Origin of the sequence: Psychrobacter sp. PL15 (assembly GCF_035984995.1) — a bacterium.
In the GTDB taxonomy this organism is placed as follows: Bacteria; Pseudomonadota; Gammaproteobacteria; order Pseudomonadales; family Moraxellaceae; genus Psychrobacter.
This window is the reverse complement of the sequence record NZ_JAXCIB010000002.1, coordinates 1-115343: the sequence shown is the minus strand read 5'-3', so window position 1 is coordinate 115343 and position 115343 is coordinate 1. Positions and strand designations below refer to the sequence as shown.

Annotated in this window: 85 protein-coding genes, 1 tRNA gene and 2 pseudogenes (1 of these 88 running past the window's edge); 33 read left to right on the top strand and 55 right to left on the bottom strand. The window is 43.3% G+C overall.

Translation table 11 applies throughout. The annotated features are described in order from the left end of the window. Window positions 1-168: the beginning of a twitching motility response regulator PilG gene (gene pilG / locus RCH20_RS01980; RefSeq protein ID WP_209956411.1), read on the bottom strand. It extends 219 nt beyond the left edge of the window; the window shows 168 of its 387 coding nt (coding positions 1-168); the start codon lies at window positions 166-168; its stop codon lies off the left edge, out of view. Window positions 169-820: 652 nt separating this feature from the next. On the opposite strand from pilG, the gene RCH20_RS01975 reads away from it, so the two are divergent. The 7 genes from RCH20_RS01975 (at window position 821) to RCH20_RS01945 (ending at window position 9866) form a co-directional block, all read left to right on the top strand. Continuing rightward, the gene (locus tag RCH20_RS01975; RefSeq protein ID WP_327192398.1) at window positions 821-2131 is read left to right on the top strand and encodes an efflux RND transporter periplasmic adaptor subunit; all 1311 of its coding nucleotides are present in this window, start codon (window positions 821-823) and stop codon (window positions 2129-2131) included. Between the two features lie 334 nt (window positions 2132-2465). Continuing rightward, a complete protein-coding gene (locus RCH20_RS01970; RefSeq protein ID WP_209956409.1) occupies window positions 2466-3188 on the top strand; it encodes a response regulator transcription factor in 723 nt (240 codons plus the stop codon). A gap of 105 nt (window positions 3189-3293) precedes the next feature. Further along, window positions 3294-5435, top strand: a complete 2142-nt coding sequence (locus RCH20_RS01965; RefSeq protein ID WP_327192397.1) for a sensor histidine kinase — start codon at window positions 3294-3296, stop codon at window positions 5433-5435. 399 nt (window positions 5436-5834) lie between these two features. Further along, on the top strand, window positions 5835-6605 hold the full coding sequence (locus RCH20_RS01960) for a methionine ABC transporter ATP-binding protein (protein WP_209956407.1): 771 nt from the start codon (window positions 5835-5837) through the stop codon (window positions 6603-6605). 19 nt (window positions 6606-6624) lie between these two features. Continuing rightward, window positions 6625-7311: a methionine ABC transporter permease gene (locus RCH20_RS01955; RefSeq protein WP_442793082.1), complete on the top strand. Its 687-nt coding sequence runs from the start codon at window positions 6625-6627 to the stop codon at window positions 7309-7311. Window positions 7312-7610: 299 nt separating this feature from the next. Beyond that, a complete protein-coding gene (locus RCH20_RS01950; RefSeq protein WP_209956406.1) occupies window positions 7611-8591 on the top strand; it encodes a MetQ/NlpA family ABC transporter substrate-binding protein in 981 nt (326 codons plus the stop codon). A gap of 426 nt (window positions 8592-9017) precedes the next feature. Next, window positions 9018-9866, top strand: coding sequence for an aldo/keto reductase (locus RCH20_RS01945; RefSeq protein ID WP_327192396.1), 849 nt, complete (start codon window positions 9018-9020; stop codon window positions 9864-9866). Between the two features lie 308 nt (window positions 9867-10174). Here RCH20_RS01945 and ccmE read toward each other — a convergent pair whose 3' ends face one another. The 5 genes from ccmE to ccmA all read right to left on the bottom strand — a co-directional run bounded on the left by ccmE (window position 10175) and on the right by ccmA (window position 13705). Then, a complete protein-coding gene (gene ccmE / locus RCH20_RS01940; protein ID WP_209956404.1) occupies window positions 10175-10675 on the bottom strand; it encodes a cytochrome c maturation protein CcmE in 501 nt (166 codons plus the stop codon). A 270-nt stretch (window positions 10676-10945) separates the two neighbouring features. Then, window positions 10946-11161 (bottom strand): heme exporter protein CcmD, encoded by a 216-nt coding sequence (gene ccmD, locus RCH20_RS01935; protein WP_327192395.1) that lies wholly within the window; start codon window positions 11159-11161, stop codon window positions 10946-10948. A 34-nt stretch (window positions 11162-11195) separates the two neighbouring features. Then, a complete protein-coding gene (locus RCH20_RS01930; RefSeq protein WP_209956402.1) occupies window positions 11196-11984 on the bottom strand; it encodes a heme ABC transporter permease in 789 nt (262 codons plus the stop codon). A 283-nt stretch (window positions 11985-12267) separates the two neighbouring features. Further along, the gene (locus RCH20_RS01925; RefSeq protein WP_327192542.1) at window positions 12268-12954 is read right to left on the bottom strand and encodes a heme exporter protein CcmB; all 687 of its coding nucleotides are present in this window, start codon (window positions 12952-12954) and stop codon (window positions 12268-12270) included. Between the two features lie 115 nt (window positions 12955-13069). Next, window positions 13070-13705, bottom strand: a complete 636-nt coding sequence (gene ccmA, locus RCH20_RS01920) for a heme ABC exporter ATP-binding protein CcmA (protein ID WP_327192394.1) — start codon at window positions 13703-13705, stop codon at window positions 13070-13072. 152 nt (window positions 13706-13857) lie between these two features. Between ccmA and RCH20_RS01915 the strand changes: the two genes are divergently transcribed. The 3 genes from RCH20_RS01915 to RCH20_RS01905 all read left to right on the top strand — a co-directional run bounded on the left by RCH20_RS01915 (window position 13858) and on the right by RCH20_RS01905 (window position 16896). Then, window positions 13858-14958 (top strand): hypothetical protein, encoded by a 1101-nt coding sequence (locus RCH20_RS01915; RefSeq protein ID WP_327192393.1) that lies wholly within the window; start codon window positions 13858-13860, stop codon window positions 14956-14958. A gap of 73 nt (window positions 14959-15031) precedes the next feature. Next, complete coding sequence (locus RCH20_RS01910; protein WP_327192392.1) at window positions 15032-15907, top strand: YbjN domain-containing protein; 876 nt, start codon at window positions 15032-15034, stop codon at window positions 15905-15907. A 74-nt stretch (window positions 15908-15981) separates the two neighbouring features. After that, window positions 15982-16896: a histone deacetylase family protein gene (locus RCH20_RS01905; RefSeq protein WP_327192391.1), complete on the top strand. Its 915-nt coding sequence runs from the start codon at window positions 15982-15984 to the stop codon at window positions 16894-16896. A 124-nt stretch (window positions 16897-17020) separates the two neighbouring features. On the opposite strand, the gene RCH20_RS01900 is transcribed toward RCH20_RS01905, so the two are convergent. Both RCH20_RS01900 and coaBC read right to left on the bottom strand, forming a co-directional pair. Beyond that, a complete protein-coding gene (locus tag RCH20_RS01900; protein ID WP_327192390.1) occupies window positions 17021-17794 on the bottom strand; it encodes a sulfite exporter TauE/SafE family protein in 774 nt (257 codons plus the stop codon). 109 nt (window positions 17795-17903) lie between these two features. Next, window positions 17904-19289 carry a bifunctional phosphopantothenoylcysteine decarboxylase/phosphopantothenate--cysteine ligase CoaBC gene (gene coaBC, locus RCH20_RS01895; protein WP_327192389.1) on the bottom strand — a complete coding sequence of 462 codons (1386 nt, stop codon included), beginning with the start codon at window positions 19287-19289 and terminating at the stop codon, window positions 17904-17906. A gap of 119 nt (window positions 19290-19408) precedes the next feature. On the opposite strand from coaBC, the gene radC reads away from it, so the two are divergent. From radC to RCH20_RS01875, 4 genes are all read left to right on the top strand, one after another. Next, window positions 19409-20092 carry a RadC family protein gene (gene radC, locus RCH20_RS01890; protein ID WP_209956396.1) on the top strand — a complete coding sequence of 228 codons (684 nt, stop codon included), beginning with the start codon at window positions 19409-19411 and terminating at the stop codon, window positions 20090-20092. 341 nt (window positions 20093-20433) lie between these two features. After that, window positions 20434-23370, top strand: coding sequence for an acyl-CoA dehydrogenase (locus RCH20_RS01885; protein ID WP_327192388.1), 2937 nt, complete (start codon window positions 20434-20436; stop codon window positions 23368-23370). A 491-nt stretch (window positions 23371-23861) separates the two neighbouring features. After that, a complete protein-coding gene (locus tag RCH20_RS01880) occupies window positions 23862-25238 on the top strand; it encodes a dicarboxylate/amino acid:cation symporter (protein WP_327192387.1) in 1377 nt (458 codons plus the stop codon). Between the two features lie 489 nt (window positions 25239-25727). Continuing rightward, window positions 25728-27104: a dicarboxylate/amino acid:cation symporter gene (locus RCH20_RS01875; protein WP_327192386.1), complete on the top strand. Its 1377-nt coding sequence runs from the start codon at window positions 25728-25730 to the stop codon at window positions 27102-27104. Window positions 27105-27222: 118 nt separating this feature from the next. On the opposite strand, the gene RCH20_RS01870 is transcribed toward RCH20_RS01875, so the two are convergent. Further along, window positions 27223-27978 carry a TSUP family transporter gene (locus RCH20_RS01870; protein ID WP_327192385.1) on the bottom strand — a complete coding sequence of 252 codons (756 nt, stop codon included), beginning with the start codon at window positions 27976-27978 and terminating at the stop codon, window positions 27223-27225. Window positions 27979-28563: 585 nt separating this feature from the next. On the opposite strand from RCH20_RS01870, the gene nhaA reads away from it, so the two are divergent. Both nhaA and RCH20_RS01860 read left to right on the top strand, forming a co-directional pair. Continuing rightward, a complete protein-coding gene (nhaA, locus tag RCH20_RS01865) occupies window positions 28564-29763 on the top strand; it encodes a Na+/H+ antiporter NhaA (RefSeq protein WP_209956391.1) in 1200 nt (399 codons plus the stop codon). A gap of 142 nt (window positions 29764-29905) precedes the next feature. Next, window positions 29906-31288 (top strand): oxygenase MpaB family protein, encoded by a 1383-nt coding sequence (locus RCH20_RS01860; RefSeq protein WP_327192384.1) that lies wholly within the window; start codon window positions 29906-29908, stop codon window positions 31286-31288. A gap of 191 nt (window positions 31289-31479) precedes the next feature. Here RCH20_RS01860 and RCH20_RS01855 read toward each other — a convergent pair whose 3' ends face one another. Beyond that, entirely contained in the window at window positions 31480-32277 is a 798-nt protein-coding gene (locus RCH20_RS01855) for an NUDIX hydrolase (RefSeq protein WP_327192383.1), read from the bottom strand. 121 nt (window positions 32278-32398) lie between these two features. On the opposite strand from RCH20_RS01855, the gene RCH20_RS01850 reads away from it, so the two are divergent. Both RCH20_RS01850 and RCH20_RS01845 read left to right on the top strand, forming a co-directional pair. Next, window positions 32399-32914, top strand: coding sequence for an HPP family protein (locus RCH20_RS01850; RefSeq protein ID WP_327192382.1), 516 nt, complete (start codon window positions 32399-32401; stop codon window positions 32912-32914). Between the two features lie 548 nt (window positions 32915-33462). Further along, window positions 33463-34026, top strand: a complete 564-nt coding sequence (locus RCH20_RS01845; RefSeq protein ID WP_209956388.1) for an NUDIX hydrolase — start codon at window positions 33463-33465, stop codon at window positions 34024-34026. A 788-nt stretch (window positions 34027-34814) separates the two neighbouring features. Here RCH20_RS01845 and RCH20_RS01840 read toward each other — a convergent pair. Continuing rightward, window positions 34815-37913 (bottom strand): insulinase family protein, encoded by a 3099-nt coding sequence (locus RCH20_RS01840; RefSeq protein ID WP_327192381.1) that lies wholly within the window; start codon window positions 37911-37913, stop codon window positions 34815-34817. A gap of 354 nt (window positions 37914-38267) precedes the next feature. On the opposite strand from RCH20_RS01840, the gene RCH20_RS01835 reads away from it, so the two are divergent. Together RCH20_RS01835 and RCH20_RS01830 are read left to right on the top strand one after the other, a co-directional pair. Further along, the gene (locus RCH20_RS01835; RefSeq protein ID WP_327192380.1) at window positions 38268-38729 is read left to right on the top strand and encodes a universal stress protein; all 462 of its coding nucleotides are present in this window, start codon (window positions 38268-38270) and stop codon (window positions 38727-38729) included. Between the two features lie 201 nt (window positions 38730-38930). Beyond that, window positions 38931-39398, top strand: coding sequence for a universal stress protein (locus RCH20_RS01830; RefSeq protein ID WP_209956385.1), 468 nt, complete (start codon window positions 38931-38933; stop codon window positions 39396-39398). 497 nt (window positions 39399-39895) lie between these two features. Here the strand turns inward: RCH20_RS01830 and RCH20_RS01825 are convergent, their stop codons facing one another. After that, window positions 39896-40876, bottom strand: coding sequence for a LysR substrate-binding domain-containing protein (locus RCH20_RS01825; RefSeq protein WP_327192379.1), 981 nt, complete (start codon window positions 40874-40876; stop codon window positions 39896-39898). A 332-nt stretch (window positions 40877-41208) separates the two neighbouring features. Between RCH20_RS01825 and RCH20_RS01820 the strand changes: the two genes are divergently transcribed. Next, on the top strand, window positions 41209-42294 hold the full coding sequence (locus RCH20_RS01820) for a YeiH family protein (protein ID WP_327192378.1): 1086 nt from the start codon (window positions 41209-41211) through the stop codon (window positions 42292-42294). Window positions 42295-42463: 169 nt separating this feature from the next. On the opposite strand, the gene RCH20_RS01815 is transcribed toward RCH20_RS01820, so the two are convergent. The 5 genes from RCH20_RS01815 to RCH20_RS01795 form a co-directional block, all read right to left on the bottom strand. After that, the gene (locus tag RCH20_RS01815; RefSeq protein WP_062533834.1) at window positions 42464-42673 is read right to left on the bottom strand and encodes a cold-shock protein; all 210 of its coding nucleotides are present in this window, start codon (window positions 42671-42673) and stop codon (window positions 42464-42466) included. A gap of 274 nt (window positions 42674-42947) precedes the next feature. Continuing rightward, window positions 42948-43370, bottom strand: a complete 423-nt coding sequence (locus RCH20_RS01810; RefSeq protein ID WP_209956382.1) for a YbaN family protein — start codon at window positions 43368-43370, stop codon at window positions 42948-42950. A 303-nt stretch (window positions 43371-43673) separates the two neighbouring features. Next, entirely contained in the window at window positions 43674-44144 is a 471-nt protein-coding gene (locus RCH20_RS01805; RefSeq protein ID WP_209956381.1) for a hypothetical protein, read from the bottom strand. Between the two features lie 673 nt (window positions 44145-44817). Beyond that, window positions 44818-45810, bottom strand: a complete 993-nt coding sequence (locus RCH20_RS01800; RefSeq protein ID WP_209956380.1) for a hypothetical protein — start codon at window positions 45808-45810, stop codon at window positions 44818-44820. A gap of 131 nt (window positions 45811-45941) precedes the next feature. Further along, the gene (locus RCH20_RS01795; RefSeq protein WP_327192376.1) at window positions 45942-48908 is read right to left on the bottom strand and encodes a valine--tRNA ligase; all 2967 of its coding nucleotides are present in this window, start codon (window positions 48906-48908) and stop codon (window positions 45942-45944) included. Between the two features lie 322 nt (window positions 48909-49230). On the opposite strand from RCH20_RS01795, the gene RCH20_RS01790 reads away from it, so the two are divergent. Beyond that, window positions 49231-50361 (top strand): formate/nitrite transporter family protein, encoded by a 1131-nt coding sequence (locus RCH20_RS01790; RefSeq protein WP_327192375.1) that lies wholly within the window; start codon window positions 49231-49233, stop codon window positions 50359-50361. Between the two features lie 183 nt (window positions 50362-50544). On the opposite strand, the gene RCH20_RS01785 is transcribed toward RCH20_RS01790, so the two are convergent. The 7 genes and pseudogenes from RCH20_RS01785 to RCH20_RS01755 all read right to left on the bottom strand — a co-directional run bounded on the left by RCH20_RS01785 (window position 50545) and on the right by RCH20_RS01755 (window position 55936). Continuing rightward, window positions 50545-51459, bottom strand: coding sequence for a bile acid:sodium symporter family protein (locus tag RCH20_RS01785; RefSeq protein WP_209956378.1), 915 nt, complete (start codon window positions 51457-51459; stop codon window positions 50545-50547). Between the two features lie 394 nt (window positions 51460-51853). Then, window positions 51854-52128: pseudogene (locus RCH20_RS01780) on the bottom strand (IS5/IS1182 family transposase); the annotation flags it as partial. A gap of 115 nt (window positions 52129-52243) precedes the next feature. Then, window positions 52244-52717, bottom strand: coding sequence for a YbjQ family protein (locus RCH20_RS01775; protein ID WP_209956376.1), 474 nt, complete (start codon window positions 52715-52717; stop codon window positions 52244-52246). A 24-nt stretch (window positions 52718-52741) separates the two neighbouring features. After that, window positions 52742-53173, bottom strand: coding sequence for a YbjQ family protein (locus RCH20_RS01770; RefSeq protein ID WP_209956375.1), 432 nt, complete (start codon window positions 53171-53173; stop codon window positions 52742-52744). Between the two features lie 67 nt (window positions 53174-53240). After that, complete coding sequence (locus RCH20_RS01765) at window positions 53241-53798, bottom strand: UPF0149 family protein (protein WP_209956374.1); 558 nt, start codon at window positions 53796-53798, stop codon at window positions 53241-53243. A gap of 274 nt (window positions 53799-54072) precedes the next feature. Next, window positions 54073-54309, bottom strand: a complete 237-nt coding sequence (locus RCH20_RS01760) for a PA3496 family putative envelope integrity protein (RefSeq protein ID WP_209956373.1) — start codon at window positions 54307-54309, stop codon at window positions 54073-54075. Window positions 54310-54448: 139 nt separating this feature from the next. Further along, complete coding sequence (locus tag RCH20_RS01755) at window positions 54449-55936, bottom strand: hypothetical protein (RefSeq protein WP_327192374.1); 1488 nt, start codon at window positions 55934-55936, stop codon at window positions 54449-54451. A gap of 421 nt (window positions 55937-56357) precedes the next feature. On the opposite strand from RCH20_RS01755, the gene serB reads away from it, so the two are divergent. The 6 genes from serB to hemJ all read left to right on the top strand — a co-directional run bounded on the left by serB (window position 56358) and on the right by hemJ (window position 61959). After that, window positions 56358-57629 carry a phosphoserine phosphatase SerB gene (gene serB / locus RCH20_RS01750; RefSeq protein WP_327192373.1) on the top strand — a complete coding sequence of 424 codons (1272 nt, stop codon included), beginning with the start codon at window positions 56358-56360 and terminating at the stop codon, window positions 57627-57629. 97 nt (window positions 57630-57726) lie between these two features. Beyond that, window positions 57727-58731, top strand: coding sequence for a DUF368 domain-containing protein (locus RCH20_RS01745; RefSeq protein WP_327192372.1), 1005 nt, complete (start codon window positions 57727-57729; stop codon window positions 58729-58731). A gap of 190 nt (window positions 58732-58921) precedes the next feature. Continuing rightward, a complete protein-coding gene (gene aciT / locus RCH20_RS01740; RefSeq protein ID WP_327192371.1) occupies window positions 58922-59305 on the top strand; it encodes an AciT family ciprofloxacin tolerance protein in 384 nt (127 codons plus the stop codon). 186 nt (window positions 59306-59491) lie between these two features. Then, window positions 59492-59998, top strand: coding sequence for an SCP2 sterol-binding domain-containing protein (locus RCH20_RS01735; protein ID WP_327192370.1), 507 nt, complete (start codon window positions 59492-59494; stop codon window positions 59996-59998). A gap of 253 nt (window positions 59999-60251) precedes the next feature. Continuing rightward, the gene (gene bioB, locus RCH20_RS01730) at window positions 60252-61373 is read left to right on the top strand and encodes a biotin synthase BioB (protein ID WP_209956368.1); all 1122 of its coding nucleotides are present in this window, start codon (window positions 60252-60254) and stop codon (window positions 61371-61373) included. Window positions 61374-61524: 151 nt separating this feature from the next. After that, window positions 61525-61959 (top strand): protoporphyrinogen oxidase HemJ, encoded by a 435-nt coding sequence (gene hemJ, locus RCH20_RS01725; RefSeq protein WP_209956367.1) that lies wholly within the window; start codon window positions 61525-61527, stop codon window positions 61957-61959. A 207-nt stretch (window positions 61960-62166) separates the two neighbouring features. On the opposite strand, the gene RCH20_RS01720 is transcribed toward hemJ, so the two are convergent. From RCH20_RS01720 to RCH20_RS01695, 6 genes are all read right to left on the bottom strand, one after another. Continuing rightward, a complete protein-coding gene (locus RCH20_RS01720) occupies window positions 62167-63033 on the bottom strand; it encodes a hypothetical protein (RefSeq protein WP_327192369.1) in 867 nt (288 codons plus the stop codon). A 359-nt stretch (window positions 63034-63392) separates the two neighbouring features. Continuing rightward, on the bottom strand, window positions 63393-63884 hold the full coding sequence (locus tag RCH20_RS01715; RefSeq protein ID WP_209956366.1) for a hypothetical protein: 492 nt from the start codon (window positions 63882-63884) through the stop codon (window positions 63393-63395). 86 nt (window positions 63885-63970) lie between these two features. Further along, a complete protein-coding gene (gene rph / locus RCH20_RS01710) occupies window positions 63971-64687 on the bottom strand; it encodes a ribonuclease PH (protein ID WP_209956365.1) in 717 nt (238 codons plus the stop codon). Window positions 64688-64948: 261 nt separating this feature from the next. Continuing rightward, a complete protein-coding gene (locus RCH20_RS01705) occupies window positions 64949-66757 on the bottom strand; it encodes an AMP-binding protein (RefSeq protein WP_327192368.1) in 1809 nt (602 codons plus the stop codon). 388 nt (window positions 66758-67145) lie between these two features. Then, a complete protein-coding gene (locus RCH20_RS01700) occupies window positions 67146-68882 on the bottom strand; it encodes an AMP-binding protein (protein WP_209956363.1) in 1737 nt (578 codons plus the stop codon). 294 nt (window positions 68883-69176) lie between these two features. Beyond that, window positions 69177-69410 carry a hypothetical protein gene (locus tag RCH20_RS01695; protein WP_327192367.1) on the bottom strand — a complete coding sequence of 78 codons (234 nt, stop codon included), beginning with the start codon at window positions 69408-69410 and terminating at the stop codon, window positions 69177-69179. Between the two features lie 762 nt (window positions 69411-70172). Between RCH20_RS01695 and parC the strand changes: the two genes are divergently transcribed. The 3 genes from parC (at window position 70173) to RCH20_RS01680 (ending at window position 75118) form a co-directional block, all read left to right on the top strand. Continuing rightward, window positions 70173-72488, top strand: coding sequence for a DNA topoisomerase IV subunit A (gene parC, locus RCH20_RS01690; protein WP_327192366.1), 2316 nt, complete (start codon window positions 70173-70175; stop codon window positions 72486-72488). A gap of 95 nt (window positions 72489-72583) precedes the next feature. Continuing rightward, window positions 72584-74116: a cryptochrome/photolyase family protein gene (locus RCH20_RS01685; protein ID WP_327192365.1), complete on the top strand. Its 1533-nt coding sequence runs from the start codon at window positions 72584-72586 to the stop codon at window positions 74114-74116. A 153-nt stretch (window positions 74117-74269) separates the two neighbouring features. Then, window positions 74270-75118, top strand: a complete 849-nt coding sequence (locus tag RCH20_RS01680; RefSeq protein WP_327192364.1) for an HAD family hydrolase — start codon at window positions 74270-74272, stop codon at window positions 75116-75118. Between the two features lie 270 nt (window positions 75119-75388). Here the strand turns inward: RCH20_RS01680 and RCH20_RS01675 are convergent, their stop codons facing one another. The 3 genes from RCH20_RS01675 to RCH20_RS01665 all read right to left on the bottom strand — a co-directional run bounded on the left by RCH20_RS01675 (window position 75389) and on the right by RCH20_RS01665 (window position 78901). Then, the gene (locus RCH20_RS01675; protein WP_327192363.1) at window positions 75389-77008 is read right to left on the bottom strand and encodes an AbgT family transporter; all 1620 of its coding nucleotides are present in this window, start codon (window positions 77006-77008) and stop codon (window positions 75389-75391) included. 670 nt (window positions 77009-77678) lie between these two features. Continuing rightward, entirely contained in the window at window positions 77679-77936 is a 258-nt protein-coding gene (locus RCH20_RS01670; protein ID WP_327192362.1) for a hypothetical protein, read from the bottom strand. A 167-nt stretch (window positions 77937-78103) separates the two neighbouring features. Then, window positions 78104-78901: a 3-oxoacyl-ACP reductase gene (locus RCH20_RS01665; protein WP_327192361.1), complete on the bottom strand. Its 798-nt coding sequence runs from the start codon at window positions 78899-78901 to the stop codon at window positions 78104-78106. Window positions 78902-79212: 311 nt separating this feature from the next. Between RCH20_RS01665 and RCH20_RS01660 the strand changes: the two genes are divergently transcribed. Then, window positions 79213-80355 (top strand): ABC transporter substrate-binding protein, encoded by a 1143-nt coding sequence (locus RCH20_RS01660; protein ID WP_327192360.1) that lies wholly within the window; start codon window positions 79213-79215, stop codon window positions 80353-80355. A gap of 107 nt (window positions 80356-80462) precedes the next feature. On the opposite strand, the gene RCH20_RS01655 is transcribed toward RCH20_RS01660, so the two are convergent. From RCH20_RS01655 to RCH20_RS01605, 11 genes are all read right to left on the bottom strand, one after another. Then, window positions 80463-81698, bottom strand: coding sequence for an FUSC family protein (locus RCH20_RS01655; RefSeq protein ID WP_327192359.1), 1236 nt, complete (start codon window positions 81696-81698; stop codon window positions 80463-80465). 502 nt (window positions 81699-82200) lie between these two features. Next, entirely contained in the window at window positions 82201-83622 is a 1422-nt protein-coding gene (locus tag RCH20_RS01650; protein ID WP_327192358.1) for an FAD-dependent oxidoreductase, read from the bottom strand. Window positions 83623-83802: 180 nt separating this feature from the next. Continuing rightward, window positions 83803-88296, bottom strand: a complete 4494-nt coding sequence (gene gltB, locus RCH20_RS01645; RefSeq protein ID WP_327192357.1) for a glutamate synthase large subunit — start codon at window positions 88294-88296, stop codon at window positions 83803-83805. A gap of 881 nt (window positions 88297-89177) precedes the next feature. Then, window positions 89178-90287 carry a hypothetical protein gene (locus tag RCH20_RS01640; protein ID WP_209956353.1) on the bottom strand — a complete coding sequence of 370 codons (1110 nt, stop codon included), beginning with the start codon at window positions 90285-90287 and terminating at the stop codon, window positions 89178-89180. A 111-nt stretch (window positions 90288-90398) separates the two neighbouring features. Next, entirely contained in the window at window positions 90399-91508 is a 1110-nt protein-coding gene (gene aroB, locus RCH20_RS01635; protein WP_327192356.1) for a 3-dehydroquinate synthase, read from the bottom strand. A 92-nt stretch (window positions 91509-91600) separates the two neighbouring features. After that, window positions 91601-92167, bottom strand: coding sequence for a shikimate kinase AroK (gene aroK, locus RCH20_RS01630; RefSeq protein ID WP_327192355.1), 567 nt, complete (start codon window positions 92165-92167; stop codon window positions 91601-91603). Window positions 92168-92332: 165 nt separating this feature from the next. After that, on the bottom strand, window positions 92333-94687 hold the full coding sequence (gene pilQ, locus RCH20_RS01625) for a type IV pilus secretin PilQ (protein ID WP_327192354.1): 2355 nt from the start codon (window positions 94685-94687) through the stop codon (window positions 92333-92335). 27 nt (window positions 94688-94714) lie between these two features. Then, window positions 94715-95248: a pilus assembly protein PilP gene (locus RCH20_RS01620; protein WP_327192353.1), complete on the bottom strand. Its 534-nt coding sequence runs from the start codon at window positions 95246-95248 to the stop codon at window positions 94715-94717. Beyond that, window positions 95248-95958 (bottom strand): type 4a pilus biogenesis protein PilO, encoded by a 711-nt coding sequence (locus tag RCH20_RS01615; RefSeq protein WP_327192352.1) that lies wholly within the window; start codon window positions 95956-95958, stop codon window positions 95248-95250. Before RCH20_RS01615 ends, RCH20_RS01620 begins: the two co-directional genes overlap by 1 nt. After that, entirely contained in the window at window positions 95955-96614 is a 660-nt protein-coding gene (locus RCH20_RS01610) for a PilN domain-containing protein (RefSeq protein ID WP_327192351.1), read from the bottom strand. Before RCH20_RS01610 ends, RCH20_RS01615 begins: the two co-directional genes overlap by 4 nt. Next, complete coding sequence (locus RCH20_RS01605) at window positions 96614-97678, bottom strand: pilus assembly protein PilM (RefSeq protein ID WP_327192350.1); 1065 nt, start codon at window positions 97676-97678, stop codon at window positions 96614-96616. The genes RCH20_RS01610 and RCH20_RS01605 overlap by 1 nt, the downstream gene beginning before the upstream one ends. A 183-nt stretch (window positions 97679-97861) precedes the next feature. On the opposite strand from RCH20_RS01605, the gene RCH20_RS01600 reads away from it, so the two are divergent. Further along, window positions 97862-100510 (top strand): penicillin-binding protein 1A, encoded by a 2649-nt coding sequence (locus RCH20_RS01600; protein WP_327192349.1) that lies wholly within the window; start codon window positions 97862-97864, stop codon window positions 100508-100510. 159 nt (window positions 100511-100669) lie between these two features. Here RCH20_RS01600 and RCH20_RS01595 read toward each other — a convergent pair whose 3' ends face one another. The 11 genes and pseudogenes from RCH20_RS01595 to tuf all read right to left on the bottom strand — a co-directional run. Continuing rightward, window positions 100670-101197 (bottom strand): DUF6586 family protein, encoded by a 528-nt coding sequence (locus RCH20_RS01595; protein WP_209956344.1) that lies wholly within the window; start codon window positions 101195-101197, stop codon window positions 100670-100672. Window positions 101198-101402: 205 nt separating this feature from the next. Continuing rightward, on the bottom strand, window positions 101403-105632 hold the full coding sequence (gene rpoC, locus RCH20_RS01590; RefSeq protein WP_209956343.1) for a DNA-directed RNA polymerase subunit beta': 4230 nt from the start codon (window positions 105630-105632) through the stop codon (window positions 101403-101405). A gap of 207 nt (window positions 105633-105839) precedes the next feature. Further along, the gene (gene rpoB, locus RCH20_RS01585) at window positions 105840-109958 is read right to left on the bottom strand and encodes a DNA-directed RNA polymerase subunit beta (RefSeq protein WP_209956342.1); all 4119 of its coding nucleotides are present in this window, start codon (window positions 109956-109958) and stop codon (window positions 105840-105842) included. A 747-nt stretch (window positions 109959-110705) separates the two neighbouring features. After that, the gene (gene rplL, locus RCH20_RS01580) at window positions 110706-111077 is read right to left on the bottom strand and encodes a 50S ribosomal protein L7/L12 (protein ID WP_209956341.1); all 372 of its coding nucleotides are present in this window, start codon (window positions 111075-111077) and stop codon (window positions 110706-110708) included. A gap of 125 nt (window positions 111078-111202) precedes the next feature. After that, complete coding sequence (gene rplJ / locus RCH20_RS01575) at window positions 111203-111730, bottom strand: 50S ribosomal protein L10 (protein WP_209956340.1); 528 nt, start codon at window positions 111728-111730, stop codon at window positions 111203-111205. Between the two features lie 571 nt (window positions 111731-112301). Beyond that, on the bottom strand, window positions 112302-113003 hold the full coding sequence (rplA, locus tag RCH20_RS01570) for a 50S ribosomal protein L1 (protein WP_209956339.1): 702 nt from the start codon (window positions 113001-113003) through the stop codon (window positions 112302-112304). Further along, complete coding sequence (gene rplK / locus RCH20_RS01565; RefSeq protein ID WP_201556583.1) at window positions 113003-113434, bottom strand: 50S ribosomal protein L11; 432 nt, start codon at window positions 113432-113434, stop codon at window positions 113003-113005. Before rplK ends, rplA begins: the two co-directional genes overlap by 1 nt. A gap of 94 nt (window positions 113435-113528) precedes the next feature. Beyond that, the gene (gene nusG / locus RCH20_RS01560) at window positions 113529-114059 is read right to left on the bottom strand and encodes a transcription termination/antitermination protein NusG (RefSeq protein WP_209956338.1); all 531 of its coding nucleotides are present in this window, start codon (window positions 114057-114059) and stop codon (window positions 113529-113531) included. A gap of 107 nt (window positions 114060-114166) precedes the next feature. Further along, the gene (gene secE / locus RCH20_RS01555; protein ID WP_209956337.1) at window positions 114167-114652 is read right to left on the bottom strand and encodes a preprotein translocase subunit SecE; all 486 of its coding nucleotides are present in this window, start codon (window positions 114650-114652) and stop codon (window positions 114167-114169) included. A 51-nt stretch (window positions 114653-114703) separates the two neighbouring features. Then, window positions 114704-114779, bottom strand: a tRNA-Trp gene (locus RCH20_RS01550). Between the two features lie 402 nt (window positions 114780-115181). After that, window positions 115182-115343, bottom strand: a pseudogene (tuf, locus tag RCH20_RS01545) (elongation factor Tu); the annotation flags it as partial.

Sequence of the window (115343 nt, the reverse complement as noted above, 5' to 3'; positions counted from 1 at the left end):
AAAGATGATATCGGGGTTATGATCGACAATCTTAGCTAACGCATCAAAGCCATCAATGGCAGTAACCACTTCACAGCCAGCTTTTTGTAATAAAGTCTCTGCTGTACGACGAATGGTTTTTGAGTCATCAATAATCATGACTTTTAGGCCCGCAAAATTATTTTCCATTATTATTTTCCATTATTATTTTCCATTATAGTTATTTTATGAACAATTATTTATTATTGTCACTATTTTTGATGCTTACTGTTGATTATTATTTTGAGCTGTAAAATAGCTCTTATTAAGATTTTGGTAGCTATTGGCTTTGCCGTATGAGCGGTGGCGCTAACTGTCATTACCTATTGCCGCTCTCCATGATAGTAAAATTTTATTAAACATCAAGTTATCATAGGCTACTATACGCAATTTATCATTAATTATCTTAGTAAACTCAGCAGTCAACATGACATTGCAGCCTAATAGCAGTGAGGCTTCATAGTAATATTACTTGGTAAAAATATGCTGAATTTAGGATATAAATACATCAGGCTATTTTGTAACGATGGTTTTAGCCCAACTCACTATATTTCCCCAGCTATTTAACGGGCTGAAGGCTAGAATTATCGTGTTCAAGACCAGGTTAAACCATCATTGAAAATATCTTGCTGACCCTGTTCTTGCTGACCCTGTTGCTGGTGTTTTCACAGTGTTGCTACTACCTACTCTCACTATCTATAGTGGCGCCTTAATAGTTAGCTATTGCGTTGTAGTTCCACCTGGTCTTATTTCACTATATAATAAAAAGACGTCTACGATGGTGATTGGTATGAAGTTCTTTATGTCTTGCAAAAATAGTGCTTATTTATTAAGTATTTTGCTGCTTGTTGCCTGCCAGCCGCCGGCACCTGCTGATGAACGTCATACTATTCCTAAGAATGAGGCCATAGACACACCCTTTGTTATTAGTGCTGATAGCGTGACCATGACACCTGAGCATATTTTAAATATAAAGCCCTCACGTTATCAGCCAAGCCTTGGACTACAGGGCAATATTGAGCCTGTCAAACAGACACAACTTATGGCGGCACGCGCACTCAAGGTAGAACAAGTATTGGTCAAAAAAGGCCAATTGGTAGAGAAAGGTGCGCCATTATTAATGGTACGGCGCCAAATTGACACTGGCGAACCGCACACAGATGCTAATGAAACAATCATCAAAAAATCCGACTCTGTAAACGCCACTACCAAAAAATCAAACAACACTGCAGCTACTGATAACCAAGCAGCAAACCAAAATACTATAAATAGTGTCATAAGCAAAGACCACTCATCATCAGAACCATCGAAGCAGTTACCCAATGCTCAGCCAGACAATAAAAACAACACTAACGCCAACCAAGCTACTGAGCTAACAACAGACCGCAACCGTACTTCTGAATCCGTTAACCCTCAATCTACTCAGTCTAAATCTAATATTAGCCCCCGTATCACTGCGGCTGATAATATTACAGACGATGGGGCAAATTCCGAAAATTTATCTCAACTCATAATCATACGTGCCAGTTTTTCAGGGCGGGTGGATACCTTATATGCTCAAGCTGGACAGAAATTTGACCCTCGTGAGCCCTTGTTAACCCTTAGCGATGACACCGACCTACATTTTATTGCTACCTTGCCCCTCCAAGCTAAACCGCAGCTATCAGTTGGCCAAACGGTGAACTTCACTGCCCAAGGTTTGTCAGAGGTATTTACGGGTCAAGTCAGTGATTTGGTGGCTAGTGATCGGCTGTTAGTCTATGTACACGTGGTGGAAAATGAGGCTAGCCGCAATACTCTCAAACCAGATATGTTTGTCACAGGCCGAGTCAATTATGGTCAGATAGAGGTAGGTGCTGTTGTTCCTGAACATGCGCTTCACGATGTCGACTTGACCACGTTACAAAAACCGCCGTATCAGCCTCTGACACCATTAGCCGCTAATGTATGGATTATTAAACAGGACCAACGCCTAGCGCGCCAGCCTATTGAAGTGATCAATTATAATCCCAGTACAGGGCAGTATTTGATCGCAGGCATCAGCAATGACAGTCTGATTTGTTTGGCTGACTTGCCGATAGAGTCTGCTGGCAAAAAAGTCGTCGTTTCTTAATAAGTTTCGTTGTAGATTGTAGTTACAGTTACATTATGTAGAAACATTAACAAAGCAGGTCTTGTTTAATAAGGTCTTATTTAGGCAATATAGCTCTATTATTAGGCTATACAGTGAGTTACTGCCTTGCTAATCATTGAACCCCAGCTGTTGCTCACGACATAAAGAATAACAAGCGCCTATAACTATAATGCTTACAACGCTCAGCTTTTTGTTTAATATTTTACAAATAGCCACTTTTACATAATAATTGGTTTTACTTTAGCAAGAGCAGTTCTGTTTTGAGGTATAGCTAACCCTTTAACCCACTATAACGACCACTTGAGGACGAATCATGAGCAAGCAAATTCTACTAATTGAAGATGATCCAGATCTAGCAGAACTAATCAGTGATTATCTGTCCATGAATTACTACGATGTGCATCATGCCGGACTCGGACAAGAAGGTCTTGATATTTTAGAGACTAAAGAGCGCAATATTGATCTAGTAGTACTGGACTTAATGCTACCTGATATGGATGGCATGCAGGTTTGCCAAAAAATTCGTGGCAATAAAAACAACATGACCAATAAAGTCCCTATCATCATGCTTACCGCCAAAGGGGATACTACGGATCGCGTACTGGGCCTAGAGATGGGCGCGGATGATTATATGGCCAAGCCTTTTGAGCCACGTGAATTGTTGGCACGCATCAGATCAGTTATTCGCCGTCATGAGCAGCCCAATCAAGCTGATAGCCAGTCGGATAGTTTAACTTTTGGCCGTTTGAGTGTCTTTCCTGATAGCCATGAAGTGACTATTGATGAGCAGTCGGTGCGTTTGACCACGCATCAGTTCCAGCTACTGCATTACTTTGCCACTCACTCGGGTAAGGTGCTGAACCGTGAGCAGCTATGGCAAGCGATGCCAAACGACGACAGTTCAGACAATATTGACCGCGCTATTGATGTCCATATTTCACGTCTGCGTGCCTTGATTGAGGACAACCCACGTCAACCAAAACGCATTATTACGGTGCGCGGGGTCGGTTATCAATTTGCGACGGACCAAGTTTAATCAAGCAAGAACAACTGATTAACAAAAGTTAGAATAAGTATCATTGCCACTATTGCTAGCCAATGGTATAAATTGATCTGAGCGTATGATAATAGAGATTGTTTAATGCAGCAGCTGGGTTTTCGCTCCGTATTTGCCAAGCTATTTGCCAGTGTTATGCTGGCACTTATTTTGTTCGCGGTAGCGATGGTGCTCCTCACGCAATTGGTACATGACAAAGATGCGGGTATACGCTCAGAGGTAGTCGCGACACAGATTTTGGGACAGATAGACCCTTTTTTACACGAGCTAAACATCGCTATTGGTAAGGACAATCGTCTACAAGCTCGCTTTATGCTGGCGGTAGTCAAAAAAAGCTTTGATATCTTTGATGAATCATTGCAAGCAAAAATGGGCTTATATGACAGTGAGGGTCATCTGCTCATGCAAACAGACAATAGTGATTTACCGCTAAAGCTACCAGCAAGCCCTTCTCTATTATCGCGTGTTTTTCCCTCGTTTTCAGACACCCCGACTATTCAGCAATCACAAGTATATAGTAGCACCGGCTATACCCTACTTTATGAATCACGCATGGTTCCCAAAAGCCCGGTACTGTCCGCTGCACTAAATCTATTTACCGGTACCTTGCTATTGCTGATGATTATGGCGGGTGTGCTGTGGTGGATTGCTCGCACCATGACTTGGCGTCTCAACCAGATGAGCCAGCAAATGACTCAGCTTGGCGACGGCGACTTTACCGTGCGGGTTAATGCACGCGGTAATGATGAAATTGCGTCCCTGGCCCGCGGGTTCAACCAAGCAGCACAAAAAATTGAACACCTTATCAATGCTAATAACTTGCTATTGGCGCATGCTTCTCACGAATTGCGCACACCCATCACCCGCATTCGTTTGCAAATTGAAATGATGGATATGCTTACCGTATCCATGCCTCTGGATACCAAGGCTAAATTCGATAAGCGAGCCCAAGCCGTTAATCGCGACTTGTCAGGACTCAATGACTTGGTCGAAAGTATTCTGTTGGTCAGTCGGTTAGATGCCGGTCATGTTATACAGCAAGTTGAGCGCTTAGATTTGTACGATTTGGTCAATCAAGAACGCCAGCACTATTCTGAGGCGACTCTAATCGGTGAGCATATTGCGATTGAAGGTCAGTCATCAATGTTGACTCATTTAATTCGTAATCTATTAAATAATGCCATGTTACATGGTGTACCACCGGTGACCGTCTTGCTCTATGGTGTACAAACTATGGATGAGGCAGGTATCGTACCTGATTATCTGTTGCAATCAATACTGTCCAGCAGTTTCGTTGATTACAATGACATAGACTATCATTATTACGATGAACTGATGAATGAGAGCAATCACTATGAAGTCGATGCTAACGGCCAACGGGTTAATATACAGTCTGATACTGAAGGTTTAGGCACCGTCGATTTAGAAAACTCAGACGAGGTAGCGGCACTATCCGCACCTGTTATTTATCGAAACGGCAAAACTTTAACCAGTGTTGATGATAATGATGACCACAAAGAAGCGAATGCTGCGACTGAAATGACTACTGAACAACATACTAAGAGCGATCAACCATCACTACCAGTCAATGAAACGCCCAAAACTACAATAGATATTTCACTTAGCAGAAATTATAATAAATTAACCACAGATTTGGCAGAAAAAATTAAAAAGGTCATTTGGAATGTGGTGCCAGATGCACCCACCGACGATCGCAACAACCACAACGCTCATATTAACCCAGAACCCTCTAATCCCATCAACGCGACCGTAAAACCTACGGATATTAGCCTCGATGATGATGATAAGAGTAGCAAGACCCCTCCTAAAAATGATAGTAAATCTAAAACTGATAGCAACTCTGACAATGACAGTAATGCCAAAAGTGACGCAGCTACTGCTCCGCGTAGAGAAAACTTATTTACCAAGCATCTAAAAAAGTCTAAAGCTGAAACCTCGCCCGTGCTGCCGAAATATGCCGTACTGGCGGTAATTGATGAAGGTGACGGTATTCCTGAAGACAAACGCGAAGAGATCTTTAGTCCATTCGTACGTTTGCAGCAAAAAAATAAGGGCTCAGGCCTAGGCTTGTCCTTGGTTGCACAAATTGTTGCGACTCATCAGGGTCGTATCATTACGGATACTATTAACGGTCATACTAGATTTTTAGTTGTGATTCCAGTCAAATATGACGCTAATCGTAGCTACCAAGACAGTCAGCTGTAGCCAATAAACAGCCTGTATTGTCAACCGTTTGGTATGCTTGGTTCAACATGATCTATTCTTTCCGTACAGTTAGCTAAAGCAGACCAGCAGCGCACTCGTTGTTTACTTATTAAGAAAATTGGCGTCTTAAAATAACGGCGCTAGTATAGTTTTAGCCCCTATTTATGTCTCTGGAAGCCTCAGAAACTGGGCTCAAGTACCTCTCCTCTATAACATGACAATAATGCTGTTAGTGGCAATATTGTCATAAGCTTGTCACGGATGTGCATATCCAAAGCGCTTAATAATATGCTATATTACGGCCCCTTATTATATTGATATTGCCTTTGATACTGTTATCGCGCAATCGCATATTTAATTTTTCAACCGCTATTTTATTACTAATATTTCGAGCCTTCCATGAGTGACATGATCGTTCTAAATGACGTGACCAAAAGCTTTTTAAGCGACCGATCGATAAAAAACAAAGACGGTAAGCCACATCGGTTTACTGCTGTTGAGCCGACGTCGTTGTCTATACAGCAAGGTGAAATCTTTGGTTTAATGGGCTATTCAGGGGCAGGGAAGTCTACCTTACTGCGGCTGATTAACTTACTTGAGCGTCCTGATAGTGGTCAGGTGATTATCGATGGTACAGATTTGACCCAGCTATCTGCTAGTGACTTGCGTATTGCACGGCATAATATGGGTATGATTTTTCAGCAATTTAATCTAATGTCCAATCGCACGGTATTTGATAACGTGGCGTTCAATTTGACGGTTGCAGGCTATCCTAGCCGCGATATCCATAAGCGAGTAATGGACTGTCTTGAGATTGTAGACTTGATTGATCGTGCCAGCCACTATCCTGCACAGCTATCAGGCGGACAAATGCAGCGCGTGGGTATTGCACGTGCTATTGCGCCAAGCCCAAAGGTCTTGCTCGCTGATGAGCCCACCAGTGCACTCGATCCTGCTACGACCCGTAGCTTGTTAACCTGTCTGCGTGATATTAATGAGCAGCTTGGGGTCACTATTGTCATTGTCACCCATGAGATGAGCGTCATTCGCAGGCTGTGCCACCGTGCCGCACTATTGCACCAGGGGCAACTGCTCGAGGTCGCAGATATTCGTGATGGACTGATTCAAGCAACCACCCAGATTGGCCAAGGTTTAGTACAAGAAGACTAATGAGGCAGGAGAAATAAACATGTTGACTGGTGCTGAATTATCCGCCTCAATAGGTAAACTGATTGCGCTGCGTAAAGAAATTTGGCAAGCATCTTTTGATACCTTTATCATGCTCGGCATCTCGACCACAGTCGCTATTTTGATTGGTGGGCTATTTGGGATATTCTTATTTTTATCTAGCGATCGGCAATTTTTACAGAACAAGACGCTATACGGTGTGCTCGGTAGCATCACTAACTTTATGCGCGCCTTCCCGTTTGTCATTCTAATGATTGCGATGAGCCCCTTTACTAAAATCCTCGTTGGCACCGGCATCGGACCTATCGCCGCCTCTGTAGTGCTAGCGATTGCTGGTTCGTTTTACTTTGCCCGCTTGGTGGAGCAAAACTTGCGTGAAGTGCCACGCGGTATTATTGAAGCGACTGAATCTATGGGTGCGCGCCCTTTTACCATTATCAAGGTACTGCTGAATGAGGCGCGTTCAGGGTTGGTGCTATCGGTCACTATTCTTTGTATCAGCTTGCTGTCTTATTCCGCGGCCGCTGGTATGATTGGTGGCGGTGGTCTTGGTGATTTGGCGATTCGTTATGGTTATTATCGCTATCAGACTGAAGTTATGGTATTTATCGTCATTATGCTGTCAGTCATGGTGATATCGATCCAAGCCTTTGGTAATTGGCTGGCGACTCGATTGGATAAACGTTAACTTGTTAGATAAATGCCAAACACCACTATAGGCCTTCAGTCGCTTATATTCACCACTGATACCTATCAGTTACCTATCGATTACCTAGTAATGGATACGATTGATGAATAAAACTCAGGATTCAGCGCCTATTATTCCTGTGTATAATGCTTGACTTTATAACTGAGTAAGTTTACTTTTAACACTAATTTAGCATTACTTAACATAGCAGCATTACTACTGATAATGTTGCTTTTTTAATGGCTACCCCAATTTTATTTAAATCTAATACCCAGTACCTTTACTCTTGAGGAAACCCCATGAAATTAACAGATATCAGCCGTCAATTGGCGACCGCATTTGCCGCTGTTGGCGTGTCAAGCTTAGTCTTAGTCGGCTGTAGCAACTCATCAGCACCAGAAGCGACTGCTGAAGAGCCAGTCACCGAAGGCTCGACTACCGAATCTTCTGCAACAACAGCAGCTAATGATATCGATCCTGATCATACTAAAATCATTATCGGCACTACCGAAGGTGACTTTGCAGACATGGTACGCAACCAAGTCAAAAGTTCACTTGAAGCTCAAGGCTACGAAGTGGAGCTAATCCCTTTTACTGATTATGTCCGCCCAAACCTAGCATTGGCTGATGGCGACCTAGACATCAATATTTTTCAGCATAAGCCATATCTCGACACCTTTAAAAAAGAAAATAATCTCGACTTGGTAGAAGTCTTCCAAGTACCTACTGCCCCACTTGGTCTTTATTCAGGCAAAAAAACCAGCTTGGATGAAGTTTATAAGGGCATGAGTATTTCTGCTCCTAATGACCCAAGCAACTTTGCCCGCGCCTTGGTAATGATGAGTGATTTGGGTTGGATTACCTTAAAAGATGATATCGATCCATTAACAGCTTCGAAAACGGACATCGCTGACAACAGCAAGTACGATATCAAAATCGTTGAGTTAGAAGCCGCCCAGCTACCACGTGCACGTGATGAAGTAGACTTTGCCGTTATTAATGGCAACTACGCGACCGATGCTGGTATCAAGCTGACTGAAGCGCTATTCCAAGAGCCAAGCTTTGCTTATATCAACTGGTCGGCAGTCAAATCTGCTGATGTGGGCAAAAAATGGGTTAAAGACGTTACTAACGCTTATAATTCAGAAGCCTTCAAAAAATATGCGCATGATACTTTCCCAGGCTATAAATATCCAAAAATTTGGGATCCTAAAGCTAGTGCGGCGACCACTACCGATGCAGCAGCTGCAAGCACTGCAACAAAAACTACTGCGCAGTAATTTAAATACCAGTCGCTTTTATTCTAATAGCTAAAATAAAAGCCACCTAGACACTGATAGCGCCAACGAGCTACCAGCGTTAAAGGGTTAGTATTTAGAAGTATCAATAACGTCTATCATCAATCGATAATAGACGTTTTTTGTTGCCTGTATTTAGTGAAAACTTAGTCCCTTTTAATCCGTAAGATCAATTAATAAATGGGTTTGTGAAGGGTTTTCGTTACTAACAATGATGTTACGGCCTGTGTGTCCTTTGTAGGAAATCGTCACTCACCCTTTTGCTTGATGGTGATTTTTCTTATAGTAGTGGAGTTGAACTGAGTCTTATTATCAGATGCCAGTTCTTTCCATATATTCCATTATATTTATATAATCCATACATTCAACAATCAAACAAACTACTACACTAATAATAAGGTTAATAATATGAATTCAAAAACCTATAATATTCGCACGGCTGGACAAGCTAATATTCCTGTACTCGGCCTAGGTACTTGGCAGTCAACTGGCCAAGACTGTATTGACGTGGTCAGCCAGGGCCTACAAATGGGCTATGAGCATATTGATACGGCACAAGCCTACGGCAATGAGAAGGAAGTAGGACAAGGTATGAAGCAATCAGGGGTTGCTCGTGACAAATTCTTTTTAACGACCAAAATATTTCCTGATGATTTAAAATTTCAGCCTGAAAAGCTGATTGCTGCTGCCAAGCGTTCGCTAGAAAATCTCGATACTGACTATGTTGACTTGCTGCTATTACACTGGCCTGATGATCGCGTGCCACTGTCTGAAACGATCCCCGCATTATGCGAGCTGCAAAAACAAGGTTTAACCCGCCACATCGGGGTATCTAACTTCAATATTGCGCATATTATTGAAGCAGAAAAGTATGCGGATGTCCCAATCGTGGTTAACCAAGTTGAGTTTCACCCGTTTATTAAACAACAAACGTTACAGACCTTTTTGAATAATCATCATATTTTATTACAAGCCTATTCGCCACTGGCACGTGGTGATGTGTTCGATAATGAAATCATCAAGGAAATTGCTGACAAACACGGTATTACTCCGGCTCAAGTGTCGCTTGCGTGGATCTTGTCAAATAAAGACCGCATAGCCATTCCAAAAACCGCTAACCCTAAACATCTACAGGGTAATTTAGATGCTATTGATGTGCAATTGAGCGCTGACGAATTGGAAAAAATTAGCAGCCTTGCTCGTAGTGATGGACGAAAAATTGAACATCCTGACTATACGCCTGTATGGGACGATTGACCCTAACGGCATGATTAAAACAGTCTTAGTAGCTATTTGCTAAGCTAGTTACTAAGCTGGCAAATTACTAAGGTATAGTTAAAATAGCTTAAAACGCGACGGTACTGCTGGTATAAGCTTTTTGCAGCCTCTGTCTGTGTAGGCACAGCAAGCAAGAAAAACTTATGCCAGCAGTAGATTATGTATCGATATTACTTTTTATTGACTATATTTGCTAAGCTGGTAAATTACTAAGTTAGTAAATACAAAAACCCCACCGATATGATTGTCGGTGGGGTTTTATTTATTCTTCAACTTGCTAACGGTGATTATTGCTCTAGTATTTTGGTTTCATAAACAGGTTCAGCAGGATTATATTGCTCAGAGCTTGGCGTGGCACCCAGTCGGTTATTTTCTTTTAATGAATTGGCAACTTCTGGCGGCATATACTTTTCATCATGCTTAGCCAACACTTCACCAGCGACAAAAGTTTCACCTTGCATTTTACCCGTTGCGACAATACCAGAATTCTCAGCAAATAAGTCCGGCAAAATTCCCTGATAGGTCACGGGAACAGTCGATTGAAAATCAGTGATAGCAAACTCGATGCTCAGCGGGTCATCTGGCGCACGCTGCACACTGCCAGCAACCACCATTCCACCAGCGCGTATACGTGTGTCTTGCGGGGCCTCACCTTCGGCAATAGCAGTAGGGTCAAAATAGTAGTCCGTTTTTTGCCCGATGGCATAAAGGATCAGCCCTACTGCGACTACTGCGCCTGCAAACGTAAACAGGACCCACATAAGTTTTTTGCGTCGAACGGCGTTCATACCCCTACCTCATTGATAAGTGATTGCTTTGCAAAACAGAAAAAGAGACTATCAAGGGCCCTTTTTCAGAATAAAATGTTTCAAAATAGGTTAAATCGGATGTGCTTGTGATAGCTACATGGTGGCATTTTTTATACAAATCAATACGCCCATTGCATATTGAGTAAACTGAGTGGTACTCATATTAAAAAATCCTATGACTAGAAGAATGAATGCCAGTCTAATAGAGTTTTAACGGTCTTAAAGTCATGCTATGACCTTGGAATACCACTATAACGCGGAAGTTTTATTGCCCTTCTTGGGGGCACGCTGAGCTTGTCTTGCTTGCTGAATGGTCAGCTCTTTTATCAGTGTTCGTCTCTGCTTGCGGCTATAGCCAACAAAAATCAGTACCATACCAACCGCAATTGCCCAGCACGACCAGACGAAAACCCCATGATCACCCATGGCAATAAACTCAGATATGCTATAAAAGTAGGGTTGCATGGCTTTCTCCTATCTGAATAATATTTTCTAACCGTTACTTATTTTGACTACGGATATACTCTTTCACCCACGCTTTGCCTTGATCTCGGTATAAAATCAAAGTATTGGTTCGATAAATAGCCAATGTTGCCACCAGCAGATAACTGCCAATAACCATGAATAGCAACGGCATCCACATATCAGCAGACATTTTTGGCGCTTCAGTCAAGGTAAATGTTGCGCCTTGATGCAAGGTGTTCCACCATTGTACAGAATATTTGATAATCGGTAGATTCACCGCGCCAACAATGCATAAAATAGCCGCTGCTTTACCCCGGTTGGCGGTATGTTCAAATGCGGCAAATAGTGCCATCACGCCGGCATATAAAAACGCCAAAATTAGCATTGAAGTCAGACGCGCATCCCATACCCAGTATGTGCCCCAGGTAGGTTTTGCCCAAATAGAGCCGGTTAGCAGACTAATCACGCACAATAAAAAGCCTATTGGCGCTAATGCTTGGGCAACAAGATTGGCCGTTTTAATTTTCCATACTAGATAAATCACCCCCAATACCGCCAGAGCAAAATAAATAGAAATAGCAAGACTGGCCGCTGGAACATGAATAAATATGATCCGGTAGCTATTACCTTGCAAATAGTCAGGTGGCGCAAAGGCCAAACCCCAGACACTACCGATTATTAAGAAAATAGTGGCTAATATCGCCAGCCACTTTACCCAAGGCGCAAAGATACGAAAAAACTGTTTCGTACCGACAGTGACTAAGAAGCCTTGCCAGATACGCTGCCACAGGCTAGGAGATGAGACGTTATTCATATTGGGCATAGAAATGAACCTATTGCACAGCGTATTGGTTATAGCAGATAGACGCACGATTGTCTTATTCACTGGAGCTACTATCCGCGAACCTGCCGGCGTTAAACACTGGATAAAATCTATAAATGACTATTATAGCAAAATTGCCAATCTTCACCACGCTGTTAATGCGAAGCGTTTAAATAGCATAATTAGGTAATTAGTAAAGCTCAATAAATCGTTTTGTTTGCAGCTTCAAGCATTTATTTTAGCTTTATATTTATAAAAATATTATTAAATTATTATTAAAAGTCTAATTTAACCAAGCCATTTTTAAGGTGGTGGCAATGACCCACGGCATGACTAATACTGAAACAATGCTACCTGCTAATAATAACGCTAAAATAGGCAAACCGTTAAGACCTGTGGCAAATAAATCAACCGCGCCAGTCGCAAAAATTAATACTGGCAGTTGCATCGGTAGAGCAATCAGGGGCACAAGTACCGCACCGTTTTTGAGTGATAAGGTCAAGCTACTGGCCATAGCCGATAACATTAGCAACATCGGGCTCCCGGCCACAATAGAAGCCATCAGCACGCCAGTCTCAAGCCAGCTGAGCTGGAACAGAGGCACAGCAAGCAAGCTGAGCACCGCTACAATGCCACTACTAAATACCCAGTGAATAGCCAAACGAATCAGCACCCACAAGGGTAGCGAGGCTTTTGCGACTACCAACTGCGCTAACGTACCATTATCAAGTGCTGGTTTAAATAAGTCATCGACGCCCATGACCAAGGATAGTAGAGCGGCAATCCACACCGCCGATACCCCAAGGCGCTGCAGTAATTGTGGTTCACTACCCACCGCTAGCGGGAATAAAGTAATAATGACCAAAAACAGCACCAAGGGATACAACCATTGTATCGCTCCTTGCTGCTTAACCTGCCATTCGCGTCGCCATAATTGTCCAAAGCTAATACTAGAGGCAGCCGTATTCATTATGGCAGATTTACTAGCAATATTAGCATCGCTAGCAGAACTATCACTAGCGGAACTATCACTAGCGGAACTGTCGTTTGCTACCTGTACTCGGCTGTCGGTCATCATCCGTCCCTTATACCATATAGTCTGACAAATCGAGCACTTGATTGACAACGGCCACTGACTGATGACTGGTCATCACTATCGCCCCACCCATACTGGCAAACTCGCGCAATCGAGTTTCCATTCGCGCCACCATATCAACGTCAAGCGCGGTAAACGGCTCGTCAAGTAACCACAATGGGGTCACCTGCGGGGTTAACAAATATAGGCGAGCAAGGGTAATCCGGCGCGTTTGACCCGCAGACAGATGACTTGAGCTGATGGTTTCAAAACCTTGCAACCCTACCCATGCCAACGCCTGATCGATATCATCATCATTGGGTGTGATACCATATAAATTCAGCAAAAATATCAGGTTCTGTGCTACCGTTAGACTCGGATGTATGCCCAGCTGATGCGAGACATATAATGGCTGGACGGGTAAACCTATTGTCCCTTGATAATAAACTGCACCAGTTGTTATTGGCAATAATCCCGCAAGTTGCATGAGCAACGTAGTCTTGCCCGTACCGTTCGCCCCAATTAAGTGGCAAATGCTACCAGCCGATAAGCTCAGTACTACCGCTTCACAGAGCGGTATTTCACCGCGCTGAACAGTCAGCTGGTCAAATTTTAGCATGGGTATAGACAAGGACGGCGCGGTCATCAAAACCTCTTATTATTGACTGAGTAGGCGGTAAATATCCACCAGAAACCCATATTGCGTTCGTGGCATAATACGCGATGCTCACTACGACATCACAGTATAACAAATTGTCGATTGTCATTATCTTAAAACAGAAGCAGACTTCAAAAAATATGCAAAAATCAAAAGACAGTCAACACTCAAAAGATGCCCAAAGCTCAGCGTCTGGTTCAGACTCTGCTATTACTGACCTATCAGCGACCTCCTCAGACGCCGCATTGACAACAGACGGTTTAATTGAGGCTCAACTGATGTTCATGCAACACTGGTTACGCCAACACGCTGAGCCTCTTGCTAATGAAGCATGGCAATGGTTAGGAGAGCAAACACTCAGTCAGTATGTCAGTTGCGATGACTTGCAGTACTTGCTTAATGACTGGTTACTGAGCCAGCCAATAAGTGAAGTCATGCGTGCTGATATTCGTGATATTTTGCATACCCTCATTTATCATCCGATCAACGATAATATCCCCCTATCTGAGATTATTGATGACACGCAAGTTGAGACTATTACTAGCTATATTGGCAGTCACGAGCAGCAACGCAATCTTCTGATTCATAGTTTGATTGGCAACGATGCTTTCGCTGATTTATTAACTCAAACTCTTTATCACGCTATTAATGACTTTATGGAGAGCACGCTCGATAAAGCGGGCGGGGTAGGTAAATTAATGAAGCTTGGCCGCAGCTCTTTTGAAAAGGCTACCAATAAAAACCTCGATGACAAATTGCAGACTTACTTGCGACGTAATATCAAGGACCTCACCCATCGCGCAGAAGCCAATGCACAAGCCCACTTATCTAATGAAGAAGTCGCCCGTCTACTAGTGACTGGCTGGGCCGGTATCAAGGATCAACCGATTAGCCATCTACAGACGTACTTGAACGACGAGCCTGGCGATAGTAGCCTCACTCATATCGAAGCCAGTGCGCAACAAAGTTATAACCGTTTGCGCGTATCACCTTATGTTCACAGCTTAGTGACTGCTGCCGTAGAAACCTGGTATGGCAACCATCAGTCTGATACCTTCGCTACTGTCGCAGCGGGCTTAAATATCAGTGAGCAGGCCATGGCCCAATTGAGTACTGCCCTACTTCCTATTGCCCATGATGCCATCGATAGTCCATGGTTGGCCGCTCATATCCGCGAGATGTTAGAGACTTTTTATAACCAGCCTCATATTAAAGCAGGTTTGACTGTTAATAACCTCTAGTTGGCTAAACGCTCGCTTATTTATTTAGTAATAGCGTTTTAATATTTTCTATTTATCAGTTACCATAATCCTTATGAATAACAATAATAAACCCAGTCTATGGCAAAAAATTAAGCGGCTGCTGACCCCATCGGTAGCGCTTTCTGCTGCTGCAAAAACGCCGCAAGTTCATCGTGATAGCAAGCAGCCTGGTATTAAACACACTAGCAATGATTTTGATGCTCATCCTAGTGAAACTAGTAAGAATAACGCTCAGAATGCCAAACCTGAAGCCTTTATCGATAAAGGGCCTGTCAATAAAGCACCTATTAATAAAGCGCCTATCAATAAATCACCTATCAGTAAGGTCTCTATTAATGAAACCTCTATTAATAAGGGGACTATTAGTAAAGCGAATGATAAGGCGAACCCTGATAATGACGATGCACCAGCTACTAATTATCTAAAACGATATCTGCACGACAAACAATGGCACTATACCTATTATCGACCAAGGGTCAGCGATAGCCAGCAGACGCGCCACTTATCACTACGTATGAAACATAAACAACTGGACTGTGGCTATCTGTTTCGTATTCAAGAAGACAATGGCTTGTTAGCGCTGTATGGTATTTTACCGTTTTTGATCCCAGAAAGTCACCAAAGCGCAGCAATGCTCCTTATTGCTCAGATAAACTATGACATGCTGATTGGAAATTTGGAGATGGATGTCAATGATGGTGAAATACGCTATAAAAACGCCATTGATATTAGAGCTGTCGGTATGGACGACCCTATCATTGAACATTTATTGCAAAGCGTGATTGCGATGACTACCGTGGCCTATGAGTTATTTAGTGACCTCATAAACACCCAAGATCCTGCACAAGATATGCCGACCTTACTCGGTGAGCTGCGTCAACAAGCTGATGATCGGACCTTCTTTTTACCGACCCAATTCGTTCAGTAAACCACATCAAAATATATCAACAAGCAACCTTTACTACTTTTACTAACATAACCTTTTTAGGCGCGGTCAACACTATGCTAAAAATTGCCTACTCTGATATTTTTCGTTACTCGGTACCGGAAAAACATCGCTTCCCGATGCAAAAATACACCATGATTCCTGAGCGTCTATTGGCTGAAGGCACCATAAGCAGTGCTAACTTTTTTGCGCCATCACAACTAACCGAAGAAGAAATTCTAACCACGCATACTGCCGAGTACTGGCACAAACTTAAAACCCAGACCTTGACCCCAAAAGAAGCACGTCCGATTGGCTTTGAGATGACCCCAATATTGGTTGATCGTGGTCGCTACATCGCCCACGCGACTTATGAGTGTGCCTTATACGCCCAGCAATATGGGGTAGCGATGAATATCGCTGGTGGCACACATCATGCGTTTGCCGATCATGGCGAAGGTTTTTGTGTGTTTAATGATGTCTGTATCGCCAGCAATTTGCTGCTGTCACGCGGACAGGCACAAAAGATTTTGGTGGTCGATTTAGATGTGCATCAAGGTAATGGCAATGCCAGTATTATGGCAGCTGAACCAAGGGTGTTTGTATTTAGTATGCATGGTGCAAAAAACTACCCTTTTCGTAAGGAAGTGTCTGACCTTGATATTGAGCTGGCGACTGATACGGGTGATGCAGAATATTTACAGATTTTAGCAGACACCTTACCGCGCTTAATTGATGAAGTCGCACCCGATATCATTTTTTATCAATCCGCGGTAGATGTATTAGCGACTGACAAACTGGGAAAGCTGGCAATGTCGCAAGAAGGCTGTAAGGCGCGTGATGAGTATGTCTTAAGACAAGCACAAGCGGCGAATATTCCAGTGGCAATTGTGATGGGTGGTGGTTATTCAGAGAATATCGAAGATGTGGTTGAAGCGCACTGTAATACCTTTCGGCTTGCCCAGCAAATATTTTTTAATCTAGCGATTTGATCTTTGATACCTCATTAGACATTAAGGCTATTTTTATTTATAGCAATGATGATGTATGACTAAGATATGACAAGTAAGAGGGTTTTATAAATATTCTGTTGTTATGACTGCCCTAATTCTATAACTACAATAGCCCCATAAATCCTTGCCAACCAACACGCAGGCCAAGCAAGGTTAAAATCAGTAAAATAAGCTGACGGAAGCGCGCTGGTGGCAGATAGCGTCGTAAACGAATACCAACTAATAACGCGACCACAGATATTCCACTTAATAGCGCAATCAATTGCCACTCGACATTACTGAGTGCCATGATGGGCTCACGCAAGACGATAATTTGTGCTATTTTCCCTAATAGATAACACATGTTACCGACTTTAGCGAGGGTGTTCTTATCATCGCTAGCAGACAATAGGTACATCATTAAGACTGTTGACATGGCATTGGTCGAACCACCAATGATGCCGGCACTGACCCCAACAATGATCAATACTGGCTTGGTATTGGGTAGACGAATTTGCTTGCCAAGTACCGCTGTTGCTACATAAAAAGCAATCACCACTGCCAGTAACAATAGAATATAAGCACTATCTACCCATAGTAATAACTTTGCACCCAAAATACTGCCCAGCAAACTGGTTAATGCCAATAACCAATAACGCCTGCCATAATAAGAAAAATTCTGCCAAATGCTACGCCCACCGCCAGTTAACCACGTCATGGCATTAAGTAATAATGACGGGAAAATCACCAGTACAATGGCGTGAGGTAGTGGGTAAATACTGGCAAGCGCAGTAGTAGTCACCAAGGTCACACCCAGACCACTAATCCCATGTAATAGTGAGGCGAACGCAAAAATGACTAGCAGTAGCAATGTCTGGGTATCGTCGCTATAGGTCATGATATTTGCAGCTTAACATTTGGTATGTCATATTTATCATCGATTGCTGACTGCTAATATTAGGGTCATTGCCAATATGGCTTGTACCAGGGCGTATCCTCATACAGCATTAACTATCTTGGCGCTGCCATAACGTTTCGCCAATAATAGTTGCTAATTGTTGCGCAATTTTATCTTTACTGGTTTTCTCCAGCACTACTGAATCGTGTTCATAGCACTTAGCGAAGAATATCTGCATCGCATTTTCATCACTAGCAAAACCAATGTCCGCACGCGATACATCGTTACAAGCAATCATATCTAGGTCTTTTGTAATCAATTTTTCGCGGGCGTAATGCTCAACATCTTGGGTTTCTGCGGCAAAGCCCACTACGAACAGATCTGGATGCGCAAGAGAGACGGTTGCTAAAATATCTGGGTTTTTTACCAAATCAAGCGACATAGTATCTTGAGTTTTTTTGATTTTTTGCGGTGCGGCCTGTTCAGTACGGTAATCGGCAACAGCAGCGGTAGCGATAAAGACATCAGCTGGGCGTATGCCTCTATAGTTTTCTAAGTGTTCGTCCGGCTCGCTATGATCGTCACTGCAGTCGCAGCCACCATGTTCATGATGCACGTGGTGCACATGATCGTGCGACTCAGATGCAGAATGCTGATGCTCTTCAACCATCATAGTCGCTATAGCAGGATGAGTACCCGCTACACATTGCTGGGCAACGATTAGCATATCTTTGGCAGACAATACATTAATACGGGTGACATTCAGCGGGGTCGACAGTGATACCTTACCGCCCGCAATCAAGACGACTTCTGCGCCAGCCTCAACGCAGGCACGAGCTAGAGCAAAGCCCATTTTTCCTGAAGAATGATTAGACAAATAGCGTACTGGATCAATTGCTTCAATAGTTGGACCGGCGGTGATCACTACCCTTTTTCCCGCTAGTAATTGCGGAATTGTGTGCTGCGCGCTAAATAAGCTTATTTCGGCCAATAGTTGCTCAGGTTCGGGAAGTCGTCCTGCGCCTACATCACCGCAAGCTTGCTCGCCACTTGCCGGCATAATAATTTGATAATTCATATCGCGTAGGGTTTGTACGTTGAGCGTGACTGCTGGATGTGCCCACATTTGCTGATTCATCGCTGGGGCAATGATGACCGGCGCTGTAGTAGCTAAACATACCGTTGTTAAGAGGTCGTCCGCCATACCCATGGCTAGCCGTGCTAAGGTATTGGCTGACGCTGGCGCAATGACCACCAAGTCTGCCCACTTGGCCAGTTCGATATGACCCATACCCGCTTCGGCATGCTCATCAAGTAAGGACGTATGTACCTCGTTACCTGACAATGCTTGCAACGTTAACGGGGTGATAAACGCTTGAGCGCCGGTAGTCATAATGACTCGCACCTCGAACCCAGCTTTGACTAACAAACGAGTGAAAATAGCAGATTTATATGCGGCGATACCGCCAGTAATAGCAAGCACAATATTTGACATAAGCGGGGGCATCAATAACAAAAAGGAGATAAAAATTGCTCTCATAGTAACAACTATGAGATAAATTGTGTAAGGTTTTCAGTATCTATCCGTAATAGACCTACTTTGGAGGAATCATAATGGCCATTAAAGACTGGCACGAAGATGACCGACCACGTGAAAAACTACTAAAATTTGGGGCGACTCACCTCTCTGATGCTGAAATTTTAGCGATATTTTTACGTACCGGTACCCAAGCACAATCTGCTATCGAGCTTGCTCGGCATCTGATTACCGAGTTTGGTAGTCTGGCTGAATTATTGGCTGCGCCTCAAGAAGTGGTGCTTGCTTGTCATGGTATCGGTCCTGCCAAATATGCGCAGATGCTAGCGTCGCTTGAGATGGGCACACGCTATCTAGACAGTAAGCTCAAAACCGGCCAGGCTTTGGGACGCTCACAAGTGGTCAAAGACTATATCAGCACTCAATTGCGTGGTGAACCACGTGAGGTCTTTGCCGTACTGTGCTTAGACAATGCGCTGAACCTGCTTAACTTTGAGATTTTATTTACTGGGGGTATATCGTCCTGTTCAGTTTGTATTAAGCATGTGTTACGGCATGCCATAAGCCATGCTGCCAGCCAGTTGATTATCGCCCATAACCACCCGCATACCGATTCACAACCATCAACCGCAGATAACTTATTGACCTATGAGCTAAAAAAAGCTTGTGATTTACTCGATTTATCACTGGTTGATCATATTATCGTTGGACGTAACGATACGCTCTCTTATGCAGAAAAATGCTTGGCACCTTTTGATTAATGGTGTGCGCCATCGTTACTGATACATATTATCGACACAGCGTAGCACTTTCACTCTTGATAGTTATCGAGACTCATTCCATATTAGTAGGTAGTTTTACGTCGGTAGTCCATAGCAAAATTTAAGTATACTGGCTGATTCTTATTCTAATTTAGCTTACTATTAAACTTATTACCAAAAGGTGACGAGTAGCTTCAGTTTTTGTACCTCTACTCAAAATACTACGTTATTATTTGAATGTTGTTCTTTATAAAATATTTATAGATTGCTATAAGCTTAGTTCTCAGCATCTGTTGATTTGCATTGAAATTTCTTTATTCACGTTTTTTAAGGAGACAGTCATGACGATTGGCTTATTTATTTTAGCAATACTCATCCAGTTAGCCGTCGTCTTGGCCATTTTTTTAATGTCGTTATCACGAGTTAACGGTAGTATCGTTGCTATTATTACGGTGATAGTGACTGCCATCATTAGTCCTTGGTCGCTGATCTTAGGTATCCCATTAGCCCTGTTGTGCTTGGTGTTACTCATCGCACCTATTCGCCAGGCACTAATCACTAAACCCGTGTATAAGGCCTTAGGTAGCGCAATGCCCAGTATGAGCGACACTGAACGCGAAGCGTTGGATGCCGGTACCAGCTGGTGGGAAAAAGAGCTGTTTATGGGGGCGCCTAACTGGGATACCTTTGCCAATTATCCTTATCCGCAGCTGTCAGAGGAAGAACAGAGCTTCATTGATAATGAAGTTGAAGAGTTGTGCGCGATGCTTGATGAATGGAAAATTCATCATGAAGACCAAGATCTGTCACCCCAAGCATGGCGCTTCATCAAGGACAAAGGCTTTTTGGGTTTAATTATTCCAAAGGAATATGGCGGCCTACAATTTACCTCTTATGCGCAAAGTCGGGTCATGAGCAAGATTGCTTCACGCTCACCGACTGCAGCTGTCAGCTGTATGGTACCGAACTCGCTCGGCCCTGGTGAGCTGCTCATGCATTACGGCACCGAGGCACAAAAGCAGCACTGGTTACCTGGGCTTGCCAAAGGGGATGAGATACCTTGCTTTGGCTTAACGGGTCCTGAAGCAGGTTCAGATGCTGGCGCTATCCCAGATACTGGGGTGGTCTGTTATGGCATGCATGATGGCCAGCAGACGCTTGGGCTACGAATGAACTTTTCTAAGCGCTGGATTACCTTGGCCCCTATTGCTACGGTGGTGGGATTGGCATTTAAAATGTATGACCCAGAAGGCCTACTTGGTGATACTAATAAAGTCGACTATGGTATTACTTGTGCCTTGGTACCGGCCAATCATGACGGGGTCATTATAGGACCACGACATTACCCCAGTGGTTCGCCGTTTATGAACGGTACGGTCGACGGCAAGGATGTGTTTATTCCGCTAGATTATATTATTGGCGGCGTTGAAAATGCCGGTCGTGGTTGGCGCATGCTGATGGAATGTCTGGGCGTTGGTCGCGGTATTTCATTACCTGCGTTATCAACCTCAGCCGGGGGTATGACTTATTTATCAGTAGGTGCATTTGCTAAAGTTCGCGAGCAGTTCAAGATCTCAGTCGGTAAGTTTGAAGGCGTACAAGACGCTACTAGCCGCATTGCTAGCCAGACTTATATGCTTGAAGCCTTTCGTCATCTGGTCACTTGCGGACTGAACCAAGGTGGTACGCCGTCGGTAATGACTGCCATGGCCAAATATTACGCCACCGAAACCATGCGCGATTTGGTTAATGATGGTATGGATGTGGTTGGCGGTCGCGCGATTCAAATGGGTCCACGTAACTTTTTGGCGATTCCCTATCAAGCCATTCCAGTTTCAATCACGGTTGAAGGCGCCAATATCTTAACCCGTTCCTTGATGATATTCGGTCAAGGCGCCATGCGTTGTCACCCGTATCTATTCGATGAGTTACAGTTATTACAAAGTGAAGATAAAGCTGGCGCACTGAAAGAGTTTGATGTTTTATTCTTTAAACATCTAGGCTACACCTTCAATCGTGGTGCCAAAGCCTTTATCGCAGGTTATGTCGGTGGTAGCAGTGACGCGCCAAGCTTTGCTGATACTTTCACCCTACCTTACTACAAACATATCAACCGTCTAAGTGCCAGCTTTGCCCTCACTGCCGATATGGCATTAGGCTTACTGGCCGGAGATTTAAAACGTAAGGAAATGCTCTCTGGTCGCTTGGCTGATATTCATAGCCACTTATTCATCGCTACTGCTGTACTACAATTTTATCAACATGGTAGTAAATCAGCAGCCGAACGTTTACATGCCGAGGTTGCGCTACAAGATAGCCTTTACACTGTACAAGAAGCTTTTATGTCGCTGTTTGCTAACTTCCCTAATCGGATGGCCGCCAACGTGGTTAGCTTTGTCACCTTTCCAAGTGGACGTATCTTTACCCCAGCCAGTGACGAGCTTAAGTGCAAATTGGGTGATGTCTTTATGGATGATTTTGAAGCCAATCCATTCCGCGATTACCTCAAAACCATGGTCTACTACAATACCGAGCCCGATGACAGTACTGGACGTATGGAGCACGCTTATCAAACCTTGCTTGCGGTTGAGCCCTTATGGCAAAAGTTTAAAAAGGCCGAGCATAAAGGTAGTTTTGAAGGCTTAACCTTTGAAGACCACGTGGTGCATGCCAGCCAAAGCGGCGAGATTACCGAAGAAGAAGCCGAACAGCTGATCAAATATAATGCGCTACGTTTTGATTCGTTATTGACCGATGTGTTCGACGAGCATTTACTGCAAGCTCAAGAGCGTATCAATCCGCACAGTTTGGAGAATGCTGTCCATAAACTGACTGACTATGCACAAATCAAGCATGACGCCCAAGCTAGAGACGACACACTAGCTAAAGACGATAGGTTAACTGACAGTGGAGAGACTGCCGCGGGAATTCATGAGCAGACTGGCGATGCCAATCCTGACCATGGCTACCAAATTGATGGTGACGTCAAAATGGTCGATGAGCAGCACACAACAGCAGAAATCAAAGCCCAAACCGATTTTTCTGCGGTCAGTCCAGAGGCAAAAGCACTGAATCCTCGCCACCGGGATGCTGAATCAACATTGAGCGAACGTATGAGTTACAATCATAGTCTTCGCACCCATGGTTCTGATGAGTTAAAAACCTCGGACTCGAACGCTATAGCGGATATCGTGACAGAGGGTAAACCAGACAAAAGCTTGTCTGATAGCGCTAAGTTGAAAGATGGAATACGCCGTGAAGAAGATGATAAGGCATAAGACTTAACTGTTCTTATAGTTATAGACTTCCCAAAACGTAGCCTTTGATAGTTTTATAGACTTAACAACGGTGAGTGTAGAACTAAAAGCAAGATTGCCCAATAGCGGCAGTCTTGCTTTTTTTATGGCTGGTTTTTCTTTTTATATAATTTCCTCTATATAGTTAAAATATCTTAAAAACGCTAGGGTACTGCTGGTATAAGCTTTTTGCAGCTTCTGTCTGCGTAGGCACAGCAAGCAAGAAAAACTTATGCCAGCAGTAGGTCATATATCGATATTACTTTTCATTGACTATAGTACGGGCTTCTTTAATCATAAAAAATCTTACAGCATGGCCAACCGTCCTTTTATAGTGTTCTCAAAAATGTGATACTGAATAACAGTCCAAAAACTTATAAACGTAGCAGCAGTAGCATGACTAACCTGCATAGTCGCATTGATTTTAATCAGGTGCTTGCTACTGAGAATGGCGTACACCAAGGAAATACTTCATGTGGAAAAATATGGGACTGACGGGCAAGATTGTTATTGCCATGATACTCAGTATCATACTGGGTTTATTTTTAAACTATTCTGGACTAAATGGTGAAGGTAGCTTTGTTAATACTTATGTGATCAATGGTTTTCTCGCCATTGTGGGGACATTGTTTGTTAACTCCCTCAAAATGTTAGTCGTACCCTTAGTGTTGATCTCACTGATTTGCGGGGTATGCGGTATCGGTGATATTCGCTTATTGGGGCGTATTGGTGGCAAAACTTTTCTCATTTATATGATGACTACCGCACTAGCGATTGCAACCGCGATTGGCCTTAGTATGCTGTTTGGTATCGGTAAAGGTATGACTATCGCAACCGAAGCGGTATTTGACGCCCAAGCAGCACCGCCACTGATTGATGTATTCTCTAACATCATCCCCTCCAACCCCATCAGTGCGATGGCGAACGGTGATATGTTGTCGATTATTTTCTTCGCTATCTTAATCGGTGTCAGTATTTTGATGGTTGGCAAACCAGCTCAAGGTTTGGTGCAGAGTTTGGAGCTTATTAATGAGGTCATCTTAAAAATGGTGACTATCATTATGAATCTAGCGCCATATGGTGTATTCGCGCTATTAACCAAAGCGATGACGGAGCTAGGTTTAGACTTGATTTGGTCACTACTCGGTTATATGGCGGTGATGGTCGGCGCACTTATATTCCACTTTTTTATTACTATGATGATTGTACTTAAACTGTTCTCAGGATTGTCCGTTAAGACTTTTTTGGTCAAAATGCGTGAAGTGCAAATTTTTGCCTTTAGTACCGCAAGCTCGAACGCGACTATTCCCATTACTTTACGTACGGTAACCAAGCGCATGGGGGTCGATAACTCAGTAGCCTCATTTACCGTGCCTTTTGGCGCTACCATCAATATGGATGGTGGCGCTATCTTGCAAGGGACAGCGACTATTTTTATTGCCAATATTTATGGGATAGACTTAGGCATCACCGAGTATCTAACGGTCATTTTGATGTCAGTGTTGGCGTCTATCGGTACGGCAGGTGTCCCTGGTGTCGGCTTGATTATGCTGGCGATGGTGTTTACACAGGTAGGCTTGCCCATCGAAGGTATTGGTCTTATTTTGGGAGTTGACCGTATCCTCGATATGTTACGTACCACAGTCAACGTCAGTGGCGATGCGGCAGTCACAGCTATTGTGGCAAAGTCTGAAGGTAAAATGGACTTAGCCATCTATAACGACCCCGATGCTGGTACAAAAGATGTGTTTGATGGGCATATCGATGAAAACAGTGAGCGTGAATTTTTGAAAGTCTTTAGCGATGATGTTATGGGCAGTGAGTACGATGGTGTTAAGCGTCGTCCCTAGTATTGAGGAGTGCGTATGCACGGATTGCGTAGGCTGCTTCTGAATCTCTAGAATCTTCACAATTGGCGGCTACAGATGCCGATAACAAACCTATTGGTACAACAGAATCACCGGCGGATAATGCTAAATGGGATGAGGGTCTACGCCGCGAAGAAGATGACAAAGCGTTATAGTTACCTTAGCTTTTAACGTTTTATAAATATAGAATGGTAAGCATAAAAATAACAAGCAAGATTGCCCAGCGTTGGCAATCTTGCTTTTTTATGGCTGATTTTTTCTCCTTTATGGGGTAAATCTTCTTAATTGATAAAAAAATCTTGCAGCGTCCCTAACAATTATTTTATATTGTCTGCGAAAATGTGACACTAAGTGAAAGATTAAAGAATTCTATAGACGTAACAAGAGCAGTAGTACCGCTAATGGTCATAATCGCATTGATTTTAGCACCGCGCCTACTACTGAGAGTGACGTACACCAAGGAAATATGTTATGTGGAAAAATATGGGACTGACGGGCAAGATTATTGTTGCCATGGTGCTCGGTATTATACTGGGTTTATTTTTAAACTACTCTGGATTGAATGGCGAAGGCAGCTTCGTTAACACCTATATAACCAATGGTTTTTTTGCCATTATTGGCAAGTTGTTTGTCAACTCCCTCAAAATGCTGGTCGTACCCTTAGTGCTGGTCTCGCTGATTTGTGGGGTATGCGGTATCGGGGATATTCGCTTATTGGGGCGTATTGGCGGTAAGACTTTTTTAATTTATATGATGACTACCGCCTTAGCAATTGCGACCGCGATTGGCCTTGGGATACTATTTGGTATCGGTAAAGGTATGAACATCGAAACCGAAGCAACATTCGAAGCAGCATCAGCGCCACCCCTTCTCGATGTATTTTCGAATATTATTCCCTCCAACCCCATCAGTGCAATGGCGAACGGCGATATGCTGTCCATTATCTTCTTTGCAATCTTAGTTGGCGTTAGTATTTTAATGGTTGGCAAACCTGCTAAAGGTTTGGTTCAAGGCATGGAGTTAATAAATGAAGTCATCTTAAAAATGGTGACTATCATTATGAACTTGGCGCCATACGGCGTATTCGCTCTGTTAACTAAAGCGATGGCAGAGCTGGGTTTGGATTTGATCTGGTCACTGCTAGGTTATGTGGCCGTACTGGTTGGCTCATTGGCATTCCATTTTTTCATTACTATGATGATTGTTCTTAAGCTGTTTTCAGGCTTGGGCATCAAGACCTTTTTGACCAAAATGCGTGAAGTACAGATTTTTGCGTTTAGTACCTCAAGCTCAAACGCGACGATTCCTATTACCTTGCGCACCGTCACTAAGCGTATGGGTGTGAATAACTCAGTAGCTTCGTTTACTGTTCCTTTTGGCGCGACCATTAACATGGATGGTACGGCCATTATGCAAGGGACAGCGACCATTTTTATTGCCAATATTTATGGTATTGATTTGGGCGTTACCGAATACTTAACCGTTATCTTAATGTCGGTGCTCGCCTCTGTCGGTACAGCGGGCGTTCCTGGTGTGGGTCTAATTATGCTGTCTATGGTGTTTGCCCAAGTCGGCCTACCTATCGAGGGTATCGGTCTTATCTTAGGTGTCGACCGTATTCTTGATATGTTACGTACCGCGGTAAACGTCGGCGGTGATGCCGCTGTTACCGCTATTGTGGCAAAATCAGAAGGTAAGATGGATTTGGCAATTTATAACGATCCAGATGCGGGTGCAAAAGAAGTATTTGATGGTCATATTGATGAAGATAACGAGCGTGAATTCTCGAAGGTCTTTAGCGATGGTGTTATGGGCAGTGAATACGATGATATTGATCGACATAAATAGTTAACGCTTAATACCTATTTGTCAGCAATCAAACAAAACCCCCAACCGCTAGGACTGGGGGTTTTGTTTGGGAACAGGGTTTATAGAGGGTGTTTTACTTACCGATAATTTTATTGTCTTAACCAAAGACGTATTTAGTCACCATTACTAGGCATACCAGTACAATCATCGGACGAATCAGCTTACTACCCCCTCTAACTACCATATGTGAGCCAAAGTACGCGCCGATAGTCTGACCGACCATCATCGCCAAACCCACTTTCCAGAGCACATTACCGCCTAAGATAAAAAATATTAGCGAGCCCACATTAGTAGATAAGTTCAGCACCTTGGCTGCGCCCGTGGCTTCAATAATTTGCCGACCACGCAATGCCACATTACCAAGTGCAAAGAACATACCGGTTCCTGGCCCCATATAGCCATCATAAAAACCGATTAAAGGTGCCGCAATTTTTTGCCACGCGCCTTCACTAATACGCGGCGCCGCTTCTACTTCACCAAGTCTGGGTGCAAATAACGTATAAATACCAATGGCCGCAATCAAAAATGGGATCAGCTTTTCTAGCAAATCAGGCGGCGATAATTGCACCGCGATAGAGCCAATAATGGAACCGATAAAAGCGGCAATAATGGCCATTTTAATTTTTTTGGGCTGTACCACACCCTTTTTGATCATGGTAATGGATGCCGCCAACGCTCCCGAGGCCGCTTGTAATTTATTGGTACCCAAAGTTAAGATCGGTGGGATATTCGCCAACAACATGGCTGGAATGGTCAATAAGCCGCCGCCGCCAGCAATAGCGTCAATGAAACCAGCAAGCGCTGCCACCGCGGTCAGCATTAAAATAATCTCTAAAGAGAGTGATACGTCCATGAAACTGACCTTGTAGAGAATCTATGATGGAAGTAGTCGCAGGCGCTGAAAATTTATTTCTGTAGTATAAACCTCTAATACCCTCATCAATGGGTAAAATATTTTTTTGAAAAAACACCTGTAAAACTATTAAAAGTGGCTCATTATAGAGTTAAAATCATAAGAAAAGATAAGAAGGTAACAAAGTCTGCTACATTTGTCATGAATACATAGCTACTATTAATGGACATTGGCGTGCCAGCGCTTTATATTCTATGATAATGATTGTCAGTAGTTTTAGGCTATTAAATAAATCAGCAAAGATTATTAAGTAGTAATCTAGAATGCGACACATCTTGTAGCAATGATAAATCCTTTAGAGAAAAAAGACTTAGCAGTAAGGATATTGAACCAATCACGACCGTGTTATCATCTATTGCCTCACCTTTAATAATACTGCGCAGTAGGCTAATAGATATTTTTTAACGCATTTTATTATTGATAGTAATGGGATTATGAGAGACTGAAGCCAATGGTCAGCGACATCACGGAGATGTGAGCAGACGATGGCTGAAATCTACAGTATATTTAACCAACGAGGATGACATGGCAATACGAAGAATTAAGGCATTTTTTGAGTCTGAGTCGGCAGGCGGGATCGTTTTAGCATTGGCTGCCGTTGCTGCAATGATCATTGCCAATACCCCACTCAGCGTTTGGTATAACAGTTTTATCCATGCCCCTATCGCCATACAATTTGGTAGTTTTGAGATTGCCAAAGACGCCAGTCACTGGATTAATGACGGTCTGATGGCAGTTTTCTTTTTTTTAGTGGGACTTGAGCTTAAGCGGGAAGTCTTAATTGGTGAGCTGTCTAACGTCAAGCAGATCATCCTACCTGCCGGGGCGGCAGTTGGTGGCATGGTCGTGCCTGCGATCGTCTACATACTCTTTAACTTTAATAATCCTGAATACTGGAAGGGCTGGGCGATTCCAGCAGCAACGGATATTGCCTTTGCAATCGGTATTTTAAGCTTACTTGGCAACCGCGTACCGAACTCGTTAAAAATATTTTTAGTCTCGATTGCAATTTTTGATGACATTGGTGCGATTTTAATTATCGCTTTGTTTTATACCAACGACTTATCTTTAGGCTCACTAGCGGTCGCAGGTTTATGCTTACCGTTTTTATTCTTACTTAATCGCCGAAACGTTACCAGCATTACCCCTTACCTGCTTATTGGCGTGATTATGTGGATTGCGGTACTCAAATCTGGCATTCATGCGACTCTAGCGGGCGTGGTCCTGGCACTATTTATTCCCATGTTTGATCGTACTGATCCTGAGCACTCACCGCTTGAAGAGCTCGAGCACGACCTACAAAACACCGTGTCCTTTGGTATTTTGCCGCTATTCGCTTTTGCCAACTCTGGTATTTCATTGAAGGGTGCAGGTGTCGCTGAACTGTTCCATTCCGTACCGCTTGGCATTGCCGCCGGCCTATTCCTCGGTAAGCAAATAGGGGTCATGCTGATGTGCTGGCTCATCTTTAAGCTTGGCATTTCAACCATGCCAAAAGGTATGAACTTTAAGCAAATTTATGGTGCTGCATTATTATGCGGTGTGGGCTTTACCATGAGCTTGTTCATAGGTGGCTTGGCATTTGGCGGTGATACCCCACTATTTGATGAACGTTTGGGTATCATTATGGGTTCTATCGTGTCTGGTATTGCCGGCTATATTATGCTGAAAGTGACGCTAAAAGATAATGTTGCGAACACCTCAGTAGACCTAACACGTCACTAATAAGTAGCATAGACCTCTCAGGAATGAGTCTCAAGCTATAAGTTGAGACTCATAACCTCCTGCTAAAATATGAGCATTACCAGTCTGAATGCTAACGGTTATAAAATCTAACGCTCATTACCTCTGACTATGATGGTACATTATGGATATGAATCCAAGAACCCCTTCTCAAAGCGCTACGATAGACAGGCTGGCACATCATAGGTCAGGTCTAGCAAACTATCAACGTCATGGGCGTACTACCGACATTAATGACCATAGCGACTTGCAGGTACTGCGCCGTATTAAACGCTACTTATTGCCCAAAAACTTTACCATCTCACCGACTTTATTGGCTGAGATGGTAGAGGGGTACGATATTGGTGATCCGCTGGCCGACCAGTTAGCGGTTGATGGGGTACGCTTTGCCCGCCCTCTACAGCAATCAATAATGAAGGATGGCTTACTGAGTACAGCTACAAGCCACATAGACATAAGCTCTGAGACTAGCAGTCACCCAGCATTTATTACGATGCAGGCACAGTTTAGCGAGCATCCTGACTGGTTCGATCCCAAGCTGGCACAAATTGGTGCTGTGGCCTATCGCCGTTATCCCTTAATGTTGATCTGGCTATTACGCAACGTCGCACTGATGGCAGGCTACAGTATCCCTGCGTTGTCATTGCCACTCATCCAGACTGGCGCTTTGATGCACGATGCCTTGCCACGCCTGATGCGCACTTATGCTTATATTCTAGCGGTATCTGAACACCCACAGCTGGACGCGAGCGTTCATCATCAACGTCAACCCATTTCTCAAGTATTGGCGATTGGTTCTGAGGGTTGGCGTCAGTCTATCAAAGTACGGCAAATCCATACGCTGGTACGACAAAATTTACTTAAAGGTAAACTATCTGCAGCGAATGGCGTCATACCCAATAGCGATCAGCATCACAATCCAGATGGCAGCTGGAACACCGCTTATTGGGGTGTTCCCATTAACCAAACCGATATGATCGCTACTCATTTACAGTTTTCATTATTGATTATGCGCGGTCTAAGGCTACTCGGTGCACGGATTAGCCCTGAAGAAGCTGAAGGCATCCTGCATCTTTGGAATCTAGCCAGCTATTGGATGGGGGTGGATTTAGATCGCTTACCTAAAGATGAGGCTGCGTGCTGGGAGTGGTTATATACTTACTTATCTATTCAGCAGCTCGATTTTAAGATGGGCCAACCGTTAGCCAAAGCCTTGCATGACCTTCCCCGTCAACTGATGGGCGAAGACAATCGCCGCGGACGCTTTGTGGAGCTGGTCAATGCCAGCGTCACACGCACTTTAGTGGGCGACGATATTGGCGATGGTTTGGATTTACCCAAGTCCAAGCTACGCTTTGGGGTACTGTCTTCAGTGCCGATTCTGTTTGCTTTAGATACTGCACGCCAGCACAATAGTGTGGTTGCCGACAAGCTGGAAGCCTTCCGCGCTAAACGCCAAGATAATATGAACTGGTGGCTGAAGAAAAATGATGACTATTATAAATAGCCACTACTAATAGACGTGCCTATTTATAAGTACGACTAGTAAAAAATGTGGCTAGCAATAAGCCCGACTATGATAAGTAGTAATCGGAATATTATAGCCAGTTACCAACTGCCCTAAACATATCTATAATAAAGCTCATAAGGGACATTGTAAAAAGTTACTCTGTTTTGGCTGTTATTAGCCAATGGTTATCAACGTGCCGCATTTTGTATACGATAGTACCATTCGAGCTGCCGATCAAAGCCAGTCTCTAGTAAGCTGGCCAACACCTTCCCTGTTAATCCCCAAACGGTCTCACCGTCGATCTGCCAACTGGGGGTTAATAAGGTCACCATCTGCTCTTGTAAATCGTCTTGCATGTTGTATTTTATCGCATACTCTACGGTAGGCTGGGTAATTAGAGTCTCAAAGTCTGCCCAAAAAATACGTGATATTTCTCCAAGCTCAGGCACTAATATCAGATCCGGTGCAATCAAGGCCACGATTGGACGCACACTCATGCCACTTTTTGAGGTCTGTATCGGTAGCTGACCGAGTAACTGTACTTTGTTTGGCGGCAGTGCCGTCTCTTCAAGCGCTTCACGTAAGGCAGTGAATACGTTATTACCATCGCCTTCTTCATATTTACCACCCGCACACGATACTTCGCCAGCGTGGCTACTTAAGTGGACAGCGCGACGAGTCAGTAACAGCTTAGGGCGCGATTCATTGGTAATAGCTACTAATACTGAGGCGTCAGCAATCGGTGTCTGATATAGACGGTCTAAAATTCGGGCGCTGTGGGAGATGTCATCGATGCTGTCTACATTATTGAGGTTAGCGGAACTATCATGGTTATCGGGATTGTGAGTGATTGGTGATATCATTGCTTCCAGTAATAACTGAGTCTGCATTCGTTCAGCCAGCTGCCTAAGCATTGGCTGATGAATATAAGACGGCAATGCAACTTTTAGTTGATCGAAATGTTCAAAATGCCATGGTCTTACCATTATAATGGTCCTGTATTTTGGTCTATGCTACACATGATCTGAGTTAAACATCAGTATTGAATATCGTTATAATGAGGCAAATATTCAGACCGATTATTATTATATTATTTAGGAAGCGATAGTGGATAAGATTTTTTCATTGAACAAGATGCAAGGTAAAACCGATGATTGCCCCCAGAGATTGCCATTGTTGATCATTGCAGTCGCCTGGGTTGGTGGTACGCTGGCAACAGCAGCACTCGCTCTAATCGGCGACTGGCAAAATATCGCTATGATTTTAGGCTCCTTTGGTGCCAGTTGTCTGCTTATTTTTGCTTATCCAGCAAGCCCTTTTGCGCAACCAAGAAACATCGTTGGTGGTCACATGATCACCACTTTCACCGGCTTATTATTCATGACTGTATTCGGCATTGAATGGTGGAGTCTGGCATTAGCGGTCGGTACCGCTATTGCGCTCATGTTGTTTTTTCGGGTACCGCATCCGCCTGCAGGTTCAAACCCACTAATAGTCATGCTTGGCGGGGTAAAATGGCACTTTCTAATCACGCCAACCTTAATTGGCGCAGTCTCTTTAGTGGTGGTCGCCTTGATTTATAATAATATCGGTAGAGGCAGGCATTATCCCAGGTATTGGTAGGCTTAGTTTTAAACAGCCTTGCTAAAACGTATATTGGCTTTTATCATAACCTAGACTAGCGCAATCTAGCCATAGCTGCATGTTCTTTATGTGACTGTCTATCTATAACCATTAACCATTAACCATTAACCATTATTATTTATCAATGGGTTAGCGTTAAACAAATCTACGCGAGAATAATCATAACGCTAGCATATTTTATGCTCGTTGACAGATAGTTTATTATTGAGGAATAATGTATTGCTGTTATCACTACTCAGCATCGGACAAATCTGTGCTATCTTAAGGTAAAGGCTATTAATGATTGTCAGTGTGGCCACCTGTTTAAATGAATGGTCTTATTTGACTAGGCAACTTATTTAAACCGATAATCACTACGATGTGGTAAAGATGACAACAAGCGCGCGAATCTGCACGTCTGAAAATAATGAATTACCCGTATTCTTTAATATGTCTACGCGTCATTATGTTTATGTCGTAAAAATAATGATGCCTAGATTACCCAAAGTTTTACTCTCTACTCCTTTCCATAAAACAAGGCAGTTGATATGCGCTATTGCTTAGAATGCGGTCACGAAGCTGAACGCAAAATACCCGCTACTGATAATATGCCGCGCTTGGTATGCCCAAATTGCAACTATATCCATTATGAAAATCCAAAAGTTATTTGCGGCTCGTTAGTGGTTTATAAAGATAGAGTACTGCTGTGTCGCCGTGCTATTGAACCACAGTATGGCTTATGGACAGTGCCAGCAGGCTTTATGGAAAATGGTGAAACTATCGCTGAGGGCGCTGCCCGTGAGAGCTTTGAAGAGGCTGATGCTGTAGTTATCAATCCAAATTTATACTGTGTTTATGATATTCCAGCCATTGGTCAAATCTATGTCATCTATTTGGCTGATCTAAAAGATGGTACCTATGGCATAGGATCTGAAAGCCTCGATTGCGCCTTATTTAGTGAAGAAGATATTCCTTGGGACACTATTGCATTTGAGGCAGTACGGCGCACGTTGACCAGTTATTTTGCTGATCGTAAACAGTTCGATAACCATGCTGATTTCCCTATTCACCAAGACCAAATCGGTAAAGACCAAAGTATCAAACGTTACTAAACCTAGGCTATTAAGTCTGAGTCGTTCGACACAAGCGCTTTACAAAAACTATAGTAAAAACCGTTTATGATAATTTCTTATAAACGGTTTTTTATTGCCTGAATTTAAATATTTAATATCATTTCTAAAGGCTCAAGATGACCAACGACAAGACCGCAAGCACTACAATCATTAGGTTTGAGAAGTCTGATATCGTTAGCCGTTGGGCTGGTGAGCGTAAGCGGTCACATAGAAGACTATGATGACCACGATGTTAAATACCACGATGATAAATCTTATTAAGAAAGACACCCAAGCATAAAATTTAGCTCAGTTAATAAATATGGTAATAGCATATACAGTCAATCCAATTTAAAAACAATACAGTGCTGCTGTTATAAATTTTTAGCAGCCTCTGTCACGCGTGCGAACAGCAAGCAAGAAAAACTTATACCAGTAGCACGCTGATACAAATGCATCTATTTCATTTTAGACCAGCTATAGCTAAAAGTATAAGGCGACGCGTAAAACAGTCAGCTTTTGAAACAATGAGTCTGTTCGGAGATTTGAAGGACATGATCATTTGACACATTGATTGCTAGCAATAGCGGCTATTTACTGGTTGATACAATAGTCATCATGCGCCAAACGAACAAAAGCCGGCCATACCTAACATTAGGTATGGCCGGCTTGGTTAACTCTCGAGACTATGGCGCTGATAGTATTTAACTTTACTAAAAACTATCAGCACTACCTTATTATCTGTACGATCTTGTTATCTACACTAAGTACATGGTTTAAGTACATGGTTAGCTTTTAACTTTACAGACCGTAAAGCCTAGATTTTTGACCTCATCTTCTTTGTCATACGGTGCAAGTACGGCGCGTACATGCACTTGGCCTTGCAAGTACTGCTGGGCTACCCGCTGTAAGTCAGCAACAGTGACCTGTAAAATCTCTGCACGCATTTTACGTAACCAGGCTTCACCGCGATGATGAAGATTGGCAAAGCAGGCCTTGATAGCCTCGCCAGCTGGAGAGCCGGGTTTATCCATACCAGAGATGATACCTAAGATTGCTTCCTCTAACTGTTCATCCGTTTGCGGCTCATTGAGTAGCCATTCAATACTGGCATCAAAATGCGCAAAAGTCTCAGCACAGTACGGATCGCGGTAACTAAAGAACTTAAAGGCACAAGCATTGGCATCGTAGCCCGCGCCGCCGCCATAAGCACCGCCGCGCTCACGGATGGCACTGTGCAGGTAACCATTACGTAAATAAGGCGCTAATACCATCAATGCTGCTGTGTCTGGATGATCTGCCGCAGGAACCGTATAAGCACTAGCATTATGATAAACGTTAGTCGCAACCAGCCATGCTAAGTCTTCAAAGTCGTCTTCAACATCGACCGTTGCAGCACTTTCAATAGCTTTAGCCGTATTTTCTTCACCATTTAAGGCAGGATCTAGGGTTAGATCTGCAAATTCGCTCGGAATATTTTTTGTAATACCAACTTCAGTGCTAGTACCAATATTAACAGCTTTCGCCGCTAACTCTGGTGCACGACTGTCCTGCCAGCTATTAACAATCAAATCACTTAACCGCTCAGTTTGCTCGGCTTCGCAGATGATCACCGCATGTTTTGGCAAGCTGATTAGGCGCTGATGTAGATCCATCAAGCTGGTTGCCAGTTGATCCCACTGTGCTTCATCAGTTTTAGCATGGGTTAAGAAGTCTTTAAGCGCATTGAGTGCAGGTAGACCGCTACGTACGTACTCTAGCTGCGATTGACGACTCATACCACGACTGGCAGTTTGCATCGCATAAGCGTGCCCTGAACCGGCAAGATTCGACTGCCATCCTGATTGACGCTGCTGCAAGATTTCTTTGATACGGTCATGCTCAGTAAAGACGCTATGCTCCATCACTTCTTTGACCAAATCAATCGCTTCAGGTTTGCGGTTGAGCGCACGCGTTGCCACCACAAAGTAGCTACTAATCGCTTGGCTATCGTCAATATTAGTACGTTGGCTGACTCTAGCAGTGACACCAGATGAATGCGCCGCTTGCTTGGCTTGCAATTCATGGGCACTTAATGAGTCCGTACCCAGCTCAGACAATAAGCTTAAATAAATAGGCAGTAATGGATGATTAATCACATCATTTGCCGGTAGCTGATCGGTATTTGCACTACCGATCGCATCGGTTAATGGCACGATTATTTGATAATAATATATACCGTTAGTCCCCGCTTCGTATTCAAACAAGGTACTGTCTTGACCACTTAAGCGTATTTGTTTTTGTGTGCCTTGCTTGACACTAATATCAGCAGGCACATCTTCTAGACCAACCTTTGGCAATAAGCTCAAGTCATCAGGTGCTGCTTGGCGCGCTGCTAAATCTAACGCTTGCTGTTTTAAAATAGCTTTATCGTCAGCAGTGAGATCCATCGCCATGGTATCCAAGCGGGTCTGTTCAGCCGCTGCCAAACGAGCCGTTTTTTCGCTATCTGGCGTTAGGGTCACCCGTACCCGATGATTGTTATCTAGTAAATGCTGTTTGATTAAATTAGGCATCCACTGCGGATCTTTCACCTGTTCACGTAGCCACACGAGATGCTCATCGACTTCCCAGATATCGATAGGGTTGCCATCATGAATTGCCGTGCTAAAGCCCTCTAACATCAAATTAAGGCCATAAGGGATGCTATCACCACCAATGTGGCGCTGATCTATCTCGATTTGATGCAAGATGGTTTCGATAGTCTCATCAGCAATGGGCTTATTAGCAACGTCGGCGAGCAAGTCCATAATGCCCTGCTCTACAGCCTCAGCATGCTCGGGCTCAGAGCCACGCAAACCAGTATAAAACACCATTTCATAATGGCTGTCATCAAGACCTAATAATGGGCTTGGTGCTTTGCCCAGTGGATGGCTATCTAGATAGGCGCGTAACGGCGAGCCTGAATGCTCAATCAATACCCCTTCTAATAAACGTAATGCCAGACGCTGTTTGGGATCAGTAATAGTCGGTAGTAACCAAGCAATCACATGATGGGTTTGATCCGGGCCTGCTTCGTCAGCAGTATAGGTATCAGTCGCCTGAATCGGTGCAGAGAGGCGCTGCTCAGGACGCGAAACGTGTTTCTTACCACTTTCAAACTGTATAAGAGCATCGTCATGAATCTTTAATTGAGTCTCAGCTACTGGAATATTACCAAAGCTCATGATCACACTGTTAGACGGGTGATAATGGCTTTGATGAAACGCTACCAACTCAGGATGGGTCAAGTCTGGAATATCAGCAGGATCGCCACCTGAATTATAATGATAGGTGGTGGTTGGGAATAAATGATGGGCAACCGCATGATACAGCTGATCAATCTCACCACTCATCGCGCCTTTCATCTCATTAAAGACAATACCTTTAAACTGCGGCTTATCATCAGCATCTAGTTCGACCCGAATGCCTTCTTGAGCAAAATCGAGTGGATGAATATTGGGGAAAAATGACGCATCAAGATAGATAGCAAGTAAGTTAAAAAAGTCATTTTTGTTTTGGGTCGCGTACGGAAACGCAGTCCAATCGGCAGCAGTCATGGCATTCATAAAGGTATTTAGTGAGCGTTTAATCATTGAAAAGAACGGATCACGTACTGGAAACTTCTCAGAACCGCATAATGCCACGTGCTCTAGGATATGTGCCTCACCTTTTGAATCCATCGGCTGGGTGCGAAAGCCCACTAAAAAGGCATTTTCGTCACTAGGGTGCGCCAAGTGATAGTGCATTGCTCCCGTTTTAACATGCTGACTGATCAGCACATCTATCGATAGCGCGTCAATATGGCGATGTTCAAGCAGCTCAAAGGCAGGATGCAAAGTTAAATCAGCGGTAAATGTATCAGTCATAATGATCCTTGGGGGCTTATTATATGGCTTATTTTTTATAAAATGTCGTTACCGCTAGATGGGGTTTATGCTTGGATAAGTCAAGGTAGCAAGCACGGCTTAGGCGCGGTTAGTCATCGTTTATTATAATAACCATTTATCAGTATTTTAAAGATGACCGCGCTCCAAAGCTCTGAATATAAAACCCCTAAAACACAATAATTTTAAAATGTCCTAAAATATAATAACTTAAAAAAATAACCCTAATTAAGTTATGGACTTATCCCTTAACAAAGCGTAGCAGCACTGTTACTATGGAGTTAAGAACTAATGAATTTAAAACCTTAGAGAATTAACTATAAAAAGGAATATCTTATGAGCTACCAACATATTTTACTAGTCACCGACCTATTACCTGATGCTGATGTCGTCGCACAAAGAGCCAAACGTGTTATAGCTGGCTCACCAGACGCTAAATTATCAGTGCTGCATATCGTCGAAGATGACATGGTACGCTTCGGCTATGAGCTAGTCCCCGCCTCTAGCCTATCCGGCGAAAAAGATGGTGAGCAGTGGCAAGAAGCACGAGCAAAGCTAGCCGAATTCCTAAATCGTAACGGCTTACATGCTTTCAATTCTGAAGTCACAGCAGCTATCTCCAATGACAAAGGTATCATCAATTACTGCCACGAAAAAGAAGTTGATTTGCTTATTATTGGACGCCATGAGCGTCGCGGCATCGCCGCATGGTTGGTCGGTGCCACCGTGGATAATATCTTGCCTAATGCGCCTTGCGATAGCTTAGTCGTCAAACTCGATATGCCAGTGCCAACATAAAATGTGGCTCGCGTAAGTTAATGGCTGAAAGCTGATAGTTGATAGTTGATAGTAACGAGAACTATTAAAGATCTTTTCAAAACTCAAAACTATTATTCAAGCTACTAGCAAAGATGATGCACCTTTAACAAAGCATACTTAACAGCAACCATCGGTAGTGCTATAGTTAAGACTATCTCTATCTACTGCGAGGAGTCCCTTATGAGTTACCAACATATCTTACTGGTTACCGATTTACTGTCTGATGCCGATGTGGTCGCACAAAAGGCCAAACGCATCGTCCATAATCGCCCTGAGTCCAAATTATCTGTACTACATATCGTCAAAGACACCATGGTGGGCTTCGGCTATGAGTTAGTACCCGCTTCTAGCCTCTATGATGAGATCGATGATGAACGCTGCCAAGAAGCCCGGGTAAAGCTGGCACAATTTTTGGATCGCAATGAGTTGAATGTCGTGAATTCGGAAGTCACTACTGCTATCTCTAACAGCGAAGGCATCGTTAATTACTGCCATAAACATGACGTTGATCTGCTGGTTATTGGCCGCCACGAGCGTCACGGTATTGCAGCATGGCTCAGCGGTGCGACTGCGGATAATATCTTACCCAACGTCCCCTGTGATAGCTTAGTCGTTAGGCTTGATAAGCCCGTCTCAAAACGCAGTTAAGATTATAGCTAACTTATCAGGGCTGTTTATTATTAGAACCTTGGCTATTAGGCTACTTGATTACGCTGTAAAAACAAACATCGGGCGCATCCTAGTTATTTCTCTATGATGCGCTTTTTTAGTGCCAGGTTTTAATAATACCGCTAGTTATTTATGGGAGAGTTTGAGACTGCAATTTTATAAAGATACTGTTTATTTAACTTATTAAAATTATTCAAAAACCTTTGATCTCATTGTTTGTAAAACCTCAAATCGTTAACCAAGTTTCACCCAATCCTATAGTTAAAACACCTGAAAAACGCGACGGTACTGCTGCTATAAACTTTTCGCAGCCCCTATCTGCGTAGGCACAGCAAGCAAGAAAAACTTATGCCAGCAGTAGGTTATGTATCGATACTACTTTTCATTGACTATATCTATAATAGATTTGCAGATTGCTTACTATAAAGCCTTCGTTCTATAGAGTCCTCGCCCTTTTGAATTTAGTTTTCTTGAATTTAGCCCGCTTGAATAATATCAATAAAAGTCTGCCAAATCGGACTTTGGTGACGGGCTTTGTGCCAAACCAACCACCAAGTACGCGCCAAATCTATCCCTGCTACTTTTACCTGTACTAACTCGCCACTGGCCAACTCTGCATCAATCACATGTTGTGACAAACAACCGAGCCCAATATCTGCACTGACCATGTGCTTAATCGCCTCTGACTGCTGAATGGCCATGATGACCTCAGCATCAGGCATATGTTGTAATAACTGCTCATCGATAATTTGCCGTGTCCCCGAGCCTGCCTCACGTACCAATAGCGGTAGCGTTGCCAATTGAGCGATGCTCAATCGATAACAGTCTGCACCGTCATCATAATCATCATAATCATCAATATTACTCTCAATATTACTCTCAATATGAATGCCAATGCTGTCTAGCCATTTACTATTGCGCTTGGCGAAGATCATTAAGGTGTCCGTACGCCATGCACGCTGTTCGATAACTTTAGTATCGAGTGGCCGCGGTTTACCCTCCACCAGTGCAATATCAATATTTAACCGCTCAACCTCGCTGACCACTTCTTGGGTATTAGCAATATACATATCGACGTTAGCATCAGGAAGTACACCGTATAGCTTAGCCAATAATGGCGGCAATACGTAATTACCAATAGTCGTACTGGCGCCGATATGAATTTGCTCAGCATGGTGCTTATGATAGTGCTCAAGCGTTAGCGACTGTCCTAGGATGGCTTGGGCCTGGATGTAAACCGGATGGGCGTTAGGATGTTGGTTAAGTCTACGCCCGACCCGTTCAAATAGCGGCATTTGTAGTCGAGACTCTAGCTCTGTTAAAGCACTACTGACCGCCGACTGTGATAAATGTAACTGCTCACTAGCGCGGCTGGTGCTACCCGTTTGGTAAATACTGACGAATACCGCCAGCTGCTTCAAGGTAATCTTCGGTAAGGTCTGAACTGCTTTTTTCATTATTTTTATTCTTCCTTTGTTATAGCCTTATTTTTTGTAGCTTCCTTTTTATAGCACCACTTATAGCACCACTCTGCGACTCGTGAACTCATGCAAAATACTATCATTTAAGTAGATAAACTGGCTATTCAACCTAAATAATCGATAGTTTATATCTTATTAATCTGTTTTTATTATAGATTGACTTGCCCTATAATGTCCATTCATAAGCTTATGCACATTTAAATGACCTAATGATGATAGGTAATAATGACTTCATTAAGGTCTTAATAAATATTATCACTACCTTGCCAGTCTACAATCGAACAAATGCGTCAATAGGATCGTTAGTCATGAACGCTTTTACCCAATCAGTTGCCAGTTATTTTCCACGAGGTCAGCATCTTGCAGGGCTTATTGTCGTATTGCTCGGCAGCTTGTTTTGTTTGTGGCTAAATATCAGCCTAGATACCTGGACAAATGGCCGCATCGTTGGGCTATCTTCATTAACCTTAGCCATTTTGATTGGTATGGTACTGGGTAATACTATCTATCCTAAGGTCGCTGAACGTTTAAATGACGGGGTTTGCTTTGCAAAAGGGGAGATTTTACGGCTTGCCATCATGTTTTACGGTTTTAAGCTGACCTTTACCCAAGTCGCTAGTGTTGGCATGCCAGCGGTGATGAGTGATGCACTGGTGTTAACTTCGACGTTTTTATTAACCTATTGGCTGGGCACTAGATGGCTAAAAATCGATAAGAAAACCACGCTATTAATTGGCTCAGGCGCTAGTATTTGCGGGGCAGCAGCGGTCATTGCCGCAGAACCGGTCGTCAAGGCAGAAGCCCACAAAGTAACCATCGCAGTAGCAACCGTCGTAGTATTCGGTACTATCGCTATGCTGCTCTATCCATTCTTATACAGTCTAGGCTGGTTGCAGCCCTGGCTCAGTGCTCAAGACTATGGGGTCTATACCGGCTCAACCATTCATGAAGTCGCCCAAGTCGTCGTCGCGGGTAACGCGATCAGCCCTGAAGTTGGTGATACCGCGGTAGTCACCAAAATGATTCGGGTCATGATGCTCGCACCGTTCTTGCTTATTCTATCGTTTGCGCTAACCCCTAGTGGCGATACTAAAGGCGGCAAAAAACTGTCGTTTATAACCCGCGCCAAACAAGTCAAAATACCTTGGTTTGCCTTTATATTTATTCTGATCGTACTGTTACATACCTGGCTAAATATATCTGTAAGCTTAGAGCGCACTATGGTGATGTTGGATGATCTACTTTTGACCATGGCCATGTTTGCCTTAGGCTTAACCACTCATCTAAGCGCTATCAGACAAGCGGGGGTTAAACCGCTACTATTAGGCGCGATCATGTTTGGCTGGTTAATTATTGGTGGTGGTCTGATTAACGTCGGTATTGGCTTTATTTAAAAATTTTCTATTCTACTTATGGACCTAACCTACTTGATCAACTTAACCATCGAGCACAATACTCTACGTAAATAGCAGACGAAAAAAAACGAACCCGGAGGCTCGTTTTTTTTCGCATATTGTGGTTGTCATTTACTTGTTGTAGTAAGCGATAACCACATTTTGCTAATTAGATAGCAACGATGTTATGTGCTTGTGGGCCTTTTTGACCTTGAGTTACTGTGAACTCAACTTCTTGGCCTTCAGCTAAAGTTTTGAAGCCTGAACCAGTGATTTCGCTGTAATGAGCAAAAACATCAGCACCGCTTTCTGGAGCGATAAAACCAAAGCCTTTAGCTTCGTTAAACCACTTAACTGTACCTTTCATAGTATCTGACATATTCATAATCCTAATTTTTTAATCTAATAATGGTCTAATGACCGACAACGCTTGCAAATAGCTACTGAACAATAAATATTAAAACGAAGGATTATAACTAATACTACGAGGTAATGATTTGGTGCAGAACTGCTCTTAAGCTTGTGCGTATTATAAGGGGCTTCTACCAATAGCGCAAGCCCTATCTGGCAATTAAGGTAATAGGTTACAAATGTACACCTGTTTTCAGCCCTTTTAAGCCTCTCAGATGTCTAAGAATTGAAGGAGTTCTTGACTATGCGTCAGGTAGTCGGAACATGAATATTGCTACTCCAGTACAAATTACTGCGACCACCCAAGCCATCCACAGCGTGGCGTCTGGCAGTTTATAAAACAGCATACTGGTGGATATAGTCATCATAATCGTCGCTAGCCACTTAGCATAACGAGGCACAGCACGCTTATCTTCCCAGTCACGTACAAACTTGCCAAAGGACCGATGATTAATGAGCCAAAAATGAAAACGACGTGAACTGCGTGCCCAACATCCTGCCGCCAGTAGTACAAATGGCGCGGTTGGCATTACTGGCAGCAGCACGCCAATTATTCCTAATGCAAAAAATAACCAGCCTAATAGCAAAAACAGCCAACGCACCGTAGGGTTATTGGATTGGTTGGTCTTAGGACGGTAATAGAAGGTGCGTTTTTGTTCAGTCATGGCTGCGGTATCAAAAGGTGATAAATGGTAGGTAATGTTTATTACCTATATGAGTAGCTTAGCATGCAGTAGTTGACAAAACCGTGCAATACTGAATTTGAGTCGTTTTGCTATACAAGCGTATTATTGTTGAGTAGTTAAGTAAGTGACATGTCTTACGAAGCAGCTAATATTTACTGAACAACAAGTGTATCAGCTCAGGGGGAAACTACTATTTGATACGCTTGATTAAGTAAAAAAACCGCTTGGCATTCAACCTAGAGCGGTCTTCTATAGCAGGAATAAAGCAGTTATAAATATATTTTATACTAACGAAAATACGAAAACAATAAACGATAAGAAGTAACTGAGCATTATGACCACAACATATTTTTCATTCATCTGTTTGTCGTTAATATTACGTTTTCCTAGGGTGATACCAAGCTTTTCAATCGCTACCCCAAAAAAATAAACGGCCAACGAAAATAATATAACTTGGAAAAAGACACCAAGAAGAGTATTCATCACAGGAAATAAAACTTTAATCTTAAAAACTAACAGTAATAAAAAAGCAATTAACCCTGATATAGAGCCCTGAAAAAATATAATATCGTGCCAAGTTGCATCAGTTTTATAAAAGCTATTTTCGATATCAAAGCTACCAGGTATGGGTTTTCTAGCAATAGCCCCTCTTCTAACCACGGCCCTATAGGCATTTATCTTACTTACCGTAATAATAAGTAAAGAAGATGTAAGAATAACCCACAAAAAAACGTATAGATTTAGGATAATCATTGCTCCATGATTCGATGAAAGAACGGCTCGAATATACTACCTATATTATTGCTCTATACATTAACAAATTTTAATGCCTGAGTTCTAATTTGAGTAGACTCAAACGTCTGGATTATAAGGACTTACTTATCTGGTTAATCCAAGTTTTTCGTTAATACAGAGCTACTAGTCCGGCCGCTTTTACTGTAGTGACACTGTCGCTTACTGTACGAGCTACTACTATGTCGCTCAACTTATTTGCGACAGTTATTTGTTTAGTTTAACTGATACAAAGCTATTAATCTCTACCTCTATTGGACTTCTACTTCTGACATTCAATATTTTCAGTACTGTATCGTCGCTATTAGCCCAACTTAACAGTGAGCATGGCTCGTTGATGAGATAACTAGCGGCCATTCTATGCCAGTTGAAATATTTAAGAAAGCATACTTTGTTTACTGGTATAAAAAAAACGCTCACAATGCTATCTGGAACGGCTTTTGTATGCAAACCTTAAATTTACTAGGTTGGATTTGAGCCAAGTATCAACGGTATAGCTTTATCATAAGCGAGTATCTATATTGTTATCGCAATTCATTGCCTTTATAACTTAATTAACTTGTTTGATTCAACACCAACCACTTAAACAGTCGCTTTACTAATAAAACATATGTTTGGTGAAATACTTCAAATTCTAACCCAGTACCGAACTAACCGCCACCTCTCCTCTTAAATCATATACCAACACACTTATCCTTTTTACTAATTGCTGCTCTATCTCCGTATAAGCCTCTTTTTTAAACAAAGCCTTCGATCTCCTAGCTGCCTTAACATAGGCACTATTTTTATATAGAACCTCAGTTAGCTCATGATTGATAGTCGCTATCTCATTGAAGTAAACGTCTAATGTATGATTGCTAGCTTTAAGAGATGCGAGTATGTCTTCTAGTTTTTGCGAGTTATCTAGAATAGATGTTATCTTCTCTATGATTAACGTATCTTGATATCCAAAATTTCTGATATTAACGCGAGATTGTAGTGCAGAGAGGATAACTAAAGGTATGATTAACATGATTAAAACGATAACGTAGCTCATGAGTGTTGTACCCGCACCGCCCAAGGCTAGTATTAAGAACCAAATGACTAATATCGTTAATAACCCAGCCATAACACCGTTAAATATTGATATGGATGGCAACCACTGCCGCAATCGCTCTATTTTAGTAAAACCAAGACTATCGATCTTCTCTACTTCGATATCTATCTTGTCGGTAGACTTTATTTCTTCTATTAATATTTTTATATTTTCAGCATCATTGACTAAGCGGCTACTGTTTTTTAATTCTTTTATTATAAGAGAGATATTGGCTTCTAACTTAGCAATGCTAGCGTTGACCTGCTCTTGTAATTCAGTGACTTTGTTAAAAATAAAGCTATATTGCTCATAGGTATTATCATAGGAGCTTCTACTTTTTGTGGATTGCTCATGACTACCGCAAGTCAATAACAGCAGCATCGTACTTTTAAATTGACTCTCACAATACTCTTCTCTAGCAAAGGCTATAGTAGAATAAGTCTTTAGTTGTCTATACTTTGGAGAATCTTGTCGTGTTTTTCGATATAAGAAAAATATAGGGATAGCAAGTAGTAAAGCGATAATGACAAGCTTAAAAAAAACACTATCCATAAGCGTATTCCAGCTCTAATAAATTTATAAGTATAGTTGATGGGTTACCACTAACAAACATGGCTTATGATAACGCTCATCATAAGCCATGTTTTTATAAGGACAGTAGCTACCTACAAGCTACGTACAACCTATAAATTCTTTAGCTGCTCCATCTGCGCCGTCATCGCGACCAGCTGCCCTTCTAGCTCGGTCAATTTTGCCTTTTCAGCGTCAACGACTTCGGCAGGTGCTTTACTGACAAAGCCTTCGTTACCTAATTTGCGCGAGATACCTTCGGCTTGCTTTTGTAGCTTTTCATACGCTTTATCCAAACGAGTTAGCTCAGCAGTTGGGTCAATCAGTCCTTTCATCGGTACTAATACGCGCAGCTGTCCGATCATACTAGATGATGACAATGGCACGTCATCACCCTCTTTGACGATGGTTAAGCTCTCTACTTTTGCCAGAGCTTTAAACTGATTGGCGATACGCGATAAACGCTCATCTTCAGCTAGTGAGATATTTTGTAGTAGAACTGGTAGACGTACCGCGTTGCCCAGTTTCATCTCGCCACGAATATTACGCACGCTAGCAATCAATTGTTGTAGCCAGGCCATATCAGCTTCAATCTGCTCACTGATTTGGGTAGTGTCAGTTTGCGGATAGGCGGCGATAACGATGCTGTCAGTGTCTTTACGATCTAATAGTGGCGCGATAGTCTGCCAAATTTGCTCAGTCAGATACGGCATAATTGGATGAGTAAAGCGTAGAGCAGTTTCTAGTACATGTAGCAGTACGTAGCGTATTTGCGCTTTGCGCGCGTCCGTCACCGAGTCATCATTTAGACTGGCTTTAGCAAGCTCAACATACCAATCACAATATTCATTCCAAATAAACTCATAGATATCATGGCTGACCATGTCCAGACGATACTGAGTAAAATGCTGATGAATATTGGCAACAGTAGAGTTCAGACGGCTGATAATCCACTTTTCAGGCAACTCCCAAACTTCTGGTTTGGCCATTTGGTCGATAGGTAGCGCATTGCCTTGCCCTGCTTCAGAACTATCAACACAGTTCATCAGTACAAAACGGCTGGCGTTCCAAATCTTGTTACAGAAGTTGCGATAGCCTTCAACCCGTTTAAGATCAAAGTTGATATCGCGTCCAGTACTGGCTAAAGAGGTAAAGGTAAAGCGTAGCGCGTCAGTACCAAAGGCTGGAATACCTTCTGGGAACTCTTTACGGGTTTGCTTTTCAATTTTGGCCGCGTCTTTAGGGTTCATCATATTGCTAGTACGTTTAGTGACCAAGGTCTCAAGATCGATACCATCGATGATGTCGATAGGATCAAGCACGTTACCTTTAGATTTAGACATTTTTTGGCCAAAGCTATCGCGTACTAAGCCATGCACATAAACAGTTTTAAACGGGACTTGCGGGGTGCCATCTTCATTTTTGACAAAGTGCATGGTCATCATGATCATGCGAGCGACCCAAAAGAAAATAATGTCAAAGCCAGTGACCAAAACACTGGTCGGATGGAAGGTTTCCATTACTTTTGCATCCGCATTCTCATCTGCCCAACCTAAGGTACTAAACGTCCAGAGACCCGAGCTAAACCAAGTATCAAGCACGTCGTCATCTTGGCGTAAGCTGACCTCAGCGCCTAGGTTATACTTGCTGCGTACTTCCGCCTCATCACGCGCCACATAGATGCTGCCTGCGTCGTCATACCAAGCTGGAATACGATGACCCCACCATAGCTGACGGCTGATGCACCAGTCTTGTAGACCATTCATCCACGCCATATACATGTTTTTATATTGCGCAGGGACAAACTCGATACTGCCATTTTCTACCGCATCAATGGCAGGCTGAGCCAACTTTTCAACCGCCACATACCATTGATCAGTCAACCATGGCTCGACGATAACCCCACTACGGTCACCACGTGGTGCTTTGAGCGCATAGTCTTCGATATTTTCTAGCCAGCCTTGCTCTTGTGCTTGCTCGACCATAACTTTACGTGCCGCAAAGCGCTCCAGTCCAGCATATTCACTTGGGGTAGTTTCAAGCTCAGGGTCGCGAGTTTGCAGGTCAGGATAGACTTCCATTGCTGGCAATATATTGGCATGAGCATCAAGAATATTAATCAAAGGTAAATCATGACGACGACCAAGCTCATAGTCATTAAAGTCATGAGCAGGTGTGATTTTGACGCAACCGGTACCAAAGTCGCTTTCGACATAATCATCGGCAACAATAGGTACGACTCGACCAGTAATTGGCAAGGTAATGGTTTTGCCAACTAAATGTGCGTAACGTTCATCGCTTGGATTGACCGCAACTGCTGTATCGCCTAATAAGGTTTCAGGGCGGGTGGTTGCAACCACTAAATAGTGCTTACCATCTTGGGTAGTAATGTCTTTATCGGTGAAATGATAGCGAAAGTGCCATAAACTGCCTTTTTCGTCATGGTTTTCCACTTCTAAATCTGATAACGCGGTTTGGAACTTTGGATCCCAATTCACCAAACGCTTACCACGATAAATCAATCCGTCATCAAACAGACGCACGAACACTTCTTTTACCGCATTAGACAGACCGTCATCCATGGTAAAACGCTCACGTGACCAATCTACCGAGCTGCCTAAACGACGAATTTGAGTGGTAATGTTATCGCCTGACTCTTCTTTCCATTCCCAGACTTTATCGATAAAGGCGTCACGTCCTAAATCATGACGCTTAATACCTTCAGCATTCAGACGACGCTCAACCACCATCTGAGTGGCGATACCCGCATGGTCCGTACCCGGCTGCCAGAGCGTATTGTCACCATCCATACGGTGATAGCGAGTCAGGGCATCCATGATAGCATTGTTGAAGCCATGGCCCATATGTAGGGAACCGGTAACGTTCGGCGGTGGCAACGCGATAGAAAACGACTCTTCTTTATCAAAGGTCGGCTGAAAATAGCCATTGTCTTCCCAGCCTTGATACATGCCGGCCTCAACCTGACTTGGATTATAGGCATTTTCAAGTTGAGTTAAAGCAGCTTGGATAGAAGTGGTTAAGTTAGTTTTGGTGTTTTGACTATTAGGGGGGTTACTCATAGGGCTCTCAAACTAAAAAGTGAATTGGTACAATAGTATGGTTATAAAAAAATGGTTGTATGAATGGTCCTTCATAGCAGGACTATAAACTGGATAGCTACTGCCAATCTCATACAATTTACCAACGCAAGCAGGCTTAAAAAAATAATACTTGCGATAGATAATAAACAGGATACTAATGAAATATACTGGTAGAAAAAAGATAATGAGATGATTTTATCTTATATAAGCAAACTTTGTTAGCTTCGGATGATTTTTCCTCACTCTATCGCACAAAGACCGTTTAGAACGACCCTTAATCACCTGATATAAGGAGATCATTATGTCTAATTATAAAGATAACCTCACTTCTGACGCTACTCACAAAAATCATCAAGATATCGTTGACGGTAATGCTAACGGTTCAAATCACCAAATGGAACAGAAAAAATCATCAGTCGAAAATGAAGTTAATAACAGTACAGAAGAAAATAACAGCGACGAGATTGATGACAGTAACAATCAATCCTCTGCCGACGTTACCAAAAATTTAGCAGACGACGATTTTTCTGAAGTGGTCAGTAACGAAGACAAAGAAACCATCAAAGAAGTCGCCAGTGATGATAACTTTAGTGCACCCAAAAGCTATGCCAGCATTTTGGTTGAGCAATTCATGGATGCCAAAGAAACTTTTAATCGCTCGCTGGGCTCGTTATTTACCAGTGCTTTTACCGCAGGGCTAGAGATTGGTATCAGCTTATTTGTTATTTTAACGGCATTTGCGCTACTCAGCGACGTGTTACCTAGTCAATATGCGATAGTGTTGTCCTCCCTGTTATATCCAATAGGCTTTATTATCGTGGTCATTGGTCAGTCATTATTATTCACCGAACAGACCTCTTTATTAAGTTTGCCAGTGCTCAATAAAATCGAGCCGTTATGGAAGCTGCTACGCTTGTGGGGCATCGTTATCGCGGGAAATATTGTGGGTGGCTGTCTGTTTGCAGCGCTGATGATTGGCTTAGGTATTAATATGAAGTTGTTCAGCATTGCAGATGTTGACGCTTATGCGCAGCATGTTTTAGGCTATGAATGGTGGGTCATTTTTGGCAGCTCAATCTTAGCGGGCTGGATGATGGGCGTAGCCGCATGGCTAGTGACCTCAGCACGCGATACCATTAGCCGTATCGTACTGGTGTCATTAATTACCGGTAGTATTGGCTTTTTGGGCTTGCACCACAGTATCGTCGGCAATATTGAGGTATTTTCTGCCTTACTGTATGGCGATAGCGTCAGCTTAGGCAGTTATTTGTTATTTTTGTTGGTGGTACTAGTAGGCAATACGATTGGCGGGGTGGTGTTTGTGGCAGTGCTTAAAAACCGAATTTTTTTGTTTGAGATTAAAAAAGTTAAACAGCAAACCGAGGATGGTAAGAATGACAGCACAGCGCGGATGAATGCACGTCAACGGTAGTGTGTGGTTCTTAATTACGTGATAGTTGATTAACAACCATTTGATAATTGATTCTCACGTAATCATCAAGTAGTGTTCAAGATATTTATGCAAAAGATGCTCTAGCAACTATTAAAATATATCCCATAGCAAACTTTGCGAGGCTAAGTTTATTATGGGATTACTGTCATGGTTAACCAATACTTAGAGCATGCCTGCTGCCAAAGTATCACTCTCTGTTTGAGCTTTCTTATGCTTGGCGCTGAATATTTTTACTAAGATCCCGGCAGTAAAGAACATCACTAAAGTATAGATAGCTGGGGTCATTGACATGTCATAGTTGGACAATAAGGTTAATGCCATAAATATCGATAACGTACTGTTCTGTAAGCCTACTTCCATAGTGATTGAGGTTCTTTGTGCCAAGTTTAAGCCGAACAACTTACTTGAAAGATAACCAAGCGCCATAGTTGAGACGTTTAGGAGTAATGATACCGGTCCGGTCTCAATAAAGGCAGCAACGACGATATCTCTTTGGACATAGACCAAAAAAACAACCAAGAAGGTCAAAAATGTAACGCCGAATCTAGACACTAGTACTTGTGAGCTATCAGCTACCCTTGGCGCAAAACGTCTAATCAGCATGCCGATACTAATAGGCACGATGGTAATTACTACTAAGGAGACCATTGTTTTGACGATAGGTAACTGAAATTCGCTACCTGTGCCCATAAAATAAATCAATGAAAAGCTCAAAACAATAGGAATAGTAAAGACGGTTATAACACTAGCAATCGCAGTCATAGTTACTGATAACGCGACATCGCCTTTGGCCAAATAGGTAAACAGGTTTGATGTAGTGCCACCAGGACAAAGCACCAATAACATGACACCTACCGCATATTCGGGTCGTAGTGGCATGATGTTAGCCAGTGCAAAGCCAATGAGCGGTAACATGATCAACTGATTGGTTAAACCAATACCCACTGCTTTAGGATATTTTGCAACTCGTTTAAAATCGTTTGTAACAAGGGATAAACCCATCCCCATCATAATCAAAAACAGACAAATGGGAATAACGACTGAATTTACTAAGGTGACTAGCTGAACACTTTCCATAACTACATCCATGTAGATAGGACCTTTATATAGGTCAATAAATAAAATTTTAGTTAACACATGTTACTAGGTATTTAATTTAAGTACTTATTTGCAACCTATAGTAAAATTATTGGTCCTACAAATGTTTTCTGTGGGCTCTATAGTTTTTACCAGATTATAAAGGGGAAATGCGCGGAAGTGTGTACATAGTCATTTTGACGATTGCTTCACTTAATCCACATTTAAACTTGAGCTTGTATCATTAAGGAGTAGTAAAAAAACTTTGTGCTTAGTGCTGGGTGAATTTTGGTGCAGATGGGTTTATTGATATCGTTATATAGAATTATTTCTATGCGAAATAATAAAGAGATTTTTAAGGAAATGAGGGTGAATAGCGGATGCGGCAACAATACTGGAGTCGCGCGAACACGTTTTCTACTAAATGGCGTAACTTGTATAAATAACTATCAAGTCTGGATTAGGCGGTGTGGCATTTTTTCTTGTAAGGATGACTGGTATCATACCGTACGTGCAATCTTGGTTTCTGATAGCGTCTGAATCATAACCTTTATCAGCATCACAGAATAAATGAATTTTCGTCGTTGCTGCGTCACAGCTTCGTCTAATTGCTCTATACTCACCAAGCCTAGCTCCACTTGCATGCTAGTGACATAGCAGATAGCAACCATGGTCCTTCACAGTCACTTTTAGCGGCTCCCAGAGATTATCGGTTAATGCGTGTCTTGCTGATATGCCTCATATTTTCTAGAATACTTGCTTGATTTTAGGCGATACCTGAAGGCTATTTAGCTTTTTCGATGTTTATTACCGCCGTACCATAAGCGATGGCTTCTACCATGCTACCCATCTGGTTAATATTACTGACCTCTAAACGCAAACCATAAATATGGCTGTAGCCTTTCATATGAGCTTGCGTGCGCATACGTACCAATGCTTCGCGCCGTGCTCGATCCAGCAGGGTCTCATATGTGGTTAGATTTTTGCCAAATAAGCTAAGCACTCGTGCAATCACCATTTTAAAATAATCTTGGGCGATAACCACGCTACCGATTACCAGCTCACCTTGGCTATTAGCCGGCAGGGTAGGTCGATAAAAGCGCTCGGTAGAGACGATAATATGGTTGAGCTCTTTTTCTGAAATACTCAACTGCGCCAGATGTTGACGCTCATGCCGCGCGCCAAAAAACCAACCGACCACAAATAATATAATGAGCGGCGCATAGTTAAACAGCATTTGGGTTATAGAGTTATTCATGGCAGGTCTCTTATCATAAAAAACTTAGCCAAAGGGATTAAAGCGCGGCAGATCTGCGGCTGGCGTTGGCGTTTGACTCTGTTGTTGTTCATATGGCGCAGTGGGTGGTTGATTTTGAAAAGAGTGGTCTTGCATCCGTACAACCTTGACCGCGGTGCCATAGACAAACAGCTCAGAGGCACCTTGAGCAATACTAGAAGTCGAAAAGCGCAGGCCAACCACGGCATCAGCGCCCAAGGACTCCGCCTTTATGATCATCCGGTCTATCGCTTCTTGTCGCGATTCTTCTAACAGTTCGGTATAGGCGGTCAGCTCCCCGCCGACAATGTTTTTTAGACCAGCAAACAAGTCCTTACCGACATGCTTTGAGCGCACGGTGCTACCATAGACCACATCCAAACGCTCAGTGATTTGATAATTGGGTAAGTGTTCAAGATTAGACAGTTGCACGGTCATGGTATTACCTTATCGGTGATATTTAGGGTTCAAAGATAACGATTAGAGACAACAGTAATCTTTGATACTAGTCATTAGTATGGAACAATAAAAACAGCTCGGTTAAATTACCTTCGATACTATTGGCCATTTGTGCCAGTTTATCTTGATCAGCACGCATTTCTGCCAACTCTGGATCTTCATCATCAATGCCACTGAGTACAATCATTGGCAAGGTTAGTATGGCAACGTCTTCGGCAGTATCTTCAGCTTCGAACCAGTCGCTAGCGTCATCGCCATACATAACATCCACAAACCCAATCGACCACGCTACAATATCTGACTCATCAGAAAAATCGACTGCGATTTCTTCATCGCCGGCGTCTTCACCAAATGGTAGCTCGATGGGCTTCTCATTTTTGAGCTCATCCATAATGAAGGCACGCCAGCGGTGAATACCATCGATGACATTTTCTGGAATTTCTTTTACATGGCCTTCAAACAACGCATCTATCCAATTTGGTAGTGGTCGCCCAATGATAGTAGCGGTCAAAAAACCGTGAGTCGCGACACTATCGAGCACAAACGGGCTCTCTTGGTTGTCTAAAAAATCCAGTAATTCGTCAAAGCTCAGCGGGTTGCTCATGGGTCACTTGTCCTTGGTCGATAGCTTGCGTCGTGCGCAACAGACTATCTGTTAAATGCAATATGGTAAATAGTATACTAATAAAAGTTATTTTGATTAAACAGATGACATTAAATAATACTGTTAAGACAGTGGTTGTTATAAGGCTACCATTAAGAACTAACACTCATTGAAAATTAACCACGGAGTCTAACAAGCTTGGCACAGTTCAGTAATGACGCTCTGTTGAGCGCATGGTCAACATTGGTCTAACACTTAAGTATCATCTTGAGACTTAGATATCGTCATCATCCCAATCGTCGCCATCAGCATCAAAATCATCTAAATCGTCTAGCTCATCTTTTAATTCTTTTGCCAAACGCTTCTCTTCTAATAAATTATCAATCAAGCGTCGTTTCTCAAGGCTACTTAAACGTGTACGCACGCTCGTTTCTGCCTCTTCTACCATTTTGGCGTCATCATCATCAACAAAGTCACCATCAAAATCATCATCAATATCAGCGTCACTCATGACAAACTCCTGTTATTTAGGCAAAGGTGTAAAAATACGTCTTTATATATATGCCTTATAGAGTCTCTATAAAGCCTTGTCAACCTTTTTATGACAATCTCAATTTTAGTCTCAATTATGGGGGTGGCTATAGGATTATTTACCCGTCTTCACTTTCGGTCATTAGCACCGCATTCCGGACATCAGCCAGTCGCTGAATCATAGCATCATTACCACCATCAAATACCGCACACTCACGCTCATAGACAGTTGTCGGGCGCTTTAGGCTTTGTACTTGAACGTGGTTACCTATTTGCTTGAGTCCAGAATTAGGCAACAGGATGAGCATTTGCTCTTTTTTGCCCACACTTTCAAGCAGTTGGGTCATGGCATCGGCCTGAGCGCTGTCGCTAACCCCGGCTTTGACTGGTAACGCAAAGCGTGACAGCTCAATATGCTTATCATGGATAATCTTATTGAGCATTAGATACAACTTGCCCAGCATGACGCCAGCTAGTGCTACTTTAGCATGGCTATTATCAGCTTTGAGCTCTGCATAAGCCCCTTTTTCGTTAAAATGTGGCTCATTGATGGCGCTGACACCAAGCAGTAATGGCTGCTTGAGCAATTCAACGAGCGCTTGATCGAGCAGCTGAGTACAGAGCGCAAGATAGGGCATGCGCATCTCAGGCGCTAAGCGTTCAAGCATATTGTATTCATCGTGAAATACAATATGTACGTTAACACTATCAAAAGCTCGGGTAGCAGATAGCTTAGAGGGGTTGCTTCTAAACCCATAAGCAACGCTATCAGTACCCGGTATCTGATCTTTTTCACCACTGGCTGCAGTACGATTAGTATCGTCGTCAACTGTATTAGTAACAGAGTCCACGATGTTAGAGTCAGTCAGACCTCCATGAGTCTGTTGTTCCTTTAAATAGGCGTTGAGCTCACTATGAATCGTAGTCGTGCTGACAGTAGCTTTATTATTATCATTAGCAGTAGTTTGACTGCCAGCCTGGTTGCGACCATCATCTACCCTGCTATGTTCGTTGTCCATCATACTGGTACCAGCTGACTGACGATCTTGGGTACGTTGCCCCTCTTGTCTAGAATGCTCGCGGTGTAAATCTTGAATATCATGACTCAGCGCATTGATTTGCTCTTTGGTTGGACGTGCAATATAACCATAAAGCAACCATAATAATAAATGTAGGAACAGTGAGCCGATAACAAATGGCCACTGCATAGCAATGATTTCACCTTTGCTAATATCCTTCAGGGTCAGTGACACACTACCAATAACGGCATCACCCTTGGTAGCTATTTGGCGGATAGTAGCACCTTGCTGCATGGGCGCATTCCCCACAGGCACCAGTACATCGTTATTATTATCTTTAATCAGTATCCGCGCGACATCTTGTTCAATCGTATAACGATTAGCAATGACACTGAGACTAACCCGATCTTTATTCTCTAAAGACAGGCGCGCTTCATCAATGAGCTGAGCGACCATTTGCTCGCCTTTTTGTGCGCGGCTTTTGGTCAGCTGCTGGTCGGTGCTAATTACTAGTAATAAGGTCTGTAAACAAAAACTAACCAAAACAATAATGGCAAACAACCCTTGCCGCGGCGCTAAATACATCATGATATGTTAAACTTTTTTAGATAAAAGGAATTAAAAAACGAGACTGCTGCTCATTTTTTGGAAAAGTGTGCTGCTACCAATGTGCTGCTATAGTAGCTCAATTTAAGATGGCTTCATTGAAAGCTATGAGGGCTGACGTTGATGAAGCATACTCGAATCGGCTTTACTCGGCCCAATTGCGCCGTTAATAAATGGCCAGTTACTATTATCCACTATATCACCATAGAGGTCATCATAGGTTTAGCGGTTATCATAAATTTCATCTAATCGTTTTATTTTCACGACTGTAGGGTAATCACTTTTTTAGCTATAATTACAGTTAATATGCGTCTGTTGTACTTTGGCGGTCGTCTATAGGCGCTGCACGGTAAAGCTGTTATTATTCCTAATCTTATCTGAGCACACAAGGGACAATTGAGCCATGCCAAAAAATACACCTTATTCGTTACCAAAAGACAGCAAAGCATGGCAACAAGCCGTCGACTCTGTAGCGTCACTATTACCTGATGATACCAATTTGCAAGATTTTGACGCGCTGCAATCTCTGCCAGTCTTCGCTTTAATTGTGGTATTACCTGCACACGTGTCAGCACTTGATATCCATCAGTATATTCAGTCATGGGTCGATGAGCAGCCAAGCTGGCATCTAGTAACCGTAGCAGAAGATACTGAGGCGGCCTTTGTCAATATCACTATCGACGTTAAAGACGTTGATCCTGCTTATGTTTCTAATGCCACTACTAGCACTGACTCTACTAGCACTGACTCTAAGATCGCTGACAGTCAATCTAAAACTATAGCTGAACCGCCATTTGTGCCGGCGCAAGTATTTCGTTATTTGCTAGTGCCCGTTACCGATACCCTCATGCACCCTGGCAAAAAAACCGCTGCCGCTCACATCATTGATGATCAGTTGACTACCAGCTTACGTCGCGACTTGGCCGAAAACTATAGCAAAGACTATCCTGATAGCAAAAAAACAGCCCTTGATGATCGTAATCTAGTCGATTGTCATATTTTATCTATTGGTCATATGCTACGTACCCATAAGCTAGTCTGCTTTGATATGGATTCAACCTTGATTGAGCAAGAAGTCATCGTTGAGCTGGCAAAAACCGCTGGCATCGGCGAAGAAGTCGCCGCCATTACCGAAGCCGCTATGCGTGGTGAAATTGAATTTGACGAGTCTTTTGCCCAACGTGTGGATTTGCTAAAAGGCATTCCTACTACTGTCCTTGATGAAATTTGTGCCCGTTTAACGTTATCAACCGGTGCACGTACGACTATTAGCGCCTTTAAGGCCTTAGGTTATCATACCGTATTGGTTTCGGGCGGCTTTACTTATTTTGCCCGTTATATCGCTGAACAGCTGGGTATTGATGAAGTACACGCCAACCATTTAGATGTTGAAGGCGGCGAAGTAACCGGTCATGTGCAGCTGCCGATCGTCAATGGCGCAAAAAAAGCCGCCATCGTGACAGGTATTGCCGAACGTTTAGGTATTGAGCTATCACAAGTGGTCTGTGTCGGTGATGGCGCTAATGATTTACCAATGATGGCCATTGCTGATTTAGGCGTTGCCTATCTTGCAAAGCCCATTGTCCAAGCGCGCGCGGATGTAGCGGTCAACGTCACTGGGCTTGAAGGTGTGCTTTATACGCTTGGCTATCCTGCGCTGATTCCTGCGCAATAAATTCAAGCGGTTTACCTCAATAACAAGCTAGGTTAATGTCACCGTCATTAGCCTGGTTTTATAATTTGTGCGACCCTTAAACAACAAAGGAATGTCCATGACGGCATCACCCTCCCCACGCCCAGATTCACCATCGCTGAGACCACCAGCAGAGAACGCTCCTATACATGATGCTGGCCCACAAAAAGACAGCCCTAAGCAGCTGCTAGGGGTCTATGTTAAAGGCATGGTAATGGGCGCAGCTGACATTGTACCAGGCGTCTCTGGCGGTACAATTGCGCTGATTACTGGTATTTACGAGCGCTTAATCAATGCCCTTGGCAGCATTGGCCCTAGTCTTTGGGGGGTATTTCGCCAAGATGGTGGTATCAAAGGCTTACTTGCTGTTTGGCGACGCGTTGATGCCACGTTTTTATTGTGCTTAGTATTGGGTATTGCGACCAGTCTAGTAACTTTAGCCGGTATTATTAAACATTTATTGGACAATCAACCACTGCTTATTTGGTCGTTTTTCTTTGGCCTAGTGGTGGCTACGGTCGTTATATTATTAACTGAGATTAAACGTTGGAATACCGCACGTGCCAGTTTATTTATTATTGGTATGGTCACAGCCGTTATTATTAGTAGTATGCCCATGCTGGCTAGCACCCCAAGCTTACCGTATTTGTTTTTTGCGGGGGCGATTGCGATTTGCGCTATGATCCTACCTGGTATTTCGGGGTCGTTTATTTTACTGTTATTAGGCGCTTATGATACGGTGCTGGAAGCCGTACATACTTTTAACCTGACTATTATTTTGACTGTAGTCGCGGGTATGGCAAGTGGACTATTGCTATTTACTCATATGCTTAAGTGGCTGCTATCACGCTACTATCAAGGGACACTTGCGCTGTTAACGGGCTTTATTGCGGGCTCATTACTTAAAGTATGGCCGTGGAAAACGGATGCTTTAGGTACGTTAAATAGCGATGCGATAAACAACGTTGCACCATGGCAATATCCTACTGGTGCGCATTGGCTGACCACTTTGGGGCTGATGCTGTTGGGCGCCGTTTTAGTCTCGTTGCTATCATGGTGGGGTCACCGTAGTAATCGCAGTTAATATATCGTTATAGTTAACCCAATTTAGAAACGGCACGGTGCTACTGCGATATTTTTTATAAAAAATCTGTACTAAACCAAACGTCAACTGTTGTCGCAAAGTCGCCCTGACCCCCTTTAGCTTTATTCCTTGAGCTTTCATAATGGTGTTATTGAAATTCACCTTATGAATAGCGAGATGGATGATGTTTATGACTGTATTTTCTATGGTAGGTGTAGGCAACTGGAGCGCTGGCGCGCTGCTCGGTTATGGCCTACTAGCAGGATTAATTGTAGCGCTCGCCCTATCACCACAGCGTTGGTTACTGTGGTATCTGTTTGGCGGCATGGTCTACTGGTTGGCAGTTGAATTTATGCAAAGTGTATTGCTGCAGTGGTTCACGCTGTCAGAGTGGCACAGCTATGTAGCCGCAATGGGCATCAGTTGGCTGCCTTTAGGGGGTTGGGTCCTATTTCGAGCCATGCGTTATGATGATCTCAGTCAAACCGTACAGCGGCAGCGCGAACTAGAGGCGGCACGCTATATTGAGCATACCCCTGTGTACGATGACGACTATCAACCCCGTTTTCACTAGTTGCATCATAAAAACATCATAGGCTGGCGAGTGTTACACAATACTCAACGCTCTCTACGTAATTACTAAAGAACTGAAACGGGCTCATAGTTTATAATGCGGCTATATAAATGCGCCTATATAATTGTCGTAAAAATTGCTATAGAGTAGGCTCTATTTCACTTCTCATTTTTTAGGAGTTCAACTATGTTTACTATTCCTGTTTTAGATGTCAAATCTGATCCATTAGATGTGTTACTGACAGTCATTGGCTATAGATTGTCAATGCTGGCTGATAGTGATAACGAAGAGTTCAAATCACTATTGGCTGATCGTACAGTTATCATTGAGTTTGCCAGTCAAGAAGCGGACGTCGCACGTTACTTTAGCTTTGACAATGGCCAGTTTAGCCAACATAGTGGTCACGCTGATAAAGCGAATCTAACCATAAGTTTTAAAGATTCTATGACTGGTGTTAGGCTGTTGACTAAAGGCAGTCTTCCAGCCTTTATGACGGCAGTTCAAGAAGGTAATTTGAGTATAGAAGGCGATTACAGCCTGATGATGTGGTTCAATAAACTTGCCAAACACATCGTACCAGTTATTCCTGAAGAGCTTAAGCCTTATATCACCCGTGCCAAACCTTATGCTTATAAAGCGCAACAGTTTGCTGAACATTGGATTGGTATCGCTAAGCATAAGCTGGGTAAATAAGCGATTAAATAACCAAGAGTCTAAACGGTAAATGTACTCATAACTACTTGCCAGAACACCCCTGCTATTATTATTAAGGTTGCGGTATACTACGGTTACCGTAACTTTTTTTATGCATTAAATTCAGAGTTTATATAAGTTTGAGCTTTTTTAATTTTCAACTTATATAGATTCCTAGTTGATCATTTATTCATATTTTCTGTTTTTCATGGTATTTATTATACCTGGCACTTATTATAAAAGGATTTAGCTCATGGCAGGATTGCTTTCAATCACAGAGCCTACTACCAGTACTACTCACATCGCAGCTGACTTTTTCGCGACAGCAACGTTACCATCTACATCTAGCGTACACAGCCGCGAACAGATTGCGCAGCTGTTTGATTTGCCATTGATGGATTTGTTGTTACAAGCCCAAACCATTCATCGCCAGCATTTTGTGGCCAATGAAGTACAAATTAGTACCTTGCTATCGATTAAAACCGGTAACTGTCCTGAAGATTGTGGCTATTGTGCACAATCCGGTCATCACCGCGACAAGACCAAGCTACAAGCAGAAAAGCGCATAGACGTTGATAAGGTAATTGCTGCTGCTAAACGCGCAAAATCTAGTGGCTCATCAAGATTTTGTATGGGAGCCGCATGGAAGCATCCGAGTGCCAAAGATATGCCCTATGTGGTCGAGCTGGTCAAGGAAGTTAAGGCATTAGGGCTAGAAACTTGTATGACCTTGGGCATGCTTGATACCAACCAAGCGACCCAGTTGGCCGATGCAGGATTAGATTATTACAATCATAATCTGGACACCTCAAGACGCTACTATGAGCAAGTAGTCAGTACCCGCAGCTATGATGAGCGACTAGATACTATTAGCAACGTACGCAACTCAGGTATCAATGTCTGTAGCGGTAATATCGTTGGCATGGGCGAGAGCCGTGATGATCGGATCGACTGGGTACATGAGTTGCTAAAAATGCCGAAGGCACCTGAATCTATTCCCGTTAACTTACTGGTTCCTGTTTCAGGTACGCCCATTGGTGACAAAATATTAGCAGAGGGTGAGTTGTCAGTCCTTGAGTGGATTCGCACTATTGCAGTCACGCGTATTTGCTGCCCGAGCAGCTATGTAAGACTGTCCGCTGGGCGTGAGAGCTTATCGGATGCCGAGCAAGCTTTAGCCTTTATGGGCGGTGCTAACTCGTTCTTTTATGGTGATAAGCTGCTAACGACTGGTAATGCCAGCCAATCAGGCGACGACCGATTGATGCGTGAACTGGGCTTAACCAAGCAATTTGCGGCGCCAAGAGCACCTAAACAATTACCCGTCATTGATGCAATGAATGGTCATGAGTCACAAATGGTGTTAGCAGAATAAATTAAAGTGCGCTGATGGTATGCTGGCAGACTTTTATCATTTGCCAGTGCCAATATAAGGTAAGCTTGCCAGCGTTGCAGCGGTGACAACATAGGTTTAGACTGGTCAGCGTTTATCGATAGTCAGAAACCGTATATTAAGAGATCAAGCTATGGCAGATTATTTCGACTGGATTAAAGCGGCGCATATTATTTCAATGGTTACTTGGTTTGCGGCAATTTTTTATCTGCCTCGCCTATTTGTCTATCATGCGATGAGTGACGACAAGATCAGTCACGAGCGTTTTATTATTATGGAGCGCAAGCTATATCGCGGTATCATGACTCCCTCGATGATAGCGACTTGGGGTTTTGGCTTGTGGATGGTGTTCTTGGGTTGGGACGCCTACAAAACCCAAGGCTGGCTCCACGTCAAGATTTTGTTGGTGGTTCTATTATCTGCCTATCATGGTGCTTGTGGTTTTTATCGTAAAAAGCTGGTCGACAAGCCACAATATAAGTCACATGTTTTTTGGCGCTGGTTTAATGAAGTACCCGTTATTGCCTTAGTGATTATCGTCATATTAGTGGTGGTTCAACCATTTTAAGATTGCCTTAACTTTAAGCTAACCTTCATATTTTAATCTAAAAAGCGTCCATAACTTATTAGTTACGGACGCTTTTTTAACTCTGTTTTTTAACTCTGTTTTTTATATTTGTGTTTTATAGATAATGATGCAGGTATCGCTGACTTACTACAGAACATACACTTAATACGTCTAATTCAGCTGTCAACTCAGATTTGCTTGACCCTATTAGACACTAGGACGCATGATTTGATAGACATTGCTTAAGTCATAAACTCGATAACGTGCAGGCTCACGGCGCTGCTCACCGGCATAACTCAATATCAGCGCCTGCTTGGCTGCTTCATCGACCCAGCCAACAAACAGTCCACTATGCTCAACACCATTGTAGCCATGATTAATATAATATAGCCAATCACCCACTTCGATATCACTACTATTGGCATAGGGCCCTTGTCTATAAGCGCCTTTGTGCACAGTATCCTTGGTTACTCCTGCCCGATTAAATACTGCGTTGAGATAATCCCAACAGCCGCCCTGGATAATGGTGCGCTCATTTAGTGCCATAGTACGTGCGGTGCTGACGACCTCACGGGCGGCAATACTACTTTGGGTCTCAGCGTTACTCAGCAGCGGCAGATACTCACTGTCAACGTTGTCATAGCTACCGGATAAAAACGCAGGCAGTACAGTTGCCGGCTGTCGTTGTACGTTCGGATAACGATAAGAGTTAGCCACAGCTGGTTTAGTGGGCGGCTCATATGCATACCCATTAGCAACTGGCTTGGCGGTGTTAAAAGTAGTAGTACTATCAATGCTTGGATAAGGGATACGCGCGCGTTGAATGGTTGAGCGGGTACTAATTCTAGCAGAAGGAACAATTGTCTGCGATGGGTTATAGCGAGCAGTTGATTCAGTCTGGGTAGATTTTTGTGTAATCAGTGCACTCATACTATCGGCATGAACGTAACTCGTACTACCTAAAAACAGGGTTAGTAGTGCGACAACAGGTGCTTTTTTTATAGTAGTAAATGTTGTGATAGCAGATTGAGCAAATAATACATTACGCGAGGCAATAACCAGCAATGGTGGCATGACTAGATCCTTGTCAACTTGGTACATGGTAATCCAATTATCAGCTTGTAGTTATAAACCATTTAGACAAGCGACTGCAAGTACTATTAATCACTGTCGAAGGACAAAAGGTGGGTAAATCGAGGTAGAAGGTAAAATGCGAACACGGTATATCAAGAATAAAAGATTTAAATTGAAAGGATCTTGTTGAAAATAATAATTGAAGGAGTCTCATTGACATAGGCTGGGCGCTAAACCTAAAGTATAAAAGGTAGCGATCAAAAAATGATCTTTGGATGTTAAGCTTTCAGAACGAAAACGTAACCGCTACTTATCTGGCTCGCTACTCATCTTAATTTTAGTCGCTACTCATCTTAATCTCAATCACTACTCATCTTAATATTGGCATGACGCTTATTAAGCGGTTGACCTTGTAAGATAGCTTTAGTGGCCTGCGCTTCTGGCACGCTCTCAAAGCCGCTGATAGAGTATTTACGGACACTGTCGGCACCAAAAATCTGTAGCTGCTCTCCTTCTAGCGTTACTTTGTCGCCTTCTAGCAGATGAATATGTTCACGTTTACCCTGATTGTCATGTACCAGCTCACCGTCTTGCACCCATAAGATACCGCTACAGATATGACCAATCATGGCTTTTTTGTGCAACTGGCGTTTGCGATTAAAAATAAAACTACCAATAATCAGGAGAGCAAGTGCGCCAATAGACCATCGTACCGGCAGCAAACTCATCGCCATCGCTACCGCAACCGCGCCTACTAATAACGCCACGCCAAACCAAAACAGCCCATTGTCTAATGCTTGGGGCTGCCCTTGCAAGGTGATTTTTGCGCCGTCATCAGTTAGCTTGAGCATGGGTTACTACCTGTTACGGGGTAAATAGAGAGGGCTAAAAATACTATTAAATAGCCGTCGACGATGGCATTACCGATATTGCAAACCTACCAACCGAGCGCCGTCTTTTGCATAGCGATGAGCTCGGCAATACCTTTTTCGGCCAGTATTAACATGTCATCAGCTTGGGCACGAGTGAATGGCTTTTCTTCAGCAGTCCCTTGCAACTCGATAAATTCGCCTTTTTGGGTCATTACCACGTTCAAGTCGGTATCACAGCTGGCATCTTCTTCATAATTTAAATCTAAATAAGCGTCGCCATCTTTCATACCCACAGAGACTGCAGCAACTAGACCAATCAGAGGATCTGCTTTTAGTTTTTTAGTTTTTTGAATGCTTTCAAGCGCATCGATTAGCGCAATAGCCGCCCCAGTAACACTGGCAGTACGGGTGCCACCATCCGCTTGTAAGACATCACAATCAAGATAAATAGTGTTTTCGCCAAGTTTACTCAAGTCAATCATGGCACGTAGACTACGGCCAATTAAACGTTGAATCTCTTGGGTACGACCGGACTGCTTACCGCGGGCTGCTTCGCGTTGATTACGGGTGTTGGTCGCGCGTGGTAACATGCCGTATTCAGCAGTAATCCAGCCTTTGCCTTTACCTTTTAACCAACGCGGCACGCCTGACTCGACACTGGCGGTACACAATACTTTAGTGTCACCAAAGCTGACCAAAACTGAGCCTTCGGCATGCTTGGTATAGTGACGCTCAAAGGTAATCGAGCGAAGTTGGTCAAGCTCACGGTTATCAATACGCATAAAAATTCCTAGTACGGTGTGGTAAAAGCGGTATTATAAAAACCAGCAGTTTGCGAGTTGAAGAATAGGGTGAAGAATAGATCAGTAAGTAGTTTGATATATAAATATCAGAGCAATTAATCGACTCAAAACTTGAGATATCCTAACGTGACAGCTGCGTAATAGCAAGATAAGTGCTTACTATTACGCAGTATTTTTGGCAGAAATTGACGCTAAAGAGCAGCATAAATAGGGTGGTAAAAATAACAACGCTACATTTGCTTAATCTAAGCCTTCCATCTTGCGCAACTCTTTACGCAGAATTTTACCAACGTTTGATTTGGGTAATTCATCAACGAACTGTACGTGGCGTGGACGCTTATAGCCAGTAAAGTTCTTTTTACCAAAGTCGAGCAGCTCTTGTTCTGTTACCTCGCCTTTTTTGACCACAAAAATCTTAGGATCTTCGCCACGCTTTTCACTTGGAATACCAATTGCGCCGCACTCTTTGACCGCAGGATGTTCAGTCATAATTTCTTCGATTTCATTGGGATAAACGTTGAAACCGGAAACCAAAATCATATCTTTTTTGCGATCAACAATTTTGATAAAGCCTTTTTCATCCATGATGCCAATGTCACCTGTTTTTAGGTAACCATGCGCAGTGAAAGTCTCTGCTGTTTCCTCCGGACGATTTTGATAGCCGATCATGACTTGTGGACCTTTAACGCAAATCTCACCACGCTCACCAGTGGCCACTTCGTTCTCATCGTCATCAATCAATACCACATCAGTGCTGGACGCTGGAATACCAATTTTGTTAGTAAATTCAGCGATAGTCATCGGGTTAAAAGCGACCACAGGTGACGTTTCAGATAGCCCGTAACCTTCGACAATAGGCAGGCCAGTAATTTTGTGCCAATCTTTGGCCACACTAGGCAATACCGATGTACCACCACCAATAGCGGCTTTTAGGTTAGAAAAATCTAATTGTGCAAAGCTGTCTTTATGTACCAAGCCATTAAATAGAGTATTTACCGCTGGGATAATCGAGGGCTTGTATTTACTCATTTCTTTAATCAGGCCGTCAAGATCGCGAGGGTTAGGAATCAATAAACCAGCATAACCTTGGTACATCCCATACATACCGCAGACCATAAATGAGAACACATGATACAGGGGTAGCGCAGTTAGAATAACATCCTCCGCATTAGCATCGTCTTCAAAAGCACTGTTTATGACAGCGCCAATCTGTAGCATATTAGCAATTAGGTTGCCGTGCGACAGCATCGCGCCTTTGGCCACACCGGTCGTACCACCCGTGTACTGTAATAAAGCCACATCACTTAAATTTAAGTCAGGGCGTTTATATTTGCTAGCCGATACAGCGTTTAGCGCCTGCTTAAAGCTGATGCTGCTCGGCAAGCTATAAGAAGGAATGATTTTTTTGATATGACGCGCGACTAGGTTGACCACCGTTCCTTTTACCAGTCCTAACATATCACCAAGATTACAGACGATAACCTGTTCGACTTGACCTTTGCTTTTCGCTTCTTGATAGGTCTTGGCAAAGTTCTCGACGATGAATAATGCTTTAGTACCGCTATCATCTAGCTGATGCGAAAGCTCACGGCTGGTATATAAGGGGTTAATATTGACCAAAATCATACCTGCCCGGATAATCCCAAGAGCAGCAATCGGATACTGCAAAAGATTAGGCATCATTACGCCTACCTTGTCGCCTTTGACCAGTCCTAGCGACTGTAAATAACTGGCGATTTGACGGCTATATAGATCCAGTTGCTTATAGGTAATCGACGCGCCCATACAGATATAAGCAGGTTTTCGCCCATAACGCTGAAAGTTACGCTCAAACACCTCAAGCAAAGAGGTGTTGTCATCTGGCATATCAATAGTGGCACTAATACCATAACGCTCATAGGCATTAAGCCACGGTCTGTCGCTAGGTATATTCGGCATGGTAGGAAATGCGTTGGTCTCAGCCATTGATTGTGCCTCTTTGGGCACTTTATCACTGTTGCTGTTGGCTGAGACACTGTCTGCTACTGCTTTATTGATATTGTCCGTCATAACTTTCCCTAAATGTTACCCTTGAAAATATAGAATAGTCTAATGCAGATGCAAATACAGTGTTCGTTAGTGACTGTTCGTTAGGCGAAAATCGTTTGCTGGCTTAAAAAGCCATTACATCCGCCACTAAACGGGTGGTTAATCAAGCACTACACGCAGCTCATCGAACAATTTTGCCAGGGTTATTGCAGCTAAATAGTGGCTGAATAGTGGCTAAATCGATAACCTTTTTTATTGAATGGCCAACAATATTCGCAGGCACTATAGCAGTTTTACCAAAAATTCTCTATATCTACCCTTGTTCCTCAGCGAAAAACGATAATAAAAATGACAAGGCAGCACTTAAGCCACCTTGTCATTGTTATTGTTAGTAATTCAGCTCCAGCGATTATTTAGCCTGTTTATTCTCTTCGAGTTCACGCAAATCTTTATGTAAAATCTTACCAACATTGGTCTTTGGTAGCTCATCGATGAATTCAACATGACGTGGGCGCTTATAGCCAGTCAAATGCTCTTTACCATAGGCGAGGACTTCCTCTTTAGTAAGACTGTTATCTTTACGCACCACATAAATCTTCGGGGTCTCACCACTTTTTTCGTCTACGACACCAATGACACCACATTCTAAAATCTTCGGATGTCCAGCCATAACTTCTTCGACTTCGTTGGGATAAACGTTAAAGCCAGAGACCAAGATCATGTTTTTCTTGCGATCAACGATGGTCACATAACCAGCATCATCCATAATACCGATGTCACCAGTACGGAAAAATCCATCAGCCGTCATCGACTCAGCGGTGGCATCGTCACGTTTCCAATAGCCTTTCATTACCTGCGGACCACGGATAGTAATCTCGCCACGCTCGCCCAGTGGCACCTCATTACCTGCCTCATCTAAGATAGCAACATCAGTCGCTGGCAATGGCACACCAATAGTGCTACTAAAGGCTGGACTACTAATAGGATTGGCCGTGGCGACAGGAGATGTTTCAGATAGACCATAACCTTGGACAATAATATTATTAGTTATTTGGCGCCATTTTTCTGCTGTCGAGCTAAGCACCGCCATGCCGCCACCCATCGTCACGCGCAACTTGCTGTGATCTAAAGCCTTAAATTCTTCATTATTGGCCAGGGCATTAAATAAAGTATTTACCGCTGGGAAAAGCGCGGGTGGATGACCTTTATACGCTTTTATTAAGCTGCCAAGGTCGCGTGGGTTGGGCACTAATAATCCAATACAACCACGATGAATACCGAACATACCGCAAAGCGTAAATGAGAAAATATGATAGAGCGGTAACGCAGTCATAATCACCGCCTGCTCACCACCTTTATCAAACTCATCAAAGGCACTACCTAAGAAAGTGTCGCACTGAATGAGGTTGGCCACTAAGTTCTTATGAGTGAGCATCGCACCTTTTGCTACGCCAGTGGTACCGCCGGTATATTGTAAAACCGCAATATCATCGAGCTCAATATTAGTTGGACGCTTGTATTTACTGGCAGGGCTTTGCTTGAGCATCGCTTTAAAGTCAAGACTGTTAGCAATCTTAAAATCCGGTACCATTTTTTTGACATGGCGAACCACGGTATTGACCATAAAGCCTTTTAGGGTACCCATCAAATCACCCATACCGGTGATGACCACGTGATCAACCACGTTACGACCGATGTCTTGATAGGTTTTAGCAAAGTTTTCAACTAAGAGTAGCACTTTGGCTTCAGAGTCAGTTAACTGGTGTTCGAGCTCTTTGGTAGTGTATAGAGGATTGACGTTGACCAAGGTAAAACCTGCGCGCAGTACACCCAGAACAGATACGGGTAATTGCAACACATTAGGCATCATGACCGCGACTTTATCGCCCTTCACCAGTCCTAGCGACTGCAGATAAGTAGCGACTTGACGGCTGTATAAGTCCACTTCATGAAAACTCAGTTCAGAGCCCATGCATACAAAGGCCGTTTTATCGCTATTCTTCGCGAAACTTTTCTCAAAGATATCAATAAGCGAAGTATTGTCAGCAGGCATATCAATATCGTAAGTTAGTCCCAACTCGTCATAAGTTTTTAACCAAACCTTGTCATCGCGACGGGTTAAATTGTCTTGGCCTTGATTGTCCATAACCTTGTTTCTCCTGATGAATTATACCAATTTTAGTAAACTGTGCTTTGCCACTCAACATACACACTTTATACAAGCTACTCAATGTAAAAGATTGGCACTTGAGTTTCTAAAGTCACTTGACGCATAATAAAAATATTTATATCAACTACTTAATCTAATATTATAAAAATATATACTACTATTTTTTATTACCAAATAGCTATTTATCGTCTGTTGACTTTGTAACAATTATTTATCTAGAGCGCTTTATATTAGTGTTTACTGTAGGCTCTAGGGTATCAGCAAGTTTCGCTAGCTGTACAAAACCACGACGCAAAGTATTCGGGTCACTTGCGGTTTGAAGGTAGCGATAAGCTCATCACTCAATACCTTTTTGGCCTCTAAAAAACTGTCGATATAGCTGTAATTACCATTGCCACTATCGGCCATTTGCTGCATCATGTAATCATTCAGATTACCGCGACCAGACCCGATAGTGGATAACGAGATACCACGATTGCGATTGATCTTTACCAAATCTAGCATCTCATCAACAGCACTAATACCAATATTAAAGTCATACCAATATTAAAATCATACCAATATTAAAATCACCATCGGTCAGTATCAAGATACGCTTGATATTGCGTCTTTTAGTGACTTATTGGCTTCATTATGAGCGATCTTGAGCGCGTCTTCACCATTGGTATCACCGTCAGCTTGTAAGCCGTTAATCGCTGCTTGGATAATAGGTTCAACGTTGACTTAGCCAGGGGCAATGTATCTTGCGACTGCATCGACCCTGACGTATCGGCTAAAAACCATTAAATTAACTATACTTAACTTCATTTATAAAATCTATCAGTAAAACTGTAATTGTCGCGTCATACTCTGTCGTCTACTATATCGAGCACCTTTTTAATTACTGCGATTTCCTTTACGATAGCGTTATCTTATTTTTATAATCGTCAGGGCTATTAATCGCGCCATTATGTGGCATAAGTAACTGCTGGTGCGGCCGTTATATAGTGCTGACTGTTTATGCGATTTACTATTTATTTAATGCTAGCCACTTTTTATGCGATCCTATCATTAGCCTATTTTAAAACAGATACCGCATAGCTGAAGCAATGGCCCTAGCATTTAGAATAGCGAAGCCTTGGAGTAAGCGAGAAAATTTGCCAGTCGCGCGAATTTATGTATTATGATTATTCTATCTAGTAGTCAATACATAACTTTATAAGCGTCGCCCTATTTGCATTACCTATTTTTTAGTACCTATTAAAATTAATAAGCGAAAATTATTTTATGCCTGATGTCATTGATAACACCATTAGCTCTACCGTCCCTAGTGAACCTATGGACAGCCGTTCTGTCGCGGAGTTTGCCGAACAAGCCTATCTAAACTATGCCATGTACGTGATCATGGATCGGGCGCTACCGAACATTGCTGATGGTCTAAAGCCAGTGCAACGGCGTATCATTTACGCCATGAGTGAGCTGGGCCTTAAATCGACTGCTAAGCCCAAAAAATCTGCTCGGACAGTTGGTGATGTCTTAGGTAAATATCATCCACACGGTGACAGTGCTTGCTATGAAGCGATGGTGCTAATGGCGCAGCCGTTCAGCTATCGCTATCCACTCATCACTGGTCAAGGTAATTGGGGCAGTCCTGATGATCCCAAATCCTTTGCAGCAATGCGCTATACCGAAGCCAAAATGTCGGCCTACGCCAATACCTTATTGGCAGAATTAGCGCAAGGAACAGTCGAGTGGCAAGATAACTTTGACGGCACCATGCAAGAGCCGACTACCTTACCTGCGCGCCTACCTAATATTTTATTAAACGGTACCACAGGAATCGCTGTTGGTATGGCAACCGATATTCCGCCGCATAATCTTAACGAAGTGGTACGTGCAGCCATTCGTTTGCTCAAAAATCCTGAGCTATCAGTTAAGCAATTAACCCAATCGATACCAGCACCTGACTTGCCTACTACCGCTGAAATCATTACTAGTAAAAAAGACTTACAAGCAATCTACGAAAGTGGACGCGGCAGCTATAAAATGCGCGCCACTTACCATATCGATGATAAAGAAAAGAATTTAGTCATCATCGATGCGCTGCCCCATCAAGTATCGGGTAACAAGATCCAAGAACAAATAGCTAAATTGATGACCGATAAAAAACTGCCTTGGGTCGTCGATATTCATGATGAATCCGATCACGAAAATCCGTGCCGTATTGTCCTAGAATTGCGCTCAACTCGAGTTGATGTGCAAAGGGTTATGAGTCATTTGTTTGCCAGCACGGAGCTTGAGAGCAACTATCGCGTCAACATGAATATGATTGGGCTCAACGGTAAACCACAAGTCAAAAATCTAAAAGAAATATTAGAAGAGTGGCTTATTTGTCGCCGTTCAGTGGTCATGCGTCGGTTGCAATATCGTCTGGATAAAATTGATAAACGCCTGCATATCTTGGCAGGTCTACTGGTTGCCTATCTTAATATTGATGAAGTCATTCGTATTATTCGAGAAGAAGACGATCCGAAATTGGCTTTGATGCAAGGTTATGATTTAACGGACATCCAAGCCAATGCCATTTTAGATATACGCTTGCGTCAACTGGCAAAACTTGAAGAGTTTGAGCTCAGACGCGAGCAAGATGGACTGGCAGCTGAACGCGCCATTATTCAAGAGTATCTCGATAATCCTGATAGTCTCACCGGTTTAATCATCGACGAGCTGACCGAGGATATGAAGACTCACGGCGACAATCGCATGTCACCACTGGCAGAACGTGAAGAAGCACAAGCGTTAAAAGAATCCGACCTTGTACCTAGTGAACCGATTACTGCGGTACTATCCAAAGCGGGTTGGATACGCGCAGCCAAAGGCCATGAGGTTGATCCAGCTGGTATGAGCTATCGTTCAGGCGATGCTTACCAAGCGTACGTCCGCGGTAAATCGAATGAGAGAATCTATGTACTCGACAGTACTGGACGCAGCTATAGTATTGACGCGCATAGTCTTGCCTCGGCTCGTGGTCAGGGCGACCCACTCACTAGCGTATTAAAACCGCCTTCAGGAGCTACCTTTGAGCAGCTACTTACTGGCGATAGTAATCAGCGTATTATCTTAGCAAGCTCACAAGGCTATGGTTTTATCAATACTATAGGCAACCTTGATAGCAATCAAAAGGCAGGGAAAAACGTCATTAACCTTGCTGCTAATAGTCGACTATTACCTATCACACGCATTGATGCTCAAGTTGATGGAAATACAAATTCGGAGAACGGCAGTACGCCTTCTATTGAAGGTAATTCTACTCCCGACCATATTGCCGTCGTGACCAATGCTGGGTATTTATTAATCTTTGCCCTGAGCGATTTACCTGAACAAGCTCGCGGTAAAGGCAATAAGATGATTAATCTAAAAGATAAAGAAGAGGTGCTAGTCATCACACCGCTACGTAAGCAAGACAGTCTGGTTATTACAGCTGGCAAGCGCCATGTGACTTTAAAGCCTATAGACTTAGCCAATTACACTGCCAAACGTGGTAGCCGTGGTGGTCAACTACCACGAGGCTTTCAGAATGTGACGAGTGTTGAGGTTGGGTAGGTGAGTGTTTTAAGTCTTAGAAGGCTGAGCTAAAAGCCCAGCCTACAACCAATTCCTCTAAATAAACATTACCTTTAAAAAATCAGAGTCTGCCAATGAGTAAAAAAATCAGTCTAATCTTCCCGCATCAACTGTTTGCTGATACCTCTATTTGGCAAGAGGACTGCTACCTGATCGAAGAAGATCTATACTTTACTAAATATCCCTTTCACAAGCAAAAGCTGGTACTGCATCGTGCTAGCATGAAGGCCTATGAGCAGACCCTGATTGCTGCGGGTAAGCGGGTACATTATATAGAATCAACCCATGAGCACAGCGATTGTCGTAAGCTGATAGCCAGCTTTGTCAGTGCAAATGATGAGCCTAACGATGCCAATAATAACGACAGTATCGCAAAAATCTGTTGTATTGACGTGGTTGACGATTGGCTGCGTATGCATCTTAAGCAAGCAACATTAGCAATTGATATGCCTTTTGAGTCTTCACCAACACCCATGTTTTTAAATACGATGTCAGTATATGATGATTTCTTTAAAAACAAACGCTTGTTTCATCGTGACTTTTATACTCAAGCACGTAAACGAGAGAGTATACTATTAGACGATGAGCAAAATCCTGTCGGTGGACAATGGTCATTCGATGAAGACAACCGCAAGAAGTATCCGCGTAAACAAACGCCACCTTCCCTAACTTTTCCAAAGCTTAACGATTATTACAGCGAGGCGATGACTTATGTTGAGAAGCATTTTAGCAAGCATTATGGCGAGATAAATCCTGACTTTCGCTATCCAACTACTCACACGGAGGCGGAAGAATGGCTAGAGAATTTTTTATCCAAGCGCTTTAAGGACTTTGGACCATTTGAAGATGCCATGGTCGATAGCGAGCATGTATTACATCATAGCGTGCTGACTCCAATGCTAAATACGGGTTTATTAACCCCAAAACAAGTGATCTCACGCGCCTTAGAGGTTAACGAAGAGTATGATATTCCTCTCAACTCTCTTGAGGGCTTTATTCGGCAAATTATTGGTTGGCGCGAGTTTATTTACGGCCTGTATGAATCGGTCGGCCACCAGCAACGTAGCACGAACTTTTGGGGCTTTACCCGCAAAATACCAAAGAGCTTTTATACTGGTAATACCGGTATTGTCCCTATTGATGAAACCATTAAAAAGGTGCTGAAAACTGGCTACGCGCATCATATTGAGCGTTTGATGCTATTTGGCAACTTTATGCTATTGTGTGAGTTTGACCCTGATGAGGTGCATCAGTGGTTTATGGAGCTATTTATCGACGCTTATGATTGGGTAATGGTGCCCAATGTCTATGGTATGAGTCAATTTGCAGATGGTGGATTGGTAGCGACTAAGCCCTATATTAGTGGTAGTAATTATATTAATAAAATGAGTAATTATCAGGTCAAAGTAAAAGGTGAGTCTGTCGAATGGGCGCAGATATGGGATGGGTTATTTTGGCGCTTTATGCACGTACATCGTGACTTTTTTAGTAAGAACCCGCGCATTGGTATGCTGCTAGCCCTGTGGGATAAGATGGATAAAGACCAACAACAACAACATCTCGATAATGCCGAGCAATTTTTGACCAAGCTTGATGCTGGCGTTTAACGAGTGAACAGTCCTAAGATAGATTGTTAGAAGTCAAAAATTATTGCGCAGTAAGTAAGGAAAATTTTACCAATCACTCGTTACCCTATAGCCATGTATTTCTCACGACTTGCTGTAGTAGTATTTGGATCAATAAAAAATAATAGGATCATCATGTTTATTAAAGATAAAGTTGCCCAAGAGCTTATGAATAGCTCATTTCCTACGCCTAAAATCATATTTTTTGACATTGACGATACGTTGAGTCGTCAAGGTGTCATTGCTGAGCATAATAAAGCAACGTTGGAGCAGCTGGCCAAGACTGACATTAAGCTGGTGATTTCGACTGGACGTTCCAAAGCAATACTACCTGCTGATATTTTGGCTTTGCTTGAAGCTGAGGTATTAGATGCCATCATTTGTATGAATGGGCAATATAGCTTTAATAACGATGGCATGATCAGTCATTACCCATTATCAGAAGCTCAGACCAGTAAAATTGTGCAGCTGTGCCAAAAAAGCGACCTCATTCATAAGTTTGACTCGGCGACTCATATTGCATGGTCAGACGAAAACGAACGACTGCGTGAATACAACGCCATAACACCCAACTCTATCTTTGACCCAGAGTATTATAAGTCAAACACTATTTATCAGTGTTCGGTATTCTTTAACAATCAAGAGGATAAAATGCAGGATGTTGATTTTGCCCAAGATGATTTAAAGCTGGTTCATTGGCATCATATTGGTGCAGATATATTACCAGCCGAGGCGTCAAAAGCCCGCGGTATTATAGATCTATGCCAGCATTACGCCGTAGATGCTAGCGATTGTATGGCATTTGGTGATGGTATGAATGACTTGGAAATGTTCGACTTGGTCGGTTATGCCGTGGCAATGGGGGATGCTCAGCCTGCTCTTATAGAGCGTGCAAATTTTGTCACCGGTACTATTGAAGAGCATGGTATACAAGCGGTACTCAACCACTTACATATAGACCAAAGCTTAGATCAAAAATTATGAAAAAAGGCGCCAACCAAGCTGTTGAAGCTTTTGTCCACTTATAAACCACAAACCCTTGCCAGTATCTAGCAAGGGTTTTTGTTTGTTTAAGATTCAGCAGCTATAGTTAAAATACCTTAAAAACACGACGGTACTGCTGCTATAAGCTTTTTGTAGCCTCTGTCTGCGTAGGCACAGCAAGCGAGAAAAACTTATGCCAGCAGTAGGTTATGTATCGATATTACTTTTCATTGACTATATTTGTCTAACTGCCTATCCAACTATAAATGACTATCTCGCTGGGTAAAAAGTCTCTGAACCAGGTCCGACCGGTAGACCCAATACAAATACCCAAATGCTGAACAAAATCACCCAACCAATCATAAACGCTATGGAATAGGGCAACATCATAGCCATTAGTGTCCCAACCCCAGTATCTTTTTTATACCGAATCGCTACCGCCATAATAAGCCCAAAATAGCCTAGCATTGGCGTGATGATGTTAGTCGTTGAGTCACCAATCCGATAGGCTGCTTGAATCATCTCAGGCGCATATCCGGTCAGCATGAGCATAGGCACAAAAATAGGTGCGGTAATTGCCCATTGTGCAGATGCCGACCCTAACATTAAGTTGACGACCGCACAGATTAAGATAAAACCAATCAATAGCAAAGGTCCAGTTAAGCCTATATCAGTGAGGAAGGTCGCCCCCGTTACTGCCACCACTGAACCAAGATTCGACCAGCTAAAAAAGGCGATGAACTGTGCCGCAAAGAACACCAACACAATATAAATACTAAGCGAGCTCATCGCATGGCTCATTGCGTCAACCACATCTTGATTGTTTTTCAGGCTACCAGTAATTTTGCCATAAATATAACCCGGTACCGCAAAGAATACAAAAATAAAGACCACAATGCCTTTTAAAAATGGCGAACCTGATACCAATCCAGTCTCGGCATTACGCAATACGCCATCAGCAGGCACAATGGTCCATGCCAGTAATAAACAGAATACCAGCATGCTTATGCCAGCCCAGATTAACCCCTTTTTCTCAACTGACAGTAAGCGCTCAATTTTAGTCTCTAATACTGAAGGATCGCCAGCACTATCAGGGTTATATTCGCCAAGACTAGGCTCAACAATTTTTTCAGTCACAAAGTAACCAAGACCAGTGATCAAAAAGGTACTGACCATCATAAAGTACCAGTTGGCCTCTGCCCCAACGGTATATACCGGGTCAATGATGCGTGCTGCCTCTTGGGTAATCCCTGATAACAAAGGATCTACCGTACCAAGCAATAAGTTGGCACTATAACCACCGGATACCCCAGCGAATGCGGCTGCCAATCCCGCTAATGGATGTCTACCAAGCGAGTGAAATATAACTGCCGCAAGTGGTATCAATACCACATAACCAAGCTCAGAGGCAGTGTTTGACATGATGCCCGCAAAAACAACAGTTAGAGTCACCATCTTTTTCGGTGCATTCATCACTAGCCCGCGTAAGGCTGCTGATATCATGCCAGAACGTTCGGCTATACCCACTCCTAAAAGCGCCACTAGCACCGTACCGAGTGGCACAAATCCAGTAAAATTGGAGACCAAGTTTTCAACAATACGCGCTAAGCCATCACCGTTTAGCAAATTGACCACTTGAATAATGCCATCTTCACTACGCCCTTTTGCCCCTTCTGGTCGTGGGTCAATCACTGACACTCCTAGATAGGAAAGCAGCGCCGACAACACCAGTAAAAACACTGACATCCAGAGAAATAAAATCACAGGATGCGGTAGCAAATTACCCAGCCATTCAACCCCTTTTAAAAAGCGCTGCATGCGAGAGTTTTGGACGTTTGCTTCAAAATTATTGTCTGGTGGCATATCGTTCGGTGAACCGTCTTCTTGCATTGGTCATTATCCCTATTGCATATTTTGGTAAATTGACTGCATTGCAAGTACTACAAAAATTACAGGCAAAAGTTTAAATTCAAACATCAGTCTATAGTAAAAACAAACTTTTAAAATGAGTTGTAGCAACTATTAGTAATATTTAATAAAAAACTAAAAGCTTATAAAAAATATAAGCCTTGAAGAGTAAATTAAGCGGGGCTGTTGTTATGGAATATCAGCTGACTATAGAGGGCTATCGCTGTGGATGATATTACTAAGGATCAACTATAATCAGAACGATATCCTCACCATTTTTTGAAAGTCATGTTTAAAGGTGATGTGTTAAAGATGTTGTTTTAAAAACATGTGCTTATTAGCTGTACTTTTAGATACTATATATTACCTTAACTGTGATATGAGGTTATGGTAGCACTACCCTATACCTTGAATAGCATTCAAATGAAGACTATAGATAAGCTATATTTGCTATTGACCTTGTTTGGGTCGTACAAAAAAACGTATTGTAAAATACACTTTATAAGACGTCTCTTGCGGGCTTGAGCAAGAACAGAAAAATAGTAATTGTTTTAGGGTTGTCGGATTTTATGTCATTACGCCCAGGCTAAAACTTAATTATGAGCCTTTTTTTACTGACCTCGTTTTTTTGTTGACCTCCTAATAGTCAACATCAACCTGCAACCCGGCCATATACCCAACCGCCAAGCTTATAAAGTGCGACAGCAATCAAAATAAAGATTAAAGCAGCAATGACACAAGCTAACCATATTGGAACGCCAGTCATAAAAACAATCGTAAAAGCCACGCCCAAATAGGCTTCTAACGGCCAGCTTATAATAGGGACGGACATGCCCGCATTGAATAAGGCCATAACGGCAGACAAGCCTATAACAGCAGTGATAATTCCAGCAATTTTGCGGTTGTTCATCTCATATCTCTTATACAATGATAGTGAACCAACTCAAAGCCATTACGGTCTCACAGTCAGTTGATGCGCTGATTGTATAATTTTTACTCGTTTGCCTTGTATAATATTTATACTTGATTCATTAAAGGTCTCATTGGGTTAGCGAGTACTTAGCCTTTAATGCATTGCTACGGCATGGTCAAACCGCCATCAACTGCAATAGATTGTCCGGTAATAGCTAGACTCAAGTCAGACGCCATGAGCAGTACTGAATTGGCAAAGTCTGCGACAGAAGTCGCTTGGCGTAGTGGCGTGGTGGTGGCGATATAATCAAAGACTTCTTCTGTAGTCAGGCTACTGGCATCAGTAGTCTTCAGTAGTCCACCTGCCAACAAATTAACGCGAATGCCATATTGACCCAGCTCAGCAGCTAAGTTACGGGTCAAACCTATCAAGGCAGATTTTGCGGTAGTATAGTCGTAATAAGTCACTACTGGGTTATAAACCAGGTTGGTTGAAATATTAATAATCTTACCCATTTTCTGAGATTTCATTTGTGGCAATACCGCTTGTACTGTGTTGACTGCACCTTTGACGATGCCGTCTATTTGCTGGGAGAAATGTGCCCATTCAACGGTCTCAATACTGGTGTAATCAGCACTGGGATTAAACTGATAGTGGGGCAAAGCATTATTGACTAGTACATCAATACGTCCGAAACGCTCGATCACTTCACTAGCCATTGCCTTCATTTTTGATAAATCGCTAACATCGCCTTGATAAGAAAATGCTTGTCCACCTGCCTTTTCAATGCCAGCCACTACCGCCTCGGCAGACTGGTTACTGTTAAGGTAATTCACACAAACAATCGCCCCAGCTGCTGCCATTTGCTGAGCAATCTGTGCGCCAAGCCCGCGACTTGCGCCAGTGACAATAGCAACTTTACCCGTGAGAAGTGCCGGAATAGAAAAGTCAGTCTGACTCATAATGTTTTATCCTTTATGTGTTAGTAGCAAAAATTCCATTTAAATAGCAATCACTGCTCATTCTAAATCAAGCAGTAAATAGCGCTAATCATAGCATGGTTCACCGATATCATTGACGAAGGTAGTCTGCACTACCCTATATACTTATTACTTTTGATATATGGTCAGCGCTATGGTGTTACTCTAGAACAAAGCCAAGCAGTTGCCCTTTAAATTGCTTAATTAAACAACCATAACAGTATAATCAACTAGGTTATGCCTGTGCCATACGCTAGTTTTTTATTTATTTGTCTTAATTTAGGAGAGACGTTTTGCCCCGTTTATCGTCCCATCTGCCTACTACTAATAATAGTAGCGCCTCTCGCAACCCTATCCAAATGTTACCCAAAGCCCTGTTATGCGCTGCTATTGGCATGACGCTGGCCAGCTGTAGTAACTCTGACAATATAGCCGCCGATGGTACGACTGCCAGTGCTGAGACCCTGAATCTGTATAACTGGTCAGAATATATGCCGCAAGAGATTCTCGATGGTTTTGAAGAAGAAACCGGTATTAATGTTAATTACACTACCTTCGACTCTAATGAGGCCATGTACGCCAAGCTAAAACTGCTCGATGATTCAAGCCAATATGATCTTGCTATTCCTTCCACTTATTATGTTGAAAAGATGGCAAAAGAGGGCTTGCTTCAAGAGCTGGATAAATCAAAATTGAGTAATTTCAGAAATCTTGATACTTCGTTCACCAACACCAAGGTTGATCCTGAAAATAAATACTCAATCCCTTATATGTGGGGCAGCACCGGACTTGCTATTAATGGTGATTCGATCGATCCTGCTACCGTCAATAGTTGGAATGACCTATGGCGTCCTGAGTATAAGGGTCAAGTCATGTTGATGAACGATATGCGCGAAGTGTTTGGCATGTCGCTACTAACGCTTGGCTACTCGGGGAATAGTACCGATCCAGACGAAATTGAAGCGGCCTACAATAAGCTCATAACGCTAATACCGAATGTTAAAACCTTTAATTCAGATGCCTCGCGCATGCCCTATATTGAAGGCGAAACCACCATTGGTATGACCTGGAATGGTGAAGCGGTGATGGCTAATAACGAAGGTCTGACCAGCTTGGTTTATAAATATCCAGCCGAGGGCGCAATACTATGGATGGACAACTTTGTCATCCCCAAAAATGCCAAACATGTGGACGCGGCGCATAAGTTTATCGACTATCTAATGCGCCCTGAAAACGCCAAAATTGTGAGTGAGGAAATTGGTTATGCCTCCCCTAATCTGGCGGCACGTGAGTTGATGACTGATGATGTCAGAAATAATCCAGTGATTTATCCTAGCAAAGAAGTTCTGGCCAAAGCGGAATTCCAAGAAGATGTCGGTGATGACGCGCTACAAGTGTATCAGCGCTATTGGGATAAGCTAAAAACCAGTCGTTAATCACTATTATTTCTGAGTGACTGGCTGACAAATAACTGGTAATAAGGTTCCAGTCAAAAAGTTACCAACGAAAAACGCTGACAGTCAACTGCCAGCGTTTTTTGCATTTATAAGTGTAAATCAGTCTCACCGCCATGCTCATTGATTCGACGCTGTTCGCGGCGCTGATAACGAAGGCCCGAGGCCGCAAACCAGCTTGGCTTGGTGGTTTGTAAGAGATCACTCAGTAGCTGTAACTGAGCTTGCAAGGTTTGAGTTAACCAAAAATATCCTTGCCACTCAAACGCTAAATGCTGCACGCTCGGATATTCAGATACCGCAATACGGGTAATAGGCCGAAAAACTTCATCACTAGGACTACGTAGCACTGCCGCCATATTTTGCATGGCTTGGGTCAGCTCATTTTGATAGTGCATCAATAAAATGTGATTGTCGTGATCAAGCTCAATACTAGCCAAGCGTGGCGCGGCGCTCAGTAGTAAATCAATCGTGCCAATAATATTGCGATGAGTACGCTGGATGGTCTCTAGCGTCTCTTTTTCGATCCCTGATTCACTCGCCGTAGCATCGATGTGCGGGCGCACCGCTAGCAGCCGCTTATTAATCTTTTGTAACGCTTTAACTAAGGATTTATTAACCGGTACGTCAGGTACAGAGCTGTTCGCAGGATAAATGAGACTTGCCAAACTAGTGGCCTTGGTGTACTTAAAAGGCTTAGGGATGAGCACCTCAGCATCAATATGATTGCCGACGCCTGCATATAAGTTACTACAGGTCTCAAGGTTGCTGGCCAATAAAAACCGCCACATTAAAGTAGACTTCAGCGGTAAAATTAAAGTCGCCGCTACCGCAATGCCAGTACCGAGTAAGATATTAAGGGCGCGGTATAGACCGTCTTGACCAATATTACTTCGGTCAGGACTTGAGACAATCATCAGCATCGTGATGCCAGTGAGCAGGCCGATATAACCCAACTGCTTGACCGCTATATAACCTATGATGCCACTTATCAGGCCAATGAGCGCATAATCTACCCACAACCATGCGCCCAATTTTTGGCTAAATAACAAAACACCAAGCGCGGCACCAATACCTAGTAACGTGCCAAGTACGCGCTCTTTCGCCTTGGTGTAGATGGCACCTTGATATTGTAATAGGCCCAAAATGATAAAGACAGTAATGGTCGTCCATTCGCCATGTGGCAAACCAGTGACTTTATTGATCGATAGCGCGAGTATAACGGCTATACCCAAACGTATAGCATGCAAGACATCAGCGTGCTGATAGCGCGCGTAAGGCTCAGTAAGTGGGGCAGTAAATCGTTGCCAAAGGGTCAGTTTCACGCAGGTCTACTCTTTTTTTAAGTGAGTTTTAAGTGAATTTTAAATAACGGTTTTAAGTAACTGTTTTTAAGTAATGGCTCTTAGATGATGTTTTTTAAGTGAGAAACAATTCAAAAACTAAATATTTTTGCGAACGGATAACATGCTGGTAGAGCCATGACTCTCAGAGAGTCACTATTTTGGCACAGCAACTGTTGTAACAGAGCCGCTATCGTTAAAATACCTTAAAAAACGCGACGGTACTGCTGCTATAAGCTTTTTGTAGCCTCTGTTTGCGTAGGCACAGCAAGAAAAACTTATACCAGCAGTACGTTATGTATCGATATTACTTTTCATTGACTATAGCTACGGCAAAGTAACTGCCTTTGAAAAATGACTAACAAAAAAATAACGCCTGTTACCTATTAAAAGATAAAAGACGCTAAAGGTCAAAGCATGCTGGCACATAATACAAAAAACTTGCTCATTCGCTAATGGTTTGGCTGACCATAGCGAATGAAGGTTATACCTCTAAAAAGTCTAGTATGCCTTCGGCAGCTTCACGGCCTTCCCAAATAGCAGTCACTACCAAATCAGAGCCACGTACCATATCGCCACCGGCAAATATTTTAGGGTTATTGGTTTGGAACTTAAAAGTCTGTTCTTCCGCGGCTAATACCCGGCCGGAGCTGTCCATCGACACTTGCTGTGTGTCGAACCAATCGGCAGGACTGGGGCGAAAACCGAAGGCCATAATTACCGCATCACAAGGAATAATCTCCTCAGAGTTAGCAATCGGCTCAGGACGGCGGCGGCCACGGTTATCAGGCGCACCTAAATGAGTAGTGACTACTTTCACCGCATTAACCTTGCCGTTTAAGCCAATAATTTCGGTTGGTTGACGATTAAATAAAAACTCGACTCCTTCTTCTCGAGCATTGACCACTTCACGACGTGAGCCAGGCATATTTTCTTCATCACGACGATAGGCACAGGTTACTTGCTCCGCACCTTGGCGAATACTGGTGCGGTTACAGTCCATCGCCGTATCACCGCCGCCAAGTACCACTACTTTCTTACCTTTGAGGTCGATATAGTCTTCTGGATCTTTTTCCCAATCATTACAGCGATTAACATTGGCAATCAAAAAATCAAGTGCGTCATGAACACCATGCAATTCCTCGCCAGCAAACCCACCACGCATATAAGTATAAGTACCCATACCCATAAAGACAGCATCATAATCAGTTAATAACTCATCGATACTGACGTCGGTACCGATTTCGGTCTCAAGGCGAAACTCAATACCCATGCCTTCGAAAATCACTCGGCGATTGCGCATGACGTCTTTTTCCATTTTGAACTCAGGAATACCAAAGGTTAATAAGCCACCAATTTCAGGATGCTTATCAAAGACCACTGGCGTGACACCATTTCTAACTAATATATCTGCACACCCTAAACCTGCGGGCCCTGCGCCAATAATAGCGACTTTTTTGTCCGTCCAAACCACATTAGACATATCTGGACGCCAGCCAAGAGCGAAGGCCGTATCATTGATATATTTTTCCACATTACCAATAGTCACTGCGCCAAAGCCATCATTAAGGGTACAAGCACCCTCGCATAGACGATCTTGAGGACAGACGCGGCCGCAGACTTCAGGTAAAGTATTGGTGCTGTGGCATAACTCTGCAGCTTGGAATATCTGCCCTTCGGTCGCTAATTTCAGCCAATTGGGAATATAATTATGTACCGGACATTTCCACTCACAATACGGGTTACCGCATTCAAGACAACGATGCGATTGCTGCGCAACTGACTCACTTTCAACCGGTTTATAGATCTCAACGAACTCGGTGGCACGGGTGACGATATCTTTTTTGGTCGGCTCAAGCCGTGGCACGTCTAAAAACTGAAAATCATTATCTAAGCGTTTTGCCATGATGAAAATCTCTTCTATAGTGGGCGGTGACCAGTAGCAAAGGCGGCATTTATCAGAGCAGTTATTGACCATAATTAATCGATCAAAAAACTATCTGCCACCTTTAATACTCTCACTTACCTGCTTAAAATATATGAACGGCAACTGTGCCTTAAAGTATTTGGCCAATCAGCACCAGTACTATTGTGGGTCTGCCATTGTGCTCTTCAGCAGGCTGACAATATTCGCCGCCTTGGGCTTAACCAGATAGAACTTGCGCACATAGTGTTCAAAGTCAGCTAATATAGCTTGACCCCATACACTGCCAGTTTTGTCCACGTGACTTTCAATCACTTGTTGCAAATAAATACGATGCTCTTCGGTCTGCTCACTTGAGATACGATTGAGGTCAATCAGCTCATGATTACAGCGGTCAAAGAAGTCGCCTTCCATATCAAGCACATAAGCGAAACCGCCGGTCATACCTGCACCGAAGTTAAGCCCAGTACGCCCAAGTATGGTAATAATGCCGCCCGTCATATATTCGCAGCAATGATCGCCCGTGGCTTCGATGACCGCATGCGCGCCCGAATTACGTACCCCAAAGCGCTCACCGGCAGTACCAGCTGCGTATAACTTGCCACCAGTAGCGCCGTATAGACAGGTATTACCAATAATAGCGGTGTCTTGAGCCAAAAAGCTCGAACCTTTAGGAGGATAAATGACAATCTCACCCCCTGCCATGCCTTTACCAACATAGTCATTGGCATCACCTTCCAGCTCAATATTTAGGCCACCCGCATTCCAAACGCCCAGACTTTGTCCTGCAGTGCCAGTCAGGCGCAACTTAATAGGCATCTCGTTCATACCCAGATTACCCCATAGCTGAGCAATCTCGCCGGAAATACGCGCGCCAATAGAGCGGTCACAGTTACCAATATTATAGCTATAGTCACCACCATTTCCTTGGCGAATATTCAGTAGCATATCGCTAATCATACGCTCAGCCAGCAACCCTTTATCAAACGGTTCATTACGCACCACTTGGCAGGTCTGCGATGCACCGGCACTTGCTGGATGGCTATATAATAATGGGGTCAAGTCAAGATGACGCTGCTTATCAGTGGTACCTTCTAATATCTCAAGCAAATCAGTACGACCGACTAGCTCTTCCATACTATGTACCCCCAGTGCTGCTAGCCACTCACGGGTTTCGGTCGCAACAAACTTGAAGAAGTTAATCAGCATCTCCGCTTCACCAATAAAGTGCTCATCACGTAGCTTAGCTTTTTGAGTGGCCACTCCAGTAGGGCAGTTATTAAGATGGCAAATACGTAAATATTTACAGCCGACGGCAATCATTGGGGTCGTACCAAAACCAAAACTTTCTGCACCTAGTATTGCCGCTTTTACCACATCAAGGCCAGTCTTAAGACCACCATCAGTTTGGATACGTATTTTGTGACGTAGGCCGTTGACTCGTAGCGACTGATGGGTCTCAGCTAAGCCTAACTCCCACGGCGAGCCAGCATGATGGATAGAGGACAGCGGTGAGGCCGCCGTACCGCCATCGTAACCTGAAATAGTAATCAAGTCGGCATAGGCTTTTGCCACGCCAGTAGCGATAGTGCCTACTCCCGGACGTGAAACCAATTTCACCGACACTAAAGCATCAGGATTGACTTGTTTTAAATCAAAAATCAACTGTGCTAAATCTTCGATAGAGTAAATGTCGTGATGCGGCGGTGGTGAAATTAAAGTCACTCCCGGCACTGAATAGCGCAAACGTGCGATCAAGGCATTAACCTTACCACCCGGCAGCTGACCACCCTCACCGGGTTTGGCACCTTGAGCTACTTTAATCTGCATCACTTCAGCCGAGCGCAAATAAGCCGGTGTGACCCCAAAACGACCTGAAGCCACTTGCTTGATTTTTGAATTGCGTAAGGTGCCATAACGCACAGGATCTTCACCGCCCTCGCCTGAGTTTGAGCGGCCCCCAATGGTATTCATAGCCATGGCAATGGCTTCATGGGCCTCAGGTGATAGCGCCCCTAGCGACATACCAGCAGAATCAAAGCGCGTTAGAATCTTTGCAATGTCTTCGACCTCATTAACGTCGATGGGGTTGTCGGTCTTCAGCTGCAATAAGTCACGTAAAGTGGCGACGGGACGACTATTTACCAAATCCGCATAGTGACGGTAGTTATCATAATTGCCGGTCCGTACCGCAGTATGTAAGCTATTAATTACCTCAGGATTAAAAGCATGATATTCTTTATTAAAGATAAACTTGAGCAGGCCCCCTTGATCAAGCGGTGCCCGGCGTTTAAAGGCATTGGCAGCGAGTTGCGCTTGGTCGGCTGCTAAATCCGCAAAAGTTGCGCCCTTAATACGACTTTGCACCCCTTTAAAGCACAGCTCAACCACGGGCTCAGACAGACCAACCGCTTCGAATAATTGCGCACCACGATAAGACACAATAGTAGAGATACCCATTTTTGATAGGATTTTTAGCAAGCCTTTATCTAAGCCTTTACGGAAATTCACCCGAGCTTGAATTGGATCACCTAGCAGTTCACCAGTAGCCACTAAATCATCAATGACGTCATAAGCGAGATAAGGATAGACGCAGGTCGCACCAAAACCGATCAACACGGCTATTTGATGGGAGTCACGCGCCAGTCCGGTTTCAACGATTAAGTTAGCATCGGTACGAATGCCTTGAGCGATCAAGTAATGATGTACTGCGCCAGTGACCATGATGGCGTTAGCGGGTACTTTGTCAGCACTAATCTCTTTATCAGACAATACAATCAGCGTATGACCAGCACGAACAGCACTGGCTACTTGCTGACAAATTGACTCGATAGCGGTCGCTAAGTCTTGACTGGACTCATAATTTAGATCTATACGTGCCACTTGAAAAGCAGGATCATCTATGGTCTCAATCTGCTGCATTTTGCTGGCGGATAATACAGGCGATGATAAAATCAGACGATGCGCATCTTGGGCAGAAGGCGAGAATACATTGGTCTCAGCGCCTAGACACGTTTGCAGTGACATAACGATAGACTCGCGTAGCGGATCAATCGGCGGGTTGGTCACCTGCGCAAACTGCTGACGGAAAAAGTCACCAACGTGGCGAATCTGCTGTGATAGCACTGCCATTGGCGTATCATCGCCCATTGAACCAACTGGCTCTTGACCATTTTCAGCATTTGGACGGATGATTTCGGTACGTTCTTCATTAGTGATGTGATACATCTTTTGCAAGGTTTTAAGCTGATCGCCGCGACATGATTGTGCTGCTAGCTGTTCTTCCAAACGCTCATCATCACGGATACGGGTCGCTTCTTCACGCAGCCATTTACGATAAGGATGGGCATTTTTAAGTGAGTTACCTATAGCCTGGGTATCTAGAATTTGACCCGTTTGAGTATCAATAACCAACATCTGACCAGGACCAACTCGGCCTTTGGCTAGCACATCTTTTGGCTCATAATCCCAGACACCAACCTCTGAGGCAACAGTAATGTAGCCGTTCTTAGTCGTGACCCAGCGCGATGGACGCAGACCATTGCGGTCAAGCATGCAGACTGCATAGCGACCATCTTGGATAACCAGACCTGCCGGCCCATCCCAGGCTTCCATATGTTGTGAGTAAAACTCATAAAACGCGCGTAAGTCCATATCCATACTGTCAACGTTTTGCCACGCTGGCGGCACAAGGATTGACATAGAATGAAATAGACTCATACCGCCAGACATCAGGACTTCAAGCATATTATCTAAGCTTGATGAGTCCGAGCCACTACTGTTAACGAGCGGATGCAGCTCACCGATGTTAGGTAGTTTGGCTGAGGTTAATTTTGGCGTACGGGCCTCAGACCAACTGCGGTTACCAGTGATAGTATTGAGCTCACCATTATGCGCAAGATAGCGAAACGGCTGTGCTAATGGCCAGCGCGGCAAGGTATTGGTCGAAAAACGTTGATGAAATACTACAATATGTGAGGCCAAACGCTCATCTTGTAAGTCGGTGAAAAACGCCGGCAAATCTGACGGCATGACCAGACCTTTATAGATAATAGTCTGGCAATTCAATGAACACACATAAAATAGCTCATCATCAACCAGGCGTTGCTCTGCTTTTCTGCGTGCGACAAATAACTTACGGTTAAAATCATCGGCGCTTAAGTTTTTATCACCAGCACTGTCGGCATTTGAGTCGGCAGGTGCACTGACAAATATCTGCTTAAAAGCGGGCAAGGTTTCAAGACCGATCTCGCCAACGATGTCCAGATTAACGGGCACGTCACGCCAGCCAGCAACCATTAGGCCTTGGGCAGTAATTTCTTCGCCCAGTACCTGTTGACTATGCTGCGCTTTGGCATCATCTAAATTGGTGAATACCATACCAACGGCAAAGTTATCGGTGATGTCTAATTGCTGCTCACTAGCAATAGCTTTAAAGAAGTCTCGCGGTGTGGACAATAATAGACCACAACCATCGCCCGTCTTGCCATCAGCCGCGACGCCGCCGCGGTGGGTCATGCAACTTAAACTATGAATAGCGGTCTTTACTAGGTCGTGGCTGGCTTCTCCCTCAATGTGAGCGATTAAACCAAAACCACAGTTATCAGAGAAGTCGTCTGGGGTCGCCAGATGGGTGTGGGATGAGATCATTGACATAGCTAGTCCTTTTAAGTGAGCGGGCAGCCTATATATCCAATGCGGACAATAAACTGAGCACCGCAAGCAGAACGGGCTGTTACTTAATATTCGTACAAACGGATTAATAAATGGTACGCTAAGCAATAACTATTTGCGCTTTGGGACTGTTAAAATAATTACCACTCTCACATTTATTTAAGTGTCAACGTACTAACGGAACATCAGTAATAGCGGTTGGAAAATAAATGACCGACATACTACTGATTTAAGGCTAGTGCGGTAATCATCGACTGTCATTTTTCAGTAGCGCAAATCAATATGACACGCGTGGCAAACGACAACCGAATAATTGAGTACCTAACTCTTGACATCAAGCTTAGTACGGCACTCGCTTACGTTTGAATATTAGACGCTCTATATTCAAGCGCTTTAACCACTCTGAAAAGAGGAATAACAAGAGAGGTTGTGCTACTTGCGGTGTGTTTAATCCAGACTGCAAGTGGCAGCGCATGAGACCACAACACTATAGTTATAACAGTTATAACAGTTATAACAGTTATAACAGTTATAATGAAACTATAGAGAGTATAAGCAGTAAAAACAGAGTCTGCCTATTGTACTTCTAAGAAAATTTACTATAACTATACAGAGCGTCGCCCACATCCATACTAATTAATGATTAACGAAAAATCTAGTCTTTTTTCTAACTTTCTCGTCATATGTATCACTACACTCTTTATTTATTTTATCTAGAGAACACTTAGTTGAGGCTTATTTTTCGCCATAAAAAGCCCAGCAAAAGTTCTGTTTGATGGGCTTTTATCGTTGTTGATGCTGGTGTTTACACTGGTTAAGACCTAGCGATATTAACCATCATATTAGCTGCTTAACACTACTATTTAATTGGCCTTTTCTTGTATCAACTCCTTAATACTGTCGCTATTATTCTTAGTAGCTGCAGAGTTTGCAGGTTTATTGCCTGAGGTTGCGCTGTCGCTTGAGTTACTCGCATTACTAGGCGGTTTAGGGGTAGCGACTGCTGGTGGCTTTTTCAGCGTGCTATTATCAGTCCCAGTTCCTATCGACTTCTTACTTTCTTGTTCAGATTTGCGCGAATTATCATTATTTTTAGGGGTAGATCCAGATGAATTTTGCTCATCAGGCCCAACAGTACGCTCTTCAGTAAGCGACAAGGTTTCTGAAGTATCGTTTGACTGACGAATACTTTCAATACCACCGCCATTATTGTTGGTTTGTTGATTACTAGGGTTACCGTCGTTATCTGTCGCTACGCCATTAGCATTGTCTCCAATGCTAGATTGTGCATTTTGACGAATGGGTACTTCACGCTTAGTGGGTTGCAAATTGACAGAACGCGTGCGTCTAGCGCTTAAGTCTTTTACAGGATCTGGGCGTTCGTAATTATCGATAATTCCGACGTAGCGACTGATTTCTTCAGGTAGCACACGTACATTATCAGGCAAGCCAAAATCTATTAGTTTGGCGGCACCCACGGCCTCCTGCGGACTACTCATCAGGCCGTAAGTGAGCATGTAACGCAGCTGATCGTCATCATCACGATAACGGAAATAAGAGAACTTTTTACGATCTTCACGACCTTCTAGATAGTTGGCAATAACTTCGTTTTCACCGACATTCATTACCTGTACTGTCCAGCTCCCCTTATTAGCCAGTAGGTAGCGCTTATCTTTGAACTCATCAGGATAATTGCGCAGATCACGAACGGTGGTATCAAAATTAAGCGGTTGGACATTGGTATCAAGTTCATGCAGAGCTGCTACTGATAAGGGTTGTTCAAGCTCAGTACCTATCATTTGCGGTGTGGAGATCGGTGCATTTTCGATTTTAGCTCCCATCGCTGGGGTCTGACTAACCATCCAAATTAAGGCGGTAATAACACCCAACAACAAGGTCATTATTAGCCAAAGTAGTGCTTGACGGCGATATGACTGACGATCAGAGTGAGTCGTCGAGCGTGATGCTGCCATGAATGTATCCTTGGTAATAGATGATTAAGCCCACTAATAAAAAATACTAAGACAAGTAATGATAGCAACACTGCTAATATATCTACTTTACCTCCCTAGTATTTTAACGCTTTATGAATGCTGCTGAGACAATACGTCAGTAAGTAGTTGCTCATCAAAGTCGTTGGTTAACACCGCATTTCCTAATGATTTTAACAAAATTAGACGGATTTGTCCGTGTTTTACTTTTTTATCATGGCCCATCAAGTTCAGGGCAGTTTGCACCGCGATAGGTGGCGGTGTAGTAGGCAAGTTAGCCAAGGTTAAAACGCGCTTAATGCGTGCCACTTCATCGACACGCAACCAGCCCATTTTTTGTGACAGCTCAGCCGCCTGTACCATACCAGCGGCAATCGCTTCACCATGTAGCCAATTTCCATAGCCCTCATGGGTTTCAATCACATGGCCAAAAGTATGACCAAAATTCAATAACGCCCGCACGCCGGCCTCTCTTTCATCTTGTGCCACCACCGCAGCTTTATACTCACAACAGCGCTTCACCGCCTCGCCCAGTACAGTTAAATCTAAAGCCATCATCGCTGGTAAATGCTGCTCCAGCCATGCTAAAAAATCCACGTCCATAATCAAGGCATATTTAACCACTTCAGCAAGTCCTGCCGATAGCTCACGTGCAGGCAGGGTTTGTAAGGTACTCATATCGGCAAGTACCATTTGCGGTTGCCAAAAAGCACCAATCATGTTTTTACCTTGCGGATGATTGATACCGGTTTTACCACCGACGCTTGAGTCTACTTGCGACAATAAGGTGGTTGGAATTTGAATGAAATTGACCCCACGCATAAAACTTGCTGCCGCAAAACCTGTCATATCGCCGATCACACCGCCACCTAGCGCGATTAGCGTCACATCACGGTTGAAATACTGCGCCATCAGTTCATCATAAATCTGATTGATACTGGCTTGGTTCTTATGTTGCTCACCATCTGGCAGCACACAAACCCTGACTGTGAAATGCTCTGACAATTGCTCTTGTAGCGGCTGTAAATATAAAGGCGCAACCGTAACATTAGTAACAATTAATACCTGTTGACCTTTAATATAAGGCGCAACTTGCTCAGCCATAGTACTTGTTGCACTGCTGCTTTTTTCAGTAATGATAATTGGATAGTCATGACTTTGAGTATGCACTGTTAAGCCATCATGGAGCGGTGGGGTTGCCATGAAATATTCCTTAAGCATCGGTAATGGGGTAGCTTTAATAAAGTGATTTTAACTGAGGATCTTTGTTAATCCAGTTTATGGTTTCTTTAAAGTTATTCTTCAACATTTTGTGGGTCTATCATAGTAGGTACTGATCCACAAAATGATCCGAGCTGCTGCAATAATTGATTCACCATATGCCGGGGATAAGTATGGCCAGTAGGCATAATAATATGCGCTATCTGCCGGTACAATGGATCACGAACAATATAGAGCTCTTGTAGTATTTTTCTGGGATTAGGCTGCTGTAATAGTGGACGTGACTTATCTTTAGCGGTGCGCACCATTTGTACATCAACTGGCGCGTTGAGATAAACGACTATACCACGTTGCTGCAAAAACTCACGATTGTCGGCACACATCACTGCACCGCCACCAGTCGCTAATACAATGTGCTTTTTTTGGGTCAGCTCATCTATAGCTCGGGTCTCGCGTTCACGAAAACCTACCTCGCCTTCTTTAGCGAATATCCACGCGATATCAGCGCCCGTTTGCGACTCGATATACCAATCACTGTCTACGAACGTGCGCCCTAACTGTTTGGCGAGCAATCGGCCAATGGTAGTCTTCCCTGCTCCCATCGGTCCTACTAAAAACACCGACGGCAATTCCTCAACCATAATACTCACTCAGCTAAATTAACTATCATACAACGTCATCAATATTCTGGCTAGTAATGAGCCACGATTATTATCAGTAAAAATTGACTCGTAGTAAAAAGCGGCTCAAAAAAAGCAAGCACATAGGCTTACTTTTTTATTCTACTAAACATCAACGGCCTCACATCAGTCTAAACGACTGACACCGTCATTAATGAGTTTGGGTGTCACGAATATCAGCAGCTCTTCCTTAGCATTATTGCGTACATCCTTGCGAAACGCACGGCCAATATAAGGTAAATCACCTAAAAACGGCACTTTATCTACCCCGTTATTGGTACGATTCTTAAAGACCCCACCAAGGACGATGGTCTGACCATCTTCTATAATGACATTGGTTGAGATAGAGTCTTCAGCGATAGCAACCTGATTGTTAATGATAGTTGGCGTGCCGTTGGTAATCACCAGTTTCAAACCAATTTTACCGTCAGGTGTAATATTTGGAGTCGCTTCTAAGCTCAACGCTGCTTCTTTAAAGCTAGTGGTGGTCGCGCCACTGGCTGAAGCCTCTTGAAATGGAATTTGTGTTCCAGAAGAGATTTTTGCTGTTTGTTTGTCTGCAGTCAAAATTTTGGGCGTGGAGATAACCTCACCGCGATTGTCCGCTTGTAGTGCTGATAATTCAAGATCTAGCATGACATCTGACAAGCTAAGAAGGCCAAATGCTATACTTCCTGCAGGGTTACTGACGCCAAGATCGACGTTTAAGTTGTCAGGACGAGTGATGTCGTATTTCGGATAAGACACCGTTTGACCGTTAACGGTCGTAGTCTCTATATCAAAATCTTTTAGGTCTGTTAAAGTTTGATTACTACCACCAACCAGTAAGTTACGATTGGTAGCTGCACCATTAGATAAAATACCCCAACGTACCCCAATCTCTTTACTAAAGCTATCGGTGGCGCTGACAATGCGCGCTTCAATCATTACTTGGCGTACAGGGATGTCTATTTTGCTAACAAGTTTATGAATATTCTCAATACTTGCTGCCACATCCTTAATAATCAAAGTATTGGTACGATTATCGATGGTTACCGTACCCCGATTCGATAGCAACGTATTATTGTCATCAAGACGATTGGTGGTCGTGCCAACACCACTATTACCAGCGGGTCCACTACCATCAGAAATGAGGTTCAGCACATCTGCCACTTTAGCGTAGCTCAAACGGATATACTCCGTTCGTAGCGGCTCAAAAGCTTGCACTGCTCGTTGAGCTTCTAGCTCCTGCGCTTCTTGTTGCGCAAGTTCAGTGGTTGGCGCAATTAAAATGACGTTGCCGTTCTCGCGTTTGTCCAAATTCTTACTTTTTAGAATAATATCAAGCGCTTGATCCCAAGGCACATTAATAAGGCGCAAAGTGATATTACCCGCTACCGAATCACTGGCGACGATATTCGTGTTAGTGAACTGCGCTAAAATATCTAAGACACTACGAACTTCAACATCTTGGAACTCCATAGATAATGCTTCACCGCTATAGACTTTTTCTTCAAGTGTCGGTTCACGTAGCAACTCAGGCTTACTGATAGCAATGTTGAGCTGATTGCCTGACTGGTAAGCTTGATACTCATAATCACTGGTCATATTAATAGTGATCACCGCATTTTGTCCCTGGTTTTTAGTATCAATACTAGTGACAAGACCACTATTAATATTCAGTCGACGTAATAAGTTCCGAGGCACCGTACTACCAGTCAGGCGCACTACTAGCTTATTACCTTGGCGTTGGACGTCCACTGGAATAGCTTCATTAGCAAGAACGATACTGACATTACCGCCGCCATTACCGCCACCATTACCGCCGCCATTATCCTCTGCTACAAAATTAAGCGCTGTCAAACCATCATAGCTATACTGCTTACTTACTTGCGAGGCGGCAAGTCTGGGATCTAATAGAGGATTAACCCGTACCACCATAGTATCAGCAGGCACTTGATTCTTAACGACCGTAGAATCAGATATAACAGGAGTAACTACCATGCTACTACTCTCAACAATTGGAGTGATCACTGTAGTAGTGGTTACCACCGCATTATTACTGGCGATGAACCGATTGGGATCGCTGATAGTGAGTAATAAATCATTACCATCAATAGCGGTAGTATACTTGCCCACTTGTTTTAGGCCGATAACAAGACGGGTAGTACTATCGTTGTTTAAGGAGGTAACGTCATTGATCATACCGATATTGTAGTCAGTAAAACGGCTAACCAGCCCATTTTGAACTTGTTTAAAATCTAGTACTAACCGGCTAGGATCCTCAAGCTGGTAGGCTGCAGGTAGAACCGGTGCGCCTGCAAACCCCAAACGCATCTGCGTGACTGCCGGTGCGGTTTGTATCACAGAGATATTATTGATACGCTGCTCGGCATAGGCGCTGCTGCTCATCGCCATCATACTCACAGCCAACGTAGATATGGTCAAGGTAGAGGATACGCAGTTGCTCATCATCATTATCTGGTTATTGCGTACGGTCATTATTTATTCCTCAAAAAATGTGCCAACCTAATTTATAGGAGAGACCAACGACTGGGGTCTTTCAATGAACCCTGCGCGGCTGTCTGGTACAATTTCAATCAAATTAATCTGGGTCGACGTAACTTCAACAATACGTCCGTCGTTTAAGCCAAGATAATCACCCACTTTAACACTAGCAACCGAACCATCAGGACGCTGCACTAATGCATATTGTTGGCCTTCAGGCGAAATTAACATACCACGAAAGGTCAGTTGCGATAGCTGGTACTGTTCGAGAGGTTCTTTGGTGCGTGTGATATCAGGGCGCACGCCATCAATAGAGGTAGTAGGACTTTGCACATTGACCAAACTTGGTGGCAAAAACGGGCTACGCAACATGTTAGCACTATAGACAAAGTCTTCTACCAGCTCAGATTTTGGTGGCGGTTCAATGGGCTGAGCAGGCTGGTTGCGTATATCAGCCATTGCCCGCTCTGCCATGCCAATACGATCGCTACAACCAGTCAGCGATAGGACAGTAACACTTAGCATCAGTAGCGTGGGCAATTTTCTGATAATCATCAGTTGCCTCCTGCAGTAGTGTCAGTCTCGCCGCCTTCAGGAGCGACTTCTTTTGAGCGGTAGGTCTTCGTCTGTAATACTAAATTGAGTTCCGGTAGGACATCTAAAGATGGCTGGGGATTACTGACTTCAAAATCATGCATGGTAATAATACGCGGTAAGGCAGCAAGGCCACTAATAAAGCTACCAAATTGATGGTATTCCCCTAACGCCGCTATACGTATAGGCTGTTCAATAAAAAACTCATTTTCAATCTCAGCTTCTACAGAAATATCTTGAAAACGTATATTACTGTCGACCCCGGTCATATTAATGCCTTCTACCAGCTCTGACACGCGAGTGTCTTTTGGTAGCTGATCGAGTAAGGCATTAAACTCAGTTTCCATCTGTATGACTTGTGCTTGATAAGCCTCTAGATGGCGGGCGCGCGATTGTTTTTCACGGTAACTATCAAGCAGGGTTTGCTGCTCACTTTCAGCGGCTGCGATCTCATCGATTTTACTGCTAATCGGTAGCGCCCATGACAACGCTGCAATGAGAGCAATGATGAAGCCAATCACTGTTATCTTGACGGATAGTGGCCAACTGCCATAGTTTTCGGTATCTAGTGACTCAAAGCTATGCCGAAACTCATTAAAATCAAACGACTTTTTAGTGCGTAAAGCAGCCTTGTTGGTTTTAACTGGACCTTTTTTGCGGCTGAGTTTCATAGCTTACCTCCAAGCCCAGTGCTGCCATCAATATCAGCAAGTACGGCAGACTCAGACTGTACTTTTGTAGTCACCACGAACTGCACATAGCTGTCCTCAGGATAAATCAGACGCGGCTGCTCACCAGTCGTACCCCTCTCGTTAAGGGCAGGAGCGGTCTCATAAGCACTTATGTTTTGCTGAATATTACTGACTGCCGAATCACCCAGCCACTTACTGCTATCCAGATTACGAATCAAGCTTGATACAATGTTCGGATTGTCCGCCAAACCCGTTAGAGTCAATAAATCGCCTTCACGCTTGAGATTATTTAGATAAAGTGCAGGTGGTATGGCTTTGGCAAGGTCATCCCATAATCGAACAGGTACCGGACGTAAACCTTGCAAATCTTGGATAACCTGCATACGTGAGATAATATCTTCGCGGCGCTGCTCCAAACTATCAATATCGGTGAGCACGGTATCTAAGCGGCTGTTTTCTTGTGTAATCAAAGCATTGGCTGCCCGCTGCTCATCGAGCTTATTATTAAAATAACTCCACGACGCAAAGGCGACTAATAACGCCAGTAAAGTAACGGCGACCACCAGGGTAATAAATTCTTTGTTGCGACGTTCGCGCTCTTCTTGTCGCCACGGTAACAGGTTAATACGAGCCATTAGTCAAAGCTCCTTAGCGCTAGACCGCAAGCAGCCATTAAACTTGGGGCATCAATTGCGAGCTGCTCACTATCCACCTGCGGACCGATAGTCATATTGATAAATGGATTGGCGACGCTGACAGTTACGCCCAGCTTCTGTTGTACCATACCGGCCAAACCTGGGATAGAACTGCTACCACCTGCGAGCACTACATGATCAATACTGCTATACTGACTCGAGGAAAAATAAAACTGCAACGAGCGGGTAATTTGTTGAATGGCATTTTCCATAAAAGGCGTTAGCACTTCAGGATAGTAGTCGTCAGGCAATGTGAGTTCACGCTTGCTAGTGGTTGCTTCTTCAGAGGTTAGGCCATAGCGATTTTGTATCGCCTCGGTCAGCTGCGCACCACCAAATAACTGCTCGCGGCTGTAAACAAATTCACCGTTTTTAACGACATATAGAGTGGTTTGATTGTGTCCGATATCAACCAAGGCCACCAACTCCGACATATTTGGTAAATTATCTATCATCAATCCAAAAGCACGCTCAATAGCATGCGTCTCTATGTCCATAATTTTAGTTTGCAGACCCCCAAAAGTTAAGGCATCAACTCGTTGATCCACGTTTTCTGAGCGCGAAGCAGCCAACAGCACTTGTACCATGTCATCATTGATCAAAGAAGGGCCTAGGACTTCAAAATCCAAATTGACATCTTCGAGTGGATAAGGAATATATTGATCAGCGTCTAGGCGAATTTGGGCCTCGCGTTCAACATCATTGAGCACCATGTCCATATCTATGATTTTGGTAATCACTGCTGAGCCTGAGACCGCAGTTGCGGCATTGCTACCGACGACCTGACAACGCCGTGCTAAGTCGGCAATAATATTTCCTACTTCTTCAGTATCTACGATGAGTTTGTCGACTACCGCGCCTACAGGCAACGGTTCGATACCATATGATCTTAGATGAAACATCCCTTGCTGACGCTGTATATCAACCAATTTTACTGAGGTGGCACAGACATCCATCCCAATTAAATGTCTACTTTTAGAAGAAAATAGCCTCACAAACTCCATACCTTATGTGAAATGCAAAATTTGATAGTTAGTTGTAATATTTGAACACAATAAATTACTTAATAGATAGATTAAAGTGTTTAAAGAATAAATCAAGGTCGATTACACATTTAGTATGACCTGCTTATTTTGTTCAAGGTATAATCATCTACTTGTTGCAAATCTTAATTAATAAGTCTTATTATGACCAAAAAAAATGCTATCGTTCGTCTCATTAACTTTTTGGTGGGGCTCTTCATTGCCTGTCTAGCACTGGCCGTGATCTTAGCACTGGCGGTACCTATCGGATTTTATGGTATGGCGATGTACATATCACCAACCCTACCCAGCATCCAAGAGATTAAGATTGCAAGTTTAGAAATGCCACTACAGATCTACAGCCGCGACAACAAGCTGATTGGTCAGTATGGCAATCGTTTGTCCCTGCCCATCACTTTTGAAGAGATTCCTAGAGACCTAACCCATGCTTTTTTGGCGGCAGAAGATGCTTCCTTCTTTCAGCATAGCGGTATTAGTATAAAAGGCTTGGGTCGTGCAGTTACCGAAGTGGTTACTGATGATGATAGCCAAACCGGTGGCTCAACGATTACGATGCAGGTGGCCAAGAACTATTTTTTGAGCCCAGATCGCACCTTAAATCGCAAGCTTACTGAGCTGTTTTTGGCCCGTAAAATAGAAGACGAGCTGAGCAAAAATGATATTTTGACTCTCTATGTCAATAAAATTTACTTAGGTGAAGGGGCCTATGGTGTCCGCGCCGCTGCTAAAAAATATTATAGCAAGTCCTTGGATAGCCTTACTATTGCTGAAGTAGCCATGCTGGCAGGTCTGCCAAAAGCCCCTTCGAAGTATAACCCCGTTGCCAATCCTAGCCGCGCACTTATTCGGCGTAACTGGATTATTGGTCGCATGCATGAACTTGGTTATATCAGTAAAGCTCAACATGATGAAGCCATTAACTCCCCAGTTGGTATTAATCTATACCAAGAAAAGCTGGATGTTAATATGCCGTATTTGGCAGAAATGGCCCGTTATGCACTGGTTAGCCGTTATGGTAAGCAAGTAATGAATGGTGGGTGGCGAGTACGTACTACAGTAGATAGCAAAGCTCAGTCAGATGCGGAAGCCGCTATACTAACAGGGCTGGTCGCTTATGATCATCGTCATGGCTGGCGTGGTCCTGAAGCCAATGACGAACCGCTTGAAAATTTCCGCCGTTACGCCAACATGTCTCCTGCCAAAGTCACCAAAATCAATTCTCGCAGTTTTGAGGCGACCATACTCTCTGGTGAAAGTGTGACTGTTAATTGGTCAGGTATGAGCTGGGCACGCAAACATTTTTCGGCGGATCGAATCGGTTACTATCCCAATAATGCCGGGCAAATCGTCAGTGAGAACGACATTATTCGATTGATACCAACCGCTAACGGTAACTGGCAGTTGGCACAAATACCTGATATACAGGGTAGCTTAGTTTCTCTAAATCCTGAAAATGGTGCAGTCAACGCTTTAGTTGGTGGTTTTGACTTTAACCACAGTAAATTTAACCGGGCACTGCAAGGTTGGCGGCAGCCAGGTTCAACCATTAAACCACTGGTCTACACTAGTGCGCTAGAAAAAGGCTACCGTCCCGATAGTATTGTCTCAGATCGTCCTCTTCAGGTAGGTGATTGGAAGCCTAAGAACTCTGATGGCCGTTTTTTAGGGGACATTACCTTGCGCCGTGGCCTATACCTGTCTCGTAATCTGGTCTCTATTCGTTTACTGCAAGCCATTGGTATTTCAGATGCTCGCAACTTATTAGATCAGTTTGGTTTGGATAAAGAAAAGCTACCAACAACGCTGTCATTGGCGCTTGGTACTGGACAAGCAACCCCGCTACAAATGGCCACCGCCTATGCGACCTTTGCCAATGGTGGCCACCGTATTCAACCTTATTTTATTGAACAAATTTATAACTATGATAATAAGTTGTTGTTCCAAGCCAATCCACAGCAGGCTTGTGCTTTATGCTTTAATGAGCAAATCGATAAGCGCAACCAAACTCTAATTGAAGAGCGTGACAACCTTATTGAAGCAGAAAAATTAGCTGCTGAAGAACAGAAGTTAGAAAATAGTGAAGGTCAAGAACCAGCTAATGCTCAACAGAACAATAAGGCTATTAATCTAAGTGTCTATGATGCCAGTCCAGCAGCAGATCGTTTAAAAGCACCAACGGTGCAGTATATACCTGCCACTCAAGCACCGAGAATCCTAAAACCACAAGTGGCTTATGATATGGCAGATATTTTAAGAGATGTGGTGCAACGTGGTACTGCTGTTCGCGCCCAGGCTTTAGGACGTGATGACATTGGTGGCAAAACTGGTACGACTAACGACGCTAAAGATGCTTGGTTTGCAGGGTTTCATCCTACCAATGCTACTGTCGTATGGATGGGCTTTGATCGACCATCAACCCTTGGTCGCCGTGAATATGGTGGTGTGGCAGCGTTACCGGTATGGATGGACTTTATGAAAGCCCAACTCAAAGACACTCCGTATCAATGGGTATCAATCAGTAACCGTGCCAAGTCAAAAAAACAACAGCAACAAGTAATAGAAATGACTGACGATGGTATTGTCACTCGTGATAATGGAGAAGGTGATGAGAGTGCCGCCGCAAAGCTGGTTAAACCGACAGCTCAACAACGCAGAGCGCCTGAACCCAAACCTACTGCAGAGTCGGATAATTCAGAAAAGCCAGAGCAAACAAAACCTACTAGTGAGACTAATGTTCCGAAGAACCTATTAACCCCAACTCCGGCCAAACGCATGCCACCAATGCCAGAATAAGCTAATATAGTCAATGAAAAGTAATATCGAGACATAATCTACTGCTGGCATACGTTTTTCTTGCTTGCTGTGCCTACGCAGACAGAGGCTGCAAAAAGCTTATATCAGCAGTACCCTAGCGTTTTTAAGGTATTTTAACCATAGTATGCAAGTCGGCTTTTAAAATTCCACCATACCTGCGCGCAGTTGCTCAATAAGCTCTAAAAATTGCTGCCGCCATTCACGTATCGTTGCGTCATCCGGTAACCATTGATTCGACAAAGTAACCACGTTAACGATCAAATCTTGTGACTCCTTCCCAGCCGTACTAACACTCTCATCGACTGAATTATCAGGCAAGACCGCGTATAAACAACGTTGGTAAGCACGTTCTATATTCGCTAAGAACCCTTGCTGTTGTAATTGCTGTAGGCGCTGTACTTCTGGTGAGACTTGCGTACGCTCGCTAAGTGCTTGCTCGATATCTGCTAAGGTTGGCGCTGTCATGGTTAAGCCATAAAAATGCCCTAATTCTTGTAAGAATGCTAAAAAAGACCCGTGTAAATGAAAGATGGCGGTCTCACATTGGGCTTGATAATGCTGCTTATCATTACTACTGCCTGCAGCTTGACAGGCCAAACGACAGAAATAGAGCTTTTGATTGGTACGATCCGCCTGATATTTGGCAACGCGAGTTTTACCTGCCATACGCCTTTTATCCTTATATTAATGATGAGCTCATATTAATCAAAAACAGCCACGACTTATAAAGCTGATTTTTTAGTGTACTATTTTCTTGGCTATAATGACGATTTTTTTCACTTTTTTAAGGGTATAAAAAAGCCAGCGACGAGGCTGGCTTTTTTATATCATGCTTACTGTTCGGCTTGAGCCTATCTAAATTAACGTAGAGTTATTCAGACTGGCTGCCTTGATTCAACTCTTGAGCAAAGGCTTCATCAAAGCTAGAGAAGTCTTTACTATCGCTGTTAGCAGTTGTCATATCAAACGCTGCATTAATATCTTTGTCATGTAGTTTCTGTTCTGCTTTTTCTTTACGCGCTTTATGATAGGCAAGACCAGTACCAGCAGGAATCAAACGACCAACAACTACGTTTTCTTTGAGACCGCGTAGCTCATCCACTTTACCTGTAACGGCAGCAGCAGTTAGGACACGGGTAGTTTCTTGGAAAGATGCCGCTGAGATAAAGCTCTCAGTCGCTAGACTGGCCTTAGTAATACCAAGCAATTGACGCTCATACTGGATTGGGAATTTATCTTCTGCAACCAGCTTAGTATTCATTGCTTTTAAATCAGCATACTCAACCTGATCACCTTTGAAGTGGCTTGAGTCGCCACCATCGGTGATTTCAACTTTACGCAACATCTGACGAATAATAACTTCGATGTGCTTGTCGTTGATTTTCACACCTTGCAAGCGGTAGACATCTTGTACTTCGTTAACGATGTAGTCAGCAAGTGCCGTTTGGCCTTTCAGACGCAGGATATCATGTGGGTTTTGTGGACCATCAGCGATCACTTCACCGCGCGCTACCGTCTCGTTTTCAAAAACGTTAATTTGACGCCATTTTGGAATCAGCTCTTCATGAATCTCACCGTCTTCATTGGTGATAATAAAGCGATTTTTGCCTTTAGTTTCTTTACCGAAGCTCACGACACCAGTCATTTCTGCCATGATAGCGTGATCTTTTGGACGACGTGCTTCGAACAAATCAGCAACCCGTGGTAGGCCACCGGTAATATCTTTAGTACCTGAAGACGCTTGTGGTACGCGGCCCAGAATTGAACCTGCAGCCACTTCTTCACCATCGCCAACTCGAATAATAGTTTCAGCAGGTAAGAAGTAAACCACTTCTTTGCCAGCGTCAGTATTCAAGATAATAGCTGGACGTAAGTCTTTTGCTGAACTTGAACGGTCACGATTGGCAAGAATCTCAAACGAGCTCATACCAGTGGCATCATCAACTTTTACAGTCGCTGTCAGACCATCGGTAATATCACTGAAGCGTGCTTTACCCGCAAATTCAGTAATAATAGGATGCGTGTGCGGATCCCATTTAGCGATAGTTTGACCACCTTCAACATGATCTTCGCTTTTCACTAATACGCTTGAGCCATAAGGTACTTTATAACGCTCACGCTCGCGACCTAACTCATCGGTTAATGCGATTTCCGCTGAGCGCGATACGATAACCAAATGGCCATCAATATGCTCAACGGTTTTCATATTTTCAAAATGTACTTGGCCACCGTTACGGACAGAGATGCTGTTGTCCACAGAAGCTGAGCTCGCTGCCCCGCCCACGTGGAAAGTACGCATGGTTAACTGGGTACCGGGCTCACCGATAGACTGGGCTGCCATAACACCGACTGACTCGCCGATATTAACTTTATGACCACGGGCCAAGTCACGACCATAGCACTGTGAGCAAACGCCATGGGCGATGTCACAAGTAATCACTGAACGTACCCAGATATCATCAATCGCATTGTCATCGAGTACATCAACCCAATGCTCATCAATCAAGGTACCGACTGGTATCAAGATTTTATCGACGTTATCGTTATAAGTCACATCACGAGCGGTCACACGGCCTAATACCAAGTCACCAAGCTTTTCAATGATCTCGCCACCTTGAATGTGCGGCGTCATGAGCAAGCCTTGGTCCGTACCACAGTCATCACTAGTGATAACCAAATCTTGTGCCACGTCAACCAAACGACGGGTTAGATAACCTGAGTTAGCTGTTTTCAATGCGGTATCAGCTAGACCTTTACGCGCGCCATGAGTCGAGATGAAGTACTGAAGTACGGTCAAGCCTTCACGGAAGTTGGCTTTAATCGGGGTCTCAATAATTGAGCCATCCGGCTTAGCCATCAAACCACGCATACCCGCTAACTGACGAATCTGTGCGGCACTACCACGGGCACCAGAATCTGACATGATAAAGATAGAGTTAAAAGACTTCTGTTCTTCTTTTTCACCCTTGGCATTGATAACAGTATCAATGGCCAGGTTATCCATCATCGCTTTAGCGACTTTGTCATTAGTACGTGACCAGATATCGACTACTTTATTATAGCGCTCACCAGCAGTCACAAAACCTTGCTCGAATTGATCTTCAATTTCACGAACTTCAGCTTCAGCAACTTCGATGATTTGTTTTTTCATCGGCGGAATAACCATGTCATCTAGACCAATCGATACCCCAGATAGTGTTGCTTGTGCGAAACCAAGATACATTAATTGGTCAGCGAACATAACACTGTCTTTAACACCCATCTTACGATAGCAAGAGTTAATCAAGCGCGAGATGTTTTTCTTAGTCATCTCTTGATTACACTCTTCAAACGCCATACCTACCGGCATGATGTTCCAGATTAACAGGCGACCGGCAACCGTATCTTTGATGCTGATCTCTTTAGTGTGATTGCCTTCTTCATCGATATGGGTTTCAGTAACCCGCACTCTGATTTTGGCGTTCACATGTAAATCGTTAGAGCCGATCGCACGCAATGCTTCATTGACGGTGGCAAAAATCATGCCTTCGCCTTGCGCGTTCACTGATGAGCGGCTAATATAATATAGACCTAGTACCACATCTTGTGAGGGTACGATGATTGGATCACCGTTAGCAGGTGACAAGATATTGTTGGTAGACATCATTAAGGCACGTGATTCAAGCTGTGCTTCTAGAGTCAATGGCACATGAACCGCCATTTGGTCACCATCAAAATCAGCGTTAAACGCGGTACAAACCAGCGGATGCAACTGGATCGCTTTCCCTTCGATTAATACCGGCTCAAATGCTTGCAAGCCCAAACGGTGAAGCGTTGGCGCACGGTTAAGAAGTACTGGATGCTCACGAATAACCATCGCCAACATATCCCACACTTGTGGCTCTTCACGTTCGACCATTTTCTTGGCCGCTTTAATCGTGGTTGCCAAACCATGTGATAACAATTTGTTATAAGTAAAAGGTTTGAATAGCTCAAGTGCCATTTTCTTCGGCAAACCACACTGATGCAAACGTAGCGTTGGACCAACTACGATGACCGAACGGCCAGAGTAATCCACACGTTTACCCAACAAGTTTTGGCGGAAACGACCTTGCTTACCCTTGATCATATCAGCCAAAGATTTCAACGGGCGTTTGTTACTACCAGTAATCGCGCGACCACGACGACCGTTATCAAGCAAGGCATCCACTGATTCTTGTAGCATACGTTTTTCGTTACGCACAATGATATCAGGGGCACTTAGCTCAAGTAAACGCTTCAGACGGTTGTTACGGTTAATAACGCGACGATAGAGATCGTTTAGATCTGAGGTTGCAAAACGTCCGCCTTCTAGTGGTACGAGCGGGCGTAAATCTGGTGGTAATACTGGCAAGATGGTCATCACCATCCATTCAGGTTTATTATTAGAATCACGGAAGGCTTCTAATAATTTCAGACGCTTAGACATCTTTTTAAGCTTAGTCTCAGAACCTGTTTGCGGAATGGCTTCACGCAGCTCATCAATCTCAAGATCTAAGTCGATATCTTTTAACAGATCGCGTACGGCTTCGGCACCCATCTTAGCAACGAATTCATCGCCGAATTCTTCTAGCGCTCTGAAATAATCTTCATCATCAAGCAATTGATACTTTTCTAAGCTGGTCAAACCGGGCTCAGTAACGATGTAGCTTTCAAAATAAAGAACCCGCTCGATATCACGCAAGGTCATATCAAGTAATAAACCAATACGGCTGGGTAATGATTTTAAGAACCAAATATGCGCAACCGGACTGGCTAGGTCAATATGACCCATGCGATCACGGCGCACTTTAGCAGTAGTGACTTCAACGCCACATTTTTCACAGATAACGCCTTGGAATTTACGACGCTTATACTTACCGCATAGACATTCAAAGTCTTTTACCGGTCCAAAAATTTTGGCACAAAATAGACCGTCACGCTCAGGCTTAAAGGTACGATAGTTAATGGTTTCAGGTTTTTTAACTTCACCATGCGACCATGACTTAATAACGTCAGGTGAGGCTAGAGTAATTTGAATACTATCAAACTCATGGTTACCATTGCTGGTAGGGCTTTGCATGATATCGAGTAAATCTTTCAAGTTGCTTCTCCGTTATCTTTATAATCATCTGTCAGTGTCAGGCCAATGAACTATTAGTGCCATGTAACACAGCGCTGACAAAATGAATGAAGGCAATGAATAGGGTTGAGATAAATGGCTAAAAGCAGCAGCGATGGGCCATGCTGCTTTTAGCTAACCATTAAGGTTACTGACTGGCTGAATTAATGTTAATTCAGCCAGATATTCTTAATGGGTTTGTTTTAGCTCAATATTGATACCCAATGATTTGATTTCTTTGGTCAATACGTTAAACGATTCAGGCATACCTGGATCCATACTTTGCTCGCCATCAACGATGTTTTTGTACATACGAGTACGACCTTCAACGTCATCCGACTTCACCGTTAGCATTTCTTGCAAGGTGTAAGTCGCACCATAAGCTTCTAGTGCCCACACTTCCATCTCACCAAAACGCTGACCACCGAACTGAGCTTTACCACCGAGCGGCTGCTGCGTAACTAAAGAGTACGAACCGGTTGAACGCGCATGCATCTTGTCATCAACCAAATGGTTAAGCTTGAGCATATACATGTAGCCGACGGTTACTTGACGATCAAACTTCTGACCAGTACGGCCATCATATAAAGTCTGCTGACCATCTCTTGACAGACCAGCAAGCTCTAGCAAGTCTTTGACTTGATGCTCATGCGCGCCATCAAATACCGCAGTACCCATTGGCACACCGCCACGTAAGTTGCCTGCTAGCGTTATGATCTCATCATCAGTTAAGCTATCAAGATCTACGCTTTCGCCACCAACTTTGTTATAGATTTGGTCTAAGAAATCACGCAGCTCTGTGATTGCTGCTTGAGCTTTGAGCATGCCATCAATTTTCTCACCCAAGCCTTTGGCTGCCATTCCTAAATGGGTCTCTAGTACCTGACCGATGTTCATGCGTGATGGTACGCCTAGCGGATTCAGTACGATATCTACGGTATTACCATGCTCATCATACGGCATATCTTCGACCGGCATGATACGTGATACCACCCCTTTGTTACCATGACGACCCGCCATTTTATCACCAGGCTGGATGCGACGTTTTACGGCCAGATAAACTTTAACGATTTTTTGTACGCCATGCGCTAAATCATCGCCAGAAGTTAATTTGCGTTTTTTCTCAGCAAACTTGCTATCGATATCTTTTTGCTTGTCGACTAAATATTCGGCAATCTGGGTTAGACGCTCAGAAATTTCTTCTTCGACCGGTTGAATATCAAGTAAAGTCTCAAGACTCATATCTTTCATATCAACAGCGGCCATAACGGTACCCGCTTTCAGGCCAGAACCGCCGCTGACTTTTTGGCCATCGAGTAGATTACCAATACGTCCACGGGCTGCTGCTTCAAAGATACGCAGCTCTTCTTTCAAATCTTTACGGTAGCTATCGAGCTGTGATTTTTCAATCGCTTTGGCGCGAGCATCTTTTTCGACGCCGTCACGGGTAAAGACTTGTACGTCAATAACCGTACCTTTGCTAGATGTTGGTACACGTAGTGAGGTGTCTTTAACATCAGCGGCTTTTTCACCAAAGATGGCCCGGAGCAATTTCTCTTCTGGCGTTAGTTGGGTTTCACCTTTTGGCGTCACTTTACCCACTAAAATATCACCAGAATCTACTTCAGCACCGATATAAACAATACCTGCTTCATCAAGACTTGATAAAGCGGCTTCACCAACGTTTGGAATATCGCCAGTAATCTCTTCCGTACCAAGCTTGGTATCACGTGCCACACAAGTCAATTCTTGAATATGAATAGTGGTGAAACGATCTTCTTTGACCACTTTTTCAGACAGCAAGATTGAATCTTCAAAGTTATAACCGTTCCACGGCATAAATGCGATGCGGATATTTTGACCCAATGCCAACTCACCAAGATCTGTTGAAGGACCATCAGCTAAAATGTCACCGGTGGCGATATCGTCACCTTGGTTAACGATAATACGTTGGTTGATACAAGTATTTTGGTTAGAACGGGTATATTTAATCAAGTTATAGATATCAATACCGGCTTCACCAGCAATCATCTCATCTTCATTAACGCGTACCACAATACGTGAGGCATCAACATCTTCAATCACACCGCCACGCTTAGCGATTACACAGACACCAGAGTCACGCGCAACATGGCGCTCCATACCAGTACCTACTAGCGGCTTATCAGCACGTAGAGTAGGAACGGCCTGACGCTGCATGTTCGAGCCCATTAAGGCACGGTTAGCATCATCATGCTCCAAGAATGGAATTAAGCCTGCTGCTACCGATACCACCTGACTTGGTGACACATCCATATGGGTCACTTTTTCGGGTGGCATACGGACAAATTCGCCGTAGCTACGAACGCTGACCATCTCATCGCTCAATAGGCCATCTTCGGTCATTGGGGAGTCGGCCTGTGCAATCACAGTACCCACTTCTTCAATCGCTGACAGATATTCGATGGTATCAGTCACTTTACCATCGACCACTTGGCGATAAGGGGTTTCTAAGAAACCAAAACTGTTAGTCTTAGCAAAGATGGCTAATGAGTTAATCAAGCCAATGTTTGGACCTTCAGGGGTCTCAATCGGACAGACACGACCATAATGAGTGTCATGTACGTCACGTACTTCAAAGCCTGCACGTTCACGAGTCAAACCACCAGGTCCTAGTGCTGATACACGGCGTTTATGGGTAATCTCAGACAACGGGTTGTTCTGATCCATAAACTGTGACAACTGGCTTGAACCAAAGAATTCTTTAACCGCAGCCGCGACGGGCTTAGAGTTAATCAAATCTTGTGGTGATAAGTTATCTGATTCCGCTGAGCTTAAGCGCTCTTTGACCGCACGTTCAACCCGTACTAGGCCAACACGGAATTGGTTTTCTGCCATCTCGCCAACTGAACGAATACGGCGGTTACCTAAGTGATCAATATCATCGACTTCACCGCGACCATTACGAATCTCAATCAGCTCTTTGAGCACATTGACGATATCACCGTTGGTCAAAACACTGCGCGCACGCTGAATATCAGGGTCGGCAGTATCATCAAACGCTAAGCCTAAACGGCGGTTAAATTTCATACGGCCGACATTAGATAAGTCATAGCGATCAGCGTTAAAGAACATGCTATCGAAGAGCTTCTCAGCGGTATCAACCGTTGGTGGCTCGCCTGGACGCATAACTTTATAAATCTCAATTAGCGCTTCTTCACGGCTTGAGGTACTATCGGCGCGTAAGGTATCGGCAATATAACTGCCTTGATCAATATCATTGGTGAATAGAATGCTGATTTCTTTGATAGATTCACTGGCTTCAAACGAGCTTAATTTGACCAATAATTCATGGTCAATAAGCGTGTTGGCTTTAGCGATGACTTCATCATTAACGATGATATCTTCTGCTAAAATACGCTCATATAGGTATTCATCAGGTACCGAAATCTTAGTCATGCCCGCTTCTTCAAGCTGACGGATACGGCGAGCATTAATACGTTTGCCTTGCTCAACGACCACATCGCCTGCAGGGGTTACAATGTCAAACTGTGCCATTTCACCGCGTAGGCGGTCAGCAACCAGATCAATCTCAAACTGCTCTTCGCCTCTATAAACGGCTACTTTTTCAAAGAACAGATCTAAGATTTCAGAGGTACTTAGGCCTAGTGCACGTAGAATAATAGAGGCCAATAGCTTGCGACGACGGTCAATACGGGCAAAGACTAAATCTTTAGCATCAAATTCAAAGTCTAACCAAGAACCACGGTAAGGAATAATGCGGGCGTTATACAGTACTTTACCACTTGAATGTGATTTGCCTTTGTCATGGTCAAAGAACACACCGGGTGAACGATGTAGCTGAGATACGATAACCCGTTCAGTACCATTAATAATAAAGGTACCGTTATTGGTCATTAATGGCATCTCACCCATGTAGACGCTTTGCTCACGGATATCTTTGATGGCTGCTTTACTGTCTTTATCTTTGCTGTCTTTATCTTTGATAATTAAGCGGATTTTGACCCGCATTGGTGCTGCGAAAGTTGAGCCGCGTAGAATACACTCACGCTCATCAAACTCAGGGGTACCTAGGTAGTATTCAACGAATTGTAGCTCTGCGTTACCAGAGTGACTTTCGATAGGGAAAATAGAGGAATACGCAGCTTGCAGACCGGTATTCTCACGAGCTTTCGGCTTTTTGTGCTCTTGCAAAAAGTGCTCGTAGGAATCTACTTGGATAGACAGTAAATAGGGAATGTCCATCACAGTAGGTAATTCAGCAAAACTTTTGCGAATACGCTTTTTTTCAGTATAAGAATATGCCATCGAGAGTCCTTACAGTAAACGTGAAAACAAATTAAAAGCGCGGCTAGCATGCATAAATACTATGCAGACTTAGCGACGTAAACGATAATAAAAGAAACGGTTGTTAATGCTTAGCTCATTATACTGAGCAACTAGTACGTACTTATCAATGAATGTGCATTCAACACATCATGTTTAGTCTTAAAAGCAACACCTAGGTACGATGATATGAATGCTGACATTGAAAATTTCAATGTTATACATTTTTAAATATCGTATCCTCAGATGCTGCCGTTTGAATAGTAATGATTCAATCTGTAACTTGGCTTAAGTTGCCATTAATAACGGCAATGGATCATGTATATGGGCTATTTATAATCCTAAGTAATATCGTCGCTGATATCTACCGTCTATGAGCCCATTTACTGACAGTGAAATCATGCTAGACTACTGGGGACCAATAGCTTTTAGAATTAATAATAATTGGGATGACTATAAATTTTAGAATCAATATGAGCGATAATGTTAATAGGAAAGTATATAGACGCAAAAAAGTGCCAAACATCCATCTATTGACGTTTAGCCTAAATTAATCTGGTTTCAAAAACTTGGATGTGTGCTTGCATGTATATCGTCTGTCCTTTTGATGGGTATCCACCGTGCTAATGCATACGTAAGTTGGCAGACACAAAAGGTCAAGCTATTAATTATAATAAAAAAAAGCTGGCAATGCAAGGCATCACCAGCTTTTTTTGTACAGTGTTAAACTTATTTTAGTTCAACAGTTGCACCAGCTTCTTCAAGTTTCTTTTTCAACTCTTCGCCATCAGCTTTAGAAACAGCTTCTTTGATTGGTGTTGGAGCACTTTCAACCAAATCTTTCGCTTCTTTCAAGCCAAGGCCAGTCGCTTCACGTACTGCTTTAATGACAGCAACTTTTTTCTCGCCAAAGCTGGCAAGAATAACGTCAAACTCGTCTTGTTCTTCAGCAGCAGGACCGTCAGCAGCAGCAGCAGGTGCAGCAGCAGCAACAGCAGCAGTTACGCCGAATTTTTCTTCCATGTCGCTGATAAGCTCAACGATATCCATTACTGACATTTCAGCGATTGCGTTTAACACATCATCTTTAGATAGTGCCATGAGAACTCTCCGTTATCTGATAAAATTAATTGATTCTAATATTGCTTAGGCTGCTTGCCAAATTTTAAAATAGGGTTGACAATAAAATACAACCGACAATATTAAAGTTACGTTAAAACAAGCAATTAAGCAGCTTCTTTTGCGTCTTTAATTGCTGCTACGGTGCGAACAAACTTACTAGGAACTGCGTTCATAGTTTGGACAAGCTTGGTCACTGGTGCATTCAAGGTAGCCATCAAGATAGACAACGCTTCGTCGCGAGTTGGAAGCTTCGCTACGCGTTCTAGATCTTCTGGACCAAATAATTCACCACCAACTGATACCAATTTGGTTTCAAGGGCACTGTTATCTTTACTAAAATCAAAAATGATTCTAGCTGCAGATCCCAAATCTTCCATTGAAAAAGCCAAAAGTAATGGACCAGTCAGACTGTCTGACATGCACTCAAAGCTAGTACCTTCAAAAGCGCGTTTTGCTAGGGTATTTTTTACCACTTTCAAAACCACACCTTGTTCACGGGCTTGTTCGCGCAGCTTAGTAAGCTTTGCAACACCAATACCATGATACTCGGCAGCTACCGCTGAGTACGCCTTAGCAGCAACTTCAGACACTTCAGCCACAACTTGTTGTTTTTGCTCTAGCGTTAATGCCATAAGTTTGCTCCTTGATCTTATCAATCGCCTTAATGCTTAAGCTTTTAACTGTTTAGATTTTGACACCTTAAACTTTTAAAGACATAGACCTTAAAGTGAGATTGACTTGATACGACACATTACCAATAAGCCAAAAAAAAGCTAGTGCTTATTAATTGGGTCATATTAGTAACGACTGATTACGGCACCGTTATCAGAATGACGTTGAGTGATAGATTAATGCTGATATTTTGATAGCTAGTATCTCAATAACAGCACTGCCCTATCCGCTCCGGTCTTAAACTGTGTGGGCCACCGTCTGCGTAGGCTAACTAAGATTTTCATCTAGCGTCGATTAAAGAAACAGCTTATGAGTATTTTCAACAACGTTAAAAGCTGTTAAGAATACTTCTAAACCGCTTTCTACCTACGGTCTTAGACAGCGTAGCGATTGCCACGCTGACCTAATTCTTTAAAATTTATTGGTACTTACTATTCACAACATCTTATTTAGAATATTTAGATAATAAGTACCTGTATTATTTACTTAATATTATTTACTTAATATTATTTACTTAAATATTTACTTATCTTATTTATTAACACGATGAGGGATAGGATCAATAGTGATACCTGGGCCCATAGTGCTTGAGATAGTAATTTTTTTGATAAAAATGCCTTTAGAGGTCGCAGGCTTGGCACGCTTTAGATCAGCAATTAACGCATGAGCATTTTGCATCACTTGTTCAGCGGTAAAACCAACTTGACCGATAGTGGTATGGATAATACCTGCTTTATCAACACGATATTGTGCTTGACCGGCTTTAGCATTGGTTACGGCTTCTGCAACGTTAGGCGTTACGGTACCGACTTTAGGGTTAGGCATCAAACCACGTGGGCCTAAGATCGTACCTAATTGACCAACAACACGCATGGCGTCAGGAGCAGCGATAACCACGTCAAAGTCCATGTTACCGGCTTTGATTGATTCTGCTAAGTCTTCAAAACCAACGATGTCAGCGCCCGCTGCTTTAGCAGCTTCGGCAGCAGCGCCCTGTGCGAACACAGCAACGCGCTTGGTTTTACCAGTACCCGCAGGAAGGTTAGTAGCGCCACGAACGACTTGGTCCGATTTACGTGGATCAACACCTAAGTTTACCGCAATATCGATAGACTCTTTGAATTTTAAAGCGGGTAAATCATTTAGAATCTGTACCGCTTCTTCAATAGTGTATAATTTTTCGTTTTCGATACGGCTATTGATTTCTTTTTGGCGTTTGGTTAGCTTAGACATTATATACCCTCCACGGTAATACCCATTGAACGGGCAGTACCAGCAACGGTACGAACAGCAGCATCAAGATCGGCAGCAGTTAAGTCTGCGTTCTTGGTTTTAACGATCTCTTCAAGTTGTTCACGGTTCACTTTACCGACTTTAGCGGTATTTGGTGTGCCAGAACCTTTAGTAACGCCAGCGGCTTTACGTAGTAAGAACGCAGCTGGTGGTGACTTCATGATGAAGGTAAAAGACTTATCGCTATATACCGTGATCACAGTTGGGATCGGTAGACCTGGCTCTTGGCTTGAGGTCGCAGCGTTAAATTCTTTACAGAACGCCATGATATTCACGCCTTTTTGACCCAAGGCTGGACCAATCGGTGGTGAAGGATTTGCTTTGCCCGCAGGCACTTGTAGTTTGATATAGCCATCAATCTTCTTAGCCATAACTTTCTCCTAAATGGGTGATAACGCCAGCTTCACTATAATACGTCATTAAGACAGTATCTCGTTCAACAACAGCTCCCCGGTTTATAAATGTTTAGTCTAGTTTTTCAACTTTACTAAACTCAAGTTCGACCTGGGTGGGTCGATTAAATACGTTTACGGTCAAATGTAGTTTAGACTTTTCGTAATCCACTCTTTCCACCAACCCTTTAAAGTCAGTAAATGGACCATCAATAACCAATAGTTCTTCACCCGGCTCAAATAAAGTTTTTGGACGTGGATCAGCTTCAGTCTGGTTCAAGCGGTTTAAAATACGATCGGCTTCTACTTGAGTAATAGGTGCAGGAGTTTCTGGTGTACCACCAATAAAGCCCATAATACGAGGGCACTCTTTAACGATGTGCCAAGTATTATCGTTCATTTCCATTTGGATCAATACGTATCCTGGAAAGAACTTACGCTCACTCTTACGCTTTTTGCCGTCTTTCATTTCAACGACTTCTTCGGTAGGAACCAACACATCACCGAACGACTCAGCGAAGTCACTACGGTTAATACGATCAGTTAATGAACGTTGTACTTGTTTTTCATATCCTGAAAACGCTTGGACAATATACCAACGCATATCACGCTCCTGATCTTTATAAATAAGTCGTTATAAGTAAAATTTGAGTTAAATGCTAGCAATTGAGACAGCTTGCAATGTGCAACCTTGGACTCAATACTTGCTGTTTAACCAATAAATAAGCCAACAAACCAATTAAAGAAGTTATCCAATAACCAAATAAAAAACCCAGCAATAGCGATCACGACAAGTGTTTGCCATGTGTATTGAAAGGTTTCGTCTTTACCAGGCCATGTAACGCGGCGTAGTTCTACGGCAGCGTCTTTTAATAAGGTTTTAAATGCACGGCCCTGGTTAGTTAATGCAAGACATACCAGTGCAAATACAAAAAGGGCGACGATAATGCCAATCCGTACCCAGACATCATTGGCAGGCTGCCAGTAACCCGGTAAGTATTGATTGGCTAAAGTCGCACCGATTAAGACTGCGATGGCCAGTAGCCATAACATAGCATCTTTTGCTGAGCCAGTTTTAGCAACTTCAACCGCAGAGGTATTGGTCGCTGATATGTGCTTATTTTTAGTCAGCGTTCCACCATCGGCTGCCTTAGCATCAGATAACTTATTTTCGAGGTTATCTTGATCATTGCTCATAAAGGACTCACTTCGGAGATGGTGGTATGCAGCTAAAATATAATAAAAAGATGGCAGGCGATGTAGGACTCGAACCTACAACCCTCGGTTTTGGAGACCGATGCTCTACCAATTGAGCCAATCGCCTATGGGTGTTGAGGCTGACAATTATACAAGCTTTTAGTTAGAATGCAAGTTTTAAGGCAGTATTTAACCATATTAATCCATTCGCCGCTTTATTAATAACAACCCTCAAAAATATGGAGTACCAAACCGAGCTCGCTATCAATTGGCTTTCGTAGTATTTTGCTTCGTTAAATATAGTCAATGAAAAGTAATATCGATATATAACCTACTGCTGGCATAAGTTTTTCTTGCTTGCTGTGCCTACGCAGACAGAGGCTGCAAAAAGCTTATACCAGCAGTACCGTCGCGTTTTTGAGGTATTTTAACTATACCTATTACATCTACTTGTTCAAAGCCATAAAAAAAGCCGCCCTCAATAAAGAGAGCGACTTTTTGACTAACGGTTTAAATACTACATTCAGTCTTAAACGTTAACGTTAGCAACCACACCAGCGCCTACCGTACGGCCGCCTTCACGAATAGCGAAGCGTAGACCTTTGTCCATAGCGATTGGGTGGATAAGCTCTACGCCCATCTCAACGTTATCACCAGGCATCACCATTTCAGTACCGTCTTGTAACTGGAT

Bases quoted from the DNA above. Each gene is read 5' to 3' on its own strand.
- aciT (WP_327192371.1), top strand. From the start codon at position 58,922: ATGACTGTATTTTCTATGGTAGGTGTAGGCAACTGGAGCGCTGGCGCG.
- RCH20_RS01970 (WP_209956409.1), top strand. From the start codon at position 2,466: ATGAGCAAGCAAATTCTACTAATTGAAGATGATCCAGATCTAGCAGAA.
- RCH20_RS01835 (WP_327192380.1), top strand. From the start codon at position 38,268: ATGAGCTACCAACATATTTTACTAGTCACCGACCTATTACCTGATGCT.
- RCH20_RS01650 (WP_327192358.1), bottom strand. From the start codon at position 83,622: ATGGCAAAACGCTTAGATAATGATTTTCAGTTTTTAGACGTGCCACGG.
- rpoB (WP_209956342.1), bottom strand. From the start codon at position 109,958: ATGGCATATTCTTATACTGAAAAAAAGCGTATTCGCAAAAGTTTTGCT.
- RCH20_RS01745 (WP_327192372.1), top strand. From the start codon at position 57,727: ATGACGGCATCACCCTCCCCACGCCCAGATTCACCATCGCTGAGACCA.
- RCH20_RS01930 (WP_209956402.1), bottom strand. From the start codon at position 11,984: ATGCCCAATATGAATAACGTCTCATCTCCTAGCCTGTGGCAGCGTATC.
- RCH20_RS01805 (WP_209956381.1), bottom strand. From the start codon at position 44,144: ATGATTATCCTAAATCTATACGTTTTTTTGTGGGTTATTCTTACATCT.
- RCH20_RS01670 (WP_327192362.1), bottom strand. From the start codon at position 77,936: ATGAACAACCGCAAAATTGCTGGAATTATCACTGCTGTTATAGGCTTG.
- RCH20_RS01595 (WP_209956344.1), bottom strand. From the start codon at position 101,197: ATGGCAGGTAAAACTCGCGTTGCCAAATATCAGGCGGATCGTACCAAT.
- RCH20_RS01815 (WP_062533834.1), bottom strand. From the start codon at position 42,673: ATGTCAGATACTATGAAAGGTACAGTTAAGTGGTTTAACGAAGCTAAA.
- RCH20_RS01915 (WP_327192393.1), top strand. From the start codon at position 13,858: ATGCAAAAATCAAAAGACAGTCAACACTCAAAAGATGCCCAAAGCTCA.
- RCH20_RS01955 (WP_442793082.1), top strand. From the start codon at position 6,625: ATGTTGACTGGTGCTGAATTATCCGCCTCAATAGGTAAACTGATTGCG.
- RCH20_RS01845 (WP_209956388.1), top strand. From the start codon at position 33,463: ATGCGCTATTGCTTAGAATGCGGTCACGAAGCTGAACGCAAAATACCC.
- RCH20_RS01695 (WP_327192367.1), bottom strand. From the start codon at position 69,410: ATGCTAGATTTGGTAAAGATCAATCGCAATCGTGGTATCTCGTTATCC.
- RCH20_RS01880 (WP_327192387.1), top strand. From the start codon at position 23,862: ATGTGGAAAAATATGGGACTGACGGGCAAGATTGTTATTGCCATGATA.
- parC (WP_327192366.1), top strand. From the start codon at position 70,173: ATGCCTGATGTCATTGATAACACCATTAGCTCTACCGTCCCTAGTGAA.
- RCH20_RS01790 (WP_327192375.1), top strand. From the start codon at position 49,231: ATGTCTAATTATAAAGATAACCTCACTTCTGACGCTACTCACAAAAAT.
- ccmA (WP_327192394.1), bottom strand. From the start codon at position 13,705: ATGACCGCGCCGTCCTTGTCTATACCCATGCTAAAATTTGACCAGCTG.
- RCH20_RS01605 (WP_327192350.1), bottom strand. From the start codon at position 97,678: ATGGAGTTTGTGAGGCTATTTTCTTCTAAAAGTAGACATTTAATTGGG.
- RCH20_RS01960 (WP_209956407.1), top strand. From the start codon at position 5,835: ATGAGTGACATGATCGTTCTAAATGACGTGACCAAAAGCTTTTTAAGC.
- RCH20_RS01775 (WP_209956376.1), bottom strand. From the start codon at position 52,717: ATGAATAACTCTATAACCCAAATGCTGTTTAACTATGCGCCGCTCATT.
- radC (WP_209956396.1), top strand. From the start codon at position 19,409: ATGGCCATTAAAGACTGGCACGAAGATGACCGACCACGTGAAAAACTA.
- RCH20_RS01680 (WP_327192364.1), top strand. From the start codon at position 74,270: ATGTTTATTAAAGATAAAGTTGCCCAAGAGCTTATGAATAGCTCATTT.
- RCH20_RS01755 (WP_327192374.1), bottom strand. From the start codon at position 55,936: ATGATGTATTTAGCGCCGCGGCAAGGGTTGTTTGCCATTATTGTTTTG.
- pilQ (WP_327192354.1), bottom strand. From the start codon at position 94,687: ATGACCGTACGCAATAACCAGATAATGATGATGAGCAACTGCGTATCC.
- RCH20_RS01675 (WP_327192363.1), bottom strand. From the start codon at position 77,008: ATGCAAGAAGACGGTTCACCGAACGATATGCCACCAGACAATAATTTT.
- RCH20_RS01820 (WP_327192378.1), top strand. From the start codon at position 41,209: ATGAACGCTTTTACCCAATCAGTTGCCAGTTATTTTCCACGAGGTCAG.
- nhaA (WP_209956391.1), top strand. From the start codon at position 28,564: ATGGCAATACGAAGAATTAAGGCATTTTTTGAGTCTGAGTCGGCAGGC.
- RCH20_RS01705 (WP_327192368.1), bottom strand. From the start codon at position 66,757: ATGACGGACAATATCAATAAAGCAGTAGCAGACAGTGTCTCAGCCAAC.
- RCH20_RS01800 (WP_209956380.1), bottom strand. From the start codon at position 45,810: ATGGATAGTGTTTTTTTTAAGCTTGTCATTATCGCTTTACTACTTGCT.
- RCH20_RS01945 (WP_327192396.1), top strand. From the start codon at position 9,018: ATGAATTCAAAAACCTATAATATTCGCACGGCTGGACAAGCTAATATT.
- secE (WP_209956337.1), bottom strand. From the start codon at position 114,652: ATGAGCAATGATCAAGATAACCTCGAAAATAAGTTATCTGATGCTAAG.
- RCH20_RS01735 (WP_327192370.1), top strand. From the start codon at position 59,492: ATGTTTACTATTCCTGTTTTAGATGTCAAATCTGATCCATTAGATGTG.
- RCH20_RS01925 (WP_327192542.1), bottom strand. From the start codon at position 12,954: ATGAATACGGCTGCCTCTAGTATTAGCTTTGGACAATTATGGCGACGC.
- RCH20_RS01685 (WP_327192365.1), top strand. From the start codon at position 72,584: ATGAGTAAAAAAATCAGTCTAATCTTCCCGCATCAACTGTTTGCTGAT.
- RCH20_RS01700 (WP_209956363.1), bottom strand. From the start codon at position 68,882: ATGGACAATCAAGGCCAAGACAATTTAACCCGTCGCGATGACAAGGTT.
- coaBC (WP_327192389.1), bottom strand. From the start codon at position 19,289: ATGTCAAATATTGTGCTTGCTATTACTGGCGGTATCGCCGCATATAAA.
- nusG (WP_209956338.1), bottom strand. From the start codon at position 114,059: ATGCGTTGGTATATTGTCCAAGCGTTTTCAGGATATGAAAAACAAGTA.
- RCH20_RS01825 (WP_327192379.1), bottom strand. From the start codon at position 40,876: ATGAAAAAAGCAGTTCAGACCTTACCGAAGATTACCTTGAAGCAGCTG.
- RCH20_RS01615 (WP_327192352.1), bottom strand. From the start codon at position 95,958: ATGAAACTCAGCCGCAAAAAAGGTCCAGTTAAAACCAACAAGGCTGCT.
- RCH20_RS01910 (WP_327192392.1), top strand. From the start codon at position 15,032: ATGAATAACAATAATAAACCCAGTCTATGGCAAAAAATTAAGCGGCTG.
- RCH20_RS01600 (WP_327192349.1), top strand. From the start codon at position 97,862: ATGACCAAAAAAAATGCTATCGTTCGTCTCATTAACTTTTTGGTGGGG.
- RCH20_RS01620 (WP_327192353.1), bottom strand. From the start codon at position 95,248: ATGATTATCAGAAAATTGCCCACGCTACTGATGCTAAGTGTTACTGTC.
- aroB (WP_327192356.1), bottom strand. From the start codon at position 91,508: ATGGCAACCCCACCGCTCCATGATGGCTTAACAGTGCATACTCAAAGT.
- RCH20_RS01715 (WP_209956366.1), bottom strand. From the start codon at position 63,884: ATGCTCAAGCTAACTGATGACGGCGCAAAAATCACCTTGCAAGGGCAG.
- bioB (WP_209956368.1), top strand. From the start codon at position 60,252: ATGGCAGGATTGCTTTCAATCACAGAGCCTACTACCAGTACTACTCAC.
- serB (WP_327192373.1), top strand. From the start codon at position 56,358: ATGCCAAAAAATACACCTTATTCGTTACCAAAAGACAGCAAAGCATGG.
- RCH20_RS01975 (WP_327192398.1), top strand. From the start codon at position 821: ATGTCTTGCAAAAATAGTGCTTATTTATTAAGTATTTTGCTGCTTGTT.
- RCH20_RS01855 (WP_327192383.1), bottom strand. From the start codon at position 32,277: ATGGTAAGACCATGGCATTTTGAACATTTCGATCAACTAAAAGTTGCA.
- RCH20_RS01720 (WP_327192369.1), bottom strand. From the start codon at position 63,033: ATGCCACCATTGCTGGTTATTGCCTCGCGTAATGTATTATTTGCTCAA.
- rplJ (WP_209956340.1), bottom strand. From the start codon at position 111,730: ATGGCATTAACGCTAGAGCAAAAACAACAAGTTGTGGCTGAAGTGTCT.
- RCH20_RS01795 (WP_327192376.1), bottom strand. From the start codon at position 48,908: ATGAGTAACCCCCCTAATAGTCAAAACACCAAAACTAACTTAACCACT.
- RCH20_RS01640 (WP_209956353.1), bottom strand. From the start codon at position 90,287: ATGGCAGCATCACGCTCGACGACTCACTCTGATCGTCAGTCATATCGC.
- RCH20_RS01840 (WP_327192381.1), bottom strand. From the start codon at position 37,913: ATGACTGATACATTTACCGCTGATTTAACTTTGCATCCTGCCTTTGAG.
- RCH20_RS01760 (WP_209956373.1), bottom strand. From the start codon at position 54,309: ATGAGTGACGCTGATATTGATGATGATTTTGATGGTGACTTTGTTGAT.
- ccmE (WP_209956404.1), bottom strand. From the start codon at position 10,675: ATGAACGCCGTTCGACGCAAAAAACTTATGTGGGTCCTGTTTACGTTT.
- gltB (WP_327192357.1), bottom strand. From the start codon at position 88,296: ATGTCAATGATCTCATCCCACACCCATCTGGCGACCCCAGACGACTTC.
- RCH20_RS01905 (WP_327192391.1), top strand. From the start codon at position 15,982: ATGCTAAAAATTGCCTACTCTGATATTTTTCGTTACTCGGTACCGGAA.
- RCH20_RS01610 (WP_327192351.1), bottom strand. From the start codon at position 96,614: ATGGCTCGTATTAACCTGTTACCGTGGCGACAAGAAGAGCGCGAACGT.
- RCH20_RS01870 (WP_327192385.1), bottom strand. From the start codon at position 27,978: ATGGACGTATCACTCTCTTTAGAGATTATTTTAATGCTGACCGCGGTG.
- ccmD (WP_327192395.1), bottom strand. From the start codon at position 11,161: ATGCAACCCTACTTTTATAGCATATCTGAGTTTATTGCCATGGGTGAT.
- RCH20_RS01665 (WP_327192361.1), bottom strand. From the start codon at position 78,901: ATGAGTCAGACTGACTTTTCTATTCCGGCACTTCTCACGGGTAAAGTT.
- RCH20_RS01875 (WP_327192386.1), top strand. From the start codon at position 25,728: ATGTGGAAAAATATGGGACTGACGGGCAAGATTATTGTTGCCATGGTG.
- rplL (WP_209956341.1), bottom strand. From the start codon at position 111,077: ATGGCACTATCTAAAGATGATGTGTTAAACGCAATCGCTGAAATGTCA.
- RCH20_RS01965 (WP_327192397.1), top strand. From the start codon at position 3,294: ATGCAGCAGCTGGGTTTTCGCTCCGTATTTGCCAAGCTATTTGCCAGT.
- RCH20_RS01830 (WP_209956385.1), top strand. From the start codon at position 38,931: ATGAGTTACCAACATATCTTACTGGTTACCGATTTACTGTCTGATGCC.
- aroK (WP_327192355.1), bottom strand. From the start codon at position 92,167: ATGGTTGAGGAATTGCCGTCGGTGTTTTTAGTAGGACCGATGGGAGCA.
- rph (WP_209956365.1), bottom strand. From the start codon at position 64,687: ATGCGTATTGATAACCGTGAGCTTGACCAACTTCGCTCGATTACCTTT.
- RCH20_RS01785 (WP_209956378.1), bottom strand. From the start codon at position 51,459: ATGGAAAGTGTTCAGCTAGTCACCTTAGTAAATTCAGTCGTTATTCCC.
- RCH20_RS01950 (WP_209956406.1), top strand. From the start codon at position 7,611: ATGAAATTAACAGATATCAGCCGTCAATTGGCGACCGCATTTGCCGCT.
- RCH20_RS01765 (WP_209956374.1), bottom strand. From the start codon at position 53,798: ATGAGCAACCCGCTGAGCTTTGACGAATTACTGGATTTTTTAGACAAC.
- RCH20_RS01900 (WP_327192390.1), bottom strand. From the start codon at position 17,794: ATGACCTATAGCGACGATACCCAGACATTGCTACTGCTAGTCATTTTT.
- RCH20_RS01885 (WP_327192388.1), top strand. From the start codon at position 20,434: ATGACGATTGGCTTATTTATTTTAGCAATACTCATCCAGTTAGCCGTC.
- rplA (WP_209956339.1), bottom strand. From the start codon at position 113,003: ATGTCTAAGCTAACCAAACGCCAAAAAGAAATCAATAGCCGTATCGAA.
- rplK (WP_201556583.1), bottom strand. From the start codon at position 113,434: ATGGCTAAGAAGATTGATGGCTATATCAAACTACAAGTGCCTGCGGGC.
- RCH20_RS01770 (WP_209956375.1), bottom strand. From the start codon at position 53,173: ATGACCGTGCAACTGTCTAATCTTGAACACTTACCCAATTATCAAATC.
- RCH20_RS01810 (WP_209956382.1), bottom strand. From the start codon at position 43,370: ATGACTGAACAAAAACGCACCTTCTATTACCGTCCTAAGACCAACCAA.
- hemJ (WP_209956367.1), top strand. From the start codon at position 61,525: ATGGCAGATTATTTCGACTGGATTAAAGCGGCGCATATTATTTCAATG.
- RCH20_RS01860 (WP_327192384.1), top strand. From the start codon at position 29,906: ATGGATATGAATCCAAGAACCCCTTCTCAAAGCGCTACGATAGACAGG.